The sequence below is a fragment of the Micromonospora sp. NPDC023966 genome, assembly GCF_040639095.1.
Classification (GTDB): Bacteria; Actinomycetota; Actinomycetes; order Mycobacteriales; family Micromonosporaceae; genus Micromonospora.
Window position 1 is genome coordinate 1 of sequence record NZ_JBEZZJ010000023.1, and the last position, 93,505, is coordinate 93,505.

Genomic DNA, 93,505 nt, shown 5'->3' on the forward strand with positions numbered 1-93,505 from the left:
ACGTCCTGTTCGCCATGCTCCGCGACAAGAACCCCTACCAACCCCGCCCCACAGCACCGATCGCCGCTTGACGAAACCCATAGGGACACCCCCCCCCACGGCCGGCAGCCTCCGATCGGTCCGGCCGTCCGCGGCACGGACGGCCGGACCGGAAGCCGGTCAGCTCAGCAGCTCGCGGACGCGCGGGATGACCTCGGTGCCGTAGAGCTCGATGGCGGTCATCAGGGCCCCGTGCGAGAGGCCGCCCATGCCGTACTTCATCTCGAAGCGGTTCGCGCCGAGCATGGGCAGGTTCGCGGCGATCTTCCGCGCGACGGTCTCGGGCGATCCGACGTAGAGCGCACCGTCCGGCCCGACCTCCCGCAGGAAGGTCTCCCGGGTCGGCACGGCGAATCCGCGGGTCCGGGCCACCCGGCGGATGACCTGCTGGTAGCGCGGGAAGAACTCCTCGCGGGCCTGCTCGTCGGTGGCGGCGACATGCCCGGGCGAGTGCACGCCGATCGGCAGTGGGTCCTTGCCGAGCTGCGTGAGCGCCTGGTGGAAGAGGCGGGAGAAGGGCGCGAAACGGGCCGGCGACCCGCCGATGATCGCGAGCATCAGGGAGTAGTCGTACCGGGCGGCGCGGATCACCGACTGTGGGTTGCCGCCGACGCCGATCCAGGCCGGGAAGGGTCCGGACTCGGTGTGCGGCACGACGTCCTGCTCGTGCAGCGGCGCGCGCATGGTGCCCTTCCAGGTGACCGGCCCGCCCTTGAGCAGCTCGGCGAAGAGCTGCGCCTTCTCCTCGAAGAGCTGCTCGTAGTCGGCCAGGTCGTAGCCGAACAGCGGGAACGAGTCGATGCTCGACCCACGGCCGAGGATCACCTCCGCCCGGCCGCCGGAGACCGCGTTCAGGGTGGAGTAGCGCTGGAAGACCCGCACCGGGTCGTCGGAGCTGAGCACCGTGACCGCCGAGCCGAGGCGGATCCGGGTGGTGCGGGCGGCGATCGCGCCGAGCACCACGTCGGCGGCGGAGAGCGGGAAGTCGTCGGTGTGGTGCTCACCGATGCCGAAGAAGTCCACGCCGACCTGGTCGGCGAGGACACCCTGCTCGACGATGTCGCGGATGGTCCGGGCGTGCGAGACCGGGCGGTCGTCGGCGTCGTGGGTGACGTCGCCGAACGTGTCCAGGCCGAGCACGAGGGGAAAGGAAGTCACGATGAGCCTCTGTCTCTGTGGTGGAAGCGGGAGCGGCTAGCCGGCCAGCGCCCGCGCGAACTCGGTCCTGCGCAGCGACACCCCGAAGACCGGGCCGCCGGGTTGGAGCAGACGGCCGGCGCGCAGGCTGTCGAGCCGGACGGCGTCGTAGCCGATGCGCTCGATCAGGTCCGCCACGGTGCGCACGGCGGCGCCGTCGTCACCGGCCACGCCCAGCGCGCGGCGGTCCGGCGCGCCCGGCGCGCGGCGGTCGTCCTCCAGCTCGTGGTAGCCGATGTGGTTCAGCGTCTTCACGACGGTCGAGCGGGCGAGCCGACGCTGGACGATCTCGCTGCTGCCGTACCGGGGATCGTCGAACATCCCCTGGACGCCGTCGACGGGCGGCCAGTAGTTCATCGTGTCCACCACGAGCCGGTCGGCGAGCAGCGCGGGGTCGAGGCTCGGGAACCGGTGCAGCGGTATCGCCAGCACCACGATCTCCGCGTCCTCGACGGCGTCGGCCGCCCAGCGGGCCTCGGCCCCGGGGGCCAGCACGTCGGCGATCAGCGCGATGTTCGCGGGGTCGCCGGAGGCCGCGATCGTCACCGGATAACCGGCGGCCATCGCGACCCGGGCGATCACCGGCCCGGTGTGCCCGGCGCCGAGCACGGCGAGCCGCGGCCGGGACGACAGGTTCGCCGTCGCGGCCCGAGCGGGACCCGCCGTCGCGAGATCGTCGTCACTCATGCCTGCCACCTCATTTCCTTGACCGCTCAAGCATATCTCCTATGCTTGACCGGTCAAGGAAGTCCCGATCACACTCTCGGGGGCGTGATGACGGTGGAGACGCGCGGTGGGCACCCGGTCGTGATCGGAGTCGACAGCTTCGGCGAGATGACACTGGGGCCGGACGGCCGGCTGCTGAGCCAGCCGCAGAACATCCGCGAACTGGTCGCGGAGGGGGTGCTCGCGGAGGAGTCGGGACTCGACTTCTTCGGGCTGGGCGAGCACCACATCGAGGAGATGCCGCTGTCCGCGCCCGACCTGGTGCTGGCCGCGATCTCCGCGCGTACCTCGCGGATCCGGCTGGGGTCCGCGGTGACGGTGCTCAGCTCGGACGACCCGGTCCGCGTCTTCCAGCGGTACGCGACCCTGGACGCCCTCTCCGCCGGCCGGGCCGAGGTGATCCTGGGCCGCGGCTCCAGCACCGAGTCGTTCCCGTTGTTCGGGTTCGACCTGGCCGACTACGACCGGCTGTTCGAGGAGAAGCTGGAGCTGTTCGCGCGGTTGCGCGCGGAGGAACCGGTCACCTGGTCCGGGACCACCCGGGCCGCCCTGCCGGGCCTGCAGGTCTTTCCGCGTACCGCCGGCGGCGCGCTGCCGACCTGGGTGGGCGTCGGCGGCAACCCGGCCTCCGTCGTGCGTGCCGCGCGGCACGGGTTCGGGCTGATGCTCGCGATCATCGGCGGCAATCCGGCCCGCTTCGCCCGGCTCTCCACGCTCTACCGGGCGGCCACCGACCAGGCGGGCCGCGCGCCCCTGCCGATCGGGGTGCATTCGCCCGGCCACGTCGCGGCGACCGATGCGCAGGCGCGGGAGGAGTACTGGCCCACCTACCGGACGTTCATGCTGGACGCCCGCCGGCAGCGCGGCTTCCCGGAGATCACCCGCGACTACTTCGAGCACGAGGTCGAGTACGGCTCGCTCTACGTCGGCTCGCCGGACACCGTCGCCCGGCGCATCGTCCGGACCATGACCGCGCTCGACGCCACCCGCTTCGACGTGAAGTACGGCATGGGGCCGATGCCGCACGCCGTGCTCATGAAGCACCTCCGCCTGCTTGGCACCGAGGTCGCGCCACGGGTGCGCGAGCAGCTCGCCGCCGGCTGACCGTCACCGGTCGCCGGGGACCACCAGGCCGGACTCGTACGCCACGGCCGCGCGTGGAGCCGCCCTGCCCTCAGGAGCGCCAAAAAGTTTTGTTCGGTTCCTACAACGGGCGCCGCTCAGGGTTCGGCGGTTACGACATGGCGCCGCAGGCCGGCAGACGGAAAGGTGATCACTGCCGGGGGCCGTCGCCTCGCGGCGCGTACACGTGGGTCCAACGGAGGGGTCGGTCGGGTGTTCAGCCGTATCGCCATCGTCAACCGTGGGGAGGCCGCGATGCGGCTCATCCACGCCGTCCGGGAGCTGGCCGCGGAGACCGGGACCCGGATCGAGACCGTCGCCCTGCACACCGACGTCGACCGCGACGCCACGTTCGTGCGTGAGGCGGACCTCGCCTACGATCTCGGTCCCGCGTCCGCGCGCCCGTACCTGAACCTGACGACGCTGGAGCGCGCGCTGGTGGAGACCCGGGCCGACGCCGCCTGGGTCGGCTGGGGCTTCGTCGCCGAGGACCCGGCCTTCGCCGAGCTCTGCGAGAAGGTCGGGGTCACCTTCGTCGGGCCGAGCCCGGAGGCCATGCGCCAGCTCGGCGACAAGATCGGCGCGAAGTTGATCGCCGAGGAGGTCGGCGTGCCGGTCGCGCCGTGGAGCCGCGGCGCCGTCGAGACCCTGGACGCCGCCCTGGCGGCGGCGGCCGAGATCGGCTACCCGCTGATGCTGAAGGCCACCGCCGGCGGGGGCGGCCGCGGCATCCGCGTGATCACCAACGAGGCCGAGCTCGCCGACGCCTACGAGCGCACCAGCCAGGAGGCCGCGCGGGCGTTCGGCAGCGGCGTCGTCTTCCTGGAGCGCCTGGTCACCGGCGCCCGGCACGTCGAGGTCCAGGTGATCGCCGACGGCCAGGGCACCGCGTGGGCGCTGGGCGTCCGGGACTGCTCGGTGCAGCGGCGCAACCAGAAGGTGATCGAGGAGTCGGCGTCGCCGGTGCTCAGCCCGGCGCAGGCCGCCGAACTGAAGACGTCGGCCGAACGGCTGGCCGTCGCGGTCGGCTACCGCGGCGCGGCGACCGTCGAGTTCCTCTACCACCCCGGCGACCGACTGTTCGCGTTCCTGGAGGTCAACACCCGCCTCCAGGTGGAACACCCGATCACCGAGTCGACCACCGGGTTCGACCTGGTCAAGGCCCAGCTGCACGTGGCCTCCGGCGGGCGGCTGGAGGGCCAGCCGCCGGTGGAACGCGGCCACGCCATCGAGGCCCGGTTGAACGCCGAGGACCCCGACCGCGACTTCGCGCCCTCCCCGGGCCGGATCGCCCGGCTGGACCTGCCCGCCGGGCCGGGCATCCGCGTGGACACCGGCGTCAGCGAGGGTGACACCATCCCCGCCGACTTCGACTCGATGATCGCGAAGATCATCGCCTACGGCCGCGACCGCGACGAGGCACTCGGCCGGCTGCGCCGGGCGATGGCCAACACCACGGTGATCATCGAGGGCGGCGCGACCAACAAGAGCTTCGTGCTCGACCTGCTCGACCAGCCCGAGGTGATCGACGCCAGCGCGGACACCGGCTGGATCGACCGCGTCCGCGGCGAGGGCCGGCTCGTCGCGCACCGGCACTCCGCCGTCGCGCTGGCGGCCGCCGCCATCGAGGCGTACGAGGAGGAGGAGCGCGTCGAGCGGCAGCGGCTGCTGTCGACGGCGTTCGGCGGCCGCCCGCAGGTGCAGCACAAGAGCGGCCGGCCGCTGGACCTCAAGCTGCGCGGCGTCGGCTACCGGATGCGCGTGGCGCGGATCGGCGCGCACCGGTTCCGCGTCGGCATCGAGGCGGGCGCCGACGTGCGCACCGCCGACGTCGAGCTGGACCGCTTCGACCGGCACATTGGGCAGATCGCCGTCAACGGCGTCCGGTACCGCCTGCTCACCGACACGTACGGGCCGATCCACCTGGTCGAGGTGGACGGCGTGACGCACCGGGTCAGCCGGGACGAGGGCGGTGTCCTCCGTTCCCCCATGCCCGCGCTGGTCGTCGCCACGCCGCTGGCGGTCGGCGCCGAGGTCGAGGCGGGCGCACCGGTGCTGGTGCTGGAGGCCATGAAAATGGAGACGGTGCTGCGGGCGCCGTTCCGGGCCCGGCTGAAGGAATGCGCCGTCTCCGTGGGCAGCCAGGTGGAGGCCGGCGCACCGTTGCTGCGGCTGGAGCCGCTCGCCGACGCGGGCGCCGAGACCGTCGACGACCCGGCCGCGGCCACCGTCGAGCTGGACCTGCCCGCCGAGGCCGTGGAGCTCCCGGCGCGGCAGCGCGCCACGCGCGGCCACGAGGACCTGCGCAGCCTGCTGCTCGGCTTCGACGTGGACCCGCACGACGACCGCCGGGTGATCGACGCCTACCTCGCCGCACGCCGGGCGGCCACCGAGGACGGCCACCGGCCGCTGGCCGAGGAGCTCGAACTCGTCAACGTCTTCGCCGACCTCGCCGAGCTGAGCCGGAACCGGCCGACGGGCGAGGACGGCGACGGCCACGTCCCCAGCGCGCGCGAGTACTTCCACACCTACCTGCAGAGCCTGGACATCGAGCGGGCCGGGCTGCCGGCGGCGTTCCAGGCCAAGCTCGCCAAGGCGCTCGGCCACTACGGGGTCACCGACCTGGAGCGCTCCCCCGCGCTGGAAGCCGCCGTGTTCCGGATCTTCCTGGCCCAGCAACGCGCGGCCGCCGACGCCACGGTCATCGCGACGCTGCTGCGCTCGTGGCTGCGGGAGCCGCCGCCGGACGAGACGCTGCGCGAGCCCGCGGGCCTCGCGCTGGAGCGGCTGGTGGCCGCCACGCAGGTCCGCTTCCCGGTGGTCGCCGACCTGGCGCGCGGCGTGGTGTTCGCCTGGTTCGCCCAGCCGCTGCTGCGCCGCAACCGCGCCCGCGTCTACGCCGAGGTCCGCAAGCACCTGCGCCACCTGGACGCCCACCCGGACGCGCCGGACCGCGCCGAGCGCGTCGCGGAGATGGTGCGCAGCACCGAGCCGTTGGTGCGGCTGCTCGGCCAGCGGCTGGTGCGCGACCACCTCGACAACGCGGTCATGCTGGAGGTGCTGACCCGGCGGTACTACGGCAACAAGGGGCTCACCGGCGTCCGCAACCACGAGGTCGCGGGCTGCACGTTCGTGGTCGCCGAGCGCGCGGACTCGAGCGTGGTCTCCGCCGCGGTGCGCTTCGACGCCCTCGGCGACGCGCTGCGCGGGCTCGCGGAACTGGCGAGCGGCGCGGAGGCGATCGACGCCGACATCTACCTCGCGTGGGAGGACCAGCCGGAGGACTTCGACGCGATGGCGGCCGCGCTGCACGAGGCGGTCAACGCGCAGCCGCTGCCGCACCAGGTCCGCCGGGTCACCACCACCGTCGCGGGGCGCGCCGGCGCGGTGATGCACCACCACTTCACCTTCCGCCCGTCGGATTCGGGGATGAGAGAGGAGCGGCTGATCCGCGGCCTGCACCCGTACATCGCGCAGCGGATGCAGTTGGAGCGGCTGCGCAAGTTCGACCTGACCCGGCTGCCGTCGTCGGACGAGGAGGTCTACCTCTTCCAGTGCGTGGCGCGGGAGAACCCGTCGGACGAGCGCCTCGTCGCGTTCGCGCAGGTGCGCGACCTGACCGCGCTGCGCGAGCAGGACGGGCGGCTGGTCGCGCTGCCGACGACCGAGGACACGGTCGCCGCCTGCCTCGACTCGATCCGCCGCGCGCAGTCGCGGCGACCGGCGAAGGCGCGCTTCCAGACCAACCGCATCGTGATCTACGTCTGGCCGCCGAGCGAGCTGACCCGCGAGGAGATGGAGATGATCGCCGGGCGGGTGCGCCCGACGACGGCGGGGGCCGACCTGGAGGAGATCCTGTTCATCGCGCGGCAGCGCGACCGGCGGACCGGCGAGCTGACCAAGATCGCCGTGCGGATCTCGTTCAACGCCACCGGCGGCGCCGAGCTGAGCGTCGGCGAGCCGCCGGTCGAGTCGGTCGAGCCGCTGGACGACTACCGGCTGAAGGTGCTGCGCGCGAGCAGCCGCAACACCGTCTACCCCTACGAGCTGACCGGCCTGCTCGGCGACTTCGTCGAGCACGACCTCGACGACCGGCACGCGCTGGTGCCGGTCGACCGGCCCAGGGGGCGCAACACCGCGGCGATCGTCGCCGGTGTGGTGACCACGCCGACCCCGCGGCACCCGCAGGGCGTCACCCGGGTCGTGCTGCTCGGCGACCCCACGAAGTCGCTCGGCGCGCTGTCGGAGCCGGAGTGCCGCCGGGTGATCGCCGCGCTGGACCTGGCCGAGCGGATGGGGGTGCCGCTGGAGTGGTACGCGCTCTCCGCCGGCGCCCGGATCTCCATGACGTCGGGCACGGAGAACATGGACTGGGTGGCGGCCGCGCTCAAGCGGATCGTCGAGTTCACCCAGGACGGCGGCGAGATCAACATCGTGGTGGCGGGCATCAACGTCGGCGCGCAGCCGTACTGGAACGCCGAGGCGACGATGCTCATGCACACCAAGGGCGTCCTGGTGATGACGCCGGACTCGGCGATGGTGCTCACCGGCAAGCAGTCGCTCGACTTCTCCGGCGGCGTGTCGGCCGAGGACAACTTCGGCATCGGCGGCTACGACCGGGTGATGGGCCCGAACGGGCAGGCGCAGTACTGGGCGCCCGACCTCCCGGCGGCGCGCGACGTGCTGATGGCGCACTACGACCACACGTACGTGGCGCCCGGCGAGTCGGCGCCGCGTCGAGCGACGACGAGCGACCCGGTCGACCGGGACATCTCGGACTTCCCGCACGTCGTGGCCGGCAGCGACTTCACCACCGTCGGCGAGATCTTCTCGGCCGCGGCCAACCCGGACCGGAAGAAGCCGTTCGACATCCGGACCGTGATGCGGGCGCTCGCCGACCAGGACCACCCGGTGCTGGAGCGCTGGGCGGGCATGGCCGACGCGGAGACCGCGGTGGTGCAGGACGTGCATCTCGGCGGCATCCCGGTGTGCCTGCTCGGCATCGAGTCCCGGTCGGTGCCGCGGCGCGGCTTCCCGCCCACCGACGGCCCGGACACCTACACGGCGGGCACGCTGTTCCCCCGCTCGTCGAAGAAGGCCGCCCGGGCGATCAACGCGGCCAGCGGCAACCGGCCGCTGGTGGTGCTGGCGAACCTGTCGGGCTTCGACGGCTCGCCCGAGTCGATGCGCAAGCTGCAACTGGAGTACGGCGCCGAGATCGGCCGCGCCATCGTGAACTTCCGCGGGCCCATCGTGTTCTGCGTGATCTCGCGGTACCACGGCGGGGCGTTCGTGGTGTTCTCGAAGGCGCTGAACCCCAACATGACCGTGCTGGCGCTGGAGGGCTCGTTCGCCTCGGTGCTGGGCGGCGCGCCGGCCGCCGCGGTGGTCTTCTCCGGGGAGGTGAACGCCCGGACCGCGGCCGACCCGCGGGTGCGGGACCTGGAGGCCCGGGTGGCGGCCGCCTCCGGCGCCGACCGCGCCGCGCTGACCGCGGAACTGGACGAGCTGCGCTCGTCGGTCCGCGCCGAGAAGCTCGGCGAGGTGGCCACGGAGTTCGACCGGGTGCACAGCATCCAGCGCGCCGTCGAGGTCGGCTCCGTCGACGCCGTCGTCCGCGCGGCCGAACTGCGCCCGCGGGTCATCGAGGCCATCGAGGCACACTCGCGCTGACCGCCCGGCGCGGTCGGCGGCGAGCGCCCCGACCGCGCCGCGGTCGAGACTCAGGCGCATGACGAAGGAAGGGCCCCGGAGCGAACTCCGGGGCCCTTCCTTCGTGCGAGGGGATTACTTGGTGAGCGGGGCCAGCTTCGGGTCGTTGGCGTACGCCTCGGCCGCGTTGGCCTTGGTGACGGCCACCGGCGGAAGCAGGTAGGTGTCCACGACCTTGACGCCGTTGTTGTACGACTTGGTGTCGTTCACCTCAGGGTTGTTGCCGGCCTGCAGGGACTTCACCATGGCGATGGTCTGCTTGACCAGGTTCCGGGTGTCCTTGTTGATCGTCATGTACTGCTCGCCAGCCATGATCGACTTGACCGACTCGACCTCGGAGTCCTGGCCGGTGACGACCGGGATCGGCTTGCCGGCACCCTTGATCGACGTGATGATCGCGCGGGCCAGGGTGTCGTTCGGGGAGAGGACGCCGTCCAGCTCCTTGCTGCCGTAGGTCGAGGTCAGCAGCTGGTCCATGCGGGCCTGCGCACCCTCGGCCTTCCAGCCCTGGATGGCGGTCTGCTTGACCTCGGTCTGCTTCGAGGCGACGACCACGTTGCCCTTGTCGATCTCCGGCTTGAGCACGCTCATCGCGCCGTTGAAGAAGACACCGGCGTTGTTGTCGTCCGGCGAGCCGGAGAAGAGCTCGATGTTGTACGGGCCGTTCGGCTTCTTCGCCTTCATGCCGTCCAGCAGGGCCTGGCCCTGGAGCTGGCCGACCTTGAAGTTGTCGAACGCGACGTAGTAGTCGAGGTCCGGGGTGTTGGTGATCAGACGGTCGTACGCGATGACCTTCGCGCCGGCGGCGTGCGCCGCGGCGACCTGGGTCGACAGCTGCGCGGCGTCGGTGGCGCCGATGACGATGACCTTCGCACCCTTGGTCACCATGGCGGTGATCTGGGCCTGCTGGTCGGCGACCGTGGTCGACGCGCCGGCGTACTGGACGTCGCTCTTGAAGCCGGCCTCCTTGAGGCCGTTGGTGAACAGGTCACCGGCGAGGACCCAGTTCTCCGAGGTCTTCGACGGCAGGGCGACGCCGATCAGGGAGTCGGCCGCGAAGCCCTTGGTGTCGCCCTTGGCGCCGCCGGTGTCGCCGTCACGGCCGGAGCCGCAGGCGGTCGCGGTGAGGGCCAGCGCGGCGATGGCGCCGATGGCCATCGATTTGCCGAACAGTTTACGCATGGCTGGTGGTGCCCTTCTGGAGAGGTGATACGGGGTGTGAGGCGGGGTGACGCGTCAGCTCGGCACCGCGGTGCGGGCCGTTTCCCGTTCCGCGCCGGGCGGTGCCGTGGGCGGGGCGGGAGTGTCGCGGCGGAACGAGCGGGTGAGGCTCCCGATGACGGAGAACTTGCCCTGCTTCTTGTTGTAGACGTCGAGCGCGACGGCCAGCAGCAGCACCAGGCCCTTGATGATCTGGACCCGGTCGGTGCCGACGCCGAGCAGCTGCAGGCCGTTGTTGAGCACGGCCATGACCAGACCGCCGACGATCGAGCCGCTGATGGTGCCGATGCCGCCCGAGACGGCCGCGCCACCGATGAAGACCGCGGCGATCGCGTCCAACTCCCAGCCGTTGCCGTCCTGCGGACCGGAGGCCGCCGAACGGGCCACGAAGATCATGCCGGCCAGGGCGGCCAGGACGGCCATGTTCATCATGACGAAGAAGTTGACCCGCTTGAGCTTCACACCGGAGAGCTCCGCGGCCCGGGCGTTGCCGCCGACGGCGTAGATGTACCGGCCACCGGCGGTGTTGCGGGTGTAGAAGGAGTAGGCCAGCACCAGCGCCACGAGGATGATGCCGGAGACCGGGAAGCTCGTGCCGACCCGGCCGCTGGCGAAGCGCAGCGAGGCGAAGACGATCACACCGACCATGACGGCCATCCGGAGCACCGAGATCCACATCGGGGCCGGATCGGCGTCCATGTCCCGGCGGGTCTTGCGGGCCTGGAACTCCCGCCACACCACGGCCACGCAGGCGGCGAGGCCGAGCAGGAGCGTCAGGTTGTTGTAGCCGGTGTTCGGGCCGACCTCGGGCAGGAAGCCGGAGCCGATCACCCGGAAGCCCTCCGGCACGGAGATCGTGTTCGCGTTGCCGATGAACTGGTTGCCGCCCCGGAAGAGCAGCATGCCGGCCAGGGTGACGATGAACGCCGGCACCCCGATGTAGGCGACCCAGAAGCCCTGCCAGGCGCCGATGACCGCGCCGATCACCAGGCCGAACAGGATGGCGGCGGGCCACGGCAGCGACCACTCCGCCATCGACTTGGCCACCAGGATGCCGGTGAAGGCGGCGATCGAGCCGACCGAGAGGTCGATGTGCCCGGCGACGATCACCATCAGCATGCCGATGGCCAGGATGAGGATGTACGAGTTCTGGTTGAACAGCGCGATCAGGTTGTCCGATCGCAGGGTCAGGCCGTCCGTGAGGATCTGGAACAGGACGACGATCGCCACCAGGGTGAAGATCATCCCGAACTGGCGGGCGTTGGACGTGGTCCCTCCGAAGAGGTTCTTCTGCAGGTCCTTGATTCGGCTCATCGTGTCTGCATCTTCTTCGTCGAGGTCATCTGCTTCATGAGGGTTTCCGGGTCCGCGTCCTGCCGGGCGATCTCGCCGGTGATGGTGCCTTCGAACACGGTGTAGATGCGGTCGCAGAGCCCGATCAGCTCGGGCAGCTCCGAGGAGATGACGACGACGCCCTTCCCCTGGTCGGCGAGCCGCTGGATGATGCCGTAGATCTCGTACTTGGCGCCCACGTCGATGCCGCGGGTCGGCTCGTCGAGGATCAGGAGGTCCGGGTCCGTGAACATCCACTTGGCCAGGACGACCTTCTGCTGGTTGCCGCCCGAGAGCTTGGAGACGCCCTCGTCGACCGTCGGCGCCTTGGTGCGCAGCTCCCGGCGGTAGGACTCGGCCGCCTTGTACTCCAGGACCTCGTCCAGGACGCCGTGGCGCGAGATCTTCGACAGCTTGGCGGCGACCGTGGAGGTCTTGATGTCGTCGAGCAGGTTCAGGCCGATCGCCTTGCGGTCCTCGCTGACGTACGCGAGCCCGTGGGCGATCGCGTCCGCCACCGACTTCAGGACGATCTCCTTGCCGTCCTTGATGATCGTGCCCGACTCGTACACGCCGTAGGAGCGGCCGAAGACGCTCATCGCGAGTTCGGTGCGGCCCGCGCCCATCAGCCCGGCGAAGCCCACGATCTCGCCGCGGCGGACGACGAAGCTCTCGTTCTTGCAGACCTGCCGCTCGGCCGAGATCGGGTGCCGGACGTTCCAGTCCCGGACCTCGAAGAAGACCTCGCCGATCTTCGGCGTGTGGTCCGGGAACCGGCTGTGCAGCTCGCGACCGACCATGCCCCGCACGATCCGGTCCTCGTCGACGCCGTCGGCCTTGACGTTCAGCGTCTCGACGGTCCGGCCGTCACGCAGGATGGTGATCTGGTCGGCGATCGCCTCGATCTCGTTCAGCTTGTGCGAGATCATGATCGAGGTGACGCCCCGCGAGCGGAAGCCGCGCAGCAGGTCCAGCAGGTGCCGGGAGTCGGCCTCGTTGAGCGCGGCGGTCGGCTCGTCCAGGATGAGCAGCTTGACGTCCTTGGCGAACGCCTTGGCGATCTCCACCAGCTGCTGCTTGCCGACGCCGATGTCCTTTACCAGGGTGTCCGGGTCCTCCCGCAGGCCGACCCGGGCCATCAGGTCCAGCGCCCTCCGGTTCGCGGACTTCCAGTCGATCGCCCCCCGCTTGCGGGGCTCGTTGCCGAGGAAGATGTTCTCGGTGATCGACATGTCCGGGATGAGCGCGAGCTCCTGGTGGATGATCACGATCCCGGCGTTCTCGCTCGCCCGGATGTCCGAGAAGCGGGTCTCCGCGCCCTGGTAGATGATCTGGCCGTCGTAGCTGCCGTACGGGTAGACGCCGCTGAGCACCTTCATCAGCGTCGACTTGCCGGCGCCGTTCTCGCCCACGATCGCGTGGATCTCGCCGGCCCGGACCACCAGGTTGACGTCGGCCAGGGCCTTGACGCCGGGGAACTCCTTGGTGATGGAGCGCATCTCCAGGAGGACGGGCAGATCGCTCATCGCTCCCACCACCTTGCCAACGGCATGGCCGCCTCCGCGGGTTATGACCTTCGCTCACTTTTCGTTGTCGTGGGCAACCCAATCTCGTCAGGAGCCCTTCCGCAAGTGCCCAAGTCGCTCATTTGCGTAACAAGTCGGTAATATCGACCGCCACGCTGAGTGACCTTTGCGACGCTCCCCGGACTTGCCGGCGAGGGGCGGGGTGGTGCTACTGATCAACCCATGACATCGTTGACGCGCATCGTATAACGCTGTTTCGTGAGGCGTCTTCATGGCCCGGTCGGGCCCTGGTGAGGCGGTGTGGCCGGCCGGGGCGCGAGTGTCATAATTCCGGCCATGACCGTGGACCGGAAGGCTGGTCGACCGAGCCTGGCGCAGGTCGCGGCGCTGTCCGGGGTGTCGGTCAAGACGGCTTCCCGGGCACTCGCGGGCGAGCCCCGCGTGGCCGAGGACACCCGATCGCGGGTGCGCGACGCCGCCGACCAGCTCGGTTACCGGCTGAACGGGGTGGCCCGCGAGCTACGCCGGGGCGCGAGCACCTCCACGCTGGTCGGCCTGCTCATCGGCGACCTGGCGAACCCGTTCTACTCCCGGCTGGCGGGCGGCCTGGAGCGCGAGCTGCGCATGCGGGGCCTGCAACTGATCACCGCCAGCACCGACGAGGATCCGGAGTGGGAACGGCGACTCGCCGACGCGCTGCTGGAGCGGCGGGTCAGAGCGCTGGTGATCGCCTCGACCGCGACCGAGCACGCCCACTTCGCGGCCGAACACCGCCACGGCATCCCGTTCGTGTTCGTGGACCGGCCGCCGGTCGAGCTGGCGGCGGACACCGTCCTGCTGGACAACCACCACGGCGCCCGGCAGGCCGGAGCCCACCTGAGCGCGATCGGCCACCGGCGGATCGGAGTGGTGGGCGACCTGTCGCGACTGAGCACCCACCGTGACCGGCTGGACGGCTTCGCCGAGGCCATGCGCGTGGCCGGCGTGGCGAACTGGGCGGACTACCTGGTGGAGAACGCGCACGACGTCGCCACCGCCGAACGGGCGGTGCTCGGGTTGCTGCGCCGCACCCCCGCCCCGACCGCCCTGTTCACCATGAACAACCGGATCACCCTCGGCGCGCTGCGGGCCCTGCGCGGCCACCCCGCCCCGCCCGCTCTGGTCGGTTTCGACGAGGTGGATCTCGGCGACGTCCTGGGCGTGAGCGTCGTCGCGCACGACCCGGAGGAGATGGGGCGGCGGGCGGCGCGACTGCTGCTCGACCGGATCGACGGCGACCGCGGACCGGCCCGGCAGGTGGTGATCCCGACCCGCCTGCTGGCCCGCGGCTCCGGTGAACGGCCGCCGATCTCGACGGGACCGACCGGCTCCTAGCCCTCCGGCCGTAGCTCGTCGTGTCCGTCGGTGTGCGAGGCTTCGGACCGCCGCCCGCGCGCGCCTTCGAGCCGCGCCAGGAGCGAGAGCACGACGGCGGGGCCGTCGTCGGCACGGATCCGGCGGGCGACTTCGGTGGCGCGATCGCGACAGCTCGAAACCAGTCGTGCGGCAGTCCCTCCAGTCGTACCGTCGCACGTCTCGGCCGCCGCGCCCCCTCCTGAACCGTATTTCCCGGCCCGCTCCCCCATTGACACGGACCTCCCGGCGCTCTACACAGGACCATGACACTCGTCGATGACAACGATGTCATGCGGTGTCGTCCGCGCCTCAAAGGAGGACCGCCTCATGCTCCGATCAGGCCCGCCCCGTCTACTCACGCTGGTGGCCACCGCCGTCACCACCGCGTCCGCGCTCGTCGCGGTCGCCTCGCCCGCCGCAGCGGCGCCGCTCAACCTCACCCCGTACGTCAACCCGTTCATCGGCACCGACGACAGCAACGCGCCGAACCCCGTCGGCGGCGGCGCCGGCGGCAGTACCGTCCCCGGCCCGGTGCAGCCCTTCGGCATGGTGCAGCTGAGCCCGGACACCCCCACCGCCTCACCGTCCGGCTACCGCTTCAGTGACACCCAGATCGAGGAGTTCAGCCTCACCCACTTCAACGGCGCCGGCTGCCCCAACAACGAGGACCTCGGCATCCTGCCTGTCACCGGCGCGCTCGGCGCCTCGCCCGGCACCTCGTGGACGTCCTACCGCGCCAACCAGGACAAGGCGCAGGAACAGGCCGCTCCCGGCTTCTACCGGGCCGTGCTCAGCAACTACGGCAACACCCGGGTCGAGGCGTCGGCCACCCGACGCAGCGCCATCCTGCGCCTGAGCTATCCCGCGACCAGCACCGCCCGGGTGCTGGTCAACACCAGTCGCAGCGCCACCGGCAGCCGCGCCGGTTCGATCCAGATCAGCGGCTCCACGGTGACCGGCAGCGTCACCGGTGGCGGCTTCTGCGGCAACAGCAAGACCTACCAGATCTTCTACCGGATGGAGTTCGACCGCGCCCCGAGCGGCGTCGGCACCTGGCTCGGCGGCACCGTGACCGCCGGCTCCACGAGCGCCAGCGGCACCAACTCCGGCGGCTACCTGACCTTCGACACCACCAGCAACCCGGTGGTGCAGGTCAAGGTCGGCATCTCCTTCGTCAGCCAGGCCGGCGCGCAGGCCAACCTCGCCGCCGAACAGTCGGGCTTCGCCTTCGACACCGTCCGCGCGAACGCCGACGCCCAGTGGAACGCGATCCTCAACCGCGTGCAGGTCACCGGCGGCTCCGCCACCGACCTGCAGAAGTTCTACACCGCGCTGTACCGCGTGTTCATCAACCCCAACCTGGCCAACGACGTCGACGGGCGGTACCGCGGCTTCGACAACGTCATCCACACCGCCGACCATCCGGTCTACCAGAACTACTCCGGCTGGGACATCTACCGCTCGTGGGCGGCCCTGATCGCCTTCCTGGCGCCGGCCGAGGCGACCGACATCGCCCGGTCCATGGTGCTCGACGGCCAGCAGGGCGGCCTGCTGCCGAAGTGGTCGCACAACAACAACGAGGCGTTCGTGATGACCGGCGACCCCGGCCCGATCATCGTCGACAGCCTGTACCAGTTCGGCGTACGGAACTTCGACACCGCCGCGGCGCTGGCCCTGATGAAGAAGAGCTCCGCCGGAGGCACCACCCAGGGCAGCCCGATCCGCGGCCGGCAGAGCGGATACGTGCAGCGCCACTACATCGACGGCGACCCGTCCGACTCGCTGGAGTACTCCGCCAGCGACTTCGCGGTGGCCCAGTTCGCCCGGGCCCTGGGTGACACCGCCACGTACGACACCCACATCGCGCGAGCGCAGTGGTGGCGCAACACGTTCAACAGCGAATCGGGCTACGTCCACCCGCGCAACGCCGACGGCACCTGGCCGTGGCCGCTCGACCCGGCCAGCCAGTCGAACTACGTCGAGGGCAACGCCTCCCAGTACACCTGGATGGTTCCCTACAACTTCGCCGCCCTGATCGACCTGATGGGCGGGCGGCAGACCGCCGTCCAGCGGCTCGACCACCACTTCACCCAGACCAACGGCGGCCAGTCGCAGCCGTACTTCTACATCGGCAACGAGCCGGAGCACGGCGTCCCCTGGGCCTACCACTTCGCCGCGGCGCCCGCCGGCACCAGCGCCGCGGTCCGGCGGATCATGAACGAGTCGTTCACCACCGGTCCCGGCGGCCTGCCGGGCAACGACGACCTCGGCGCCACCTCCGCCTGGTACGTCTGGTCCGCCCTCGGCATGTACCCGCCCACCCCCGGCGCGGACACCCTCGCCCTGCACGGGCCGGTCTTCCCGTCGATCCTCGTCGACCGGCCGGCCGGCGACGTCCAGATCACCGCCGCCAACGCCGGCCAGGGCAACCAGTACGTGCAGAGCCTCTCCATCAACGGGACGGCCACCCAGCGCACCTGGCTGCGGTACGCCGACCTCGCGGGCGGCGCCACCCTGTCGTACGCGATGGGCGGCGCGCCGTCCGCGTGGGGCACGGACCCCGCCAACGTGCCGCCGTCCTTCACCGACGGGTCCACCCCACCCGCCCCCGCGCCGGAGCTGGGCCCGAACCTGGCCGCCGGCAAGCCGGCCAGCGGCTCGGCCGCGTGCAACACCGCCGAGGGCCCCGAGAAGGCGTTCGACGGCCGGCTCGGCAGCGCCAGCAAGTGGTGCTCACTCGCCGCGGGGACCAAGTTCCTCCAGGTCGACCTCGGCGCGAACCAGACCGTCCGCTCGGTCGTCGTCAAGCACGCCGGACTCGGCGGGGAGAACACCGGCTGGAACACCGGTGACTTCACCATCCAGACCAGCACCGACGGCAGCAGTTGGACGACCCGCGCCACGGTGTCCGGGAACCGCGCGAGCCGCACCTACCACCCCTTCCCGGCCGCGTCCGCCCGGTACGTCCGGCTCAGCATCACCACACCCACCAACAACGGCAACACCGCGGCCCGGATCGACGAGGTCGAGGTCTACGGCGGCAGCGGCCCGACGAACCTGGCGTTGAACCGGCCCGCCACCGCCGACTCGCAGTGCGCGAGCACGGAGGGGCCCGAGAAGGCGGTCAACGGCAGCACCTCCGGCGGCAACGCCGACAAGTGGTGCTCGGTCGGCACGAACAAGTTCCTTCGGGTCGACCTGGGCGCCGCCCACCGCATCCAGTCGGTCACCGTCCACCACGCCGCCGCCGGTGGCGAGGATGCCGCCTGGAACACCCGGGACTTCGACCTGCAGGTCTCGGCCGACGGGTCGACGTGGACGACCGTCGCCCAGGTCCGGGGCAACACGGCCGGCGTGAGCACCCATCCGATGTCCGTCGACGGCAGGTACGTGCTGGTCAAGGTCATCACCCCCACGCAGACCACCGACGCGGCCGCCCGCCTGTACGAGGTCGAGGTCTACGGCACCTGACGAGGCTCCCGCGCCGGACAGCGGCCGGAGGGCACCGGCCGCTGTCCGGCGGAAAAGGGTGTGCGGATCGAACCGCGGCCCCTCTACCCTGCCCGGCGTGACCCTGGACATCGTGAGCCTGGCGGAGCGCCCCGACCTGGCGCCGCTGCTCGACACCGGCTTCGACGGCGCCTGGCCGCAGTTCATGCTCTGGGACCCGATGGGCTCGGTCTACTACAGCGTCGCCCACGACCTCTACCCGGAGTTCGTATTCGCCGCCGTCGACCCGGCCGAGCCGGGCCGCGCCGTCGCCCGCGCGTACGCCGTGCCGCTGCGCTGGACGGAGGAGGAGCTACCCGACGGCGGCTGGGACCGGGTGATCCAGCGGGCCACCGTCAACCGGCTCACCGGCGCCACCCCGAACCTGGTCTCCGCGCTGGAGATCTACGTGCGGCCGGACCGGCGCGGCGGCGGGGTGTCCGGGCTGATGCTGGCGGCGATGCGCGAGGCGGTCGCCCGGCAGGGCTTCGACACGCTGGTCGCGCCGGTGCGGCCGAACGGCAAGGCCGCCGCCCCCGACCTGCCGATGACCGAGTACGCGGCGCGGGTCCGCCCCGACGGCCTGCCGGTCGACCCGTGGCTGCGCGTGCACGTGCGGGCCGGCGGGGTGATCGAACGGGTCGCGCCCCGGTCGATGGCGATCACCGGCACCCTCGCCGACTGGCGGCGGTGGACCGGCCTACCGTTCGACAGCAGCGGCCCGGTGCGGGTGCCGGGCGCGCTGGCGCCGGTGCTGGTCGACGTGGCGCACGACCACGCCGCCTACGTCGAGCCGAACGTCTGGGTGCGGCACCGGCTGTAGCGCCGGGCGGTCAGGCCGGCCAGGCGTGACCGATCCCTTCGAGCAGCAGGACGACGCCCTCGGTGGCCGCCTCCCGGTCCCGGGAGATCTCCCGGTATTCCGGCGAGGTCGACCAGCGCTCGAAGTCCTCCCGGCTGTCGAAGGACATGAGCACGGCCTTCTCGTGCGGCCAGCTCCCCTCCACCACCAGCGGGGACGCGTCGGCGGCGAGCAGCCGGCCGCCGTGCCGCCCCAGGACGGGCAGGAAGGCGGCGACGTACCGGTCGTAGCGCTGCTGGTCGTGGACGGTGATCTGCGCGAGGGCGTAGACGGTCACCGTCCCAGGCTATCGACCCGCACGAGCCCCCGTTGTCCCCCGCAGCGGAGGGCGGCCTCCTACCGGCCGACCGTGCGGACGGTGAAGTTCCGGAACGAGCCGACGGCGCCCTGGTCGAAGGCGCGCTCCGCAGGCGGGATGGAGACGCTGTAGGGCGCGTACCGGGGGTCGCAGACGCCCGGCCCGGCAGCGTCCGGCGGGGTGCAGCCGTACTGGAACGGGAACGCGTCGAGCAGGCTGAACAGGCCGTGTCCCAGGGAGAACGACCGGATCTTCCCGGCCAGCGGTTCGCCGCCGCCGAGGGACGGATAGATGCCGGTGTACGGGACGCCCTGCCGGTCCAGCGGCACGCCGACCTCGCCGACCCGCGCGATCACAGCACCGTCCAGCAGGTACGTCACGCTGGCGTGCCCGCCGGCCTGCCGGTAACGGATTGCCGCCCGGTGCGGCACGCCCGGCGTGATCGGCACTTCCCGGATGATCTGCGTGTACGCCTTGTCCAGGCCGACCTCGGTGGCGCCCGGGCAGTCCGGGTCGGTGGTGTTCCCGGTGACCGTGCTGGGCAGCCGCTCGATCAGCGGGAAGGCGCGGGTGCCGGAGACGAACCAGTCGAAGAGTTGCCCGGTGCAGAAGTCGATCATATTGAGTACGACCGCCGCCTGCTGCCCCTCCAGCACCGGACTGACGTAGGGGCGCGCGGTCGGGTCGGCGACGGCGGCGGAGCCGGGCGGGCCGTACCGGCCGTGCACCACGTGCCCGCCGGTCGCGCCGGGAGTGCGCGCGGTGATGTCCACGGCGAACTCGACCAACCCCTGCCGAGGGGCCGGGAAGGTCCGGTTGCTGACGGCCATGTACTTGAGGTGGTCGTAGACGCTGAAGTCCACACCGGTCTTGAACGGCACGTCGCTGACGGTCAGCACCCCGTCGGCGATGCCGCGGGTCGCCCCGTCCAGCGGGCCGTAGATGTTCGACCATTTCCGCTCGTACTCGGCCAGGTCCACCGAGTCGTAGCGCACCACGCTCGGCCGCGACCCGGGCGCCGCCACGGCGGGCGGCGACGCCGACCCGGAACCTCCGACCACGACCACGACCACGACCACGACCGTCGCCGCGCCCAGCGCCCGGCGGAGCCTTTCCTGTCTGCGCACGTCGCCCTCCCTGCTGCGGTGACGGTGGCCGCGCCGGTCCGCTCGGTCCACCTCGGACCATCGTCGGAGATGACTGCCGGCGGGACATCCACCGCACGGCGCGGCGCTGCGGCCCGGACGGCGGGCCACCCCGCCGGGGCGGCGCCGAGAGGGCGACACCGGGCTCCGCCATCGTGGACCGTCGGGCAGGGACCGCTGCGGCACGGGAACTGTCAAATGCCCGAACCGCCCTGGCCATATCGCCTCTGACCTGCGGATACTTGGCGAAGAGGGCAGCGGCCGAGCTGCGCCGGTTGGGGGGCAGTCACCATGATCGACCAGGAGACCCAGCCCGAGGGCACGCCCGACACTTCCGCCCCGCCGCCGCCCGGCGGGAACGGCGGGAACGGCGGGAACGGCGGGAACGGCGGGTCCACCGTGCCCGCCGCCGTGTGGCAGGTGCGGGTGCGCACCAAGCTCGACGACCTCCACCAGCAGCTGAGCGGCATCGAGTCCCGCACCGGCGCGATCGCCGCCCGGGTCGCCGCGCTGCGCGGCCAGCTGTCCGGCGTGGAGTCCGTGCTCGGCCGCAGCGGGGTGGTCGAGTGGCTGCGCGGCGGCAACCTGGAGTACGCCTGGCAGACGATCCACTCGGTGGAGCGCGCCATGGTGGAGCTGCGTACGCCGGAGGAGCTGCTCGGCCTGCTGCCGGCGTACCAGGGCGCGGCCGCCCAGTTCCTGAAGGCCGACGACAAGGTGCTGACCGACTTCGACGCGTCGGCCGACGCCGCGGCGCCGGCGCGGTTCCAGGCCAAGGTGCAGGCGCTGCTGCTGCGCTACCACGCGGCGTCGGACGAGTTCCACGAGTCGGTGCGCCGGTTGCGCAACCGGATGCTGGGGCTGTCGGTCTTCGCGCTGGTCGCCGAGGCGCTGATGGTGCTGGTGCAGTGGCGCAGCCGGGACGTGCAGCTGCTGAAGCCGCCGACCGACGCGGCCGGTGTGCCGGCCTGGCGGCTGCTCTTCTTCGTGCTCATCGCCGGAGCGCTCGGGGCGTTCATCAGCGCCCTGCCCTCCATGATCACTTCACGCTCCGGCGGCCTGCCCTACAAGCTGCCCTTTCAGCAGGGCCTGCTGAAGCTGGCGATCGGTCCGCTGGTCGCGGTCGTCGGGATCATGCTGGTGATCGGCGGCCTGGTGGAGACCACGGTGAACAGCACCGCCGCCCTGCTGGGCGTCGCCATCGTCTTCGGCGCCGGGCAGCAGGCGGTCACCGCGTTCGCCGACCGGCGGGCATCCGAGCTGCTGACCCCGGTCACAAAGGGCTGAGCGGGGACGGCGGCGAGCCGCTGCCGGCCTGGGTAGCCTGAGCCGCATGATCTTCATTACCGCGAAGTTCCGGATCCGGCCGGAGGACGCCGACCGCTGGCCGCAGATCGCCGCCGAGTTCACCGAGGCCACCCGGGCCGAGCCGGGCTGCCTCTGGTTCGACTGGTCCCGCAGCCTCGACGACCCCACCGAGTACGTGCTGGTCGAGGCGTTCCGCGACGACGAGGCCGGCGCGGCGCACGTGCAGTCGGCGCACTTCCGCGAGGCCCAGCGCACCCTGCCGCCGCACCTGGCCGAGACGCCCCGGATCGTCAACATGAGCGTGCCGCAGCAGGACTGGTCGCGGCTCGGCGAGATGGCCGTCCCCGAGAGCGACTGAGGGCCGTCGCCGCGTCCCCGGGCACGGGCGGCCCCCGCTCCCCCGGGCAGCGCGCCCGCCGGTGTGCCACCCCCGCCGGCGCGGCGCAGGTGTGCGGCGGCGATTTGCGGGAATGGCACGCCGGCCAGTCGGGACCGGCGGCACCGCGGAAATCCGCACCGGGCTCGCTCGGGCCATGGTCACCGACCCCTTCTCCGACACGGGGTGACGACGCATGACACGAGAAACGACCCTCGGGGTCCGCTCGGTGGCCGACAATCTCGGGATCCAGCGGGCGACCCGGGACCGGGGTTCGGAGGGCCTGGCCCGCTTCCTGGGCTGGTTCAGCCTCGGTCTCGGCGTGACCGCGCTCGCGGCGGGCTCCCGGGTGGCCCGGGCGGTCGGCGTGGACGACTCGCCCACGGCCAGGGCGGTGTTGCGGGCGGCCGGGCTCCGCGAGATCGGCCACGCCGCGGTGCTGCTGGTGCCCCGGCGGGCCGGGATGGGGGCCTGGACCCGGGTGGCCGGTGACGCGCTCGACCTGGCCGCGACCGGCCAGGCGTACCGCAACCTGTGCGGCGAGCGGCGCCGGCGACTCGGCCTCACCCTCGCCGCCCTGGGCGGGATCACCGCCATCGACCTGTACGCCTCGGTGCGCGCCACCCGCAACCGCCGGATCAGCCCGCCGGGCTTCGCGCACGGGTCGGTGACGGTCAACCGCACCCCGGAGGAGGCATACCACTTCTGGCACGGCTTCGAGAACCTGCCGGGCTTCATGTACCACCTCCAGTCGGTGCGCAGCACCGGTCCGGGGCGCACCCGCTGGTCGGCGAAGGCGCCGGCCGGCCGGACCGTGGAGTGGGAGGCGGAGATCGTCGAGGAGCGCCCGAACCAGCTCATCCGGTGGCGCTCCGTCGACGGCTCCCGGGTTCCCAACCGCGGCACCGTCCGGTTCACCCCGGCCGCCGGCGACCAGGGCACGGAGGTGCGGGTGGAACTGGAGTACGCGGTGCCCGGCCGCCGCCTCGGCACCCTGGTGGCGAAGGCGTTCGGCGAGAACCCGCAGCAGCAGATCTGCGACGACCTGCGGCGGTTCAAGCAGATCATCGAGACCGGCGAGATCACCCGGTCGGACGGGACACCCGACGGCACGAGCATCCAGACCCAGGCCAAGCAGCGTCCGGCCCGCCCGCTGGCGGCCCACCGGACCGCGTGAGGGAGGCACCGTGAAGGCCAACTGCTGGCTGGCACCGAACCGGGTTGCCGTCGAGGAGGTGCCGGAGCCGACGATCCTCAACCCGCGCGACGCGGTCCTCAAGGTGACCTCGACGGCGATCTGCGGATCCGACCTGCACCTGCTCGACGGGTTCATCCCGGCCATGCGGCGCGGCGACGTGCTGGGCCACGAGTTCATGGGCGAGATCGTCGAACTGGGCGCCGGGGCACGGGACGGACTGCGCGTCGGCGACCGGGTGGTCGTCGGCTTCCCCATCGCCTGCGGGGACTGTGGCTCGTGCCAACGCGGCCTCTACTCGGTCTGCGAGAACTCCAACCCGAACGCGGCGATCGCGGAGACCGCCATGGGCCACACTCCCGCCGGCATCTTCGGCTACTCGCACCTGCTCGGCGGCTACGCGGGCGGGCAGGCCGAGTTCGTCCGGGTCCCGTACGCCGACGTCGGCGCGCTCAAGGTCGGCGACGAGCTGCCGGACGAGCAGGTGCTGTTCCTGTCCGACGTGCTGCCCACCGGCTACATGGCCGCCGAGATGGGCGACGTCAAGCCCGGTGACGTGGTGGCGGTCTGGGGCGCGGGCCCGGTGGGTCAGTTCGCCGCGGTGAGCGCCTTCCTGCTCGGCGCCGAACAGGTGGTCGTCATCGACCGGTTCCCCTACCGGTTGCGCATCGCCCGGGACCGGGCCGGCGCGGAGACCATCAACTACGAGGAGACCGACGTCCTGGACACGCTGCGCGAGATGACCGCCGGTCGCGGGCCGGACGTCTGCATCGACGCCGTCGGCATGGAGAGCCACCACCCCTCGGCGGCCCTGCAGGCGTACGACCGGGCTAAGCAGGCGGTGAAGGCGGAGACCGACCGGCCGCACGCGTTGCGCGAGGCGATCCTGGCCTGCCGCAACGGCGGCACCGTCGCGGCGATCGGGGCGTACGGCGGGTTCATCGACAAGTTCCCGATGGGCTCGTTCATGAACCGGTCGCTGACCCTGCGCTCCGGGCAGGCCCACGTGCAGCGCTACATGCGGCCGCTGCTGGAGCGCATCCACCGGGGCGAGATCGACCCGAGCTTCATCATCACCCACACCATGCGGCTCGACGACGCGCCGCACGGCTACGACATCTTCAAGAACAAGCAGGACGACTGCCTGAAGGTGGTGCTCAAGCCCTGAAAGTTTCCGCCGGGGCTGTTCGTCGGAGCCGCACCGGCGCGGGCGGCGGCCTGCACCCTGGTGCAGTCCGAGATCTACAACGGGGCCAACATGATCGCCTGGGCCCGGGGCCTGGAGGGCTGCTCCGGCGACGTCTACTGCGCCGGCTGACCGGACGGGCCGGGCGGGGGTGGTCTCAGCTTTCCCGCCCGGCCGCGCCGGGAGCCACGCTCAGGAGCTGGGCGCTCAGTCCTCCGGTGCCGGGCCGAGCAGCCGAACCTCCTCGATGTCGATGGCGGCCTGGATCTGCCGCAGCACCACGTCGTCGATCTGGTTGGTGTTGCGCAGCCGGGTGACCTCCTGCCGCTTGCGGTCCAGCACGCCGAGGCGCAGCCGCCGGGCCATGTCACGCTCCTCGTCGACCTCGTCACTGCGCGGGGAGCGGACGTCCGCCAGGTGGTCCTGGTAGTCGGCGCGGAGCCGGTTCACGGTGTCCAGGGACGCGCCGAGTTCGGCGGCGACCTCCGGCAACGCGTCCAGGGCCGCCTCGGTCGCCCGGATCCGGGCCCAGCGCACCTCGTGCTCCCGTTCCCGGTCCCCCGTCAGGCGGGCCCAGGTGACCACGGCCGGCAGGGTGGTGCCCTGCACCAGCATGATCAGCACGATCACCACCACGGTGACGAAGATGATCAGGTCGCGTTCGTGCACGGGGGTCCCGGCGTGCGTGGTTACCGGGACGGCCAGCGCGGCGGCGAGCGAGACCGCGCCCCGGAATCCGGCCCAGCCGGCGGCGGTGCGGTCCCGGGCGTCGAAGCGGCGGGCGCGGCGGGACTCCCGGCGGTCGATGCCCTGCAGCCCGGCCACCGACAGCTGCACCCAGATCATGCGGGTGACCGTCACCACCAGGACGATCAGCACCGCGATGCCGAACGACTCCAGCGGCGAGTGGCTGGTGATGCTGCGCAGCGACCGGGGCACCTGCATGCCCAGCAGCACGAAGAGGCTGCCGTTGATCATGAAGGTGGAGAGGTCCCAGAACGCGTACGCGGTGAGCCGGGAGCGGGCCCGGATCACCTGCGGCCCCGCGTAGGAGAGCAGCAGGCCGGCGACCACGACCCCGAGCACCCCGCTGGCGTGCACCGCGTCGGCGAGCAGGAAGGCGACGAACGGGGTGAGGATGCTCAGGCCGCCCTCGCGCATCGGGTCGTCGACGTGCTTGCGGATCAGGATGACCACGCCACCGACGAGCAGACCCGAGAGGATCCCGCCGACCGCCTTGCCGACGAACTGGCTGCCCAGTTCCAGCGCGTTGGGCACCGCCCCGCCGGCGATCACCCCGACGGCCACCGCGAAGAGGACCAGCGCCGTGCCGTCGTTGACCAGGCTCTCCGTGCGCAGCGTGGTGAGGATGCCGCGGGGCATCCGCTTGGCCAGGCCGGCCACGGCGGCGGCGTCGGTGGGCGCGAGCACCGCGCCGAGCACCCAGGCGGCGGCCGGCTCGACGCCGAGCGCCTGCGCCACGTAGGACACGGCGACCATCGTGAGGATCACCAGCGCGACGGCGAGCAGGGCGATCACCACGAGGTTGGCCCGGATCTCGCGGAGGCTGATGACCAGGCTCTCCCGGTAGAGGATCGCCGGGAGGAAGAGCAGCAGCACCACCTCGGGTTCGAGGATCACGTTGTCGAACGGCGGCAGCAGGCCGAGCCCCGCCCCCATGGCGATCAGCAGCACGGGCGGCGCCACGCTGTACCGCCCGCCGATGGTCGTTCCGACGAGCACGGTGGCGCCGAGCACCGTGATCAGCACGAGTGCGCTCACGCCGTACCCCCGTCACCGTCCGCCGGACCCCACGGTGTCGCACGGCCGGGGCGCGGCGGGGTGGAACGGCGAATCGCTACTCGAAGCGGGACGGGTCGCCGGCGCCGCGGCGCAGGATCTCCGGTTCCGGCCCGGACAGGTCGACCACGGTGGTCGGTTCCAGGCCGCAGTCGCCCGCGTCGACCACGGCGTCGACCAGATGGTCGAGCCGTTCCTTGATCTCCCAGCCCTGGGTCAGCGGCTCCTCCTCGCCGGGGAGCAGCAGGGTGCTGGAGAGCAGCGGCTCGCCGAGTTCGGCCAGCAGCGCCTGGGTCACCGTGTGCTTCGGTACGCGGACCCCGACGACCCTCCGCCGCGGGTCCTGGAGGCGCCGGGGCACCTCGGCGGTGGCCGGCAGGATGAACGTGTAGCTGCCCGGGATGGCGGCCTTGACCTGGCGGAAGACCGCGTTGCTGAGCTTGACGAACTGGCCGAGCTGGGCGAAGTCGGCGCACACCAGGGTGAACGGGTGCCGCTCGTCGAGGCGGCGGATCTCCCGGATCCGCTGGACCCCGGCGCGGTTGCCGAGCTGGCAGCCGAGGGCGTAGCAGGAGTCCGTCGGGTAGGCGATCAGGCCGTCGCCGCGGAGCAGGTCGACGATCTGCCGAAGCACCCGGGGCTGGGGATTGTCCGGGTGCAGGTCGTAGTACCTCGCCACGTCGGTCAGCCTATGCCGCCGGCCGGGCGGAGGCGAACTCGGAAGATCCGGCGTGACCAGGTTTGGCGTAGGGACGTTCTGGAAACAGAGGGGCGGCTCAAAGAGGGGGGACCTGAACATGTCCGAAGCCAGCACCGAGCACGCCGACCGACCGGTCGAGGTGACCGATCCGCTGTTGTGGGGCCTGTCCGCGGCGGTGGCCGACGCCCACCAGCCCGACGAGGACGAGGTCTGCGTCAGCCCGAGCTGCGTCGGGGCCGCCTGGCCCTGCGCCGCCTGGAACAAGGCCCAGGAGGGGCTGCGCGCCGCCCGGGTCCCGCGTCCCGCGCCGCCGACCGCGGAGCCGGGCGGGGTCGGCCCGTCGAGCGGGCGGTCCACCGACCCGGCGCCGGCCAGGCCCGCCGAGCCGCTCGCCGTCACCGCCGCCTGAGGGGTAGCGCCGCCCGGCCGGTCGGCGCGCAGTGGCCAGGGTAAACGTCCACCGGGTGCCGGGGATGCGCCGTACCGTCGACGTGAGGCGGCAGGCGCACCCCGGTGCGTCCGTCGCCGACCCGCCCGCGCGGTACGCCGGCACGCGTCCGCCGCGTGCCGGCCGCACCCCGGAGGTGAGCTCGTGGCGCCCGTCCCGGCGGTCCGCACGCTCGGCGTGGAGGAGGAGTACCTGCTCCTGGATCCGGTGACCGGACAGAGCCTGCCGGTGGCCGACCAGGTGCTCGCCGCTCTCGCCGGCGCCAGCCGGGAACAGAGCCGGCAGGAGTTCCGGCACAGCATGGTCGAGATGGTGACGCCGATCTGCACCGGCCTGGGCGAGCTGCGCGAGCACCTCGTGGCGCTCCGCCGGGCCGCCGCGGAGGCCGCCGAGGCGGCGGGGGCGCGGCTGGTGGCGGTCGCGGCGACGCCGGTGTGCGAGCCGCACCGCTCGGTGCCGGACAAGGACCGCTACCGTGCCATGTCGCACCGGTTCGGGCCGGTGGCGCACGATCCGGCGGTCTGCGGCTGTCACGTGCACGTCGGGGTGTCGGACCGGGAACTCGCCGTGCAGGTCTGCAACCATCTGCGGCCCTGGCTGCCGGTGGTGCAGGCACTGACCACCAACTCGCCGCTGCACGACGGGCGGGACACCGGGCACGCGAGCTGGCGCGCCATCCAGTTCGACCGCTGGCCGAGCGTCGGGCCGACCCCGCACTTCGACTCCGCCGCCGACTACGACCGGACGGTCCAGGAGCTCGTCGACGCCGGCATCATGCTGGACGCCCAGATGGTCTACTGGTACGCCCGCCCGTCCGTCGCCTACCCGACGGTGGAGGTCCGGGTGGGCGACGTCTGCCCGACGGTCGACGACACCGTGCTGGTCGCCGCCCTGTTGCGGGCCCTGGTCGACACGACGATCGACGACGTGCGCGCAGGCCGGGCCGCGCCCCGGATCCGGGGCTGCGTGGTGGCTGCCGCGCACTGGCGCGCCGCCCACGACGGGGTGGACGGGGACCTGGTCGACCTGCGCGCGGGCGGGTCCCGACCGGCCTGGGAGCTGATCGACGACCTGGTCACCACCGTGACTCCGGCACTGAGCCGCCACGGCGACCTGGACGTGGTGCACCAGCAGCTCGACCGGCTGCGCCGCGACGGCAGCGGGGCGACCCGGCAGCGGCGGATCCTGGCCGACACCGGCGGGGACGTCGGGGCGGTCCTGGACGAGCTGGCCGCGCGCACCCTCGACGGCTGACCACCGGTGGTCAGACGGGCGGGATGCCGGACCGCCCGATCCGGGCCAGGTCGGGCTCCCCGTCGACCGTCCGGCTGGGCGGCGCCCCGGCCGGCTCGGTCGGCTCGGTCGGCTCGGTGCGGTCCTCGATCGCGGCGCCGCCGATCTCGCGCATCATGTCCGCGACGACGGCCAGGGCCGCGGCCTTGTCGGCGTACTGCCGCCCGGTGGCGATGACCTGGCCGTCGGCGCCCACCAGCGTGAACCCGTAGGTGCCGGTGTCGGCGGCGGCGATGAGGAACTTCATCCGCACCGCTTACCCGGCGAGGAGGCGGAGACACCAGGCGGTCAGTCGATGCCGTGCGACTGCAACCACAGCTCCAGCAGCCCGAGCTGCCAGAGCTTGTTGCTCCCGGCGGCGGCCTGCGCGCGGTCCGGGTCGGCGATCAGCTCCGCCACGTACGCCGGCCGGAACAGCTCCCGCCGCCAGGCGGCCGGCGCGGCGAGGGCCTCGGCGACCAGTTCGCGGACCGGGCCGTCGACGTTGCGCAGCGCCGGGACCGGGAAGTAGCCCTTGGGCCGGTCGATCACCTCGGCCGGCAGCACCGACCGGGCCACCTCCTTGAGCACGCCCTTGCCGCCCCGGGCCGTCTTGTGTTCGGGCGGGCACGCGGCGGCCAGCGTGACCAGGTCCTGGTCGAGGAAGGGGGTACGCACCTCCAGCCCCCAGGCCATGCTCATGCTGTCGACCCGTTTGACCGGGTCGTCGGGGAGCATCAGGTGGGTGTCCAGGCGCAGCACCGCGTCCAGCGCGGTCTCGGCGCCGGGGGCGGCCAGGTGCGCCGCCAGCACCTCCCGGCTGGCGTCCCGGGGGCAGGCGTGGGCCGGACCTACCATCCGGCTCAGCTCGGCGTGCGTACGGTCGAAGAAGGCGTCGGCGAAGGCCTCGGCCACCGCGTCGCGGGGCACGTCGGCGAGGGGCTGGTGGTAGCCGTACCCGGCGAAGACCTCGTCCGCCCCCTGGCCGGACTGGGCCACCTTGACGTGCCGGGCGACCTGCTCGGAGAGCAGGTGGAAGGCAACGACGTCGTGGCTGCCCATCGGCTCGGTCATCGCGGTCACGGCGCGGCGGACCGCCGGGACGAGGTCCTCGTCGCCGAGCCGGATCCGGTGGTGATCGGTGTCGAAGGCGCCCGCCACCAGATCCGAGTAGTGGAACTCGTCGCCCGCCTCGCCGTCGCGGCCGCTGAAGCCGATGCTGAAGGTCTGCAGGTGGTGCTGGCCGGCCTCGGCGAGCAGGGCGACGATCATGCTGGAGTCGAGGCCGCCGGAGAGCAGTACCCCGACGGGCACGTCGGCCACCAGGCGCCGCCGCACGGCCGTGCGCAGGGCGTCCCCGACCGCCGCCGTCCAGTCCTCGGCGGTCAGGCCGGCGTGTGCCGGGTCGCGGCGGTAGTCCGGCTGCCAGTAGACGTGCTCGCGGGAGCGGCCGTCGGCCTCGACGATCCGCAGGGTGGCCGGTGGCAGCTTGCGTACTCCACGCAGGATGGTGCGCGGCGCCGGCACGATCGAGTGCCAGGACAGGTAGTGGTGCAGCGCCACCGGGTCGATGTCGGTGTCCACCTCGCCGGCCCGCAGCAGCGCGGGCAGCGTGGAGGCGAACCGCAGCCGGCCGGGCGACTCGGCCAGGTAGAGGGGCTTGATGCCGAGCCGGTCGCGGGCCAGGACGAGGCGGTCCCGCCGGTGGTCGACCAGGGCCACCGCGAACATCCCCACCAGGTGCTCGACGAAGCGCTCGCCCCACTGCGCGTACGCCACGAGGACCACCTCGGTGTCCCCCGTGGAGCGGAAGGTGTGTCCGGCGGAGATCAGCTCCTCGCGCAGCTCCGGGTAGTTGTAGACGCAGCCGTTGAAGACGAGCGTCAGCCCCAGGTCCTCGCGGACTATCGGCTGCGCCGCCGCCTCCGACAGGTCGATCACGGTCAGCCGCCGGTGTCCGAGCGTCACCCAGCCCTCGGGCCGCAGACCCTCGCCGTCCGGCCCGCGCGAGCGCATCGCCCCGGTCATCCGCTCGACCGCGGCGGAGTCCGGTCGCGAGCCGTCGAATCGCGCCTCACCGCCGATGCCACACATGGTCGCCGCGACTACCCGAAGCGATGGCTGGAAAACCCGATCCCGCTGGTCAGGTGGTCGCAGAGCGGCGCCGGCGCGCCGGCGCCGAGAGCGCTCTCGCGGCCACCCCCGACTCAGTCCCAGCGGGTGGCGGTCGCCGCGAACAGCCCCGGGACGCTAGCCACCGGGATCACGCAGAGCAGGTGACCGCCCGGCGCCCGCAGCACGTGGCAGTCGAGCCAGCGGGACACCGGCGTGGCGCCGAGGCGGACCAGCCGGTCGACCTCGGCGGCCACGTCGTCGGTCTCGATGTCCAGGTGGTGCCGGGGCGCGTCGTCCACCGACTGCACCGCGGTGACCAGCCCGGGCACCACGTCGACCAGGTCGGTGAACTGCGGCTCGGCCGGGTCGGTACGGGTCGACGCGCCGAGCGCCGCGGACCAGAACTCGGTCGCCGGCCCGGCGGCCTCGCGGGGCGCGTCGAGGATCAGGGCGTAGAGTCGGGAGCGGTGCATCCGCCGAGCTTAACCACGATCGGCGTCGATGGCAGACTCAGGCCGACGGGCTGACCGCACGCAGCCAGGCCTGGGCGATCAGCGCGTGACCGAACGGGGTGGGGTGCACGCCGTCGCGGGTCCACACCCGGCCGTCCACGTCGGCCGCCTGGAACAGCTCGTCCACCGCCACCAGCGTCGCGTCGAACTCGGCGGCGAGCTTGCGGACCACCTCGACCTTCGGGTCGAGGTCCGCCCGCCACGCGTGCTGCGCGTCGTCCAGCGGGACGACGAACGGCTCGACGAGGACCAGCCGGGCGCCCAGCGGCCGGGTGGCCTCGAGCAGATGCCGGTAGTCACGGGCGAAGTCGGCGGCGCTGATCGGATCGTCGCGGGTGTAGCGCCGCCAGGTGTCGTTGATGCCGATCAGCACCGACACCACCTGCGGGGCGAGGGCCAGGCAGTCGGTCTCCCAGCGGGCCCGCAGGTCGCGTACCCGGTCGCCACTGATGCCCCGGTTGAGAAAGGTGGCCCGGTGGTCGGGGTGGCGGGCGGTGAACCAGGCGGAGGCCATCATGGCGTACCCGGTGCCGAGGTCGTCGGGGCAGGCCCGGTCCCGACCGGCGTCGGTGATGCTGTCGCCGATGAAGAGCACCCGGCCGCCGCGCGGCACCGCCACCGTCATCCGCCCGTCCCCTTCCGCGCCACGCCGTTTCCATGATCATGCCGTACCGCCGGTCGGGCGGCCCGCACGGGTGGCCGGTCGATCGGATGCCGCCCCCGCTGACGGCCGACCCGCCGGAAAGATCTCGCATCCGGCTGTTGCGTTCTTCGGCGCGGGACCGATCAACCATTTGTGGCAGTCTGGCGACCGGAGTGTGAAAACCGCCCCAAGTTGCCCTTCAACGTTGCAATCGGCGCACACGTGATGGTTGACTGCTGCACCATGCCAGAGCCGAAGATCACGGACAGGCCGGTTTTTTCGTGAGAAGCACCGACATCACGCGGCGACGGGCCACCTGGCGGCAGCGGGCGGCACGTTGGTTGGATCCGACGGTCGCCCGGTGGGACGTCGCGCCACCGGAAACCCCCGCACCGCCACCTGCGGAGGAGGCCCGCGGGCCCGGCCCGTGGCCCGCCATCTGCGAGCAGTTCGCCCTGCGGATCCTCGCCTCGGCCTACCAGATGGGCGCCCACCTGGAGGCCGTCGAGGCCGACGAGCAGGACCCGGAGCGTCTCGAGCGGCTCTACCGCATCGACCACGCGAACACCCGGATCCGGCGGCACGCGGAGAACCTCCAGGTGCTGCTGGGCAAGCGGGTCGAGGACGCCGACCCGCAGACGGTCCCCCTGGTCGACGTGGTCCGCGCCGCCGCCTCCGCGGTCGAGCACTACCCGCGCATCCGGATCGGCCACGTGGTCGAGCTGGCGGTGGTCGAGTTCGCCGCCGACGACGTGATCCGGGTGCTCACCGAACTGCTGGACAACGCGACCCGGTTCTCCCCGCCCACCGCCCCGGTCACCGTGTCGGCGTTCGTCACCGAGGACGGCGGCGTCCTGCTGCGGGTCGAGGACGCCGGGGTGGGCGTGCACCCCGACCACCTGACCCAGCTCAACGCCCTGCTCAGTGGCCGGCCGGCCACCCCGATCACTCTCGACCCCGCGGCCCACCTCGGGCTCGCCGTGGTGGCCCACCTGGCCGTCGCCCACCACCTGCGGGTCACCCTCACCACCCGGCCCGCCGGCGGGACCACCGCATCCGTGGCCGTACCCGGCGGGCTGCTCTGCGAGATCCCCGCGCCGGGCCCGGCCGCAGCCGCGCCCGCACCGCCGCCGGCCTGGCCATCCGCCCCGCACGGGACCGACCCCTGGAGTACGCCGATGGCCGCGCCCCACGACGGCACCAACGGGCCGACCGTCCGGCTGACCACTCTCAGCACGCCGGCCGGCGACGCGCCGGCCACCCCCGGGCTGCCCCGCCGGGTGCCCGAGAGCGTCCGCGACCGGGTCCCGGCGCCCCGGCCCCCCGCCGACCCCGGCGTGGGCTCCCCGCCCGAGGCGTGGCCGGACGAGACGGCCGCCTTCGCGGCCGGCGTCAGCGACGCCCGCACCCCCACCGACCACGAAGGACGGCAGCGATGACCCACGTCCACCCGGGAACCGGCACGAGCAACGGGCTGCCCGATTGCGCCTGGCTGATCCGGCAGTTCGCCGAGGACGTGCCGGGAGTCAACCACGCGCTGCTGGTGTCGCTGGACGGCCTGCAACTGGCCGCCTCGCACGGCGTCGGCCGCGACCTGGGCGACCAGCTCGCCGCGCTGACCGCCGGCCTGCTCAGCATGGCCGACCGCAGCTCCGCCCTGCTGGAGCTGGGCTCCGCCGAGTACCTCACCGTCCGGCTGCCCCGCGGGCACCTGCTGTTCATGCGGGTGGGCGAGTCCGCGGGCCTGGCCGTGGCCGCCGCGGCCGGCTGCGACCTGCGGGTCGTGTCGTACCGGATGACGCAGTTCGTCGGCGCGGTGTGGCACGCCCTCACGCCGGCCGTCCGGCACGAGCTGCACCGGATGACCGCCGCTCAGGCCCGCTGACCGGCCGGAGGAAAATGATCATGCCGCTGAGGTACTGGAAGGTCCGGCCGTACGTGCTGACCGCCGGCCGGACCCGCACCCGGCAGCCGCTGCTGGTGCACACCCTGGTGTCGGTGCCCCACTACGACGCCGTGTTCGCCGCCGGCCTGCTGCCCGAGGCCCGCTCGCTGTACGAGCACGCCCGCCCCGCGGCGCGCTCGGTGGCCGAGCTCTCCGCGGTCTGCGGGATCTCGCTGGGGGTGACCCGGGTCGTCGTCGACGACCTGGCCGCCACCGACCGGCTGCTGATCCACACCGACCACCACAACGTCGACTTCCGCCTCCTGGAGAGACTGCGCGATGGCCTCCGCAAACTTGCCTGACAGCCCGCTGCTGACCTCGGCGAAGATCGTCATCGCCGGCGGCTTCGGGGTCGGCAAGACCACCTGCGTCCAGTCCATCTCGGAGATCCCGCCGATCAACACCGAGGCGTGGATGACGGCGGCCAGCGAGACCGTCGACCGGCTGGACCCCGGCATCGACAAGACGACCACCACCGTGGCGATGGACTTCGGCCGGCTGACCATCGGCCCCGACCTGGTGCTCTACCTGTTCGGCACGCCGGGCCAGCCGCGGTTCTGGCCGATGTGGGACGACCTGTGCCGGGGGGCGGTCGGCGCCCTGGTGCTCGCCGACACCCGCGACCTGGCCGCCTCGTTCCCGGCCGTCAACTACTTCGAGCAGGACAGCGACGTGCCCTTCGTGGTCTGCGTGAACCTCTTCGACGGGGTGCTGCACCACCCGCTCGAGGACGTCCGCGCCGCGCTCTCGCTGCCGGCCCGCGTACCCCTGACCGCCTGCGACGCCCGCGACCCGTCGTCGGTGGCGCGGGCGCTGCTGACGGTCGTGGAACACGCCATGTCCCGCACCCCCCGGCCCACCGCGGGCGCGCTCGCGGCGCGGTAGCTCAACCCTGGAGGAACCATGCGCAGAATCCTGATCGTCGGGGCCGGCCAGTCCGGACTCCAACTCGCCCTGAGCCTGCAGGCCGAGGGGTACGACGTCACCGTGATGTCGGCCCGGACGCCCGACGAGATCCGCCGGGGCTGGGTCATGAGCACCCAGGCGATGTTCGGCACCGCGCTCGCCACGGAACGCCGCTACGGGCTGGACCTGTGGCAGGACCGGGCGCCCCGGATCGAGGGGCTGCAGGTCTCGCTCTCCGCGCCCCCCGGTGAGCGGGCGCTGCGCATCGCGTGCCCGCTCGACGAGCCGGCGCAGAGCACCGACCAGCGGATCAAGATGGCCGACTGGCTGGAACTGTTCGAGCAGCGCGGCGGCACGGTGCTCTACCAGACGGTGACCACCAGCGACCTGGACGGCCTGGCCCGGCTCGGCCGCTACGACCTGACCGTGGTGGCCGCCGGCAAGGGCGACCTGGTCGGCGTCTTCGACCGCGACCCGGCCCGCTCGGTGTACGACGCGCCGCAGCGCGGGCTGGCCGTGGCGTACGTGCACGGGATGACCCCGGACCCGCTGCTGCCGGTGCCGCACGTCAGCTTCAACGCGGTGCCCGGGTTGGGCGAGCTGTTCGTCATCCCGGCGCTGACCCACTCCGGTCCCTGCGAGATCCTGTTCTGGGAGGCGGTGCCCGGTGGGCCGCTGGACCTGTGGACCGAGCGGCGCGATCCGGCCGAGCACCTGAAGCTCACCCTCGACCTGGCCCGGCGCTACACGCCGTGGATCTACGACCGGTGCGCCGAGGTGGAGCTGACCGACGGGCGGGCCACCCTGTCCGGGCGGTACACCCCGACGGTGCGCCAACCGGTGGCGGAGCTGCCCTCGGGTGGGCTGGTGCTCGGCATGGCCGACGTGGTGGTGGCCAACGACCCGATCACCGGCCAGGGCAGCAACACCGCCGCGAAGTGCGCGTACACGTATCTGGGGTCGATCCTGGAGCACGGCGACCGGCCGTTCGACCGGGACTGGATGACACAGACCTTCGAGCGGTTCTGGACCGAGACCGGCGAGGCGGTCACCGGCTGGACGAACGCCATGCTGCAACCGCTGCCGCCGCACGTGCAGCAGGTGCTCGGCGCGGCCGCCGGCAACCCGGTCGTGGCCCGGCGGTTCGCCAACGGGTTCAGCGACCCGAACGACTTCCGGGACTGGTTCATGACCCCGGACGCCGCCGAGCGCTACCTGGCTTCAGTCGCCGGCTGACCGTACGCCGGGAGCCGCCGACCGGCGGCTCCCGGCCATCCGAGCCCGGCCGCCCTCGGATGGCCGGCCGCTCACCGGCCGGTCAGGTGGTTACGTGGCGCTCTCAGAGGTCGCGGGTCAGGTCCGTGACGATGTCGGCGGCCGGGGCGGCCCGGGCGCCGCGCCAGCCGGTGCCCGCCCAGAGGTGCAGTCGGTCGGCGTCGCCGGCCTGGGCGGCGGCGACCCGCAGTGGCCGGGTGAGGTGGTGCAGCGCGGGGTAGCCGAGCGGGGCCGCCGCCTCGTGCCGGTCGATGAAGTCGTTGCGCAGCCCACGCGCCGGGCGGCCGGTGAAGGCGCGGGTGACCACCGTCCGGTCCCGTCGCGGGTCGACCAGCGCCTCACGGTGGGTCCGGCCGGCGCCGCTCTCGTCCGCCCGCAGCAGCAGCGTGCCGACCAGCACGCCGACGGCGCCGGCGGCGAGCGCGGCCCGGACGTCCCGGGGGCCGCCGATCCCGCCGGCGCCCAGCACGGGCGGGCCGGCGCTGCCGGCGATCAGCGCGACCAGCTCGGGCAGCGGGCGCGGCGGCGGCGGGGCGTCCGGGGTGAAGGTGCCCAGGTGCCCGCCGGCGGCGCCGCTCTGCACGACCAGCCCGTCCACCCCGAGGTCGGCCGCGGCCGCCGCCTCGGCCGGGTCGGTCACCGTGACCAGCACCCGGCTGCCGGCCCCCCGCAGGTCCCGGACCACCGGCTCCGGCGGCAGGCCGAAGGTGAAGCTGACCACCGGCACCGGGTCGTCGAGCAGCAGGTCGAGCTTCGCCGCCCAGTGGTCGTCGTCCTCGGTGCGGGCCGCGTCCGCCAGGTCCAGCCCGTAGGGCGTGCCCTCGGCGGCGATCCGGGTGGCGTAGCGGCGGAACTCCACCTCCGCCACCGGCACCGGGGTGGGCACGAAGACGTTCACCCCGAACGGCCGGCCGGCGGCACGCAGGTCGGCGATCTCCGCCGCCACCGCCTCCGGCGTCTTGTAGCCGGCGGCCAGGAACGCGAACGCCCCGGTCGCGCCCACCGCCGCGGCCAGCCCGGTGGTGGTCGGTCCGCCGGCCATCGGCGCCGCCACCACCGGCAGGTCCACCCCGAGCAGTTCCCGTATCCCGTCCACCGCACCAGTCTGCCCGGTCACCGCCCGCCCCGCCCCGCGCCCCGCACCTCTGCCCTGCAGGAGCCACACCGGGGACCGGGCCGCGCTGCCGCGGCTCCCGTCAGGACGGCAGGCGTTCGCGCAGCCAGGCCGGCTCCGGGTTCACCACGGCCTGATCAGGCAGCACCACCGTCGGGACCGTCTCGTCGCCGCCGGTGATCGCCCGGACCGCCGCCGCCCCGTCGGGGTCGCGCCAGATGTTCACCCAGTACGCCCGCCGGGCGCGGCGACCCAGCCGGAGCCGCAGCCGCAGGCAGTAGCGGCAGCCGGGCCGCCAGTAGACCACCGGCCGGCCGTCGTGGGCGCTGCGCCGCCGCGCCTCCCCGGCCGGCAGCGACCTCGGGAAGGCCAGCGGCGAGAAGAGCACCGCCAGCACCGCGAAGACCAGGAACTCGACGACGGCCACCACCGGGGTGTCCCCGCCGACCGCGGCGAGCACCCCGCACACCAGCATCAGACCGGCCAACCACCAACTGCGCAGCACGTCGCGGGATGCTACCCGCCGCCGTCAGGCCGTCGCGTCGGCCAGCAGTTCGAGCAGGTGGCGGTACGGCTGCCCGGTGGCCCGGGCCAGCCCGATCTCGCAGGTGCGGTTCACCGAGGCGTACCCGTCGAAGGAGCCGGCGGCGACTGCGGCGGCCTCGGCGCCGGTGGCCGACGCGGTCAGCTCGGGATGCAGCAGGCCCCGGTCGCCGGCGAAGCCGCAGCACTGCCAGCCCTCGGGCACCACCACCTCGTCGGCGACGGCGCGGGCCACGGCGAGCAGCGCGTCGTCCAGCCTGAGCCGGGTGGACGAGCAGGTCGGGTGCAGCGCGAGGGAGCCGAGCCGGCGGCGCACGGCGAGCCGGGGCAGCAGTTCGGTGGCCGCGTACCCGACGGCGTCGACCACCCGCAGGTCGCCGGCCCCGGCGAGCAGCTTGGCGAAGCCCTCGGTGCAGGAGGCGGCGTCGCTGACCACCGGCAGCGCACCGTCGCGGCTGGCCGCCCGCAGCGCCGGCGGCACCCGGTCGCGCACGGACTGGTATCCGGCGGTGAGGCCCTTCGAGGACCAGGGCGTGCCGCAGCACATGGCGGCCACCCCGTCGGGCACGAGCAGGCGGACGCCGGCCCGGTCGGCGAGGGTGAGCAGGGCGGCGGCCACGCCGGAGCCGCCCTCGGCCGGCGCGAACAGGGTGCCGAGGCAGGACGGGACGAAGACGGCGTCCGGCTCGTCGACCGGGCGGGGGTGCCGCGGCCGGCCGCCCCGGGGCAGGTCGCGCCGCCACTGCGGGACCCGTTCGGCGCCGAGGACGGCGCGGGCGGCCCGGGTGGCCGCCTCGGGCAGCGCGGGCGGAAGCGCGCCGGCCAGGTCTAGCCCGCGGGCCATGCCCCGGGTGGTGGCGCCCCAGCGGCGCGCGGCGCCCCGCCAGCCGGCCTGCGCGACCCCGCCGTTGCGCTCGGTCCGCAGCCGCTTCACCAGGTCACCGGTGTTGATCAGTACCGGGCAGGCGGTGGCGCACATGCCGTCCACCGCGCAGGTGTCCACCGCGTCGTAGTCGTAGGCGTCCTCCAGCTCGCGGACGAGGGACGGGTCGCCGGCGGCGCGGGCGGCGGCGATCTCCCGGCGCAGCACGATCCGCTGCCGGGGCGTGGTGGTCAGGTCGCGGCTCGGGCAGACCGGCTCGCAGTAGCCGCACTCGACGCAGCGGTCCACCTCCTCCTCCACGGTCGGCACGGTCTTCAGGTGCCGCATGTGGATCTCCGGGTCGTCGCTGAGCAGCACGCCCGGGTTGAGCACGCCGTCCGGGTCGCAGAGCGTCTTCACCTCGCGCATCACCGCGTACAGCTCGTCGCCGAACTGGCGGCGCACGTACGGGGCCATCACCCGGCCGGTGCCGTGCTCGGCCTTGAGCGTGCCGCCGTGGCCGAGGACCAGGTCGACCATCTCCTCGGTGAAGTCGGCGTAGCGCGCCGGGGCCGCGCCGGCGGCGAACCGCTCGTTGAGCATGAAGTGCAGGTTGCCGTCCTTGGCGTGGCCGAAGATGACGCTCTCCTCGTACCGGTGCCGGTCGAAGAGGTCGGCGAGCGCCGCGCAGGTGTCGGCGAGGGCCTCGACCGGGACGGCGATGTCCTCCAGCAGCGCCGTGGTGCCGGACGGGCGGGCGCCGGCCACCGCGGCGTACAGGCCCTTGCGGATGTGCCAGAGCGCGGCGCGGGCGGCGGCCTCGCCGCTGAGCCGGGCCGGGGTGGTGAGCGGCAGGTCGGCGAGCACCGGCCGGGCGGCGGCCACCCGGGCGGCGACCGCCTCCGGGTCGGACTCCTGCCACTCGACCAGCAGCGCCGCGTGCTCGCGGACCGGCAGGCCGCGCAGCGCGACGTCCGCCTGCGGGTCCCGTTGCGCGACCCGCAGGGCGGCCGCGTCGAGCAGCTCGATCGCCGCCGGCGCGGCGGCCACCAGCGCCGGCATGGCGGCCATCGCCGCGCCCAGCGTGTCGAAGACCAGCAGGCCGGTCGCGGCGTGCCGGTGCACGGGTACGGTGCGGAAGGTCGCCGCCGCCACGAAGGCGAGGGTGCCCTCGCTGCCCACCACCAGCCGGGTGAGCAGCTCGACGGGGTCGTCGTGGTCGAGGAAGGCGTTCACCCCGTACCCCATGGTGTTCTTCATGGCGTACTGGGCGCGGATCCGGCGCACCGAGTCGGGGTTGCCGCGCACCCGGTCGCGCAGCCGCAGCAGGCCGGCGTGCAGCTCCGGTTCGGTGGCGCGCAGCCGGGCGTCGGCGTCCGGGGCGCCGGTGTCGAGCACGGTGCCGCTGGGCAGCACCAGCAGCAGCGACTCCAGCGTGCGGTAGGTGTTGAACTCGTTGCCGCAGGTCATCCCGCTGGAGTTGTTGGCGACCACGCCGCCGACCGTGCAGGCGGACTCGCTCGCCGGGTCCGGGCCGAGCTTGCGGCCGTACGGGGCGAGCCGCGCGTTGACCTGCCGCAGCACCACCCCGGGCTGCACCCGCACCCGCCGGCCCGAGTCGAGGACGTCGAGGTCGCGGAAGTGCCGTCGGGTGTCGACGAGCAGCCGGTCGGTGACCGCCTGGCCGCTGAGGCTGGTGCCGCCGGAGCGGAAGGTCAGCGGGGTGCCGGTGCGGCGGCTGTGCCGCAGCAGGGCGGCGACCTGGTCGGCGTCGGCCGGGGTGACCACCGCGCTCGGGTGCAACAGGTAGTGCGACGCGTCGTGGGCCAGCTTGAGCCGGTCCGCGGCCCGGGTGGTGACCCCGCCGGGCACCACCGCCTCCAGTCCGGCCCGGGCGTCCCCGCTCAGCTCCACCATCATCGCCGCACCTCCCCCGCCCCACCCTAGTCAGGACCGGACGACGCGCCGCCGACCCCTTGCCCTGGCATCGACCCGGGTGGATACTCGCCGCTACAGCGTTCGCCGAGGTCACACCCCGAACCGACCCCGGCGGCACGGCATGGACGCCGACGCAACCGGCGGCCTTCACTGTCCGAGGAGAAGACCGTGAGAATCCGCCGAAGCCGACTCACCCCCCTGCTCGCCGCGACGGTCGGCCTGGTGGCCGCCGGCGCCTTCGCCGTTCCGGGCGCCGCCTCGGCCGCCGCCCCGAGCTTCACCGCCGACCAACTGGCCCGGGTGGACGCCGCCGTCGCCGCGTCCGGCGTGCAGGGCATCGCCTGGCGCGTGGACTCGGCCTCCGGCCGTGTGGTGGTGACCGCCGACGACAGCGTCTCCGCCTCCGAGGTCGCCACGGTCAAGAAGAGCGCCGGCGCCGCGGCGGGCGCGATCCGGGTCGACCGGGCCCGGGGCACCTTCCGCCCGCTGCTGTCCGCCGGCAACGCCATCTACGGCGGCGGCTACCGCTGCTCGCTCGGCTTCAACGTGGTGAAGTCGAACGTCTACTACTTCCTCACGGCCGGGCACTGCGGCAACGTGGCCAAGACCTGGTACACCGACTCCGGCCTCAAGACGCTGATCGGGCCGACCATCAGCTCCAGCTTCCCCGGCAACGACTACGCCCTGGTGCGCTACGACAACGCCTCACTCAGCCACCCGGGCGGCTACACCGCCGCGAACGCGTTCGTCGGTGAGGCGGTCAAGCGCACCGGCTCGACCACCGGCACCCACAGCGGCACGGTGACCGCGTTGAACGTGACCGTCCGCTACCAGGGCGGCGGCACGGTCAAGGGCATGATCCAGACCACCGTCTGCGCCGAGCCGGGCGACTCCGGCGGCCCGCTCTACGACGGCACCAAGGCGCTGGGCATCACCTCCGGCGGCAGCGGTGACTGCCGCAGCGGCGGCACCACCTTCTTCCAGCCGGTCACCGAGGCGGCGAGCGCCTACGGCGTGACCGTCTACTGAGCCACCCGCCGGCCGTCGGCCGGCACCGGGAGACCCGCACCGGCCGCGCGCCGGTGCGGGTCTTCGCACGTCCGGCCGGAGTACGCCGCACTGGTGGCACGGTATTCGCGACTTCAAACTCCGCCGTTGTCACGAATTCGGGGTGTGAAAATCACGCGCCGGTCATGACTCATCACACTTTGCTCCCACCTCCGCCGTCCGCAGGATTGACCTCACCCGATCAGCCGGTGGAGGCAGACGACATGGACGAACGGTACGACTCGTACTGCGCGGTCGATCCGCTGTTCTACGACTCGCTCGCCAGTTCCGATGTCGAGGCTCCCGGCTACCTCGCGGACCGCCCGCCGGCGCCCGGCTGGGAGTGCGAGGCCAAGGACGACTGGCTGATCCACGCGCCGGTCGGCGGTTCCCTCCCGCCCCAGGGCTGGAAGATCCACGTGTCGGCCCGGCTGGACAACGCCGAGCGGGTGCTTGCCCGGGTGATGGACTACTGCCAGCCCCGCGACATCCCGTTCAAGCACCTGCACGGTCCGCGGATGCTGCTCATGCGCAACAGCAAGTACGCCCGCCGGGCGGCCAGCGGCAAGTTCATCACCGTCTACCCGCGCGACGACGCGGAACTGGAGCTGACCGCCAAGGAGCTGGCCGCGCTGCTGGACGGCGAGACCGGGCCGTACATCCTGAGCGACCTGCGCTACGGCGACGGCCCGGTCTACCTGCGCTACGGCGGTTTCGCCGCCCGGTACTGCCTCTCGCCGGAGGGCCAGGTGGTGCCGGCCATCGAGGACGCCACCGGCACCCTGGTGCCGGACCGGCGCGACCCGGTCTTCCACGTGCCCGACTGGGTCACCCTGCCCGACTTCCTCGCCCCGCACCTGGCCGCCCGGAACGCCGCCACCACCACCGACCTGCCCTACCGGATCGAGAAGGTCATCCACTTCTCCAACGGCGGCGGTCTCTACGAGGCCCGCGACAGCCGCACCGGGGACCGGGTGGTGCTGAAGGAGGCCCGCCCGCACGCCGGGCTGGACGCCACCGGCGCGGACGCGGTGACCCGCCTGCGCCGGGAGGCCGAGGTGCTGCGCCGACTCGCCGACGTGCCGCACCTGGTGCGGGTGCACGACGAGTTCGGCTTCGGCGGGCACGAGTTCCTGGCGCTGACGTTCGTCGCGGGCCGGCCGCTGAACCAGTTGGTGGTGGAGCGCTACCCGCTGGTCCACCTCGACGCCGACCGGGACGCGTACACCCGGTGGGCTCTCGACCTCCACCGGCAGGTCGCCGAGGCGGTGGAGGCCATTCACGCCCACGGCGTGGTCTACGGCGACCTGCACATGTTCAACATCATGGTCGGCGACGACGGTGCCGTCACGCTGGTCGACTTCGAGGTCGCGACCCCCGCCGCGGCGGCCGCCCGGCCGGCGCTGCGCAACCAGGCCTTCGCCGCGCCCCGCGACCGGACCGGCTTCGACGTGGACCGGTACGCCCTGGCCTGCCTGCGGCTGGCCCTGTTCCTGCCGCTGACCGCGATGCTCCGGCTGGCGCCGGAGAAGGCGGCCCACCTGGCCGAGGTGGTGGCGGAACAGTTCCCCGTCCCCCGGGACCTGCTCGACGAGGCGGTCGCCGTGATCCTCGGCGAGACCGAGACCGAGACCGGGAGCGGGCACCGCCCCGGACACCCGGACGCGACAACGATCGACCCGGACGACTGGCCGGCGCTGCGGGACCGGCTCGCCGCCGCGATCACCGCGAGCGCCACCCCGCACCGCGACGACCGCCTCTTCCCCGGCGACATCCGGCAGTTCGCCGCCGCCGACGGCGGGCTGAACCTGGCCCACGGCGCGGCCGGGGTGCTCTGGGCGCTGCACGTCAGCGGCGCCGGCACCGACCCCGGGCACGAGCGATGGCTGATCGACCGGGTACGGGAACCGGCCTCAGGCAGCCGGCTCGGCTTCTACGACGGGCTGCACGGCGTCGCGTACGTGCTGGAACTGCTCGGGCACCGCGCCGAGGCGCTGCGGCTGCTGGAGCGCTGCCTCGACGAGCCGTGGACCGAGCTCGGCGACGACCTGACGAGCGGCCTGTCCGGGGTCGCGCTCAACCTGGCCCACTTCGCCGGGCTCACCGGCGACCGGCGGTACGCCGACGCGGCCCGGCGGGCGGTCGACCTGGTCGTCGGCCGGCTCGGCGACGTCGAATCGGTCGCCGAGGTCAGCGGTGGCCGGCACCCGTACGCGGGGCTGTTCCGGGGCGGCGCCGGCGTGGCATTGATGCTGCTGCGGATGTACGAACTGGACCACGACCGGAGCCTGCTCGACCACGCCGCGACCGCGCTGCGGCAAGACCTGCGCCGGTGCGTGCGGCGCGACGCCGGCCACCTCGAGGTCAACGAGGGCTGGCGGACCATGCCCTACCTCGCCGAGGGCAGCGTGGGCATCGGCCTGGTGCTCGACCAGTACCTGCGCCACCGCCCCGACGAGGACCTGCGCACCGCCGCCGAGGCCGTCCGCCGCTGCGCCGACTTCCCGTTCTACGCCCAGTCCGGGCTGTTCGCCGGCCGCGCCGGGATCGTGACCTACCTGGCCGAGCGGGGTGAGTTCGAACCCGCTCGCCGGCAGGCCCGGCTGCTGAGCTGGCACGCGCTGCCGTACCGGGGGGCGACCGCCTTCCCCGGCGACCAGCTGCTGCGGCTCTCCATGGACCTGGCCACCGGCACCGCCGGCGTGCTGCACGCCCTGGCGGCGACCCGGCCGGCGAGCCCCGGCCTGCCGTTCCTGGCGCCACTGCCCGGCGCCGCGCCCGCGCGGCCCACCCCACCGGCCGGCGACTGACCGGCCCACCCAGCTCCCCGGGGGTCACTCCGGGGCGGTCCGACCCGACGCGTACGGAAGGAGGTGAAACGACATGGCCCTGCTCGATCTCCAGGGGATGGAGCTGCCGGCCGCCGAGCGTACCGGCGGGGGCAGCCAGGCCAGCCTGCTGCTCTGCGGCGACAGCTCGCTGAGCGTCACCACCTGCAAGTGACCCGGCCGTCGACCGCGACGACCACGACCCGACACAACCGTCACGACAGAAGGAGGAGGATCATGGCTCTGCTCGACCTCCAGGCGATGGAACTGCCGACCACCGAGAACTACGGCGGCGGCAGCCAGGCCAGCCTGCTGCTCTGCGGCGACAGCTCGCTGAGCATCACCACCTGCAACTGACGATCGGTTCGCCTGGCCCCGGGCCGGCTCACGCCGGTCCGGGGCCGCGCCCGTGGAGGTGCCATGACCCCGGCCGACCGGCTCCTGTGGCGGGCCGTCGGGTCCGCCGGCTGGTGGACCCCGGTGCTGGCCCTGGCCACCGTGGCCGGGGCGGCGGCCGAACTGGCACTGCCCGCGGCGCTGGGCCGGGCGGTCGACGCCGCCGTCGGCGCCACCGCCGGGGAGTCCGCCGGCCGCTGGCTCGCCGCGGTGGGTGGCCTGGTCGTGCTGCTGGTCGGCGCGGGCGTGGTGCGGGACTACGGCACCGGCGCGGCGAGCGCGCGGTCCGTCGCCGGCCTGCGCCACACGTTGATCCGGCACATCCTCGCCCTCGATCCCCGCACCGCGGCCCGCCACCCGGTCGGTGACCTGGTCGGCCGCCTGGTGGGCCAGGTGGCCGACGCCGGGCAGGCGGCCCCGACCATCGTGCTGGCCGGCACCGTGCTGCTGCCGCCGGTGGGCAGCCTGGTGGCCCTCACCATGATCGATCCGTGGCTCGGCGCGACCTTCGTCGTCGGGCTGGTGCTGCTCGGCGTGCTGCTGCGCGGGTTCGTCGCCGACGCGTCCGCCGCGGTCGCCGGTTACCAGCGGGCCCAGGGGCACCTGGCCGGGCTCATGGTGGAGGCGCTGGCCGGGGCGCGGACCATCGCCGCGGCCGGGACCACCGGGCGGGAGGTCGACCGGGTCCTGGCCCCGGTCGCCGAGCTGCGGCGGCACGGTACCCGGACGTGGACCGTGCTGGCCGGGGCGGCGACCCGGGGCGCCGTGCTCAGCCCGATGCTGCAACTGGCTGTCGTCACCGTGGGCGGGCTCTCCCTGGCCGCCGGGCGGCTGACGCCGGGAGACCTGCTGGCCGCCCTCCAGTACGCCGCGCTCGGCGCCGGCCTGGGCACCGTGGTCAGCGCCCTCAACAAGGCCGTCCGGGTACGCGCCGGCTGTCGTCGCGCGGCCGAGGTGCTCACCGAACCGGCCCGCCGGTACGGCGACCGCACCCTGCCGCCCGGCCCCGGCTGCCTGGAACTGCGCGGGGTCAGCGTGCGGGCCGACGACGGCCGGCCGCTGCTCGACGGGGTCGACCTGCGGGTGCCGGGCGGCGCGCTGCTCGCCGTCGTCGGCCCGTCCGGCGCCGGCAAGTCGCTGCTCGCCGCCGTCGCCGGCCGGCTGCGCGACCCCGACGCCGGGGAGGTGCGGCTGGACGGGACACCGCTGCCCGAACTGTCGGCGGCGGCGCTGCACGCGGCGGTCGGCTACGGGTTCGAACGGCCCGTGCTGGTCGGCGAGACGGTGGGCGCCGCGGTCGGCTGCGGAGCCGACCCGGTGCCGCTCGCCCGGGCCGCCGCCATCCACGACTTCGTCGAGCGGCTGCCCGACCGGTACGGCACGCCGTTGGCCGAGGTCGCCATGTCGGGCGGGGAACGCCAGCGACTCGGCCTCGCCCGCGCGCTGCGGGCCGAGCGGCTGCTCATCCTCGACGACGCCACGTCCAGCCTGGACACGGTGACCGAGTACCGGGTGAGCCGGGCGCTGACCGACCGGGCGGACCCGCGTACCCGGGTGGTGGTGAGCCACCGGGTCGGCACCGCCGCCCGGGCCGACCTGGTGGCCTGGGTGGCGGGCGGGCGGATCCGCGCGGTCGGTCCGCACGCCGTGCTGTGGGACGACCCCGGCTACCGGGCGGTGTTCCGGTCGTGACCACGGTCGGTGCGGTGACCCGGGCCGCGCTGCGGGCGCGGCGGGCCGCGCTCGCGCGGCTGGCGGCCTGGTCGGCGGCCGAGGCGCTGCCGGCGGCGCTGGCCGGGCTGCTGACCGCGCGGGCCGTGGACGCCGGTTTCCTGGCCGGGCGCCCGGCGGTCGGGCTGCTCTGGCTGGGGCTGCTCGCGGCCGCCGTGCTCGTCGGCGCCGTGGGCACCAACCGGGCGTACGCGAGCCTCGGCGACGTGGTCGAACCGTTCCGTGACGACCTGCTGCGCCGGGTGGTGGCCGGCGCGCTGGCCGGCGCGACGGACGGCCGGGTCGACGACGCGGCGGTGGGGCGCCTGACCCATCAGGTGGAGATCGTCCGGGACACGTGGGCCGGCCTGCTGACGGTGGTCCGCGGCTTCCTCTTCGCCGCCTGCGCCGCGATCGTCGGGCTGTTCTCCCTGGCCGCCCCGGTCGCCCTGCTCGTCACCGTGCCGGTGCTGGCCGGTCTCGGCCTGTTCGCGGCGGCTGTGCCGGCGATGATCGCCCGCCAGCGGGAGTACGTGCTCGCCGACGAACGCCTCACCCGGGTCGCGGTCACCGCGATCGCCGGCCACCGCGACGTCTCGGTCAGCGGCGCGCGGGACCAGGTCACGCGGTGGCTGGGCCGGCACGTCGACGCCCAGGCGCAAGTGGAGCGGCGGCTGGCCACCATGGCCGTCACCCGTGGCCTGAGCCTCGCCGTCGGCGGCTGGCTGCCGGTCCCCGTGGTCGTGCTCGCCACCCCCTGGCTGGTCCGGCAGGGCCTCGGGCCGGGCGCGGTGCTGGGCGCCCTGGTCTACGTCGTCCGCGGGGTGCAACCCGCGCTGCACACCCTCGTGCAGGGGGTGGCCGCCGGAGGGCTGCGGTTCACCGTCACCCTGGACCGGCTGCTGCGCACCGGCGCCCCGAGGTCCGGGCAGGCCCCACCGGCCGGCGGGGCGCGGCCCGCGCGACCGGGCCCGCCGGCGCTGTCCCTGCGCGGCGTGACGTTCCGGTACGGGCCGCACGCCGACCCGGTGCTCGACGGCTTCGACCTCGACGTGCCCGACGGCGACCACTTGGTGGTGGTGGGTGCCAGCGGTATCGGCAAGTCCACCCTGGCCGCGTTGATCGCCGGGGTGCTGCGCCCGCAATCCGGCACGGTCGAGGTGGGCGGCACGCCGGTGGCCGGTGCGACGGCCGCCGACCTGGCGCGGCGCCGGGTGCTGATCCCGCAGGAGGCCTACGTCTTCACCGGCAGCGTCCGGGACAACCTCCGCTACCTGCGGCCCGACCTGGCGGACCCGGCGATCGTCCGGGCGGCGGCCCGGCTGGGCCTGTCCGGGCTGGTGGACCGGCTCGGCGGCCTGGACGCGACGCTGCGCCCGGCCGGCCTGTCCGCCGGGGAGCGTCAGCAACTGGCCCTGCTGCGCGCCTGGCTCTCGCCGGCGCCCCTGGTGATCCTCGACGAGGCCACCTGCCACCTCGACCCCGCCGGCGAGGCGCGGCTGGAGACCGCGTTCGCCGAGCGGGCCGGCACGCTCGTGGTGATCGCGCACCGGGTCAGTTCGGCGCTGCGCGCCCGCCGGGTGCTGCTGCTCGACGGCCACCACGCGCTGCTCGACAGCCACCGGGGGCTGCTGGGCCGTTCGACCGCCTACCGGGAGCTGGTGGGCTACTGGGAGGGCGGGGCGGAGCCGGTCAGATCCATCCCGACTCCCGGGCGATCCGCACCGCTTCCAACCGGGTCCGCGCGCCGGTCTTGGCCATGACCCGGGACAGGTGGTTGCGCACCGTCCCCGCCGAGACCGCCAGCTTCTCGGCGATCTCCCGGACCGGATGTCCCTCGGCCGCCACGTCGAGCACCTCCCGCTCGCGGAGGGTCAGCGGGTTGTCGGTGACCTCCAACGCCGCGACCACCAGGTCCGGATCGAGCACCACCTGGCCGCGGGCGAGCAGCCGTACGCCCTCGGCGATCCGCTGCGGGGGCACGTCCCGGCTGAGGAAGCCGACCCGTCGGCCGTGCTCGGCGAGCATCGGACGGACCCGGGCGGCGCGCCGCTGTTCGACCAGGACCAGCAGCCGCCCGCCGCCGTCGGGGTGGGCTGCGGCGATCCGGGCGAGCTGGTGCAGGGGGACGAGGTCGGCGTCGACGACGGCGACGTCCGGGCGGTCGTCCCGCAGGGCGTCACGCAACGCGTGCGCCGTGGCCGCCTCGCCGACGACGTCTATGTCGTCCTCCGCGGCCAGCAGATGGGCGAGGGCTCCCCGGACCAGTCGACCCTTGAGCGCGAGCAGCGTGCGGACCATGGCGACTCCCGGACATGATTCCCCGATCTTGACCTGCCGTGCGCGCCTGATGACGCACCGTCAGGAACTTAATCGAAGGTGACCGTTGTGCAACACCCCTGTGATCCGCGTGTCGTCAGATCCAACAGGCGTCCCTGGCCCGCTCGACCGCCTCCCAGCGGTTCCGCGCGCCGGTCTTGCGCAACAGGCTGGACACGTGGTTGCGCACGGTGCCCGGTGCGAGGTGGAGCAGCTTCGCGATCTCCCCGGTCCGCAACCCCTTCGCCGCCGCCGCGGCCACCTCGCGCTCCCGTTCGCTGAGCGGGTTCACCGCGGCGTCGAGGGCGGCGAGCGCCGTCATCGGGTCGATCATCCGCTGCCCGCCGGCGACCGCCCGCAACAGCTCGACCAGCTCCTCCGGCGGCACGTCCGTGGCGACCACCCCGCGAACCCGCGCGCCGAGGGCCCGGCGCAGCGCTCGGGGGGTGCGGCAGGCGGTCAGCACGACCACGGCACACCCGTCGGCACCCGGTCCGGTGAGCACAGCGGGATCGTCCACCGCGTCGAGGTCCACCAGCAGCAGGTCCGGACGGCAGGCGGCGAGCATCGCCGGCACGCCCCGAGCGGGCTCGGTCTCACCGACCACCTCGAAGTCCGGCGTGGCGGCGAGGACCGCGACCACGACGGTCCGCAGCAGGCCCGGTTCCGCGACCAACGCGACCCGCACCGGCCGCGCGCGGCCCGGGTCCGGAGCGGACCCCACCTGATCCCGTACGTCGCTCACCCGGACACCTTGCCCCGAAACGCCGGCCGACAGTCGACTTCCTCGGGAGTATCCCGCAGTGCGGGCTCCCGCGCGCCCGGGAAAGGCGAGCGTCGGGTCTCCATCGGAGGAACGCCCTGAGTGGACGTTCCGGTCTGGACGGCCAGGCAGGCCGACCGGACGTCGTCAGCCGGTCGTTGACGAACGATCGGCCTCGCTCGCGTCAGCCCTGCCGCAGCGCGGGCATCGGCACCGGCACGGCGAGCGCGGTCGCTCCGGCGCCCGCGCCGCCCTCGCAGGTGTTCGGCGGCACGGTGCCGATGCCCCGGGTGGACGGTCGCTCCGCCGCCCAGAACATGAAGCCCAGCATGCCGGCCGTGCTGCCCGCGCCGTGCGGCGCGACGCTCTGCACGTACGGGGCGGCGGCCTTCTGCACCGAGTTCGCGTAGTTGACGCACTCGGGCAGCGGCTTGCCGCCGTAGGCCAGGTAGACCGCTCCGGTGAACTTGGCCGGGGCGAGCGGGGGCACCGGCGGGCTGTACTGCGGCTTGCCGTCGACGTGCTCCTGCCAGTCCGCCTGAGCGGTGCTGGCCGAGGCGGGCCGGGCGGTGACCATGGCGTTGGCGTAGTCGAGCACCGGGGCGTCGGTGCGCAGCCAGTCGGCGGTGGCCTTGCGGTTGAGGTCGATCAGCCAGCGGTCGCCGGCGGCCACGTCGATGGTGAGCCGGGCCGGCGTGCGCGCGCCGGTGGCGTCGTAGGGGTGGACCGCCCGGTAGGCGTCGATGAAGGACTGGAGGCCGGCCAGGTTCGGGCCGGTGTTCTGCTCGTAGTCGATCTCGATGCCGACGCCGAGCCGGCTGGCCACCGCTGCGGCCCGCTGCCCGAGCAGGGTGGGGTTCTCGGCGAGCGCGGCGTCCCAGTCGTCGGTGTAGGTGATGCCACCGATGGAGAGCATCACCCGGATGCCGCGGCTCGTGAAGTACTGCACGATCTCGCTGGTCATGCCCCGCGGCACCCCGTCGAGGGTGGTGGCGTCGGTGGTCTGGCGCAGCAGGTCGAGCGGGTTGACGAAGCTCAGCACCACGAGGTTGACCGAGGGACGGCCGTCGCCGCGGTCGATCAGCCAGTGGTTCTGGCTGTCGAACTGGGCGACCGTGCGGGCCGTGCCCCAGGTGCAGAAGTCGTCGCCGCAGTGCCAGGCGCCGTAGACCTGGACCGGAGTGGCCGCCAGCGGCGTGGGCGCGGGCGGCGGCGCGGCGACGGCCGGGCCGGTCGTGGCGAGGACGAGCAGGAATGCGGCCAGGAGTACCGAGCGTCGCATGGGGACCTCCCCGACTGTTCAGTACGCCTTGTTTACAGTAGGGCGACGACCCGCGTCAATGCACTGCGGCAATCCGGTCCAGCACCCGTTGCTGGAAGGCGCGGGCCTCGGGGCCGGCCGGCGGCGGCCCACCCCGGCGGGCCGCGATCGACCGGCGGATCAGCTCGGCGTCCGGGTCGTCGGCCGCGAGCCGCCGTCCGGCGTCCACCTTGCCCAGCCAGACGCCGTCCCGGCAGCGGACCAGGGCGCGGCAGGCGCCGAGCACCGCGTCCTCGGCACCGGGGGCGGGGGCGTCGCCGGGCGGGGTGGGCAGCGCCAGCCACCAGCGCAGCGCCTCGACCAGCAACCACCGCAGGTCGGCCGGCCCCGGGTCGGCGAAGACCTCGGCGGCGGGCGGGCCGAGCAGGGCCAGCCCGGACTGGCGCAGGATGCTGCGGTCCAGCGCGTACCAGAACCGCCCGTCGGCGGCGGGCCGGTCGGCCGGGTCGTAGGTGGCCCGGAACGGCATGGTGGCCCCGGTGTTCAGCTCGACCTCGAAGCCCGGCTCGGGGCGGCCGGAGCCGGCCACGTCCCGCCGGTAGACCACCAGCTCCAGGCCGCGCGCCGGGCAGGGCAGCGCCTCGTGCCGCAGCTGGTCCACGAGCGCCCGCTTCGCCGCTGCGGCGACCGGCCGGGCGACCACCACGGCCACGTCCACGTCGCTGCGTCCCGGCTGGTACGCCCCCAGCCCCACCGAGCCGGCCGCGTACGCGCCGACGAGGTCGTCGCCGAGCACCGCCCGGGCCCGCTCGACCAGCTCGCCGAGGTAGCGGCGCACGTCGTCGTCCATGGCCGCATCCTGCCGCTCCGGTTCGCGGCGACGCCGGCCGGGGTCACTCCAGCGGCTGGTCGGGGCAGCAGACGGTCAGCGCGCGGGGAACCACCTTCACCTTCAGCCGCTTCGCCGTGCCCCGTGCGCCCCCGTCCAGCTCGTAGGTGTTCGGCTCGGCGAACCGGACGCTCACCTTCCGCCCCCGGGTGATCCGGACGAAGGGCGACTCGTCGGACCGGCCGGCGGCCATCCGGCCCAGCGTGCGGGCCCAGTCCACGGCGCCGCTGGCGGTGGAGACGCCGATCTCCAACGCGCCGTCGTCGGGGCGGGCGTCGTCAAAGGCGGGGATGCCGCCGGTGATGGTGCCGACGTTGCCGAAGAGCACGCAGCTCGCCTCGCCGTCGAACCAGTCGGCGCCGTCGACCCTGATCCGGGTGCGTACGCACTCGCCGCGGACGTGCCGCAGCCCGGTCCAGACGTACGCGATCCGGCCGAGCCGGCCCTTGAGCTTGCGGTCGGCGTCGCGGATCAGGTCGCCGTCGAACCCGGCGCCGGCCATCACCGCGAAGTGGTCCCCGTTGAGCCGGCCCAGGTCCAGCTCGCGGCGGCGGCCGTACAGGGCGATCCGGAGCGCCGCGGGCAGGTCGGCGGGGATGCCCAGGTTGGTGGCGAAGAGGTTCGCGGTGCCGGCGGGCAGGATGCCCATCGGCACGTCCGACCCGGCGAGGGTGTCGGCGCACCGCTGCACCATGCCGTCGCCACCCCAGACCAGGACCAGCTCGGCGCCCTTGTCCAGCGCCCGGCGCACCTTCTTCGCCGCCTTGCGGCTCTTCGGCACCTCGTACCAGAGAAGCCGGCCGACCCCGGCGGCGACCAGGCCGGCGCGCAGCTCGTCGAGACCGCCGCCGAACGTCTTCTTCCGGTGGGCGACGACCGCGACCACGCCGGCCGGCGGAGCGGGGGCGTCGGTGCCGGGACGGTCGGCCGTGCTCGTGCTCATGGCCCCGGTGGTACCCCACCGCCGGATTTTCCACGCCTGCCGGCGCCGCGACGCGCCCGAATCCGGTCGGCGGCATGCTGTGATCAATCGACTTCGTTCGGTACAGTACGGGCGTTGATCGCCGGCGCTGGCCGGGGATCGGAGGGGTGCCGGGATGACTCGACGCGGCGGGCGGCTGACGCGGGTCGCGCTGCGCGTCGGTCTGCTGCTCGGCGGGGTCGCCGTGGCCTGGGGCGCGCACGAGGTCGCCGGCGGCACCGCCGCCCACGCCGCCGAGCGCCCGCCCGCCGCTCCGCTCACCGCCGCCGTCGACCTGCTCACCGACGTGCTGAACCCGGTCCTCGGCGCGGTGACGCCGCCCCCCTCGTCCGACGGCGCCGGCGCCCTTCCGCCCGAGGCCGCCACCCCGCCCGCCCCGAGCGAGCCGGCCGTCCCGCCCCGGGAGCGGCCCCGCCCCAAACCCGACCAGCGAGCCGTCACCCGCCCGGACGACCGGCGCGCCGCTCGGGCCGCCCGGCCCGGCTCGACGCGCGCCGACGGGCGCCGACCGGCCCACCCGGGGCGCGACCGCGCCACGCCGGCGCGGCCGGCAGCACGACCCGGCCCCGCCGACGGGCCCGACACCGTCGTCGCGCCGGTGCGCGACCGGGTGCTCGCGCCGGTGACGCACGGCCTCCGCCCGGTCACCGACCCGCTGCGTGACGGGCTGCTCGCCCCCGTCGCCGGCGCCCTCGCGCCGGTCACCGAGCCGGTCGGCGCCGGGCTGCTCACCCCGGTGGCCGGCGCGCTCGCCCCGGTCACCAGGCCGGTCGCCCCGGCGCTCTCCCCCGTGTGGCGCGGCCTGAAGCCGGTGCGCGAGCCGCTGGATCCCGTGCTGACGCCGCTCACGCCGGTGACCGACCTGCTGGACCCACCCGCCGCTCCGGTGCCCACGCCGCCGCCCGCGACGCCCCCACCGACCACCCCGCCCGGCACCCCGCCCGGCAGCCCGCCCCGCGCCGACACCGGTGGCCCGGCGCCGCACGGGCCCGCCGGTGGCGCCAACGCCGCCGGGGCCCCGACCACCGCCGAAGGAACGATCCTCCAGCCCGGCCCGCACCGGGCGGCCCTGAATCGGCCGTCGGAGTCCACCACCGCGTCGTCGCCGTCGCCGGCCGGCACCGAGCGGCCGCGTCCGGTCCGGTCCGACCGGACGGACCGGGCCCCCGTCCCGGCCACGCCGGTCTCGTCGGGCAGCGGCGCGGCCGGGTCGGCCGGCGGCGCCCCCGGCGAGGCCGCGGTCAGCGGGGCCGCCACCTGGGCCCCACCGGCGCTGAGCGGCCGCCACCACCGCCCGGCCGACGGTCCGGCGCCGGTGTCCCGCACGCCCCGCCCGGGCACCCGGCCCGCCTGACCGGCCCGCGGTAGCGGACTGCCGCACCGCGCCCCGGCTCCCTCCAGCGAGTAGTTGCACGGCCGCTCGCGGCCGGCGCCGCCGACGACCACCCCGGCGCCCTCCACCTAAGCGATCACCCTGGTGACCAGGAGTTCCTTCATGAGCACAGCTACACCCGTCGTCCGGGCCCGATGGTGCGACATCGGCCGGATCGCCGATCTCGTCGCCGAGGCCATCTGCCCCACCGCCCTCGCGGCCTGGCTCGTCCCGGACGCGCAACGCCGCACCGCCGTGCTCGCCGCCGTGGCCCGGATCTGGACCGAGCACGCCATGCTCTTCGGCGACGCGTTCCTGCTCCGGGACGGCACCGCGGCGACCGTGTGGTTCCACCGCTACCGGCCGATCCCGGCGCCCAACCGGTACGCCGACCGCCTGGCCGCGGCCGCCGGCCCGGACGAGGAGCGCTTCCTCCAGCTCGACGAGGCGCTCGCCGCCCAGCGTCCCGCGGAGGCGCACAACCACCTCGCGCTGCTGGCCGCACCCGGCCCGGCGGCCGCGCGGCGGGCCGCCGCGGCCCTCGTCGGGGCGCAGCGCTGGATGGACACGCTGAGCCTGCCGACGTACGCGGAGGCGTTCACCGAGACCGACCGGGACCTGTTCCGGCGGCACGGGTACGCCGACCGGGAGGCCTTCACGGGGCCGGGCGACAGCACCACCCACCCAATGTGGCGGCTCTCGCCGTTCTGGGCCGGCCGGTCCGGCGGCAACGTCCGCTGGCCGGTCCGCCGGCTCGCCGGCCGGACCCGCAACGGCCGGGCCACCGGGTGGGCACTGCGCTGAGGTCGGGGCGCCGGTGACCGGGCCGGGGCAGTCGATCGCCGCCCCGGCCCGGAACCGGTCAGCGCAGCGGCGGGTTGGCGTACCGGACCAGTTCGAGGGCCTGCTCCTCGAACCAGGCGCCGGCGGCCGGGTCGGCGATACCGCCGCGCGCCGGGTCGTGGCCGGTGCCGGTGCCCCGGTCGCACTGCCCGTCGGACTGGCCCGGGGTCTTCACCCAGAGGAACGCGTCGGCGAGCGGGTCGCCGGTGGCCGTGGTGGGACGCGCGCCCAGCCCCCGGTCCGGCGGGTTGCACCAGGTCTGCGGGTCCGGCCAGCTCACCCCGGCCGGCGGCGTCCACGGCCCCTGCCCGTTACGGCTGGTGTCCACCACGAAGTGGGCGAGCCGGTCGGCCGGCACGTCGCCGACGTTCTCGGCGTACCAGGCGTCGGTGCGGCCCCAGGTGCTGAAGTCGGCCGGGTCGGCCGGGTAGTACTGGCTGGCGCACCAGTCGAAGTGGCCGCGCGCCCACTCGGGACCCTCGGTGCCGTAGTGGACGCACCGGGAGATCCAGTTGCCGTACTTGAGCTGGCGCTCGGTGGTCTCGTAGTTGGAGACGTTGAGGAAGAAGCCGTCGGCCTTCGCGACGCCCGCCTTGACCAGCCGGTCGGCGGCGTCGCCGACGCCGAGCCACGCGCTGTGCGTGCCGTCGAGGTAGACGCTGGTGCGGGGCAGGGCGCTGAGCTTGTCCACGGCGTAGTTGAGCATGGCGAAGCGGTCGGCGGCGGCGGTCGCGGGATCCGCTTCGGCCGGGCGGCACCAGTCCTGGCTGCCGGTGATGGTGGTGTACCAGGGGATGATGCCGAGGCCGTCCGGCTCCAGCATGACGGCCACCTCGTGACCGCCGATGCCCCGGGCGAAGGCGTCGATCCACGCTTCGTACTCGGCCACCGAGGTGGCGCCGCCGGCCGAGTACTGCGCGCAGTCGCGGAACGGGATGTTGTAGGCGACCAGCACGGGCACGGTCTTCTTGGCGGCCGCGCGGCGTACCTCGGCGTTGACAGTCCGGCTGACCGCGGCGGCGGAGCCGCCGGTCACCCAGACGGCCTGCGGCGTACGGATCATGGCGCGCAGTCCGGCGGCCTCCTGGTACCGGCCGGCTGCGGTCAGTTCGGCGATCTGCGCCACCGCCCCGTGGTCGGGCCGGGGGGTGTAGAAGGTCACGCCGTCGCGGATCTCCGCGCCGGCCGGTGCGGGCGAGAACGGTACGGCCGCGGCGACGGTCGCGGCGACGGCGAGACCGGTCAGGGCGCGCCGCCGGAAGGGGGTCAGGGCCACGTCTTTGCTCCTGATGGACGGGGGAACGGGTGATGGGAGCGTTCCCGCAGCTCGTCAGAGCCTCCCCCGGAGCAGCCGCGACTGTCAATGTCTCCGGCTGCCGGAGGCGGCGGCCGCCGTGCCGCAGCGCGGCGAGGGCCACCCGGAGGGCGGCGACGCCCGGTGCCGTCGCCGCAGCTCCGCTAGCCTGCGAGCCGGGCAGGGACACGATTCGGCCGAGCAGTCGGAGGGTATCGGGTGCGGATGCTTCAGACCGGCGACAACGACGACGACGCGACACCGACCCCGGGCCGGAGGCGTCGGCGGCACCGCCTGCTCATCTTCCTGGCGGTGCTCGCGCTGCTGGCCGGCTCGGGCCTGGTGGCCGGCGGCTACTACTTCGACAGCGTGCCGACCCCGACCGACCTGAAACTCCCGGAGTCGACCACCGTCTACTACGCCGACGGCCGCACGCCGCTGGCGAAGCTGGGCGCGGAGAACCGCACGATCGTCCCCTACGACCAGATGAACGACTCGGCCAAGCAGGCCATCGTGGCGGCCGAGGACCGCACCTTCTGGACGAACAAGGGCGTGGACTTCAAGGGCGTGCTCCGGGCGGCCTGGGCGAACGTCACCGGCGGGCAGCGGCAGGGCGCCTCCACCCTGACCCAGCAGTACGCGCGGGTCGCCGCCGACCTGCGTGGGGTGACCTACTCGCGGAAGCTGCGCGAGGCGGTCATCGCCTGGAAGCTGGACGACAAGTACAGCAAGGAGGAGATCCTCGGCTTCTACCTGAACACCGTCCCGTTCGGCCGGGGGGCGTACGGGATCGAGGCGGCCGCGCAGACCTACTTCGGCAAGACGGTGCGCCGGGACGCCCCGCCGCAGCAGCAGCTCACCCAGGCCGAGGCGATGGTGCTCTGCGCCATGGTGAAGCAGCCGGAGGCGGACCCGGCCGACCCCGAGGGCTCCCCCGGCTACGACCCGCGGCGCAACGCCACCGCGAAGCAGAACTCGATCGACCGCTGGAACTACATCCGCGACGGCATGATGAAGCTCGGTTACCTCACCTCGGAGCAGGCGGCGAACCTGGCGTACCCGGACACGGTGCGGCCGATCGACCCCGACGCGGGCCGCTCCGGGCTGGACCGCCCGACCGGCCTGGTGGTCAACCACGTGCTCAGCGAGCTGCGGGAGACCGAGCCGTTCCGCGGCAAGCCGGACGAGGTGATCCGGGACGGCGGCTACAGGATCGTCACGACCATCGACAAGCGGGTGCAGGACGCCGCCGAGGCGGCGGCCGACATCCGCCGGGACACCGCCCCGGAAGCCGTCCGCGGCCAGCGGAAGAACTGGCAGGCCGCGCTGGTCGCGGTCGAGCCGGGCACCGGCCGGGTGCTCGGCTACTACGGCGGCGACAAGAGCTCCGGCGCCGACTACGCGGGCTGGTACCGCGACGAGAACGGCCAGGCCCGTGGGTTCGGCCAGCACCCGCCGGGCTCGTCGTTCAAGGTGTACGACCTGGCCGCGGCCCTGGAGAACGAAATCTCGGTGAAGCAGCGGTTCGACTCGCCGGACACCAAGGAGTTCCCCGAGTCGGGGCGGACCAAGGGCAGCCCGGCCGGCCCCATCCGCAACGCCGAGCACGCGCCCTGCCAGCCGAACTGCGCGCTCTGGGAGGCGACCGTCGCCTCGCTGAACGTCACCTACTTCGAGCTGACCGAGAAGCTCGGCACCGCCAAGGTCATCGACATGGCGAAGCGGGCCGGGGTCGAGTCGATGTGGGAGACCGTCAAGGGCAACCCCCAGCCGCAGCGGGTGGACCTGCGGGACAAGCCCGCCGAGGAGGTGGCCGGGCGCTTCTCCACCGAGGTCGGCATCGGCCAGTACGGCATCAGCGTGCTGGACCACGCCAACGGGATGGCCACCTTCGCGGCCGGCGGCAAGCGTGCCGATGCGCACTTCGTCCGGTCGGTGACCAAGGGCGACGAGAAGGTGTGGAGCGAGCAGCTCAAGCAGACCGACCTCGGCCTCGACCAGGAGGCGATCAACCAGCTCGACTGGACGCTGCGCCGGGTCCGGGCGGCCAAGCTCGACAACGGCTGGGACTCGGCCGGCAAGACCGGCACCTGGCAGGCCGGGCAGAGCACCACCCAGAACGTACACACCTGGATGGTCGGCTGGACCGGAGCGCTGGCCTCCGCCGTCTGGCTGGGCACCACCGACGGCAAGCCGCTGCAGACCAAGGACGGCAGCTACGAGGTCTACGGCTCCACCGGGCCCGGGCCGATCTGGCGGCAGTTCATGGAGCAGGCCACCGCGGCGTTGAAGCTCGACCCGGACAAGTACCGGTTCCAGGATCCCGCGTTCCCGAACGACGCCCCGGAGACCACCGCGCCGGCGACGCCGCCAGCGACCTCCTCGCCCACCCCGTCCGCGCGGCCGACGCCGAGCGCGACTCCGTCGCGCCCGAGCCCCAGCCCCACCTCGAGCGAGCGACCGACCTCGCGGCCGACCATCTCCCCCTCGCTCAGCCCGCTGCCCAGCCTGTCGCCGTCGAAGACCCGGCGACCCCGGTGAGCGCCGGGCCGCCGCCGGCGGTGCGATGATCGGCGGCGTGGAGAACCCGAGGACGGACGCGATCCGGTCGGCCTGGGCCGCGCTCGGCGGTGACCCGGCCGACGCCGAGGCGGTGCGGCCGGCCGGCCCCGCCGGGGTGCTGCCGGCCCGGCTGCCGGTCACCGACCTGGCCGTGGCGTGCGTCGCCGCCGCCGGACTGGCCGCGCTGGAGCTGGCCCGGGCCCGCGGCGCCGGAACGGACGGCCCGCTGGCCGTGGACAGCCGCGCCGTGGCGGTCGCCTTCACCAGCGAGCGGCACCTGCGGGTGGACGGGCAGGCGTTCAGCGGCTTCGCCCCGCTGTCCCGGTTCTGGCCGGCCGCCGACGGCTGGGTCCGCACCCACGCCAACTACCCGCACCACCGGCGGCGGCTGCTGACCGCGCTCGACCTCGACCCGGCGCACCCCGACGACGAGGCCCTGGTGGCGACGGTCGGCGAGCGGATCGGTGCCCGCCCGGCGGCCGAGGTCGAACAGCGGGTGACCGCAGCCGACGGCCTCGCCGTGGCCGCCCGCACGCCGGCCGGATGGGACGCGCACCCGCAGGCCGCGGCCGTCGCGGCGGAACCCCTGGTCCGGCTCCGGGCCGACGCCCCCGCGGCGGCCCGCCCGGTGTCCGCCGCGCCGGCCGGGCTGCCCGCCGCCGGGGTACGCGTGCTCGACCTGACCCGGGTGATCGCCGGTCCGGTGGCCACCCGGTTCCTCGCCCTGCTCGGCGCCGACGTGCTGCGCGTCGACTCCCCCGGGCTGCCGGAGCTGGAGCCGCAGCACCTGGACACCGACGCGGGCAAGCGGTCCACCCTGCTCGACCTGGGCCGGGACGCCGACCGGGCCCGGTTCACTGCGCTGCTCGCCGACGCCGACGTGGTGGTCACCGGCTACCGGCCGGGGGCGCTGGACCGGTGGGGCCTCTCCCCCGAGGCGCTGCGCCGGCACCGCCCCGACCTGGTGGTGGCGCGGCTGTCGGCCTGGGGCGGCACCGGCCCGTGGGCGGGGCGACGCAGCTTCGACAGCCTGGTCCAGGCCGCCACCGGCATCGCCGAGATCGAGCGGCGGCCCGACGGCACGCCGGGCGTGCTGCCCGCCCAGGCGCTCGACCACGGCACCGGCTACCTGCTCGCCGCGGCGGTGCTGCGGGCGCTGGCGCTGCGCGCCGGCGACGGGGGCGCCTGGACCGCCGAGCTGTCGCTGGCGCGTACCGCCCGGTGGCTGCGGCACGAGCTGCCGGCCGGGGCGGTCCAGGCCGCCGCCCCGCCGGACCCGGACCCCTGGTGCGCCGAGCGGGACAGCCCGGCGGGCCGCCTCCGGTACGCGCTGCCTCCGGTCACCCTGCCCGGCGGTCCGCGTACCTGGGCGAGCCCGCCGACGCGGTGGGGCGGCGACCCGCCGGCCTGGCTGCCCCGCTGAGCGGAGGAGGAGGAGCCGATGGCGCAGGAACCGCCGGAGCTGGTGGTGCCCGACGCGGACGCCTGGCGGGACTGGCTCGCCACCCATCACGACGACCCGGTCGGCGTGTGGCTGGTGCTGGCCAAGCGGGGCGCCGCCGGGCCCACCACCCTCACCTACGACCAGGCCCTCGACGAGGCGCTGTGCCACGGCTGGATCGACGGCCAGGTGCGGCGCCGGGACGAGGCCACCTACCGCCAGCGGTTCACCCCGCGGCGGGCGCGCAGCCCCTGGTCGGCGCGGAACGTCGGGATCGTCGCCCGGCTGGTCGAGGAGGGCCGGATGCGGCCGCCCGGGCTCGCCGAGGTGGAACGGGCCCGGGCCGACGGCCGCTGGGACGCCGCGTACGCCGGGCAGGCCACCGCCGAGGTGCCGGACGACCTGGTCGCCGCGCTCGCCGGCAACGCCCGGGCCCGGGCGATGTTCGACGTGCTCACGGCGCAGAACCGGTACGCGATCATTTACCGGCTCGGCGCCGCCCGGCGGGCGGAGACCCGGGCGCGGCGACTGGCCGAGTTCGTCGAGATGCTCGCCCGGGGCGAGACCCCGTATCCCCAGAAGCGCCGGCCGGCCGCGCCGGACTGACCCGCCGGTCAGCCCGCGAGCACGAGCCTGCGCAGTTCGGCGTCGAGGGTGGCCGCGTCCACGCCGCCCGGCCAGCCCCGCAGCAGCGCACCGCCCTTGGCGACGACCACCACGGCCGGGGGCTCGCGGACCGCGTACGAGCGCCAGATCAGCCCGTCGGCGTCGAGCGCGACCGGGTACCCGACCCGGTGCTCCCGCAGGTAGCGCTGGACGTCCTCGGGCTTGTCCTCGGTGGCCACCCCGACGAAGACGACCTCGTCCCGATGGCGGCGGGCCAGCTCGCTCAGGGCCGCCTGACGGTCGGCGCAGAGCGTGCACCAGGACGTGAAGAAGATCAGCACGACCGGTCGGTCGGCCCAGAGCTCGGCGAGGGCCACCGGGCTGCCGTCGGTGAGCGCGCCGGTGACGGCCGGCGCGCCGGGCGCCCCGGACGGCGCCGGTCGCAGCGCGAGACCCGCCGGCGCGGGACCCGGCAGCGCCGCGGCCCCACCGGCGACCGGCTCGGGCCGGGCGGGTGCGTCGTCGCCGCCGGAGCACGCGGTCGCGGCGAACACCCCCGCCAGCGCTAGCGCGACGGCGGTCAGGCGGACGGCGTACCCCCGGGTCACGACGGCACCACCGCGACCAGCGCGGGTCCCTCGCTGTCGTTCGGGGTGAGGTCGACCGGCGGGTGGCCGTCGACGACCAGCCGGTAGGCGTCCCGAGCGGCCAGCTCGACCGGCACGGCGAACTCGCAGTACGTCGGCACGCGCGGCACCTCCAGGTCCTCGGCGAAGGTCGCCACCGACCGGCCCGGGGAGAGCGAGCCCTCGGCGAGCGTCCGGCCGGCCGGGTCGACCACCTGGAACGGCGCCCGGTTGTGGAAGTGGGTGTAGGGGCCGGTGCCCGCGCACTCGACGCCCGCCGGCCGGATGTTGATGTCCCGGACGAGCACCCGCACGGTCATCGCCGACCGGGCCTCCTCGCCGTCACCGCACGCGGTGAGCGCGCCGGTGAGCAGCGACGGCAGCACCAGCGCTGCCAGCAGGCGACGCATCTGTCCTCCTGGTCGTCGGGGTCGGTGCCCCGGGGCGGTGCGGCACACGGTCCGCACCGCCCCCGGGTGCGGGTCAGCCGAGCAGCGCCCGGGGCCGTTCGACCCGGCACTGGCTGGTGACGGTCCTGCTCGGGTCGCTCTCCGAGGTGGCGGTGAGCGTCACCAGGGTGGTCGCGGTCGCGCCGGAGCCGGCCCCGACCGAGACGGCAACCGGGGTGCTGGCCCCGAACTCGGCGGTGGCCAGCTCGTTGGGCAGTTCCACCCGCCAGCCCTCGCCACCGACGGTCGCCGAGAGCCGGTAGACGTCCGACTTCAGGTACGCGCCGGCGTCCTCCGGGTGCGGCTGCCCCTCGGCCACGTACGTCCCGGTGTTGGTCAGGTCGAAGGTGCAGGTCGCGCCCTTGCCGGTGGGCTCGCCCCGGGTCACCAGGTGGCCCTTGGACAGCGTCACCCCGTGCGCGCTGTGCCCGGCGCCGTCCAGCGACCGGACGGCCACCGTGTAGGACAGCACCCCGTCGCCGTCCCGGCGCAGGTTGAGCACGTAGAAGTGCAGCCGGTTGGCCTTGTCCACGTACTCGTACTCGCTGCCGGAGTTGGCCCCGGCGTGGAACAGCGCGTCGGACAGCTGCCGGTAGTCACCCATGGTGATCTTCTGCGGGGTGCCGTTCGGCTGGTAGAAGTCCACCATGTCGATGTCCTGCGGGTTGGCGTCGACCACCCACACGAACGGGGCGCTGTCGGTGTTCTTGGTCTTGCTGATCAGCACGCCGTTGTCCGGGGTGAACGAGTCCGCGCCCATCCGGTCGACGACCTCGACGGTGTAGTTGTTGTACCGGCCGCCGTCGCAGAGCGGGTCGGTGGCGACGGTGCACGCCGGCGAGCGGTCGGTGTTCATGGCGATGTTGAGGCCGGTCAGCCCACCGGGACCGGCGTCCACGGCGCGGGCGGTCACGTCGGCGACCACCATGCCGGAGGTGGCCAGCCCCTCCCGGGAGAGCCGCAGCACGTGCTCCTCACCGAGCAGCCCGATCTTCAGCTTGTCCCGCACCGTGTGCAGCGACCCCATCGAGCCGCCGTTGACCGGCGGGATCTGCCAGCGGGTGTGCGGCCCGCCCGGCCCGTTGAACGACCCGCGCGACATCATGCTCCAGATGCCGGTGTACGCGCGGCGCAACGGCGTGCCGTACGGGTTGTTGTAGTTGTCCCCGATGCTGAGCAGATGGCTCAGCTCGTGGGCGTACACGCCCATGCCGGAGCTCTCCGCCTGGGTGGACGAGCCGCCGCCGGCGTTCGGCCAGATGGTGGCGGCCGCCTTCCACGAGGTCCACTCGACGTAGCGGGTCTTCGCGTAGTTGGGCAGGTTGGGGTCCGGCGGGCCCCACGCATCCGGCACGTCCTCCTTGGTCTGGAACATCATCTGGCCGAACTCCTGCCAGGTCGAGGACTCGTCCTGGCCGGCCGACAGGATGAAGACCAGCTCGAAGCTGTCGGCCACCGCGTCGCCCACCGCCGCGCGCCAGGCGCCCAGCCCGTCGGTGCGGATGTTCTTGGCGCACGCCTCCCCGGTCGGGCAGGCGCCCGGGTTGAAGCCGTTGTCGATGCCGTACTGGTAGGACTTCGCCGGCATCTCGTACGGGCCGAAGCCGCTGAGGTCCACCCCGTAGCGACCGTTGGAGTCCTGCATCCAGTACTCGTGCAGGGTGTGTCCCCGGTTCAGGTCGCCGGGCTTGTTCAGGAAGTCGGTGTAGAACTTCGCGACCTGGTTGCGGGGCACGTTCGCGGCGGTCGCCTGCGGGTTGCCGAAGACCGTCGAGCCGGCCGGTTGGGTGATGACGAACGGCTGGTCCACATAGTCCAGCGTGACCAGCGCGATCTTGAAGTTGCGGACCGAGCCGCGCACGGACGGGTCGGCCCAGTTCCGGTTCGGCACCTGCCGGTAGTCGTCCCAGGTCATCGTGTCGGGATTCTGCCAGCGCTGGGGGTCGAGCGGCTGGAACGGGGCGGGCGCGTCCGGCGGGGCGCCCGGTGCGGCGGAGGCCGGCCCGGCGGCGCCGGTCGCGACCAGCACGGTCGTGACGGCGGCGGCCAGCACCGAGCGCCACACCGCACGCCTGGTGGGCAGAAGGTGCATCGAGTCACCTCTCAGGTCGAGGGCTGGGGGCGGGGCGATCAGGGGCGCTCACCGTCCGCATTGATCACGCCCGATCCCGACCCTAGGAGGCGGCCGGCGCGGCGGTCACCGTGCAGATGTCGGCAGGTGGGCCGGCGACTTCCGACACGTGCAGGACGTCACGCCGTGGGCACCGGCCCGGCATCGGACCGCTCGGCCCGCTCAGCCCGTCGCAGGTCCCGGCAGAGCCGCTCCTCCAGTTCCGGGGGCAGCGCGCCGCGGGGCGGCCGGCACGGGCCGCCGTACCGGCCGGCCAGCCCCATGGCCAGCTTCACGGCCTGCACCCCCTCGGTGCGGGCGCCCCAGCCGAGCAGGGGGTGCAACCGGGCGTAGAGCGGCAGCCCGGCAGCCAGGTCACGGGCGGCGCAGAGCCGGTGCAGGCGCAGGCAGAGCCCGGGCAGGACGTTGGGGCAGCGGGCGAGCCACCCGGTCGCGCCGCACACCGTCAGCTCCAGCAGCACGTCGTCGGCGCCGGCCAGCACGTCGAGGTGGGGGCAGAGGTCGCGGACCCGGTGCAGCCGGCGGACGTCGTCCTCGCGTACGGCCACCACGCCGTCGGTCTCGGCGACCCGGGCGAGCAGGTCCGGGGTGAGGTCCACCGTGGCCTCGGCCGGATCGCGGCACACCACCACCGGCAGCCCGACGGCGGCCACCTCGCGATAGTGGGCGACCACCTCGGCGGGCCCGCCCGGGTAGCCGACCGGTGGCGGGGCGAGCACCGCCTGCGCCCCGGCGAGCCGCGCCTGCTCGGCCCAGTGGCGCGCCTGCCGGCTGCCGTACCCCCCGACGGCCGGCAGCACCGCGCAGCCCGGCGGCGCCGCTTCGACGGCGGCGCGGACCACATCGGCGCGCTCCCCCTCGGACAGGGCCCTGTACTCCCCCAGCGGGCCGCACGGGGCCACACCCCGGCAGCCGGAGTCGCCCAGCCACCGTACGTGCTCCTGGAACCGGTCGAAGTCGACGGAGAGGTCGCTCCGGAACGGTGTGGGGAGGGCGACGACGACGCCCTGCCAGGGCCTGGTTGCGGCCACGACGGTTTCCCTTCTCGGCGGACCCGGCCCCGCACACGTTAGGGCCGTCCCGGGCCGCGGTCTTCCGACAGATGCCGGAACCGCTCCACGCGGACCGGGTACGGCTGTCGCGGGGGTATTGCGCGCCCGCCACCATCATCGGAAGGTAGGCCCAGGGTCCAACCAGCACACATCCGGCCCACACCGTGCGGGGACCCCGCCGGACCCGGGCCGGTCCGGGGGAAGCGCATGCGCATGGAGCTGCAACGCATCGTCGACCGGGTCGCGGCGCGGGTGAAGCGACCGGCACTCATCGAGGACCGGCGCCAGCGCGTCGTCGTCTACAGCGAACACACCGGGCTGATCGACGGGGTGCGCCGCAGCTCGATCCTGCGCCGGCACACCACGCCGGAGGTGATCGCCTGGGCCCGGGAGATCGGCATCATGCAGGCCCGGCAACCGGTCCGCACCCCGGCCCGGCCGGACCTGGACCTGCTCCCCCGGGTCTGCGTGCCGATCCGGCACCAGGACCTGCTGCTGGGCTTCGTCTGGTTCATCGACGCGGTCGATGGGATGACCGACGAGGACATCTCGGTGGTGACCGAGGCGATGCCGGACCTCTCGCTGGCCCTCTACCGGGAGAACCTGCTGGGCGAGCTGACCTCGCAGCGGGAGGCGGAGGCCACCCGTACCCTGCTGGTGGAGTCCCCGGAGGCCCGGCGGGAGGCCGTCCGGTCGCTGCTGACCGACGGCGTGGTGGCCCGCGACGGCCAGGTCACCGCGCTGGTCGCCCAGCTCGCGGTGACCCGGGACGACGTGCTGGACGACACGGCCCGGGTCGCCCTGGAGCACGCGCTGGTCGCCACCCGGCAGTGGGTCGGTTCCCGCGAGACCCTGCACCTGGTCCGGCACGACCACGGGGTGCTGCTGCTCTGCGGCGGGCGGGCCACCGGCCGGGTGGCGGCCGAGGAAGCCGCCGCGCACCTGGACCAGGCCCTGCGCGCGGCGACCCGAGGGCTGGCGTCGGTGAGCCGGACGGTGCTCGGGGTCGGCGACGGCCGGCCCCGGCTGTACGACAGCCTCCTGTCCTACCAGGAGGCGTTCCAGGCGGCCCGGGTGGGCGTGCAACTGCCCGCCCTGGGCCCGGTCGTGCCCTGGGCCGACCTGGGCATCTACCGGCTGCTGTCCGGCGTGGACGCCCGCCACCTCGATGTCGCCCGGGTGCACCCGGGGCTGGGCCGGCTGCTCGGCGACGAGGCGCACCAGGTGCTGCTGGAGACCCTGGAGGTCTACCTGGACCTGGCGGGCAACGCCCACGCCACCGCCGAACGGCTCCGGCTGCACCGCACGACGCTGTACTACCGGCTGCAACGGGTGGAGCTGCTCGCCGAGACCGACCTCAAGGACGGCAACGAGCGGCTCTGCCTGCACCTGGCGCTGAAGCTGGGCCGGCTCACCGGCCGGTACCAGCCGGATCGGTAGGCGGGGGCGGGACACCGCTGCCGGCGTCCCGCCCCCGGGTCTCCTACAGGCCGGCGGCCTCCGCCGCCGTCCGGCCGCCGACCACCGGCAGGGTGATCCGGCTGCGGTCGAAGTGGACGGTGATGTGCGCCCGGCTCTGCTTGGCCCGGCTGCTGTAGCCGGAGTACGAGCCGAGCAGGACCACGCCGATCTGGTGGCCGGCGTCGAAGACGTAGTCCTCGGGGAGCAGGTTCACGTCGACCGCGGTCTTCCGGCCGGGCACCAGCGGCGTCGACACCGACGGCGAGTCGAGGTTGAGGCCGTCGATGATCCCCTTGGTGACCAGCTCCTGCGGGTTGGTCGCGACGGTCTTCTCAGTCTTCCGGTAGCAGGCGTTCTCGGCGAAGCCGCCCCAGGTGGCGCTCGCGCCCCAGCAGTCCTCGTCGGTCAGCGTCCGGATCCCGTCGCCGCTGGTGCTGAACCGCAGGCGGGTGCCGTAGTCGACCAGGAGCCCGGCGAAGCTGGTGTCCTCGCCGTCGACGGTGGCGTTGATCCGCACGACCGGGGTGCCCGAGACGTGCAGCGGCGCGGTCAGCGGGGCGGAGAGGAACACCAGGCGGTTCTCGGTGTTCGCGGCCGGGTCCGACGGGTGGCGGATGGCGTTGGTCGCGGTCATCGTGGGGGTGTCCTGGAAGGTCGCGGACCCGTTGCCGGGGCCGGAGCGGACGGCGAGCCCGCCGACGTTTCCGGCCGCCGGCGCCCGCAGGAACACCTGGGTCGGCCGGGCGTCCGGCAGCGGCCAGGCACGCGCGGTCTCCCAGACGTCCGGCGCCCGCTCGATGTCGACGGCCGGCTCCCGCATGATGCCGTTGTCGACGCCCTGGAGCCAGTAGTCGAACCAGCGGTGCAGGGTCTCCACCCAGGCGCCCCGGCGGAAGTCGAACGGGTCGACGTGGCCGGCGCCGGTGAGCCAGAGCTTGCGCGGCACGCCCTGCTCGCCCAGCGCGGCCCACCACTTGCTGAAGTGGTCCGGGCGGACGTTGTCGTCGTTGATGCCGTGCACCACGAAGACGCTGGCCCGGACCCGGTCGGCGTGCGGCACGTAGTCCCGCTCCGCCCAGAAGTCGTTGTAGTCCCCGGTGGCGTCGTCGCCGCCCTGCCCGAGGGCGGCCCGCACCGGGGCGCAGTACGCGCGCCGGGCCGGGTTGGTGACCGTGTTCGCCAGGCTGCCCGAGTAGTTGTTCGCCCGGGTGACCAGGCCGTTGCTGCGGGAGTAGTCGTACCAGCTGGAGATGGCCGAGATCGGCACGATGGTGGTCAGCCCGGCCACCCCGTCGGCCGCGGCGGCGTTCGCCAGGGTCCCGTCGTACGACTTGCCGATCATGCCGGTGCGGCCGTTGTGCCAGTCCGCCACGACCTGCCGGCCGGCGGCGTCGAAGCCCGGCCGGCGCCCGTTGAGCCAGTCGATCGCCGTGGGCGCGCTGATGTTGTCGGCCCGCCCACCGGTGACCGGGCAGCCGGTCGAGTTGTTGGTGCCGATCATGTCGAGCAGCACCATCGCGTAGCCGCGCGGGACGAAGTAGTTGTCGTAGAACAGCGGCCAGGTGTCGTTCAGGCCGTCGCCGTCGAGGTCGGCCTTGCACTCGCTCTCGTTGCCCCGGCAGACCGTCGAGTAGTACGGGCTGGCGTCCATCACCACCGGCACCTTGAGCCCGTTCTCGCTGGCCCGTGGCCGGATGATGTCCATGGCGACGATGTCTCGGGCGCCGTCGCCGTCGGTGTCCACGTCCGAGGTGACGAAGATCCGTTCCCGGACCGCGTCGGCGTAGCCGAACACCGGTTGGGTGACCCCGCCCTCGACCACCAGCCGGGCGCCGTCGTCCGCGCCCGGCCCGGCCAGGGCGCCGGTCGCCGGCAGGCCGGTGACCGCGACCGCCAGGGCCACCACCGTGGCCCGCCAGGCATGTCTTCCGCTTCGCATCCGCATGCTCTCCTTCCCGCGCCGGCCGTCGACCGGCGGCGTACACAGGGGACACACCGCCGCGACGGTCGCCCCGAACCTACGGATCGACGGGTGTACGGGTCTTCGGACACCTGTGGAAGAAGCCCGCCCCCGGCTCCTACGCCTGTCGCAGTTCGCGGGGCGACGCGCAGAGTCATTGACGGAGGCTGACCCGCGAGCGCCGGGCACGGGGTCGACCCCGTGCCCGGCGCCGCCGGTGCGACTACAGGTCGCGCACCCGCACGTCGCGGAACTCGATCAGGTCGTTCGTGCTGTGGTTCTGCAACCCGACGAACCCGCTGAGGAACTGCCGCAGGTCGGTCGGCGGGTCACCGGCCCGGGACGACGCCTTCCCGGGCGTGTTGTCGAACTCGTTGATCACCACGCCGTTCCGGATGATCGTGTAGTGCTGGCCGACCACCCGGACCTCGTAGTCGTTCCAGGTCCCCTTCGGGGTCGCCCCAGCCTTGTCGAGCCCCTGCGAGTCGAAGTTGTAGATCGACCCGGTCTTCTGCGGCTCGCCGGTGGGCCCGTCGTAGATCTGGATCTCGTGACCGCAGTAGATCGCCACCCAGGCCTGGGACGACCGGGCCGAGCCGACCGTGCCGCAGCTGCCGGCAGGTCGCTCGTCCAGCGGGATCCGCGGATCCGGGAACCGGGCGAAGACCCCGCTGTTGGCGTACGTGGTGCCGGCGGAGACGTCGCGGAACTTCAGCCGCAGCGAGAAGTCCGCGAACTCGTCCTTGGCGTACCACAGCATGCCGAGCCCACCCGAGCTGCGGATGGTCCCGTCCGGCTGCAGGTTGAACGACCCTCCGGGCGCCTGCCGCCAGTCGGCGAGGGACGCCGCGGTGCCGTCGAAGAGCGACCGGTAGCCGGCGACCTTGCCGATCGGCGACTGGGCGGCGGCGGTGTTCAGCTTCGTCGCCTCCCGGTTGTCCAGCACGCCGTCGGCGCGCAGGTCGTTCACCACGTCGGACACGTGGCTGACGAACTGACCGTGGTTGGTCCAGCTCCGCTCGTCGTCGATCAGGTCGTTGACGGTGCAGCCGCCGCCGACCTGGTGGTTGGTCACCCCGGTGTCGGTGTCCAGCATCCGCACGGTCGCCCGGCTGTCCGGCGCGGCGCAGCCGGCGGTGACGGTGATCTTCGCGGTGGAGACCTGGCCGTCGGCGTAGGTCACCTTCAGGGTGGCCTCGTAGGTGCCGTAGTCGGCGTAGGTGTGCGTGGGGTTCGCCTCGTGCGACGGCGCGCTGCCGTCACCGAAGTTCCACTCCCACGCCACGCCACCGACCCGGGCCGCCGAGAACGTGACGGTCTTCGGCCGGCTCGGCGTGACGGCCCGCCAGGAGGCGTCGCTCGCCCGCGGGGTCGCCTCGCCACCGGTGTAGGCGATCCGGATCAGCTTCTGGTTGCTGTGCAGGCTGAAGAAGCCACCCGCGTAGTCCAGCATGTAGAGCGCGCCGTCCGGGCCGAACTTGGCGTCCATCCAGGACTGGAGCTGGTTGCCGCCGGAACCGCCGCGGATGATCTGGCGCAGGTCCTCGGCGAACGCGGGCGGGGCGTGCTCGTCGACCGTGGCCGGGTCGACGGTGACGGCCACCCGGTTGTTGGCGTTGGACTGGTCGCCGATGAACCACTTGTCGTCCCAGTACGCCGGCCAGGCCACCCCGCTTGCGGTGTCGACCTTCTCGCGCTGGTAGGTCGGGCCGTCCATGATCGCCTGCCCGCCGCCCTTGAGGTACGGCTGGGTGAAGGTCTCCTGCCCGAGCTGGTACGTGGGCAGCCCACTGCCGTCGGTCCGCTTCGGGTAGACCGGGCCACCGCCCTGCGGCGAGTACCAGATCATGTTGTCCCGGGCCGGCGGGAGGTTCACCAGACCGGTGTTGCGCGGCGAGGTGTTCTTCAGGTTGTCGCAGTCGTACCAGCCGGTCAGCACGGTCGCGTCGGTGCTGCTGCGGTCCCGGTACGGCTGCCGGTTGCCCATGCAGTACGGCCAGCCCTGGTTGCCGGCCGAGGTGATGATCGTGGCGGTCTCGTACTTGGCCGGGCCCAGCTCAGGGTCCGGGGCGCCGGCGTCCGGGCCGACCCAGGCCGCGGTCAGCCAGTGGTGGACCGAGTCCCAGGCGATCCGGGCGATGTTGCGCACGCCCATCACGTAGATCTCCGGGCGGGCCTTGCCGCCGCCCTCCTCCTTGCCGGTGAACAGGTTCCCGGCCGGGATGGTGTAGGTGCCGTCGGCCTCCGGGTGGATGCGCAGGATCTTCCCGTTGAGGTCGTTGGTGTTGCCGGCGGTACGCCGGGCGTCCTGGAACGAGGTGCCCTTGAACTCCTGCGTCCAGTTGTTGCCGGAGTAGCCGTTGGAGCCGCCGGAGGAGTTGCTGTCACCGGAGCCGATGTACAGGTTGCCGCTCTCGTCGAACGTCATCCCGCCGCCGGCGTGGCAGCAGCTGTGGATCTGGGTGTCCCAGTGCAGCAGGTCCTTGCGGGTGCCCTGGTCGATGGACTGCTTCGCGGCGTCGTAGGTGAACCGGGAGACGGTCCGCTGGCCGATCCGCCGGTCCCGGTCGATGGACTCGTGCGGCATCCAGTAGACGTAGACCCAGCCGTTCTCGGCGAACTTCGGGTCGAGGGTGATGCCGACCAGGCCCTCCTCGTTCTTCACCAGTTCGCTGCCACTGCCCCGGTTACCCATCACCGCGAGGGTGGTGAGCAGCTTGGGCTGCTTCGTCTTCGGGTCCCACCGGTGGATGGTGCCGCAGCCGAGGCCGACCTTGGGGTCGTCCCAGCTCACCACCGGGCCGCTCGGGCAGGCCGCCTTGCCGATGTAGAACACCCCGCCGTCGGGGGCGACGGTCAGGCCGTGCGGCTCACCGATCTGGTCGAGCTGGCCGGGCTGGTTGGCGGCGGTGAGCCGGTCGACGCGGTAGTTCGCGGCGATGGTGGCCTGGCAGTCACCGCGGACCAGGCCGGCCGACCACTTGATGGCGCCGGCCAGGTGCCCCTGGAACTGCTTGTCGCTGGTCCAACTCGCCTCGGTGCGTCCCATCCCGGTGTAGAAGGACCGGCCGCCGTCGTAGTCCTGGCACCAGGAGATCGGGTGGAAGGCGCCGTTGCCGCTCAGGCCGGCGTTGTAGGTGCCCTCCTCGACCTGCGCGACGGTGTGCACGCGGCCGGTCGGGCTCGGGTCCCAGTTGATCCACTGGTCGGCGCGGGTCCAGGTGAGCGGCAGGCCCTTGTTGGCCGGGTGCTGCCGGTCGGTGAGGTCGACCTTCGCCTGCTGCACGGTGGTTTCCGGCGGCGGTCCCGCGTCCGGGCCGATCAGCCACAGCTCGGCGAGCTGGATCAGCGGCTCCCCGCTGTTCGCCGTGACGTTGAGCCGGTAGTGCTGGTAGGCGGTGGTGTTGGTGAAGCTGAACTGCCTGGTCTGGAACCGCTGCGGGAAGGTCTCGTTGCTGCGGGTGTCCAGGTCGGTCCAGGTGGTGCCGTCCTGAGAGCCCTGCAGGGTCCAGTTCTTGGGGTCCCGGCCGGGGAAGTCGTTGGCCGAGGTGAGCGCGTAGCGGCTGACCACCACCGGCTTGGCCAGCTTCGCCGCCAGCCAGCCGGTCGGCGAGAACGTCAGCCACTTGGTGCCGGTCGAGCCGTCGATCGCCTTCGCGGCGGTCTCGTTCGGCGGGTTCTCCGCGCTCGCGGTGGCCGAGACCGGCTTCTCGGCGTTCGGCAGGCCGGCGGCCGGCCGGGTGCCGATCAGGCCGGTGAACCAGGACGAGTCCGGCTGGGCCCGGGCGGCGTCGTGCACGCCGACGAAGCCGCCCCCGTTCTTCACGTACGCCTGGAAGGCCGCCTCCTGCGCGTCGCTGAGGGTGACGCCGTTGGCGGAGAGGAACACCACCGCCCGGTAGCGGGCCAGGTTCCCGAAGCTGAACACCGCCGGGTCGGCGGAGTCGTCCACGGTGAAGCCCTGCTGCTCGCCCAGCTCGCGGATGGTGGCGGTGGCCTTGGTGACCGGGTCGTCCTGCTTGTCCACGGGGCCGTGGAAGACCAGCACCTTGACCGCCGGCGCGGCCTCGGCGGCCGCCGCGGGGGTCGGGGTGAGGGTCTGGCCCGGCAGGGCGAGCACGCCGAGCGCCAGGGCGGCGCTCGACGCCAGGGCGCCGAGCCGGCGACGGGCGCCGGGGCGACGCGGGGCGGTCGGTGAGGGCGGTGTGGTGGTGGCTCCCGTCGGGCCGGCGTCGAGGCCGACCCATCGGGAGAACCGGAAATGGCGTCTGTCGGCCATCTCGAATCCTCCTGTTGTGAGGTTTCCGGGTTCGTCGATTCCGCCGGTGACGTGAGGCGGTCACCGGAGGAAGGGCGTACGCGTCCACCGGCGCCACCCGTGGCGGGTGGCCGGTGCGGCGGTTTCGGAGGTGGAGGTCGTCCGGTGGCTGCCGGTCCTCGGCGCTGAGGGCCGGCAGCCGCGGACCCGTCAGTCGTGCTGGTGCGCGCCGCTGTCGGCGGCGGTCGCCGAGGTGGCCCCGGCGACGCCGTGCTCGTGGTCCATGCCGGGCGGCATGTTCCCGTTCTCGTCCAGGACGTGCAGCATGGTGGACATCCCGGCGTCGGAGTGGAACTGCATGTGGCAGTGCAGCATCCAGTGGCCCGGTCCGACCGAGTCGCCGGCCACCACCTGGGCGCCGAACGAGTCACCCGGGCCGAGCGTCTTGTTGTCGATCACCGGCACCGAGTCGGCGAACGGCTGGCCGTTGGGCACCGTCCCGGTCCGGGTGTCCGCCCAGGAGTGCCCGTGCAGGTGGAAGGTGTGCATGTCGTTGCCGATGCCGACCACCACGAACTCCACCCGCTCCCCCTTGCGGGCGACCAGGCAGGTCGGCCCGGGCTGCGGGTTGACCTCGGTGCAGGTGTCGATGGCCTCGCCCCGGCGCAGGTTGATGCTCTGCCGGTCACCGAAGGCCACCGTGTAGGTCCGGTCCGGCTTCGGGTCGCCGGGCCGGCGGACCACCAGGCCGCCGAAGAGGCCGGCGGAGAGCCCCTGGGTGCCGTGCGGCCCGCCCACCACGTGGTCGTGGTACCACCAGTAGCCGGCGGTGCCCGGCGCCCCGGTCCTGTTGTTGCGCGGCTGGGCGTACCAGGTGTAGGTGCGCGAGCCGCCCGACGGGACGTACGAGCCGCTCTGCACCGTGCCGTCGGAGTCCTGGGTGTACTTGACCCCGTGCACGTGCAGCGAGACGCCCAGCGGGTGGTCCGGGTTGGTCCGCAGCGCCGCCAGGGTGGCCTCGGGCACCTGGTTGTGCAGGGTGATGGCGAGGCACTCGCCCTCCATCATCTCCATGAGCGGGCCCGGGTAGGAGGCCGTCTGCGGGGTGAGGCCGTAGCCGAGCCGGATCTGGGTGCCGTCCTTGGGCAGCTCCACGGCGTAGAGCTGGATGGTCCGGTCGGGCTTGACGCAGCCGTCCGGCCGCTCGGCGAACATCCCGGTGCGGGCGGCGGCCAGCCCGCCGGCGCCGACCAGGGTGAGCAGCACCACCGCCGCGACGACCAGCATCCGCCGGCCACCGGTCCGGGGACGCGCGGTCCGGGGCTGCCGGGGCCCGGACTCCTCCTCGGCCAGCCGCCAGGCGCTCATCGGGCACCCCGCAGGTCGACCATGCGCTGGTAGCTGCGCTCGGCGGCGCCCAGCGACCCCGGCGGGTCCGGCTGCGTGCCCGGCGCGGAGTCCTGCTCCCAGAGGAACTCGAAGCGGCCCCGGCCGGTCAGCTCGCCGAAGAACTCGGCGAACGGGATGACGCCCGCGCCGAACTCCACATCGGCGTAGGAGTTGCCCTGCTGGGGGTCGGGCAGCGGGACGCCGTCCTTGACGTGGAACAGCGGGTAGCGCTCCGGGTGGGCGTTGACGTAGTCGACCGGGCGGAAGCCCGGGTACTTCCGCGCCCCGCCGTACGCCCAGAGGATGTCCATCTCGAGGTAGACGTACCGGGGGTCGGTGAGCTCCAGGAAAAGGTCGTAGAGCCGCACGTCGGGGCGGTCGACCGCGAAGCTGAACTCGATGGTGTGGTTGTGCTGGTAGAGCTTGAGGCCGCGGGCGGCGGCGGCCGCGCCCCACGTGTTGAACTCGGCGGCGGCCCGCTGGTAGCCGGCGATGGTCCGGTCGCCGGTGGGGGCCTCGGCGGTGCCGATCGCCGGCATGCCGAGGATCTCCGCCACCTCCAGCTCCCACTCCAGGTTGGTGCGGAAGTCGTTCAGCCCGCGGTGGCTGCCGGCCGCCGTCAGCCCGTTGTCGTCGAGCAGCCGGCGGATCTGTTGCGGGGTGATGGCGCCGACCGACCCCTGGGTGTAGCCGGCGAACTCCACCTCCCGGTAGCCGATCCGGGACAGCTCCTCGAAGACGGCGGCGAAGCCGACCTGGGCGATCTTGTCCCGGACGCTGTAGAGCTGGATGCCCAGGTGTCCCTGGGGGATGAGCCGGCCGGCGGCGTCCTCGGCGGCCCCGGCCGGCAGCGCGCCGGCCAGGCTCGCCGCGCTGACCGCGACCGTGGAGCCGACCAGACCCCGGAGCAGGGTACGGCGGTCGATGCTTCTCCTTGCCATGGTGGTGTCCCTTTCGCTCGCTCAGCAGCAGGTGTTCGCGGCGCCGCCCGGACAGCAGGCGGTCAGCGGGGCGATCCGCACGTTCCGGAAGCTGACGATGTCGCCGGTCCCGTGGTTCTGGAGGCCGAGGTAGCCGGTGGCGTGCTGCCGCCCGGCGCCGCCCGGGTCGTCCGCCCGGGGCGGGTCGAAGACGGCGTCGGCGACGTTGGCGTACTCGTTGATCAGCTCGCCGTTGCGGAACACCGAGTAGTGCTGGCCGACTACGCGGATCTCGTAGTCGTTCCAGGTGCCCTTCGGGGTGACCCCGGCGCCGGCCAGGTCGACCCGGTCGAAGCCGTACACCGAGCCGCTCTTGTACCGGTCACCGTCGGGCCGGTCGAAGATCTGGAGCTCGTGGCCGTACTTGATGGCCACCCACTCGGGCCGGGACTCGGCCGGATGGTTCCGGACATCCGGGAAGCGGACGAAGACGCCGCTGTTGGCCCGGCCCTCCCCCGGCGCGTCGTCGCGCCACTGGAGCTTCAGCGAGAAGTCGCCGTACGCGCTGACCGGGTACCAGAGCATGCCCAGCCCGGGCACCGGCCGGCTGGTGATCGAGCCGTCGGCGTTGCGGGCGAACCCGCCGGCGCCGACCTGCTGCCAGCGGCCGAAGGACGCGGCGGAGGAGTCGAGGATCGGCTGGTAGCCGTCCTTGCCCGCCGGCTTGCCGACGCCGGAGCGGGCGGCCGCGCTGACCAGGCGGCCGTGCTCGGTGTGGGAGATGACGCCCAGGTGGTGCAGGTGCTCGGCGACCGCCGTGACGTAGGAGACGAACTCGCCGTGGTTCGGCCAGCTCCGCTCGTCGTCGATGACGGCGTTGATGGTGCAGTCGCCCTGGACCACCCGGTTGGGCACGCCGCTGTCGACGGTGCCGAGCCAGACGGTGGGCCGGGTGTCCTTGACGCACTCGGGCTGCGGCCCGCTGGCGACCACCGTGAAGCTGACCGAGGCGGTGCCGGAGGTGTTGCCGGCCTTGTCGGTGGCGCGGTAGCTCAGCGTGTGCTGCCCGGCCCGGTCGACGGTGACCGGCGCGGCGTAGCGGGCGTACGGCTGGCCGTCGAGGGAGTACTCGACCCGGTCCACCCCGGAGCCGCTGTCGGCGGCGGTCAGGGTGACCGTGGCGCTGCCCAAGTACGCTCCCGCGTCGTCCAGCTGCCCGGTGACGGCGGCCGTGACGGTGGGCGGGGTGGTGTCGGGCGCGGGCGGATCGACCACCGTGAACGACACCGACTGCGGCGACGAGGTGTTGCCGGCCTTGTCGGTGGCCCGGTAGCTGACCGTGTGCGGCCCGACCTGGTTGACGGTGACCGGCGCGGAGTACGCCGCGTAGGGCTGGCCGTCGAGGGAGTACTCGACCCGGTCGACGCCGGATCCGCTGTCGGTCGCGGTGAGGGTGACCGTGCCGGCGCCGAGGTAGGCGCCGTTGGCGTCCTTCTGGCCGGTCACCGCGGCGGTGACGGTGGGCGGGGTGGTGTCGGTCGGGGTCGGCGCGACCACGCTGAACGACACCTGCTGCGCCGGCGAGGTGTTGCCGGCCTTGTCGGTGGCCCGGTAGCTCACCGTGTGCTGCCCCGGCTCGTTCACCGTCACGGGTGCCGCGTAGGTGCCGTAGGCGCCGCCGTCCAGTGCGTACTCGACCTTCGCCACGCCGGACTCGGCGTCGGTGGCCGAGACGGTGACCGTGGCGCTGCCCAGGTACGCCCCGTTGGTGTCCCGCTGCCCGGTCACCGCGGCGGTCACGGTCGGCGCCGTGGTGTCGGCCGGGGTCGGCTCGACCACGCTGAACGACACCTGCTGCGCCGACGAGGTGTTGCCCGCCTTGTCGGTGGCCCGGTAGCTCACCGTGTGCTGCCCCGGCTGGTTCACCGCCACCGGGGAGGTGTAGCCGGCGTAGGGCTGCCCGTCGAGGGAGTACTCCACCCGGTCCACGCCGGAGCCGGCGTCGGTGGCGGTCAGGGTGACCGTCGCGCCGCCCACGTACGCCCCGTTCGGGTCCTTCTCCCCGGTCAGTGCGGCGGTCACGGTCGGCGGCGTGGTGTCGGCCGGGGCCGGCTCGACCACGGTGAACGACACCTGCTGCGCCGGCGAGGTGTTGCCGGCCTTGTCGGTGGCCCGGTAGCTCACCGTGTGCTGCCCCGGCTGGTTCACCGTCACGGGCGCCCCGTAGGCCGCGTAGGCGCCGCCGTCCAGGGCGTACTCGACCTTCGCCACGCCCGACTCGGTGTCGGCGGCTGTCAGGGTCACCGTCGCGCTGCCCACGTACGCCCCGTTGGTGTCCCGCTGGCCGGTCACCGCGGCGGTCACGGTCGGCGCCGTGGTGTCCGTCGGCGGCGGCTCCACCACGGTGAACGACACCTGCTGCGGCGACGAGGTGTTGCCGGCCTTGTCGGTGGCCCGGTAGCTCAGGGTGTGCTGCCCCGGCTGGTTCACCGTCACCGGCGCCGCGTAGGTGCCGTACGCGCCGCCGTCCAGGGCGTACTCGACCCGGTCGACGCCGGAGCCGCTGTCGGCGGCGGTCAAGGTCACCGTCGCGCTGCCCACGTACGCCCCGTTGGCGTCCTTCTCCCCGGTCACCGCCGCGGTGACCGTCGGGGCCGTGGTGTCCGAGCCGCCGCCGTCGACGACCAGCAGGCCGGTCATTCCGCCGTGGCCCGGGATGGAGCAGAAGTAACGGTAGGTGCCCGGGGAGAGCACCACGTCGACCGTCCAACGCCCCCCGTTGGCGTCCGTCGGATCGGCCAGGATGTTCACGTCGACGTCGCTGTTGTACGCGGGGTCGGACGTCTCGAAGGTCAGGGTGTGCTGCATGCCGGTGGTGTTTCCGGTGGCCGCGCTGTTCTCGAAGACGAGGGTGGCCGGCCCGGCGACCGCCGTGGTGGGGGCCGAACGGTAGGCGAGGAAGTTGTCCCCTGCCGTCCAGGTCAGCACCTGGGCCTGCAACGGGGCCGCGGCGGCCGCCGGGGCGGAGGGTTCCGGGTCGGTCGGCCGCGCGCTGGCCGGGGACGAGGAGAGCCCGGTGGTCAGCAGCAGCGCCAGTGCGGCGAGGGCGGCCACCGGTCTCCGGAGCCGGCCGGCGGAGCGCCGGTTCCGCGGTGGATGTGCGTTCATGGGTTCCTCTTTCACGGTCCGGGAGCAGCGTGCGTCGGTGGGTCGATCGGCGGAGCTGAGGTGCCGGCGTTGTCCGTGCGACCCCTCCCCTGGCCGCACGGGATCCCCGGCCGTGGCCCCGGGCCACGGTCGTCCAATGTGGATGGTGGAGCGCCACCGAGCCGACGACGGTCGTCGGGCACGGCGGTACTGCGGAGCTGATGGGTTGGTCGGTACGGGCATCGGTCGGCCGGTGAGGCTCGGCCGCCGTGGTGGCGTCGACCCGGGGTGGCCAGGGGGCTGGCCGGTCGTGGGTCCGCGGACGTGTTGCGCCGCCCGGAGGGCCCACCGTCGAGAGCTACCGTGCCGGTAGTTCATCTCGACGAAACATATTGATAGTCAGCGACCCTACTGACTTCCTCTCAGCGTGTCCATAGCTTTCGTCAGTCCGTCGACTACTTTTCTACGGAGTAGACGAAAGTGGTCGGCGAATTCCTACCGGCGCCCAGGAGCCGCTTGGGAGCACCATGTCGATCGCCCGGTGGCGGGGGCCGAACGGATGATCATCGGACGGCTGATCGGCGCCGGCCGGCGGGCCGGGAAGGTGCCGGAAGGTCACCGTCTCGACGAGGGCCAATGCGCTCCATGAGCGCAGAGCGGCAATCGACGCAGATCAGACACGGGGTCGTCCACCGCGGACAACATTAGGCCTGATCAGGGGCTATTGAAGATCATGGCTTCCTGAATTTCGGGCGACGGCGAGGTGACCGCGCGGCGTCGGTTGCCCGGGTCACCCATTGATCCCGGCCGTGGGCCGTGTGATTGTGCCCCCAGCGAGTCGCCGACCCCGGCGGCTCGGGACGGTCGATCTGTCGAACCGGGGCCACGCCGGCAGCCTCGGAGATCGACCGTCACCCCGCCTCGCCTCACCGCGCCGCCCGTCCCCACCGGGCTCCGTGCGGCGCGCCTAGGAACAGGAGCGAACCCCGTTGAAGCTCTCACCTCGCCTCGTCGCGCTCTCCGGCGCGGCGGCGGCCGGCCTGATCGCCGCCGGCACGGCCGCGGCCGTGCAGGCCGCGCCGCCCGGCCCCGCCGCCCCCGACGTCGCCCAGGCCCGCGCGATCGCCGCCGACTCGGCCCGCGCGCTGGTCGCCGACCGGCCCGCCTACCTGCACGCCAGCGCCGACGACGCTTTCGTGCAGAAGCCGGTCATCTCCTCGGAGGGCATCCAGTACGTGCCCTACGAGCGCACCTACAAGGGCCTGCCCGTGGTCGGCGGTGACTTCGTGCTGGCCACCGACACGGCCGGCAACCTGAAGTACGCCTCCGTCGCGCAGCAGCAGGCCATCGGCAGCCTCGCCACCACGCCGAAGCTGACCTCGGCCGCCGCGGCGAAGACCGCGCGCGCCCAGCTCAAGACGGTCAGCACCGTCGAGGGCACCAACCTGGTCGTCTACACCCTCGGCGCCGAGCCGGCGCTGGCCTGGGAGACCACCGTGCGCGGCACCGACGCCGAGGGCCCGAGCCGGCTCACCGTCGACGTCGACGCCCGCACCGGCAAGGTGCTGCGGACGCAGGAGCATGTCGTGCACGGCACCGGCACCGGCGCCTGGAACGGCCCCAGCCCGCTGACCCTGAACACCACGCAGTCCGGCGGCACGTACTCCATGAAGGACCCGACCGTCACCAACCTGAGCTGCCAGGACGCCGCGACCAACACGACGTTCAGCGGCTCCGACGACGTCTGGGGCAACGGCACCGCCACCAACAAGGAGACCGGCTGCGTCGACGCGCTGTTCGCCGCGCAGACCGAGCACAAGATGCTCGCCCAGTGGCTGGGCCGCAACGGCGCCGACGGCAACGGCGGCTACTGGCCGATCCGGGTGGGCCTGAACGACCAGAACGCCTACTACGACGGCACCCAGGTCCAGATCGGCAAGAACACCTCGGGCCAGTGGATCGGCTCGCTCGACGTGGTGGCCCACGAGATCGGCCACGGCATCGACGACCACACTCCGGGCGGCATCTCCGGCGCCGGCACCCAGGAGTTCGTGGCCGACACCTTCGGCGCGGCCACCGAGTGGTTCGCCAACGAGCCGTCCAGCTACGACGCTCCCGACTTCCTGGTCGGCGAGAAGGTCAACCTGGTGGGCAGCGGCCCGATCCGCAACATGTACAACCCGTCGGCGCTGGGCGACCCGAACTGCTACTCGAGCAGCATCCCGAGCACCGAGGTGCACGCCGCGGCGGGCCCGGGCAACCACTGGTTCTACCTGCTGGCCAACGGCAGCAGCCCGACCAACGGCCAGCCCGCCAGCTCCACCTGCAACGGCAGCAGCGTGACCGGCCTGGGCATCCAGAAGGCCATGAAGATCATGTACAACGCGATGCTGCTGAAGACCTCGTCCTCCTCGTACCTGAAGTACCGCGTCTGGACGCTGCAGGCGGCGAAGAACCTCTACCCGACCAGCTGCACCGAGTTCAACGCGGTCAAGGCCGCCTGGAACGCGATCAGCGTGCCGGCGCAGACCGGTGAGGCGACCTGCACGGGCAGCACCCCGACGCCGACCGCCACGACCACCCCGCCGTCGGGCAGCTGCACCGGCCAGAAGCTGGCCAACCCCGGCTTCGAGTCCGGCAACGTGAACTGGACCGCCAGCTCGGGCGTTATCACGAACGACACCGCCCAGGCGGCCCACGGCGGCTCGTACAAGGCGTGGCTCGACGGCTACGGCACGACGCACACCGACACCCTCAGCCAGTCGGTGTCCATCCCGGCCGGCTGCCGGGCGACGTTGAGCTTCTGGCTGCACATTGACAGCGCGGAGTCGACCACGACCACCGCCTACGACAAGCTGACCGTGAAGGCGGGCAGCACCACCCTGGCCACCTACTCCAACCTCAACAAGGCCACCGGCTACGTGCAGCGGTCCTTCGACATCTCGTCGCTGGCCGGCACCACCGCCACCATCTCGTTCAGCGGCGTGGAGGACAGCTCCCTGCAGACCTCCTTCGTCGTCGACGACACCGCGGTCACGCTGAGCTGACCACACCGGAGCGGCCGGCCGTCGTCCTCCCGACGGCCGGCCGCTTCGTCGTCTCCGCCGTAGCTGGGAGCGGGTCCGGGAACTGCGGATCCGCGCGGCGTCAGGCCGGGCGGGAACCGGCGCCGTCGCGGCGGATCCGGGCCGCGACGCCCTCCATCGCCCGGCTGAACCGCTCCATGTCCCGGGCGGACTGCTCCGGCAGGCCGCCGAGCCGCGCGGCGAGGGCGTCCACGTCGGCCTGGGCCGAGGCGCTGACCCGGGCGTCCAGCTCGGTGAGGGCGGCGTTCACGGCCGCCACCACGTGCCCGCAGACGGTCTCCAGGGGCTCCCCGGCCAACCCCGGGTCGACGGTGACGGACTCCAGCCGGCCACCCTGGACGGCGACGGCACGGACCCGGCCGCCGGCCGCGGCGCCCTCGGCCCGGAGCAGCTCGGCCGGCGCGCCGTCGGTGTGCTCGGCGGCCCGGGACCGCATCGCGGACAGTGCCTGTTGCGTCCTGGTCAGCAGCTCGTCGAGGCTCGCGGCCGCGGAGAACGGGTCGTTGGTCATATCCGCGCTTTCTTCACGTCTTTCCGAGCACCGTGACGATAGCAACCGGCCCCGACGCAACCGAACGCCCGGCCGGGAACCCCGGCCGGGCGTTCGTGGTGCGGTGGGGTCTCAGCGCAGGCGCAGCCGCTGACCCGGGAAGATCAGGCCGGGGTCGCCGCCGACCACGCCCTTGTTGCGCTCGTAGAGAGCGTGCCAACCGCCGGCGACGTTCTTCGCGTCGGCGATCTCGGAGAGGGTGTCCCCGGGCTGGACCAGGTAGCTGCCGGCGCCGCCGGTGCTGGGCGCGCTGCGCCGCTCGCTGCGGGTGGCCGGCCGGTCGCCGCGCGACGACCGCTCCGTGGTGGCCTTCTTCGTGGACCTCGTCGAGCCCGAGTCCTTGCTGGCGTACTTCTTGGTGGAGCCGCCCTTCTTGCCGCAGACCGGCCAGGCGCCGATGCCCTGCCCGTCGAGGACCTTCTCGGCGATGGCGATCTGCTCGCTGCGGCTGGCCAGGTCGGCCCGGCTGGCGTACTTCTGGCCGCCGTAGCCGTTCCAGGTGCTGCGGGAGAACTGGAGCCCGCCGTAGTAGCCGTTGCCGGTGTTGATGTGCCAGTTGCCGCCGGACTCGCACTGTGCGACGGCGTCCCAGTTCACGGCGGCGGCGCTGGCCGGAGCGGCCGGGCCGAGCAGGGCGGCCGCGCCGGTGGCGGCGCCGACGACGAGTGCGCCGACGGCGGTGCGTCGCTGAGCGGTCCGTCGATGACGGGCGACGTATTCAGTTGCCATGTGGGTTTCCTCCACGCCGACGAGGTGAGCTGTCGGGTTCGGGCCGAGGAGCCCGGCCGCCGGAGGCGGCTTCACCCCGAGGTGTCGTGCACCGAGGAACGTGTGGGTCCCCCGCTCCCGCCCGAGGTCCAGGTACCGCCGGGCCGGCGGCGGGATTAGGCGTTACCGGCCCGTGGTGTCCGCGATCGCGAACGGATACGACGTTAGGAAGGGTTTCCGCCCATCGCCCACCTCTTGTGAAGTTCTTCACCCGGCCGAGCGAAGGTCCCTCCGTCCGAGTTGCGCACCGTCCGAAGGTGCCTTATGAGTCGCGGCTCAGTAGGTCAGGCCGTAGCCCTGCGGGAAGAGCGGGACCTGCCCGTCGCCGGCGTTGATGGGCTGCTGGCTGACCGAGTTCATCCAGGTCATGGGCAGTTTCCCGGTCGGCGCGTACCCCCCGAAGAGGACGTCGGCCACGCCGCCGCCCTCGGTGCCGGGGAGCCAGGCGGCCAGCAGCGCGTCCCATCGGGGCAGCTCGGCCGAGATGTCCATCGGCCGGCCGGAGACCAGCACCACGATCACCGGCACGCCCGCGTTCCGCAGGGTCGCGATGGTCCGCAGGTCGTCCCGGTCCAGGCTCATGCTGCCGGTGCGGTCGCCCTGGCCCTCGGCGTACGGTGTCTCGCCGACCACGGCGATCGCGGCCCGGTAGGTGCCGTCGATGCCGGTGCCGCGCTGGTTGTAGGTGACCGTCGTGGTCGGACCCACCGTGGCCCGGATGCCCTGCAGGATGGTGGTGCCGGGGGTGATCGCGCCCGACGAGCCCTGCCAGGAGATCGTCCAGCCGCCGCTGGCGTTGCCGATGTTGTCGGCGCTCTTGCCGGCCACGAAGATCTTGTTGTTGTCCCGGGCCAACGGCAGGACGCCGGCGTTGTTCTTCAGCAGCACCTGTGACTGGCGGACGGCCTGCCGGGCCAGGGCCCGGTGCGCGGCGTTGCCCACCGTCGGGGTCCAGCTCCGGTCGGTGTACGGCCGCTCGAAGAGGCCCAGCTCGAACTTCTTGGTGAGGATGCGCCGGTTGGCGTCGTCGATCCGGCTCATCGGCACGTGGTCGTTCTGCACCTCGGCGCGCAGCGTGCTGAGGAAGGTCTTCCAGGCCGTGGGGACCATCACCATGTCGATGCCGGCGTTGATCGCCGTGCTGACCTCGGCCGCGGTGAAGCCGGCGGCGCCGTCGATCTGGTCGATGCCGTTCCAGTCGGAGACGACGAACCCGGAGAAACCCAGCTCTCCCTTGAGGACCGTGGTGATCAGGTACTGGTGGCCGTGCAGCTTCATGCCGTTCCAGCTGCTGTAGGAGATCATCACCGAGCCGACCCCGCGCTGCACGGCCGCCTGGAACGGGGGCAGGTGAATGGCCCGCAGTTCGGCCTCGCTGAGCTGGGTGTTTCCCTGGTCGTCGCCGCCGGTGGTGCCGCCGTCGCCAATGTAGTGCTTGGCGGTGGCGAGCACCGAGGTGGTTCCGCCGAGGCTGCTGCCCTGCAGGCCGGTGATCAGAGTGGACAGGTTCGACGGCAGGTCCGGAGTCTCGCCGAACGATTCGTAGGTGCGGCCCCACCGGTCGTTGCGGGCGACGCAGAGGCAGGGCGCGAAGTTCCAGTCCACCCCGGTGCCGGTGATCTCCTCGGCGACGGCCTGGCCGATCTGCTGCACCAGCGCCGGGTCGCGGGTCGCGCCGAGGCCGATGTTGTGCGGGAAGATCGTCGCCCCGTACACGTTGTTGTGCCCGTGCACGGCGTCGACGCCGTAGATCATCGGGATGCCGAGCGGGGTGGCGAGAGCCGCGCGCTGGAAGCCGTCGTACATGTCGGCCCAGGACGCGGCGGTGTTGGGCGTGGGCGCGGAGCCGCCGCCGGAGAGGACCGAGCCGAGCCGGTACGTGGTGAGGTCGCTCGCGGTGACCGAGCCGCGCTCGGCCTGCGTCATCTGGCCGAGCTTCTCGTCCAGGGTCATCCGGGCGAGCAGGTCGGCGACGCGGGTGGCGACGGGCAGCGTCGGGTCCTGGTAGGGCAGGCCGGCCGCGGTGGCCGGCGCGGGCACGGCCAGGGCGGTGACGGCGACGAGCAGGAGGGCAAGACCGAGGGGACAGTGGCGGCGGTGGTGACGGATCACGGGTCGCTCCTTCCCGGAGGAACGCTGAGGCCGTTCACCGGCACCCTATGCCCGCGGGCATCGACTGTGAACAATCCTTGCCGGTTCCGGAACCGCCCGGCGGGCCGGCGCCGGGCCGGACTACCGTGGGCAGGGTTCGCGCAAGATCGGCAGGAGGCGGCGGGACGGCATGACCGACTACGGACACGAGCTGGCCTTCGGCGGCTTCGTCACACCCACCGCCGGCCGGTTCGAGCAGGTGGTGGCCCTGGCCAAGCTCTGCGATCAGGTCAACCTGGACCTGGTCACCTTTCAGGACCACCCCTACCAGCCGGGTTTCCTGGACACCTGGACGCTGATGTCCTACCTGGCCGCGGCGACCAGTCGCATCCGGTTGGCCGGCAATGTGCTGAACCTGCCCCTGCGCCAACCGGTGGTGCTGGCCCGGAGCGTCGCCAGCCTGGACCTGCTCAGCGGCGGCCGGGTGGAGCTGGGCCTCGGCGCCGGCGCGTTCTGGGAGGCGATCGAGGCGGTCGGCGGGCGACGGCTCAGCGCCGGGCAGGCGGTGGACGCCCTCGACGAGGCGATCCGAGTGATCCGCGAGGTGTGGGACACCGAGCGGCGCGGGATGGTCCGCGTCGAGGGCGAGCACTACCGGGTGGTCGGGGCGAAGCGCGGGCCGGCCCCGGCGCACCCGGTGGAGATCTGGGTCGGCGCGTACAAGCCCCGGATGCTGCGGCTGGTGGGGCGCGCGGCGGACGGCTGGCTGCCGTCGCTGGCGTACCTGCCGAACGGGCCGGTCGAGCTGCCGGCGATGAACGCGGTGATCGACGAGAGCGCCGAGGCGGCGGGGCGCGACCCCCGGTCGGTACGTCGGCTGCTGAACATCAACGGTCGGTTCGTCCGCTCCTCCAGCGGCTTCCTGGCCGGGCCCCCCGAGCAGTGGGTGGAGGAGCTGGCCGGGCTGGCCCTCGACCACGGCGTCTCCACGTTCGTCCTGGGCGCCGACGACCCGACCACGATCCAGCTCTTCGCCCAGGAGGTCGCGCCCGCGGTGCGGGAGCTGGTCGGCGCCGAACGCGCCGAGCCCGGCTCCCGGGCCGGTGCCGCCGAGGAGCAGCGCGAGGCGGTCGAGGCCGGCGGCGCCACCGCGCTCGCGGTCACCCCCACCCCCGACCCCGGGGTACGGCTGACCGACCACCGGCTCTGGGACGAGTCCACCCGCCCGGCCGCGCCGCCGGCACCGGACGGCCACGTCTACACCCCGCACGCCCAGGCCGTCGGCGCGCACCTCGTCGACGTGCACGACCATCTGCGACAGGAGCTGGCCCAGGTTCGTGACCTGCTCGAACAGGTCCGACGCGGGGTGGTCTCCGCCGGCGCCGCGCGGGCCGTGCTCAACCAGCTCACCATGCGGCAGAACAACTGGACGCTGGGAGCGTACTGCGCCGCGTACTGCACGGCGGTGACCCAGCACCACGGGCTGGAGGACAACTCGATCTTCCCGCACCTGCGGCGCGCGGACCCGGGGCTCGGCCCCGTGCTCGACCGGCTGGAAGCGGAGCACGTGGTGATCCACGACGTGGTCGAGGGCGTGGACCGGGCCCTGGTCGACCTGATCCGCAACCCGGGCGACTTCACCGAGGTGCAGAAGGCCGTGGACGTCCTCACCGACACCCTGCTGTCGCACCTGTCGTGGGAGGAGCGGGTGATCGTCGAGCCGCTGGCCCGGCACGGCTTCTACGCCGGCCAGGTCTGAGACGGGCTATTCCCGCTCGCCGGCGCACCCCCGCGTGAGATAGCTGACTTTTGTTTCCCTAAGTCAGAGGGGTAGCGTCATCCGCATGACGGACTTCCTCGCGCAACGCGACGCCTGGTCCACCGCGAACTGCTCGATCGCCCGGGCGCTCGACGTGGTGGGCAACCGGACCGCGCTGCTCCTGCTGCGCGAGGCGTCCTTCGGCACCCGCCGCTTCGACGACTTCGCCCGCCGGGCCGGCGTCAGCGAGCCGGTGGCCGCCGCCCGCCTCAAGCAGCTGGTCGCCGACGGGCTGCTGGAGCGGCGGCCCTACCGCGAGCCCGGTCAGCGCACCCGGGACGAGTACCTGCTCACCGCCAAGGGGCGGGACCTGCTGCCGGTGCTCGCCGCCCTGCGTCAGTGGGGCGACGCGTACGCCGTCGACGACACCGGCCCGTCGGTCACGGTGACCCACCGCGACTGCGGGGCGGCCGTGCAGGTGCGGCTGCGCTGCGACGTCGGGCACGACGTCCCGCCCGACGAGGTGGCCGTGCTGCCCGGCCCGGGCCTGCGGAAAGCGTGACCTCCCTTCCACACCCTCAGGAGCAAGACATGAAGATCGCTGGACGCACCGCCCTGGTCACCGGGGCCAACCGGGGCTTCGGCCGGCACCTGGCCGCCGAGCTGCTGGCCCGGGGCGCCACCGTCTACGCCGGCGCGCGCAACCCGGACACCGTCGACCTGCCGGGCGTCACCCCGGTGCGGCTGGACATCACCGACCCCGCGTCGGTGGCCGCCGCCGCCGAGCTGGCCGGCGACGTGACCCTGCTGGTCAACAACGCCGGCTCGGGCACCGGAGCGGACCTGCTCGACGCCGACCCGGCGCTGGTCCGGCTGGAGATGGAGACCCACTACTTCGGCACCCTGGAGATGGTCCGGGCGTTCGCCCCGCGGATCGCCGCCAACGGCGGCGGCACCGTGCTGAACGTCCTCTCCGTGCTCTCCTGGATCGCCTTCCCCGGCGTCGGCGCGTACAGCGCGGCCAAGTCGGCGGAGTGGGCGATGACCAACGCGCTGCGCGCGCAGCTCGCCGACCGGGGTGTGCGGGTCGCCGGGCTGCACGTGGGCTACATGGACACCGACATGACGGCCCGCCTGGACGTGCCCAAGTCCGACCCGGCGGAGATCGCCCGCATCGCGGTCGACGGCATCGAGGCCGACCGGTACGAGATCGTCGCCGACGAGACCTCCCGGCGGGTCCTCGCCGGCCTGTCCGGCGGCGTCCCCGCCCTCTACCCCGACCTGCCCTGAGCCGGGATGCGCGAAGCCGGCGCCGGACGAGTCGGCCCACCTGGACCGGCTGATCCGCGGCTGACCGCCGGGACGTGGAGGACATCCACGTCCCGGCGGGTCGCCCGGCCTACAGGCTCCGGGCGAGCCGGTCGGCGAGGATCCGGGTGAACCGGGCCGGATCGGCCAGCTCGCCACCCTCGGCCAGCAGCGCCATGCCGTGCAACAGCTCGGCGGTCTCGGTCAGCGCGCTGCTGTCGCCGCCCTGCTCGTGCGCCTTGCGCAGCCCGGTGACGAGGGGGTGGGTCGGGTTGAGCTCCAGGATCCGCTTGACCCGGGGCACCTCCTGCCCCATGGCCCGGTACATCTTCTCCAGCGTGGGCGTCATGTCGTGCGCGTCGCCCACCACGCAGGCCGGCGAGGTGGTGAGCCGGGTGGAGAGCCGGACCTCCTTGACGCTGTCGGCGAGCGCGCCGGTCATCCAGGTGAGCAGGTCGGCGTACTCCTGCCGCTCGGCCTCGGCCTGCTCCTTCTCCTCGTCGGTCTCCAGGTCGACCTGGCCCTTGGCGACCGAGCGCAGCGTCTTCCCGTCGTACGCGCCCACCCGCTCGACCCACACCTCGTCGACCGGGTCGGTGAGGATCAGCACCTCGTAGCCCTTGGCGCGGAACGCCTCCAGGTGCGGGGAGTTCTCGATGGTGGCCCGGTTCTCGCCGGTGGCGTAGTAGATCTCGGTCTGGCCGTCCTTCATCCGCTCGACGTAGTCGCGCAGCGTGGTCAGCTCGGCCGGGTCGTGAGTGCTGGCCGCCCGGACGAGATCCAGCAGGGCCTCGGTGTTGTCCGGGTCCTCCAGCAGGCCCTCCTTGACCACCGCGCCGAACTCCGACCAGAAGGTGCGGTACGACTCGGCGGAGAGCTCCTTGAGGGTGGCGAGGACCTTCTTCACCAGGCGGCGGCGCACGGCGCGGATCTGCCGGTCCTGCTGGAGGATCTCCCGGGAGATGTTCAGCGACAGGTCGTGCGCGTCCACCACGCCCTTGACGAAGCGCAGGTAGTTGGGCATCAGCGCGTCGCAGTCGTCCATGATGAACACGCGCTTGACGTAGAGCTGCACGCCGCGGCGGCCCTGCGGGGAGAACAGGTCGAGCGGGGCGTGCGAGGGCAGGAAGAGTAGCGCCTCGTACTCGAAGGTGCCCTCGCCGCGCATGTGGATGGTCTCGAGGGGGTCGGCCCAGTCGTGCGCGACGTGCCGGTAGAACTCCTTGTACTCGGCCTCGTCGACCTCGTCCTTCGCGCGCGCCCAGAGCGCCTTCATCGAGTTGAGCGTCTGCTCCTCGCGGGTGGTCGCGCCGTCCTCGCCCGGCTTCTCCACGGTCATCCGGATCGGCCAGGCGATGAAGTCGGAGTAGCGCTTGACGATCTCGCGGATGGTCCACTCGGCCGTGTAGTCGTGCAGGTTGTCCTCGGTGTCGACCGGCTTGAGGTGCAGGGTGACGGAGGTGCCCTGCGGCGCGGTGTCGACGGCCTCGACCGAGTAGGTGCCCTCGCCGGTGGACTCCCAGCGGGTGCCGCCGGCCTGCCCGACGCGGCGGGTCAGCAGGGTCACCCGGTCGGCGACCATGAAGGTCGCGTAGAACCCGACGCCGAACTGACCGATCAGCTCCTGCGAGGCGGCGGCGTCCTTCGACTCGCGCAGCTTGCGCAGGAGTTCGGCGGTGCCGGACTTGGCGATCGTGCCGATCAGCGCGACCACCTCGTCGCGGGACATGCCGATCCCGTTGTCCCGCACGGTCAGCGTGCGGGCGTCCTTGTCGACCTCGATTTCGATGTGCAGGTCGGCGGTGTCGACCTGGAGGTCCTTGTCGACCAGCGACTCCAGGCGCAGCTTGTCCAGCGCGTCGGAGGCGTTCGAGATCAGTTCGCGCAGGAAGACGTCCTTGTTCGAGTAGATCGAGTGCACCATCAGCTGGAGCAGCTGACGGGCCTCGGCCTGGAACTCCAACGTCTCTACCCGGTCGCTCACACCGACTCCCTTCCACCAGTTCGCGGGGTGTTCCGGCGGAAAGGATACGAGGCGTGACGGTGGCGGCACCGACCGGTCGGACCGATGGCGGCCACCTGGAAACGCGACTGGTCCAACCAGTTGACGAGTTGATGTGTGCGGGGCCACACTGCTGCCCATGGCCTTCGCCCCCGTCCCCCGCGCCTCGGTCTCCGACCACGTCTTCGGCCAGCTCCGCGACGCGATCGTCAGCGGTCGCTACCGGCCGGAGGAGACCCTGCCCGGCGAGCGGGAGCTGGCCGCCGCCTTCGCGGTGAACCGGCACGCCGTCCGGGAGGCGCTGCGCCGGCTCCAGCAACTCGGCCTGGTCCGGGTCAGCCAGGGCGGCGCGACCCGGGTGCTCGACTGGCGGGTGCACGCCGGGCTGGACCTGGCGCTGTCGCTGGCCCGCTCGGCTGACGTACTCCCGGTCGACACGCTGGTCCGCGACATGCTGGAGATGCGGGCCTGCGTCGGCATCGACGCGGCGCGGCTCTGCGCGGAGCGCGGCGACCCGGAGGTCACCGCCGAGCTGGTCCGGGCGGCCGACGAGTACGGCACGCTCGCCCCCGACCTGGACCTGATGAACGAGGCCAACATCGCGATCTGGTGGCTGATCGTCCGGGGCAGCGGCAACATCGCCTACCTGCTGGCGTTCAACAGCCTGGTGGCCGGCACCTTCGCGGTCGGCGACGTCCCCCCGGACGCCCGGGCCGCCGAGCTGCTCGACGTCGCCGGCCACCGCCGGCTCGCCGCCGCGATCGCGGCCGGCCAGGGTACGGCAGCCGCCCGCCACGCCCGGGCCCTGCTGACCGCCCCGGTCACCCCCACCACCCCCGCCGCCAGAAGGGAAGCCCGAGCGTGATCCCCGCCGTGCTCTACGCCGTCCCGGCGTTCCTCCTCCTGATCATCATCGAGGCGGTCTCCTACCGCTTCCTCCCCGACGACGACGAGCGCGGCTACGAGCTGCGCGACACCACCACCAGCCTCTCGATGGGGCTGGGCAGCCAGATCATCGGCTTTCCCTGGAAGCTGCTCACCGTCGGCATCTACGCCGCACTGTGGGTGGTCGCGCCGGTGCACCTCTCCCCCGGCCACTGGTGGACCTGGGTGATCGTCTTCTTCGCCGACGACCTCGCCTACTACTGGTTCCACCGGCTGCACCACGAGGTCCGCGTGCTCTGGGCCAGTCACGTGGTGCACCACTCCAGCGTCTACTACAACCTCTCCACTGCGCTGCGGCAGAGCTGGACGCCGATGACCTCGTTGCCGTTCTGGCTGCCCCTGGCGCTGCTCGGCATCCCGCCGTGGATGATCTTCCTGCAGCAGTCGATCAGCCTGCTCTACCAGTTCTTCCTGCACACCGAGCGGGTGGGCGTGCTGGCGCGGCCGATCGAGTTCGTCTTCAACACGCCCTCGCACCACCGGGTGCACCACGGGTCGAACGCCGAGTACCTGGACCGCAACTACGGCGGCATCCTCATCGTCTGGGACCGGCTTTTCGCCTCCTTCGAGCCCGAGCGGGCCCCGGCCCGGTACGGGCTGACCAAGAACATCCAGACCTACAACCCGCTGCGGGTGGCCACCCACGAGTTCGCCGCGATCTGGTCCGACGTCCGGCACGCCACCTCGTGGCGGCACCGGCTCGGCTACCTCTTCGGCCGGCCCGGTTGGCAGCCGGCCCGGTGAGACGCCCCTGGTTGGCCCTGTTCGGGGTCGTCGCCCTGGTCGAACTGGTCGGGGTGGCGCTCGACTCGACGCCGACGCAGTGGCTGGCCAAGCCGCTGCTGGCCCCGCTGCTGCTGGCGTACCTGTGTGACCGGAGGCGCCGGGTGGACGCGGCGGCGGTGGGCCTGGTCGCCGCCACCGCGGGCGACGTGGCGCTGCTCGTGCCGGGGCAGGCCCCGTTCCTGGCCGGCATGGGGTGCTTCCTGGTCACCCAGGTCGCCTTCCTCACCGCCTTCCTCCGCCACCGCCGGCCCCCGATGGCGGCGGCCGTCGGCTACCTGCTCGTCTGGGCCGGCGCGAACGCGCTGCTCTGGAACGCCCTCGGTGCGTTGCGGCTGCCGGTGCTCGGCTACAGCCTGGCGCTGTCCCTGATGGCCGCCACCGCGGCCGGGGTGTCCCGGCGCACGGCGGCCGGCGGGGCACTCTTCCTCGTCTCCGACCTGCTGATCGGCGTCGGGGCGGCGGGCAGTGACTTCCCCGGACGGGACCTCCTGGTGATGACCACCTACGCGGCGGCCCTCCTGCTGATCACCACCGGCTGGGCCGCCGCCACGGCGGCGCCGCCGGCCCGGCCCGCGTCGCCCGCCCAGGCCGCGCAACCCGTCTCCTGACCGACCGCGGACCGCTTGGGTGGCGGTGTCCGGTGTCCCCGGGCACCGCCACCTGCCGCGCCTCCCGTCGCTCACCCCCGTGATGGCGGCACCGGCTCAGCTCACCCGCACCGGGGTCGAGAGCAACTCGTTGTCGGCCGGGAGCGCGTCCCGGTTCTGCAGCACCGCGGCCACCGCCCGGAAGGTGATCTTCCCGGCGGCCCGGTCGTCCGCCGTGACCGTGTAGTCGAACGAGAAGGTGGTGCTCCTGCCCGCCGCCATCACCGGAACCGGCTGCGTATCGACCCCGACCTGCTCGTATCCGAACGGCCCACCCCGGTCGAGACGGACCTCGACGTTCTCGGCGTACCGGGTGTTCCGGACGGAGACGGTGACGGTGACGGTCTGCCCGACCCGGGCGGTCGACGGCACGCCGAGCCGGTCGATCGACACGTCGTGGGTACGCACCACGACCGGGTGCGAGGCCGACGCGCTCCGCCCGTCGACCGTCCGCGCCGTGAGCCGGACGCTGTAGTCGCCGTCGGCGGTGAACCGGTGGCGCGGGAACTGGGCGTCCGACGTGGTGCCGTCGCCGAACTCCCAGCGGTAGGAGGCGATCCCCAGGCCGGCCGGATCGTGGACCGAGGGCCAGAAGGAGACCATGTCGAAAACGCTGGGCTCGTACCCGGGGGGTGAGAAGTCCACCTCCGGTTCCGGCGCGACGTCGAGCCGGAAGGTGACCTGCTCGGCGAAGTCCGCCCCGGTCCGGAACAGGTAGGTCGTGCCGGCCCGGGCCTCGAAGGTCACCGGCGCGTAGCCGTACAGCGGCCGGCAGAACACCTCGGTGAGACTGTCCAGCGAGCTTCCCGTGTAGACCGCGATGCCCGGGTAGTCTGGGCCGGTGCCGGCCGTGACCATGCCGGTGCTGGTCGGCGTGTAGGAGTACCACACCGTGCGGGTGGAGCCGAAGCAGGACGTCGGCTCGCCGTCCTCCGCGGTCGCGGTGCTGAGGTCCTGGACGTTCGCGTACGGCAGCGCGTCGACCGGCAGCGCCGCGGCGAAGTCGTCGTTCACCACCGCCAGGCTGAACTCCGCACTCGCCGGAGCGGCGAAGGCCGGGACCAGCAGTGCGATCACCCCCGCGACGGCGATGCGTGCGACATGACGTTTGATCACTGAAACTCCCCGTGTCCCTACTGGACGTGACGTTCCGACCGTAGGGCGCGACTGCCTGTGCCGTGGTTAAGGCAACCTCCGGTTTCGGTTAAGACGGCGTCCGTTCCGGCCTCCTCGTTCGGGCCGTCAATAACCTATTGAGCCGATAGGTTTACTAGGTTAGCCTGACGTGACCTCGTCCCCCGTACCTCGGGAGCTCACATGGCCTCCGCACGTCCCCACACCCGGCCCAGCCGCCGGACCCTGCTGATCGGCGCCGGCGCCGGCGCGGCCACCCTCGCCGCACCCGGCCTCGTCGGCGTCGCATCCGCGCGCGGATCCCAGGTGGACACCGTGCTCGAGTGGTACGACGTCACCGCGGCGACGATCGGGGTGATCACCGGGCCGCTCCAGGTCAACAGCAGCCGCACCTGGGCGATCGGCTGGATCGCCGCGTGGCGGGCGGTCACCCGGGCACGCTGGGCCGGGGTGCGGGCCAGGCTGGAGGCGCTGCCGGAGCGCGGGCTCGCCGACCCGGAGGCGGCCTTCCAGGCGTACGG

Annotated in this window: 71 protein-coding genes, 1 pseudogene and 1 riboswitch; of the genes and pseudogenes, 36 read left to right on the forward strand and 36 right to left on the reverse strand. The window is 73.3% G+C overall.

The genetic code is table 11. From position 1 onward, the window contains the following. Positions 1-159: 159 nt before the first annotated feature. Positions 160-1,197 carry an LLM class flavin-dependent oxidoreductase gene (locus tag AB0F68_RS24665; RefSeq protein WP_357342241.1) on the reverse strand — a complete coding sequence of 346 codons (1,038 nt, stop codon included), beginning with the start codon at positions 1,195-1,197 and terminating at the stop codon, positions 160-162. A gap of 36 nt (positions 1,198-1,233) precedes the next feature. Then, complete coding sequence (locus tag AB0F68_RS24670; protein ID WP_357342243.1) at positions 1,234-1,923, reverse strand: NAD(P)-binding domain-containing protein; 690 nt, start codon at positions 1,921-1,923, stop codon at positions 1,234-1,236. Positions 1,924-2,010: 87 nt separating this feature from the next. Between AB0F68_RS24670 and AB0F68_RS24675 the strand changes: the two genes are divergently transcribed. Both AB0F68_RS24675 and AB0F68_RS24680 read left to right on the forward strand, forming a co-directional pair. Then, positions 2,011-3,066 carry an LLM class flavin-dependent oxidoreductase gene (locus tag AB0F68_RS24675; protein ID WP_357342245.1) on the forward strand — a complete coding sequence of 352 codons (1,056 nt, stop codon included), beginning with the start codon at positions 2,011-2,013 and terminating at the stop codon, positions 3,064-3,066. Between the two features lie 231 nt (positions 3,067-3,297). Further along, on the forward strand, positions 3,298-8,757 hold the full coding sequence (locus AB0F68_RS24680) for a carboxyl transferase domain-containing protein (RefSeq protein ID WP_357342247.1): 5,460 nt from the start codon (positions 3,298-3,300) through the stop codon (positions 8,755-8,757). 114 nt (positions 8,758-8,871) lie between these two features. Here the strand turns inward: AB0F68_RS24680 and AB0F68_RS24685 are convergent, their stop codons facing one another. The 3 genes from AB0F68_RS24685 to mmsA are packed head-to-tail and all read right to left on the reverse strand — an operon-like array spanning position 8,872 to position 12,875. Then, entirely contained in the window at positions 8,872-9,978 is a 1,107-nt protein-coding gene (locus tag AB0F68_RS24685) for a sugar-binding protein (protein WP_357342249.1), read from the reverse strand. A gap of 54 nt (positions 9,979-10,032) precedes the next feature. Continuing rightward, positions 10,033-11,331 (reverse strand): multiple monosaccharide ABC transporter permease, encoded by a 1,299-nt coding sequence (gene mmsB, locus AB0F68_RS24690; protein ID WP_357342251.1) that lies wholly within the window; start codon positions 11,329-11,331, stop codon positions 10,033-10,035. Continuing rightward, entirely contained in the window at positions 11,328-12,875 is a 1,548-nt protein-coding gene (mmsA, locus tag AB0F68_RS24695) for a multiple monosaccharide ABC transporter ATP-binding protein (RefSeq protein WP_357342253.1), read from the reverse strand. The genes mmsB and mmsA overlap by 4 nt, the downstream gene beginning before the upstream one ends. A 336-nt stretch (positions 12,876-13,211) precedes the next feature. Here mmsA and AB0F68_RS24700 point away from each other — a divergent pair, with 336 nt between their 5' ends. The 3 genes from AB0F68_RS24700 to AB0F68_RS24710 all read left to right on the forward strand — a co-directional run bounded on the left by AB0F68_RS24700 (position 13,212) and on the right by AB0F68_RS24710 (position 18,582). Beyond that, entirely contained in the window at positions 13,212-14,249 is a 1,038-nt protein-coding gene (locus tag AB0F68_RS24700; RefSeq protein WP_357342257.1) for a LacI family DNA-binding transcriptional regulator, read from the forward strand. A 348-nt stretch (positions 14,250-14,597) separates the two neighbouring features. Next, complete coding sequence (locus AB0F68_RS24705; RefSeq protein WP_357342259.1) at positions 14,598-17,741, forward strand: GH92 family glycosyl hydrolase; 3,144 nt, start codon at positions 14,598-14,600, stop codon at positions 17,739-17,741. Between the two features lie 97 nt (positions 17,742-17,838). Further along, positions 17,839-18,582, forward strand: a complete 744-nt coding sequence (locus AB0F68_RS24710; protein WP_357342262.1) for an N-acetyltransferase — start codon at positions 17,839-17,841, stop codon at positions 18,580-18,582. Positions 18,583-18,592: 10 nt separating this feature from the next. Here AB0F68_RS24710 and AB0F68_RS24715 read toward each other — a convergent pair whose 3' ends face one another. After that, a complete protein-coding gene (locus AB0F68_RS24715; protein ID WP_357342267.1) occupies positions 18,593-18,898 on the reverse strand; it encodes a DUF1330 domain-containing protein in 306 nt (101 codons plus the stop codon). 59 nt (positions 18,899-18,957) lie between these two features. Further along, positions 18,958-20,046, reverse strand: coding sequence for a DUF6081 family protein (locus AB0F68_RS24720; RefSeq protein ID WP_357342270.1), 1,089 nt, complete (start codon positions 20,044-20,046; stop codon positions 18,958-18,960). 309 nt (positions 20,047-20,355) lie between these two features. Between AB0F68_RS24720 and AB0F68_RS24725 the strand changes: the two genes are divergently transcribed. The 4 genes from AB0F68_RS24725 to AB0F68_RS24740 all read left to right on the forward strand — a co-directional run bounded on the left by AB0F68_RS24725 (position 20,356) and on the right by AB0F68_RS24740 (position 24,111). Beyond that, positions 20,356-21,351 (forward strand): hypothetical protein, encoded by a 996-nt coding sequence (locus AB0F68_RS24725; RefSeq protein ID WP_357342272.1) that lies wholly within the window; start codon positions 20,356-20,358, stop codon positions 21,349-21,351. 46 nt (positions 21,352-21,397) lie between these two features. Further along, on the forward strand, positions 21,398-21,730 hold the full coding sequence (locus tag AB0F68_RS24730; protein ID WP_357342275.1) for a putative quinol monooxygenase: 333 nt from the start codon (positions 21,398-21,400) through the stop codon (positions 21,728-21,730). Between the two features lie 214 nt (positions 21,731-21,944). Continuing rightward, positions 21,945-22,925, forward strand: a complete 981-nt coding sequence (locus AB0F68_RS24735) for an SRPBCC family protein (RefSeq protein WP_357342277.1) — start codon at positions 21,945-21,947, stop codon at positions 22,923-22,925. Positions 22,926-22,935: 10 nt separating this feature from the next. After that, positions 22,936-24,111 (forward strand): zinc-dependent alcohol dehydrogenase, encoded by a 1,176-nt coding sequence (locus AB0F68_RS24740; protein ID WP_357342280.1) that lies wholly within the window; start codon positions 22,936-22,938, stop codon positions 24,109-24,111. A 225-nt stretch (positions 24,112-24,336) separates the two neighbouring features. Here AB0F68_RS24740 and AB0F68_RS24745 read toward each other — a convergent pair whose 3' ends face one another. Together AB0F68_RS24745 and AB0F68_RS24750 are read right to left on the reverse strand one after the other, a co-directional pair. Next, entirely contained in the window at positions 24,337-25,911 is a 1,575-nt protein-coding gene (locus AB0F68_RS24745) for a Na+/H+ antiporter (RefSeq protein WP_357342282.1), read from the reverse strand. 76 nt (positions 25,912-25,987) lie between these two features. Next, positions 25,988-26,608 (reverse strand): L-threonylcarbamoyladenylate synthase, encoded by a 621-nt coding sequence (locus AB0F68_RS24750; RefSeq protein WP_357342284.1) that lies wholly within the window; start codon positions 26,606-26,608, stop codon positions 25,988-25,990. A gap of 118 nt (positions 26,609-26,726) precedes the next feature. Between AB0F68_RS24750 and AB0F68_RS24755 the strand changes: the two genes are divergently transcribed. Beyond that, a complete protein-coding gene (locus AB0F68_RS24755) occupies positions 26,727-27,038 on the forward strand; it encodes a hypothetical protein (RefSeq protein ID WP_357342286.1) in 312 nt (103 codons plus the stop codon). 183 nt (positions 27,039-27,221) lie between these two features. Next, positions 27,222-28,331 carry a glutamate--cysteine ligase gene (locus AB0F68_RS24760; protein WP_357342288.1) on the forward strand — a complete coding sequence of 370 codons (1,110 nt, stop codon included), beginning with the start codon at positions 27,222-27,224 and terminating at the stop codon, positions 28,329-28,331. Between the two features lie 10 nt (positions 28,332-28,341). On the opposite strand, the gene AB0F68_RS24765 is transcribed toward AB0F68_RS24760, so the two are convergent. The 4 genes from AB0F68_RS24765 to AB0F68_RS24780 all read right to left on the reverse strand — a co-directional run bounded on the left by AB0F68_RS24765 (position 28,342) and on the right by AB0F68_RS24780 (position 31,601). Continuing rightward, positions 28,342-28,617 carry a YegP family protein gene (locus AB0F68_RS24765; protein ID WP_357342290.1) on the reverse strand — a complete coding sequence of 92 codons (276 nt, stop codon included), beginning with the start codon at positions 28,615-28,617 and terminating at the stop codon, positions 28,342-28,344. A 41-nt stretch (positions 28,618-28,658) separates the two neighbouring features. After that, positions 28,659-30,443: an N-acetylglutaminylglutamine amidotransferase gene (locus tag AB0F68_RS24770; RefSeq protein WP_357342293.1), complete on the reverse strand. Its 1,785-nt coding sequence runs from the start codon at positions 30,441-30,443 to the stop codon at positions 28,659-28,661. A gap of 113 nt (positions 30,444-30,556) precedes the next feature. After that, positions 30,557-30,937, reverse strand: coding sequence for a VOC family protein (locus AB0F68_RS24775; RefSeq protein ID WP_357342296.1), 381 nt, complete (start codon positions 30,935-30,937; stop codon positions 30,557-30,559). Positions 30,938-30,974: 37 nt separating this feature from the next. Next, positions 30,975-31,601, reverse strand: coding sequence for an SGNH/GDSL hydrolase family protein (locus tag AB0F68_RS24780; RefSeq protein WP_357342299.1), 627 nt, complete (start codon positions 31,599-31,601; stop codon positions 30,975-30,977). A 299-nt stretch (positions 31,602-31,900) separates the two neighbouring features. On the opposite strand from AB0F68_RS24780, the gene AB0F68_RS24785 reads away from it, so the two are divergent. The 5 genes from AB0F68_RS24785 to AB0F68_RS24805 are packed head-to-tail and all read left to right on the forward strand — an operon-like array spanning position 31,901 to position 35,706. Next, complete coding sequence (locus AB0F68_RS24785) at positions 31,901-33,058, forward strand: ATP-binding protein (RefSeq protein WP_357342303.1); 1,158 nt, start codon at positions 31,901-31,903, stop codon at positions 33,056-33,058. Continuing rightward, positions 33,055-33,504, forward strand: coding sequence for a roadblock/LC7 domain-containing protein (locus AB0F68_RS24790; RefSeq protein WP_357342306.1), 450 nt, complete (start codon positions 33,055-33,057; stop codon positions 33,502-33,504). Before AB0F68_RS24785 ends, AB0F68_RS24790 begins: the two co-directional genes overlap by 4 nt. Positions 33,505-33,524: 20 nt before the next feature. After that, on the forward strand, positions 33,525-33,866 hold the full coding sequence (locus AB0F68_RS24795) for a DUF742 domain-containing protein (RefSeq protein ID WP_357342309.1): 342 nt from the start codon (positions 33,525-33,527) through the stop codon (positions 33,864-33,866). After that, on the forward strand, positions 33,844-34,449 hold the full coding sequence (locus tag AB0F68_RS24800) for an ATP/GTP-binding protein (RefSeq protein WP_357342311.1): 606 nt from the start codon (positions 33,844-33,846) through the stop codon (positions 34,447-34,449). Before AB0F68_RS24795 ends, AB0F68_RS24800 begins: the two co-directional genes overlap by 23 nt. 18 nt (positions 34,450-34,467) lie before the next feature. Further along, positions 34,468-35,706, forward strand: coding sequence for a styrene monooxygenase/indole monooxygenase family protein (locus AB0F68_RS24805; protein ID WP_357342315.1), 1,239 nt, complete (start codon positions 34,468-34,470; stop codon positions 35,704-35,706). A 103-nt stretch (positions 35,707-35,809) separates the two neighbouring features. Here AB0F68_RS24805 and AB0F68_RS24810 read toward each other — a convergent pair whose 3' ends face one another. The 3 genes from AB0F68_RS24810 to AB0F68_RS24820 all read right to left on the reverse strand — a co-directional run bounded on the left by AB0F68_RS24810 (position 35,810) and on the right by AB0F68_RS24820 (position 40,184). Beyond that, positions 35,810-36,841 (reverse strand): nitronate monooxygenase, encoded by a 1,032-nt coding sequence (locus AB0F68_RS24810; protein WP_357342317.1) that lies wholly within the window; start codon positions 36,839-36,841, stop codon positions 35,810-35,812. A 100-nt stretch (positions 36,842-36,941) separates the two neighbouring features. Next, a complete protein-coding gene (locus tag AB0F68_RS24815; RefSeq protein WP_357342319.1) occupies positions 36,942-37,364 on the reverse strand; it encodes a glutaredoxin domain-containing protein in 423 nt (140 codons plus the stop codon). Between the two features lie 24 nt (positions 37,365-37,388). Then, on the reverse strand, positions 37,389-40,184 hold the full coding sequence (locus AB0F68_RS24820) for an FAD-binding and (Fe-S)-binding domain-containing protein (RefSeq protein ID WP_357342321.1): 2,796 nt from the start codon (positions 40,182-40,184) through the stop codon (positions 37,389-37,391). Positions 40,185-40,370: 186 nt separating this feature from the next. On the opposite strand from AB0F68_RS24820, the gene AB0F68_RS24825 reads away from it, so the two are divergent. The 6 genes from AB0F68_RS24825 to AB0F68_RS24850 all read left to right on the forward strand — a co-directional run bounded on the left by AB0F68_RS24825 (position 40,371) and on the right by AB0F68_RS24850 (position 47,946). Continuing rightward, positions 40,371-41,231, forward strand: coding sequence for a S1 family peptidase (locus AB0F68_RS24825; protein WP_357342323.1), 861 nt, complete (start codon positions 40,371-40,373; stop codon positions 41,229-41,231). Positions 41,232-41,473: 242 nt separating this feature from the next. After that, the gene (gene lanKC / locus AB0F68_RS24830; protein ID WP_357342325.1) at positions 41,474-44,059 is read left to right on the forward strand and encodes a class III lanthionine synthetase LanKC; all 2,586 of its coding nucleotides are present in this window, start codon (positions 41,474-41,476) and stop codon (positions 44,057-44,059) included. Between the two features lie 73 nt (positions 44,060-44,132). Then, complete coding sequence (locus AB0F68_RS24835; RefSeq protein WP_088974649.1) at positions 44,133-44,252, forward strand: SapB/AmfS family lanthipeptide; 120 nt, start codon at positions 44,133-44,135, stop codon at positions 44,250-44,252. Positions 44,253-44,314: 62 nt separating this feature from the next. Beyond that, positions 44,315-44,434, forward strand: coding sequence for a SapB/AmfS family lanthipeptide (locus tag AB0F68_RS24840; RefSeq protein ID WP_357272928.1), 120 nt, complete (start codon positions 44,315-44,317; stop codon positions 44,432-44,434). Between the two features lie 63 nt (positions 44,435-44,497). Further along, on the forward strand, positions 44,498-46,165 hold the full coding sequence (locus tag AB0F68_RS24845) for an ABC transporter ATP-binding protein (protein WP_357342327.1): 1,668 nt from the start codon (positions 44,498-44,500) through the stop codon (positions 46,163-46,165). Continuing rightward, positions 46,162-47,946, forward strand: a complete 1,785-nt coding sequence (locus tag AB0F68_RS24850) for an ABC transporter ATP-binding protein (RefSeq protein WP_357342329.1) — start codon at positions 46,162-46,164, stop codon at positions 47,944-47,946. Before AB0F68_RS24845 ends, AB0F68_RS24850 begins: the two co-directional genes overlap by 4 nt. Here the strand turns inward: AB0F68_RS24850 and AB0F68_RS24855 are convergent. The 5 genes from AB0F68_RS24855 to AB0F68_RS24875 form a co-directional block, all read right to left on the reverse strand. Next, positions 47,876-48,484, reverse strand: coding sequence for a response regulator transcription factor (locus AB0F68_RS24855; RefSeq protein WP_357342331.1), 609 nt, complete (start codon positions 48,482-48,484; stop codon positions 47,876-47,878). The two genes, AB0F68_RS24850 and AB0F68_RS24855, sit on opposite strands and share 71 nt — an antisense overlap. 115 nt (positions 48,485-48,599) lie before the next feature. Beyond that, the gene (locus AB0F68_RS24860; protein ID WP_357342333.1) at positions 48,600-49,247 is read right to left on the reverse strand and encodes a response regulator transcription factor; all 648 of its coding nucleotides are present in this window, start codon (positions 49,245-49,247) and stop codon (positions 48,600-48,602) included. Positions 49,248-49,449: 202 nt separating this feature from the next. Continuing rightward, positions 49,450-50,547, reverse strand: coding sequence for a hypothetical protein (locus tag AB0F68_RS24865; RefSeq protein WP_357342340.1), 1,098 nt, complete (start codon positions 50,545-50,547; stop codon positions 49,450-49,452). 55 nt (positions 50,548-50,602) lie between these two features. Further along, on the reverse strand, positions 50,603-51,376 hold the full coding sequence (locus AB0F68_RS24870; RefSeq protein WP_357342342.1) for a nucleotidyltransferase domain-containing protein: 774 nt from the start codon (positions 51,374-51,376) through the stop codon (positions 50,603-50,605). 43 nt (positions 51,377-51,419) lie between these two features. Further along, positions 51,420-52,358, reverse strand: a complete 939-nt coding sequence (locus AB0F68_RS24875; protein WP_357342344.1) for a diacylglycerol kinase family protein — start codon at positions 52,356-52,358, stop codon at positions 51,420-51,422. 154 nt (positions 52,359-52,512) lie between these two features. Between AB0F68_RS24875 and AB0F68_RS24880 the strand changes: the two genes are divergently transcribed. Both AB0F68_RS24880 and AB0F68_RS24885 read left to right on the forward strand, forming a co-directional pair. Next, positions 52,513-53,751 carry a hypothetical protein gene (locus AB0F68_RS24880; RefSeq protein WP_357342347.1) on the forward strand — a complete coding sequence of 413 codons (1,239 nt, stop codon included), beginning with the start codon at positions 52,513-52,515 and terminating at the stop codon, positions 53,749-53,751. Between the two features lie 141 nt (positions 53,752-53,892). Beyond that, positions 53,893-54,573 carry a hypothetical protein gene (locus tag AB0F68_RS24885; protein ID WP_357342348.1) on the forward strand — a complete coding sequence of 227 codons (681 nt, stop codon included), beginning with the start codon at positions 53,893-53,895 and terminating at the stop codon, positions 54,571-54,573. A 58-nt stretch (positions 54,574-54,631) separates the two neighbouring features. Here the strand turns inward: AB0F68_RS24885 and AB0F68_RS24890 are convergent, their stop codons facing one another. Beyond that, entirely contained in the window at positions 54,632-55,888 is a 1,257-nt protein-coding gene (locus AB0F68_RS24890) for a glycoside hydrolase family 6 protein (RefSeq protein WP_357342351.1), read from the reverse strand. Positions 55,889-56,131: 243 nt separating this feature from the next. Here AB0F68_RS24890 and AB0F68_RS24895 point away from each other — a divergent pair, with 243 nt between their 5' ends. The 3 genes from AB0F68_RS24895 to AB0F68_RS24905 are packed head-to-tail and all read left to right on the forward strand — an operon-like array spanning position 56,132 to position 60,515. Beyond that, a complete protein-coding gene (locus AB0F68_RS24895) occupies positions 56,132-58,447 on the forward strand; it encodes a transglycosylase domain-containing protein (protein ID WP_357342423.1) in 2,316 nt (771 codons plus the stop codon). A gap of 37 nt (positions 58,448-58,484) precedes the next feature. Beyond that, a complete protein-coding gene (locus tag AB0F68_RS24900; RefSeq protein WP_357342353.1) occupies positions 58,485-59,891 on the forward strand; it encodes a CoA transferase in 1,407 nt (468 codons plus the stop codon). 18 nt (positions 59,892-59,909) lie between these two features. Further along, complete coding sequence (locus AB0F68_RS24905) at positions 59,910-60,515, forward strand: YdeI/OmpD-associated family protein (RefSeq protein ID WP_357342354.1); 606 nt, start codon at positions 59,910-59,912, stop codon at positions 60,513-60,515. A gap of 8 nt (positions 60,516-60,523) precedes the next feature. Here the strand turns inward: AB0F68_RS24905 and AB0F68_RS24910 are convergent, their stop codons facing one another. The 4 genes from AB0F68_RS24910 to AB0F68_RS24925 all read right to left on the reverse strand — a co-directional run bounded on the left by AB0F68_RS24910 (position 60,524) and on the right by AB0F68_RS24925 (position 64,752). Further along, positions 60,524-61,123 carry a TlpA disulfide reductase family protein gene (locus AB0F68_RS24910; protein ID WP_357342357.1) on the reverse strand — a complete coding sequence of 200 codons (600 nt, stop codon included), beginning with the start codon at positions 61,121-61,123 and terminating at the stop codon, positions 60,524-60,526. Beyond that, on the reverse strand, positions 61,120-61,551 hold the full coding sequence (locus AB0F68_RS24915) for a hypothetical protein (protein WP_357342359.1): 432 nt from the start codon (positions 61,549-61,551) through the stop codon (positions 61,120-61,122). The genes AB0F68_RS24910 and AB0F68_RS24915 overlap by 4 nt, the downstream gene beginning before the upstream one ends. Before the next feature lie 73 nt (positions 61,552-61,624). Continuing rightward, a complete protein-coding gene (locus AB0F68_RS24920; RefSeq protein WP_357342362.1) occupies positions 61,625-63,682 on the reverse strand; it encodes a M6 family metalloprotease domain-containing protein in 2,058 nt (685 codons plus the stop codon). 158 nt (positions 63,683-63,840) lie between these two features. Continuing rightward, on the reverse strand, positions 63,841-64,752 hold the full coding sequence (locus AB0F68_RS24925) for a dihydrodipicolinate synthase family protein (protein ID WP_357342365.1): 912 nt from the start codon (positions 64,750-64,752) through the stop codon (positions 63,841-63,843). 234 nt (positions 64,753-64,986) lie between these two features. On the opposite strand from AB0F68_RS24925, the gene AB0F68_RS24930 reads away from it, so the two are divergent. Next, positions 64,987-66,213: a helix-turn-helix domain-containing protein gene (locus AB0F68_RS24930; protein WP_357342368.1), complete on the forward strand. Its 1,227-nt coding sequence runs from the start codon at positions 64,987-64,989 to the stop codon at positions 66,211-66,213. 43 nt (positions 66,214-66,256) lie between these two features. On the opposite strand, the gene AB0F68_RS24935 is transcribed toward AB0F68_RS24930, so the two are convergent. From AB0F68_RS24935 to AB0F68_RS24955, 5 genes are all read right to left on the reverse strand, one after another. After that, positions 66,257-68,173 (reverse strand): Xaa-Pro dipeptidyl-peptidase, encoded by a 1,917-nt coding sequence (locus tag AB0F68_RS24935; protein ID WP_357342372.1) that lies wholly within the window; start codon positions 68,171-68,173, stop codon positions 66,257-66,259. A 244-nt stretch (positions 68,174-68,417) separates the two neighbouring features. Next, positions 68,418-72,473: a ThuA domain-containing protein gene (locus AB0F68_RS24940; protein WP_357342375.1), complete on the reverse strand. Its 4,056-nt coding sequence runs from the start codon at positions 72,471-72,473 to the stop codon at positions 68,418-68,420. A 189-nt stretch (positions 72,474-72,662) separates the two neighbouring features. After that, a complete protein-coding gene (locus tag AB0F68_RS24945; RefSeq protein ID WP_357342379.1) occupies positions 72,663-73,820 on the reverse strand; it encodes a multicopper oxidase domain-containing protein in 1,158 nt (385 codons plus the stop codon). Continuing rightward, on the reverse strand, positions 73,817-74,782 hold the full coding sequence (locus AB0F68_RS24950; RefSeq protein WP_357342383.1) for a sugar phosphate isomerase/epimerase: 966 nt from the start codon (positions 74,780-74,782) through the stop codon (positions 73,817-73,819). Before AB0F68_RS24950 ends, AB0F68_RS24945 begins: the two co-directional genes overlap by 4 nt. Positions 74,783-74,803: 21 nt before the next feature. Beyond that, positions 74,804-77,929 (reverse strand): family 16 glycoside hydrolase, encoded by a 3,126-nt coding sequence (locus AB0F68_RS24955; RefSeq protein ID WP_357342387.1) that lies wholly within the window; start codon positions 77,927-77,929, stop codon positions 74,804-74,806. 968 nt (positions 77,930-78,897) lie between these two features. Between AB0F68_RS24955 and AB0F68_RS24960 the strand changes: the two genes are divergently transcribed. Beyond that, positions 78,898-80,955, forward strand: a complete 2,058-nt coding sequence (locus tag AB0F68_RS24960; RefSeq protein ID WP_357342389.1) for a M4 family metallopeptidase — start codon at positions 78,898-78,900, stop codon at positions 80,953-80,955. 100 nt (positions 80,956-81,055) lie between these two features. Here the strand turns inward: AB0F68_RS24960 and AB0F68_RS24965 are convergent, their stop codons facing one another. From AB0F68_RS24965 to AB0F68_RS24975, 3 genes are all read right to left on the reverse strand, one after another. Beyond that, positions 81,056-81,505, reverse strand: a complete 450-nt coding sequence (locus AB0F68_RS24965; protein ID WP_357342394.1) for a YbaB/EbfC family nucleoid-associated protein — start codon at positions 81,503-81,505, stop codon at positions 81,056-81,058. 111 nt (positions 81,506-81,616) lie between these two features. Beyond that, positions 81,617-82,273, reverse strand: coding sequence for a transglycosylase family protein (locus AB0F68_RS24970; RefSeq protein WP_357342396.1), 657 nt, complete (start codon positions 82,271-82,273; stop codon positions 81,617-81,619). Next, positions 82,273-82,445: riboswitch (cyclic di-AMP (ydaO/yuaA leader) on the reverse strand. (Overlaps the previous gene by 1 nt.) A gap of 143 nt (positions 82,446-82,588) precedes the next feature. Beyond that, positions 82,589-84,424, reverse strand: coding sequence for a glycoside hydrolase family 3 N-terminal domain-containing protein (locus AB0F68_RS24975; protein WP_357342398.1), 1,836 nt, complete (start codon positions 84,422-84,424; stop codon positions 82,589-82,591). Positions 84,425-84,593: 169 nt separating this feature from the next. Here AB0F68_RS24975 and AB0F68_RS24980 point away from each other — a divergent pair, with 169 nt between their 5' ends. The 3 genes from AB0F68_RS24980 (at position 84,594) to AB0F68_RS24990 (ending at position 87,452) form a co-directional block, all read left to right on the forward strand. Beyond that, a complete protein-coding gene (locus AB0F68_RS24980) occupies positions 84,594-86,162 on the forward strand; it encodes an LLM class flavin-dependent oxidoreductase (protein ID WP_357342400.1) in 1,569 nt (522 codons plus the stop codon). 85 nt (positions 86,163-86,247) lie between these two features. Next, a complete protein-coding gene (locus AB0F68_RS24985; RefSeq protein WP_357342403.1) occupies positions 86,248-86,724 on the forward strand; it encodes a helix-turn-helix domain-containing protein in 477 nt (158 codons plus the stop codon). Between the two features lie 29 nt (positions 86,725-86,753). Continuing rightward, positions 86,754-87,452, forward strand: coding sequence for an SDR family oxidoreductase (locus tag AB0F68_RS24990; RefSeq protein ID WP_357342405.1), 699 nt, complete (start codon positions 86,754-86,756; stop codon positions 87,450-87,452). Between the two features lie 109 nt (positions 87,453-87,561). Here the strand turns inward: AB0F68_RS24990 and htpG are convergent, their stop codons facing one another. Further along, positions 87,562-89,454: a molecular chaperone HtpG gene (gene htpG / locus AB0F68_RS24995; protein WP_357342408.1), complete on the reverse strand. Its 1,893-nt coding sequence runs from the start codon at positions 89,452-89,454 to the stop codon at positions 87,562-87,564. A gap of 157 nt (positions 89,455-89,611) precedes the next feature. Here htpG and AB0F68_RS25000 point away from each other — a divergent pair, with 157 nt between their 5' ends. From AB0F68_RS25000 to AB0F68_RS25010, 3 genes are read left to right on the forward strand one after another with little or no spacing between them, the layout of a single operon-like run. Then, a complete protein-coding gene (locus tag AB0F68_RS25000) occupies positions 89,612-90,337 on the forward strand; it encodes a GntR family transcriptional regulator (protein WP_357342411.1) in 726 nt (241 codons plus the stop codon). Beyond that, on the forward strand, positions 90,334-91,161 hold the full coding sequence (locus tag AB0F68_RS25005) for a sterol desaturase family protein (RefSeq protein ID WP_357342414.1): 828 nt from the start codon (positions 90,334-90,336) through the stop codon (positions 91,159-91,161). Before AB0F68_RS25000 ends, AB0F68_RS25005 begins: the two co-directional genes overlap by 4 nt. Next, positions 91,158-91,811, forward strand: coding sequence for a lysoplasmalogenase (locus AB0F68_RS25010; protein WP_357342419.1), 654 nt, complete (start codon positions 91,158-91,160; stop codon positions 91,809-91,811). The genes AB0F68_RS25005 and AB0F68_RS25010 overlap by 4 nt, the downstream gene beginning before the upstream one ends. Before the next feature lie 96 nt (positions 91,812-91,907). Here AB0F68_RS25010 and AB0F68_RS25015 read toward each other — a convergent pair whose 3' ends face one another. After that, positions 91,908-92,966, reverse strand: coding sequence for a PKD domain-containing protein (locus AB0F68_RS25015; RefSeq protein ID WP_357342421.1), 1,059 nt, complete (start codon positions 92,964-92,966; stop codon positions 91,908-91,910). Positions 92,967-93,167: 201 nt separating this feature from the next. On the opposite strand from AB0F68_RS25015, the pseudogene AB0F68_RS25020 reads away from it, so the two are divergent. Further along, positions 93,168-93,505, forward strand: a pseudogene (locus tag AB0F68_RS25020) (hypothetical protein); the annotation flags it as partial.

Coding starts and splice junctions, on each gene's coding strand:
- AB0F68_RS24795 (WP_357342309.1), top strand. CDS start 33,525: ATGCCGCTGAGGTACTGGAAGGTCCGGCCGTACGTGCTGACCGCCGGC.
- mmsA (WP_357342253.1), bottom strand. CDS start 12,875: ATGAGCGATCTGCCCGTCCTCCTGGAGATGCGCTCCATCACCAAGGAG.
- AB0F68_RS24935 (WP_357342372.1), bottom strand. CDS start 68,173: ATGCGAAGCGGAAGACATGCCTGGCGGGCCACGGTGGTGGCCCTGGCG.
- AB0F68_RS24775 (WP_357342296.1), bottom strand. CDS start 30,937: ATGCACCGCTCCCGACTCTACGCCCTGATCCTCGACGCGCCCCGCGAG.
- AB0F68_RS24980 (WP_357342400.1), top strand. CDS start 84,594: ATGACCGACTACGGACACGAGCTGGCCTTCGGCGGCTTCGTCACACCC.
- AB0F68_RS24945 (WP_357342379.1), bottom strand. CDS start 73,820: ATGAGCGCCTGGCGGCTGGCCGAGGAGGAGTCCGGGCCCCGGCAGCCC.
- AB0F68_RS24780 (WP_357342299.1), bottom strand. CDS start 31,601: ATGACGGTGGCGGTGCCGCGCGGCGGCCGGGTGCTCTTCATCGGCGAC.
- AB0F68_RS24820 (WP_357342321.1), bottom strand. CDS start 40,184: ATGATGGTGGAGCTGAGCGGGGACGCCCGGGCCGGACTGGAGGCGGTG.
- AB0F68_RS24915 (WP_357342359.1), bottom strand. CDS start 61,551: ATGCGTCGCCTGCTGGCAGCGCTGGTGCTGCCGTCGCTGCTCACCGGC.
- AB0F68_RS24940 (WP_357342375.1), bottom strand. CDS start 72,473: ATGGCCGACAGACGCCATTTCCGGTTCTCCCGATGGGTCGGCCTCGAC.
- AB0F68_RS24985 (WP_357342403.1), top strand. CDS start 86,248: ATGACGGACTTCCTCGCGCAACGCGACGCCTGGTCCACCGCGAACTGC.
- AB0F68_RS24685 (WP_357342249.1), bottom strand. CDS start 9,978: ATGCGTAAACTGTTCGGCAAATCGATGGCCATCGGCGCCATCGCCGCG.
- AB0F68_RS24855 (WP_357342331.1), bottom strand. CDS start 48,484: ATGGTCCGCACGCTGCTCGCGCTCAAGGGTCGACTGGTCCGGGGAGCC.
- AB0F68_RS24725 (WP_357342272.1), top strand. CDS start 20,356: ATGATCGACCAGGAGACCCAGCCCGAGGGCACGCCCGACACTTCCGCC.
- AB0F68_RS24790 (WP_357342306.1), top strand. CDS start 33,055: ATGACCCACGTCCACCCGGGAACCGGCACGAGCAACGGGCTGCCCGAT.
- AB0F68_RS24965 (WP_357342394.1), bottom strand. CDS start 81,505: ATGACCAACGACCCGTTCTCCGCGGCCGCGAGCCTCGACGAGCTGCTG.
- AB0F68_RS24675 (WP_357342245.1), top strand. CDS start 2,011: ATGACGGTGGAGACGCGCGGTGGGCACCCGGTCGTGATCGGAGTCGAC.
- AB0F68_RS24805 (WP_357342315.1), top strand. CDS start 34,468: ATGCGCAGAATCCTGATCGTCGGGGCCGGCCAGTCCGGACTCCAACTC.
- AB0F68_RS24835 (WP_088974649.1), top strand. CDS start 44,133: ATGGCCCTGCTCGATCTCCAGGGGATGGAGCTGCCGGCCGCCGAGCGT.
- AB0F68_RS24765 (WP_357342290.1), bottom strand. CDS start 28,617: ATGAAGTTCCTCATCGCCGCCGCCGACACCGGCACCTACGGGTTCACG.
- AB0F68_RS24880 (WP_357342347.1), top strand. CDS start 52,513: ATGACTCGACGCGGCGGGCGGCTGACGCGGGTCGCGCTGCGCGTCGGT.
- AB0F68_RS24895 (WP_357342423.1), top strand. CDS start 56,132: ATGCTTCAGACCGGCGACAACGACGACGACGCGACACCGACCCCGGGC.
- AB0F68_RS24970 (WP_357342396.1), bottom strand. CDS start 82,273: ATGGCAACTGAATACGTCGCCCGTCATCGACGGACCGCTCAGCGACGC.
- AB0F68_RS24670 (WP_357342243.1), bottom strand. CDS start 1,923: ATGAGTGACGACGATCTCGCGACGGCGGGTCCCGCTCGGGCCGCGACG.
- AB0F68_RS24865 (WP_357342340.1), bottom strand. CDS start 50,547: ATGCGACGCTCGGTACTCCTGGCCGCATTCCTGCTCGTCCTCGCCACG.
- AB0F68_RS24870 (WP_357342342.1), bottom strand. CDS start 51,376: ATGGACGACGACGTGCGCCGCTACCTCGGCGAGCTGGTCGAGCGGGCC.
- AB0F68_RS24905 (WP_357342354.1), top strand. CDS start 59,910: ATGGCGCAGGAACCGCCGGAGCTGGTGGTGCCCGACGCGGACGCCTGG.
- AB0F68_RS24730 (WP_357342275.1), top strand. CDS start 21,398: ATGATCTTCATTACCGCGAAGTTCCGGATCCGGCCGGAGGACGCCGAC.
- AB0F68_RS25000 (WP_357342411.1), top strand. CDS start 89,612: ATGGCCTTCGCCCCCGTCCCCCGCGCCTCGGTCTCCGACCACGTCTTC.
- AB0F68_RS24770 (WP_357342293.1), bottom strand. CDS start 30,443: ATGTGTGGCATCGGCGGTGAGGCGCGATTCGACGGCTCGCGACCGGAC.
- AB0F68_RS24875 (WP_357342344.1), bottom strand. CDS start 52,358: ATGAGCACGAGCACGGCCGACCGTCCCGGCACCGACGCCCCCGCTCCG.
- AB0F68_RS24845 (WP_357342327.1), top strand. CDS start 44,498: ATGACCCCGGCCGACCGGCTCCTGTGGCGGGCCGTCGGGTCCGCCGGC.
- AB0F68_RS24705 (WP_357342259.1), top strand. CDS start 14,598: ATGCTCCGATCAGGCCCGCCCCGTCTACTCACGCTGGTGGCCACCGCC.
- AB0F68_RS24950 (WP_357342383.1), bottom strand. CDS start 74,782: ATGGCAAGGAGAAGCATCGACCGCCGTACCCTGCTCCGGGGTCTGGTC.
- AB0F68_RS24755 (WP_357342286.1), top strand. CDS start 26,727: ATGTCCGAAGCCAGCACCGAGCACGCCGACCGACCGGTCGAGGTGACC.
- AB0F68_RS24990 (WP_357342405.1), top strand. CDS start 86,754: ATGAAGATCGCTGGACGCACCGCCCTGGTCACCGGGGCCAACCGGGGC.
- AB0F68_RS24735 (WP_357342277.1), top strand. CDS start 21,945: ATGACACGAGAAACGACCCTCGGGGTCCGCTCGGTGGCCGACAATCTC.
- AB0F68_RS24885 (WP_357342348.1), top strand. CDS start 53,893: ATGAGCACAGCTACACCCGTCGTCCGGGCCCGATGGTGCGACATCGGC.
- AB0F68_RS24930 (WP_357342368.1), top strand. CDS start 64,987: ATGGAGCTGCAACGCATCGTCGACCGGGTCGCGGCGCGGGTGAAGCGA.
- AB0F68_RS24955 (WP_357342387.1), bottom strand. CDS start 77,929: ATGAACGCACATCCACCGCGGAACCGGCGCTCCGCCGGCCGGCTCCGG.
- AB0F68_RS24700 (WP_357342257.1), top strand. CDS start 13,212: ATGACCGTGGACCGGAAGGCTGGTCGACCGAGCCTGGCGCAGGTCGCG.
- AB0F68_RS24800 (WP_357342311.1), top strand. CDS start 33,844: ATGGCCTCCGCAAACTTGCCTGACAGCCCGCTGCTGACCTCGGCGAAG.
- AB0F68_RS24920 (WP_357342362.1), bottom strand. CDS start 63,682: ATGCACCTTCTGCCCACCAGGCGTGCGGTGTGGCGCTCGGTGCTGGCC.
- lanKC (WP_357342325.1), top strand. CDS start 41,474: ATGGACGAACGGTACGACTCGTACTGCGCGGTCGATCCGCTGTTCTAC.
- mmsB (WP_357342251.1), bottom strand. CDS start 11,331: ATGAGCCGAATCAAGGACCTGCAGAAGAACCTCTTCGGAGGGACCACG.
- AB0F68_RS24840 (WP_357272928.1), top strand. CDS start 44,315: ATGGCTCTGCTCGACCTCCAGGCGATGGAACTGCCGACCACCGAGAAC.